Source organism: Corynebacterium sp. 2571A (genome assembly GCF_055700935.1).
The window spans coordinates 56021-169772 of record NZ_JASTTE010000003.1 but is presented as its reverse complement, the minus strand read 5'-3'; the positions used below and the strand labels follow the sequence as shown (position 1 = coordinate 169772).

The following is a 113752-nucleotide window of genomic DNA, read 5'->3' as shown; positions in this document are numbered from 1 at the left end:
GTCGCCCGCCGGGCCGAAGCCGCCGCAGACAAGCGCAACCGCGACACCAGCGCCCGGGCCCGCGAGCGCAGCAGCCGGCTCACCGTGGCCGAGCTCATCGCCCGCAACGAGGAGCAAAAGCGCCGCGCCCAGGCCGGCAATATCCCGCTCGGCCGCACGTCCGGGCAGGGCTCCGAGCAGCCCGCCCAGGGTGCCCGCGTCCGCGAGCGCGACCGCGAACAGCGCCGGCAGGAGCAGGCCAACCAGCAGGCCTACCGCCCGGATCCCAACCGCCGCGCGGGTGGCCCGGGCTCCTCCCTCCCCCGCTACGGCGAGGCCGCCGGCCGGCCGGCTGGGACGTCGCGCCAGTACCCGCCGAAGTCTCCAGCCCAGTCCCAGGCGCGCCGCGTGCGGCAAAATCCCTCCCGCGACGACAACCTCTACGAGGACTAGGCGAAGGGCTAGACGCGGCACGATACGCACCAGCGGCGAGGCGATCACTGCTTTTTCACGTGACCGCCTCGCCGCTTTAATTGTGCCCCGGTACTGGGGCGGTGGGCCTAAGACTGGTTTGCTGTGGTTTCCTCGGCTGCCTTGGTACGAGCCGGACGCAGTTCGCGCGGGAGGGCGAACTGGATGGTCTCGGTGGTGGTGGTTACCTGCTCGACGTCGCTGTAGCCGCGCTCGTCTAGGTACTCGAGCACCTCGCGGACCAGCAGCTCCGGAACGGAGGCGCCGCAGGTCACGCCGACGGTCTGCACGCCGTCCAGCCAGGATTCGTCAATCTCCTTAGCGAAGTCGATCAGGTGCGAGTCTTTCGCGCCCGCGTCTAGGGCCACCTCAACCAGGCGGACCGAGTTCGAGGAGTTGCGGGAGCCGACCACGATCATCAGATCGCACTTCGGGGCGATGGCCTTCACCGACTCCTGGCGGTTCTGCGTGGCGTAGCAAATATCGTCTGACGGCGGGTTCTCCAGGTGCGGGAAGCGCTCGCGCAGCTTGTTGACGATGGTGATGGTCTCATCGACCGACAGGGTGGTCTGGGACAGCCACACGAGCTTTTCGTCGTGGAGGAACTCCGGCAGCTCCTCCACGCCTTCCACGCCGTCGACCAGGTGGGTAATCTCCGGGGCCTCGCCGGCGGTGCCTTCGACCTCCTCGTGGCCCTTATGCCCCACCAGGAGGATGTGGTAGCCGTCGCGCTCGAAACGCTGGACTTCCTTGTGCACCTTGGTCACCAACGGGCAGGTCGCATCCAGTGTCAGCTGGCGGCGCTGCTGGGATTCCTGGCGGACGGCCGGGGAAATGCCGTGCGCAGAGAAGACCAAGTGCGCGCCCTCGGGGGCCTCGGATGCCTCGTCGACGAAGACCACCCCGCGCTCGGCCAGGGATTCCACCACGTAGCGGTTATGCACAATCTGCTTGCGCACGTAAATCGGGGCGCCGTATTTCTCCAGCGCCTTTTCTACCGTCTCCACCGCGCGGTCCACACCGGCGCAGTACCCGCGCGGGGCCGCGAGAAGCACATTCTTTCCAGCATCAGTCATGCCCCCAGAATAACGAAATCCACTGCAAAACAATAGACTGGGTGCAAACGCCTATAATCACGGCAGAACGGGAGGAAGCTCACACATGAACGCACCGGCGAATACCCCGGATACTCCGTGGCCGGTGGGCAAGGTCAATGACCAAGTCAAAGGGTGGATCGAGCGGCTAGGCTTCCTCTGGGTCGAGGGCCAGCTGACCCAGATCAACGTCAAGAACACCTGGAAGCTGTCCTACCTGACCCTGCGCGACGTCGAGCAGGAAAAGTCCGTACAGCTAACCTGCCCCACCAACCTGATCCGCTCCCTGCCGACCCCACTCAAGGACGGCGACCGCGTCATCATCCGCGGCAAGCCGGCCTTCTACGCCGGCCGCGGCAGCTTTTCCCTGTGGACGACGGAGATCCGCCACGTCGGCTTGGGCGAGCTACTCGCCCGCATCGAGATGCTACGCAAGCAGTTGGCCGCCGAGGGCCTTTTTGATCCGGCCCGCAAGAAGCGCCTGCCCTACCTGCCGGGCAAGGTCGGCCTGATTACCGGCCGCGGCTCGGCGGCCGAACGCGACGTCATCTCCGTGGCCCAGGACCGTTGGCCCGCCGTGCAGTTCCGGGTCATCAACACGGCCGTGCAGGGCCGCTCCACGGTCCCGGAGGTCATCGACGCCCTGCAGCAGCTGGACCGGGACCCGGAAGTAGACGTCATCATCATTGCCCGCGGCGGCGGCTCGGTCGAGGACCTGCTGCCGTTTTCCGAGGAGGCCCTACAACGCGCCGTGGCGGCCGCGGCCACCCCGGTGGTCTCCGCCATCGGCCACGAGCCAGACAGCCCGGTGCTCGACAACGTGGCCGACCTGCGGGCGGCCACCCCGACGGACGCGGCCAAGCGCGTCGTGCCCGATGTCATCGAAGAAAAGGCGCTCATCAACGAGACCCGCCAGCGCATGGCCGGCGCGCTACGCGGCTGGGTGGACAACCAGCGCCGCGGCCTGGCCAATATCCGTTCCCGCCCGGTGCTAGCCGATCCCCTCTCCCCCATCACCGCGCGCCGCGAGGAGATCGACCGTGCGAAGGCCACCATGCGCCGCGACGTTAAGTACCTGCTCGACCGCGAAAACAACCGGGTCAGCGCCCTGCGCGCCCAGGTCTCGGCGCTCGGGCCGGCAGCGACCCTGCAGCGCGGGTACTCCGTGGTCCAGGTCCTGCCCCGCGACGGCAGCGGGCCCGAGGTGGTCACCTCCTACCAGCAGTCCCCGCCCGGCTCGCAGCTGCGCATCCGCGTCGCTGACGGTTCCGTCACCGCCGCGGCGATGGCCGCCAAGCCGGCCGACTAGCCAGAGCCTAAATACCGCAACTTACACCCCACAAAGAAAGGCAGACCAGCATGAACGAAGACACCATCGGCACCGGCCAGGCCGGCGACGACGCTTTCCCGCCCGTGGAGAACCTCACCTACGAGCAGGCCCGCGACGAGCTCATCGAGGCCGTCAAGATTTTGGAGCTCGGCCAGATGAGCCTGGACGAGTCGCTGAAGTACTGGGAGCGCGGCGAGGCCCTGGCCAAGGCCTGCGAGTCCCACCTCGACGGCGCCGCCCGCCGCGTGGAGAAGGCGCTGGGCAACGACCCGGACGCCGACGGCGAAGAGCCGTCTGACCCGGCGGACTAGGCCCGCATTAATACTTGAGCCTGTAAAACTAGCTAGTTAGAGAAGATAGAAAGGCACCACGTTGCAGATTTATGGTTACCCGGGCGAACGCGTCGACTTCGTCTCCGCCTCCGGATCGGCCGGGGCGATCTTTTTTGGTGATTCCCGCGCGCTGGTTGAGGAATTCTTCGGCCCGGCCCACCAGGCCGCCGGCGACATCATCAGCTATTTCAACGGCGCGATCGCGCTGACCTTCGAGGACGGCGGAGTCGCAGACGTCATCGTCAAGCCGCAGCTAAGCCGGGAAAAGATCGATGTTTTCCAGGCCAAGGAAAAGCTGACCGGGCTAACCCAGAACGAGCTAGCACAGCTGGCCCAGGGCCCGGGCGTGAGCGTGGAATTTACCGACCGGCTGGAGACCGTTACTTTTGCTCGCCGCTAGGCGCGGACACCTCGGCGACGGGCTCGGCGCCGACGATGGCGGAGATGAGGGTGCGGTAGTCGGCATCGTTAGCCGAGCCGGAGACCATAAGCCGCACGTCTCCTAGGTCGGCGGCCCACAGGTCGCGGACGTCGTTGTCGTCGCTGGTGTAAATCTCCACGGTCTGGCCGTCAATCTCCGTGGTGTCGGTCAACTCGCGGTAGTTGCCGTCGTAGCCGCGGCGGGCTTCCTCGTATCCGACGGTGGTCTGGGTGGCCTGGAGGTAGCCCTTCTCGGCGGAGACGAAGCCGACGATGGGGGCCGGCTCGCCGGCGACCTGGCCGCGGCGGGCGGAGTTGGCGTACCACCCCTCGGGCAGCTGCGGCAGGCGAGCCGGCACGCCGGTGGCCTGGGTCTCCATGCGCAGGAAGTTCTCCGCGTCCACCTCGGTGACCTCGGCCTGCGGCGAGTCCTCCGGGTTGACCGTGCACAGGCCGGTCGCGCCGACGACCGCCAACATCGCGATGACGGTTACGCCCAGCGACAGGATCATGTCCTTGCCGCCCTCGAAAAGTTTGGGTTTATTCTCTGCAGCCACGCCCTCCAGTATGGCAGTTGGCAACGCGATAAGAAAAACCCTCTGCCCGGCCCCCTACATCCGCCGCCTGGCGCGGGTCTTCCCACTTTCGGGGGCGTTTGCCCACAGGTAGGGCGTACCGCGGGTGGAAATGGCTATCGGCGTGGATAATAGAGGATGGATAATTTTCACATCCTCACAGCATTAAAAGGAAGGTAATCTCCTCGATGTCGAATTCTCACGCTGGAACCCCGGAGGCACCCGATCGCAACCTAGCCATGGAGCTGGTGCGGGTGACCGAAGCCGCCGCCCTGGCTTCGGGCCGGTGGGTTGGCCGCGGACAGAAGAACGAAGGCGACGGCGCCGCCGTGGACGCGATGCGCAAGCTCATCAACTCCGTGTCCATGCAAGGCGTCGTTGTCATCGGCGAGGGCGAAAAGGACGAGGCACCGATGCTCTTCAACGGCGAGGAGGTCGGCACCGGCGAGGGCCCGGCGATGGACATCGCGGTGGATCCGGTCGACGGCACCCGCCTGATGGCCGAGGGCCGCCCGAACGCTATTTCCGTCATCGCCGCTGCCGAGCGGGGCACCATGTACGACCCGTCGGCCGTGTTCTACATGAAGAAGATCGCCGTTGGCCCGGAGGCCAAGGGGCACATCGACATCAGCGCTTCCGTCGAAGACAACATCAACGCCGTGGCCAAGGCCAAGAACCTGCGCCCGTCGGATATCACCGTCGTGGTCCTAGACCGCCCGCGCCACGAGGATCTGATCTCTCAGATCCGCGCCGCCGGCGCGAAGGTGCGCCTCATCATGGACGGCGACGTCGCCGGCGCCATCGCCGCTGCCCAGGATGGCAACTCCATCGACATCATGATGGGCATCGGCGGCACCCCGGAGGGCATCATCACCGCCTGCGCCATGAAGTGTATGGGCGGCGAGATCCAGGGCCAGCTGTGGCCGAAGGACGAGCAGGAGGCGGAGAAGGCCAAGGCCGCGGGCCACGACCTGGACCGCGTGCTGACCAACGATGATCTGGTCTCCTCCGAGAACTGCTACTTCGCCGCCACCGGCGTGACCAACGGCGACATGCTGCGCGGCGTGTCCTACCGCGCCCACTCGGCCACCACCCGCTCGCTGGTGATGCGCTCGAAGTCCGGCACCATCCGCTACATCGACTCGATCCACCAAATGTCCAAGCTGCGGGAATACTCCGTGGTCGACTACTCGGATCCGAACGAGTAAACCGGACATACTCATCACAGCCACCCTCCGGCGTGCTTTTTGTCATACTGGAAGGTGGCTGTAACGCAGTTTTCAACAGCTCAATTAATCCAACTTAAGGAAGACGAGGTTCACATGACTGAGTACCGCATCGAACACGACACGATGGGCGAAGTTCAGGTCCCGAAGGACGCCCTCTGGCGCGCCCAGACCCAGCGCGCGGTGGATAACTTCCCGATCTCCGGCCGCGGCCTCGAGTCCGCTCAGATCCGCGCCCTGGGTCTTCTGAAGGCAGCCTGCGCCCAGGTCAACAAGGACTCCGGCGCCCTGGACGCGGACAAGGCCGACGCCATCATCGCCGCCGCCAAGGAGATTGCTGACAACCAGCACGACGACGCCTTCCCGATCGACGTTTTCCAGACCGGCTCCGGCACGTCGTCCAACATGAACACCAACGAGGTCATCGCCTCCCTGGCCGCGAAGGCCGGCGTCGAGGTCCACCCGAACGACCACGTCAACATGGGCCAGTCCTCCAACGACACCTTCCCGACCGCCACCCACGTGGCGGCCACCTACGAGGCCGTCAACGACCTCATCCCGGGCCTGGAGGTCCTGCGCGAGTCCCTGACCAAGAAGGCGCAGGAGTGGAAGGGCGTCGTTAAGTCCGGTCGTACCCACCTGATGGACGCCACCCCGGTCACCCTGGGCCAGGAGTTCGGTGGCTACGCCCGCCAGATCGAGCTCGGTATCGAGCGCATCAAGGCCACCCTGCCGCGCCTGGGCGAGCTGGCCATCGGCGGCACCGCCACCGGCACCGGCCTGAACACCTCCGCCGACTTCGGCGCGAAGGTCACCGAGGAGCTTAAGAAGCTCACCGGCCTGGAAGAACTGCAGGAGGCCCACAACCACTTCGAGGCGCAGGCTGCCCGCGATTCCCTGGTGGAGTTCTCCGGGGCCATGCGCACCGTGGCCGTGAGCCTGTACAAGATCGCCAATGACATCCGCCTGATGGGCTCCGGCCCGCTGACCGGCCTGTCCGAGATCCACCTGAAGGACTTGCAGCCGGGTTCGTCGATTATGCCGGGTAAGGTCAACCCGGTCCTGTGCGAGACCGCCACCCAGGTCTCCGCGCAGGTTATCGGCAACGACGCCGCCGTTGCCTTCGGCGGTTCCCAGGGCCAGTTCGAGCTCAACGTCTTCATCCCGATGATGGCTCGCAACGTGCTGGAATCCGCCCGCCTGCTGGCCAACACCGGCCGCGTCTTCGCCGAGAAGTGCGTCGACGGCATCACCGCCAATGAAGAGCGCATGAAGACCTTCGCTGAGTCTTCTACCTCGATTGTCACCCCGTTGAACTCCGCCATCGGCTACGAGAACGCCGCGAAGGCCGCCAAGCACGCTCTGCACGAGAAGATCACCGTCCGCGAGGCCGTCATTGATCTGGGCTTCGTCGACGGCGAGAACCTCACGGAGGAGGAGCTGGACCGTCGCCTGAACGTGTTGGACATGGCCAACACCGATCGCGACAACTTCTAAGGCTCCGCCGGAGCTTAATCGGCTAGAGCTTAATCGCTCACCCACGCCTCCTGCCGGTCCCCGTCGGGCCGGTGGGAGGCGTTATGCTTTTGTCATGCCTGCCGATACCTTCACGCTCTACCGCGAGTCCCGCCGCACCCGCCGCCGCCTCATCCTCACCGGGGTGGCCGTGATAGTGCTCGCGCTGCTGGCCGCCGTCGCCGCCTACCTGTTCAGGCCGGCCCCCAGCGAGCCGGAGCCGTTTTCCCTCCCCGCTGCCCGCGACGGCGCGGCCGGCGACTTCGACCTCAACACCGAGCCGGGCGCCGCTTCTGCCCGCGGCATGTTTTACGGCGAGCTGAGCGAGGAAGGCTCCCCCGAGGGGGCCTGGACCGCGGTGGCCGCGCTGACCGGGAAGACCGGGATCGTGACCTACCCGGACCAGAACTGCCAGGTCTACCTCTTCGATCCGGTGGCCGACGGCACCCGCGTCTCCTTCGACGCCGACACCCTCGCCGGGCGGTGCGAAGCGGAGGGCACCTGGGCTTTTGAGCCCGCCGGCAACGGCGTGCGCGCGACCTATACCCCGCTTGAGCCGGCTGCCGATGCCGCCCTGGTCCTAGGCACGCTGACCGCCGAATAGGCCGATGCGTAATGCCGGCCACACTCGGCCAAGAATTTTCCAGAAATCATAGTCCTTGCACTTGGTGCAAACTTGCACCACGTGTAAAGTTACACCCCGTGCAAGACGATGACTGTGTAGGACTGCGTGAACAAAAGCGTCGCAAGACCCGGCGCCGGATCGAAGGCTCCGCCACCAAGCTCGTGGACGAACACGGCTTCGGGGCGGTCACGGTAGAAGAGATCTGTGCGGATGCCGGCATTTCCCGGCGCACCTTCTTTAACTACTTCGACTCCAAAGCCTCGGCGGTCATGGGGAGCCCATCCCGGGAATTCGCGCCTGAGCTAATCGAGTGGTTCCTTAACACCCCCACCGGCAACGTGCTGGAGCTTAGCCTCACCCTCATCGCCAAGCACGTCGACGATCACTACGACGACCCGGAGATCCACGCGCGCCGGCAAAGGATTGCCCAGGACAGCGAGGCAGCCGCCGAGTCCTTCGCCCGCAAGAGGGCCAAGGCCGAGGAGCTGCGCGAGCTGATCGAGGAGCGCTTGGAGAACAACCCGGGCGATAAACAAGACCCGAGTATGTCCCCGCGGTGCGAAGCCGCGCTCATCGCCTCCCTGCTGCGGGAGTCGCTGTGGCTGGTAGCCACCGGGGGCTTCTACTCCACTGATAAATCTTTGACGGACAATCTCCGTCACTCCGCACAAATTATTACTTCGTATGCGAAAGGCCTGGCATGGTAGTTGCAAACCCCCACGCGGGTAAAAAGAGCGCCGACAACCTCGGCCTCATCTTCAGCGCGCTCGTGCTGACAATGTTGATGTCTTCGCTCGGCCAGATGATCTTCTCCGCCGCCCTGCCCACCATCGTGGGCGAGCTCGGCGGCGTCGACCACATGAGCTGGGTTATTTCTGCCTTCCTGGTCACCATGACCATCGCTATGCCGATTTCCGGCAAGCTGGGTGACCAGATGGGCCGCAAGTGGATCTATATCGCCGGTACCTTCACCTTCGTCATCGGCTCCACCATCGGCGGCTTCGCCAATTCCATGACGCTGCTTATCATCGGTCGCGCCGTCCAGGGCTTCGGCGCCGGCTTCATGATGATTTCCTCCCAGGCTATCGTGGCCGAGGTGACTTCCGCCCGGGAACGCGGCAAGTTCATGGGCATCATGGGCGGCGTTTTCGGCCTGTCTTCCGTGCTCGGCCCGGTGCTGGGCGGCTGGTTCACCGACGGCCCCGGCTGGCGCTGGGGCATGTGGATGAATATCCCGTTGGGCCTGCTGGCCATGGGCGTGAGCACCGCCGTGCTGCACCTGCGCGTCGGCGAGAAGAACCTGCAGAAGTTCGACGCCCTGGGCGCGACGTTCATCGCCATCACCACCGCCAGCCTGATCCTCATGACCACCTGGGGCGGCACCGAGTACGAGTGGTCCGATCCGATCATCCTGGGGCTCGCCGCCACCACGGTCATCGGCGCCATCCTGGTCGTACTGGTTGAGCTGCGGGCCACTGAGCCGCTCATCCCGATGCACCTGTTTAAGAACCGCAACATGGTGCTGACCACCGCCTCCGGCATGGTCCTGGGCCTGGCGATGTTCGGCGTGCTGGGTTATATGCCCACCTACCTGCAGATGGTCCACACCCTCACCCCGACCGAAGCGGGCCTAATGATGATTCCGATGATGGTCGGCCTTATCGGCACCTCCACCGCGGTGGGCTTTGTCATCTCCCGGACCGGCCGCTACAAAATCTTCCCGATCGTCGGCCTGGCGATCACCGCCGGCGCCCTCTACTGGCTCTCCCAGCTGACCGTGGATACCTCCCTGACCCAGCTGGGCGTGCGCTTCCTGGTCTTCGGCGTTGGCCTCGGCCTGGTCATGCAGGTGCTGGTCCTCATCGTCCAGAACTCCTTCCCGCTGTCCCAGGTCGGCACCGCGACCGCGGCGAATAACTTCTTCCGCCAGATCGGTTCCGCCCTGGGCGCTTCCCTGGTCGGATCCATGTTCATCCACAACATGCAGAACGAGATGGCCACCCGACTGCCCAAGGCCTTCGCCCAGATGGGTGAACAGGGCGCGGCCATGGCCCAGAAGTTCAGCGAGAATGGCGGCGGCGCCAACTCCCTGACCCCGAGCATGGTCGCCAACCTTCCCGGCCCGGTCAAGGACGCCATCCTGCATTCCTACAACGACGGCCTGACGCCCGTCATCCAGCTGATGGTCCCGATGGCTATCATCGCCCTGCTGCTCCTGCTGCCGCTGCGCGAGGAGCACCTCAAGGAGACCATCTCCTAAACCCCCTTACCTACTCCCATGCCAACGATGGCCACCCACCGCCGCACCTTCTTCCAGCCGCGGCGAGGGTGGCCATTGTGTTTTTCGCTTGCCTTCCAGCAAGTACTAAAAACAAAACGCGCCCCTACCCCAAGGTAGGGACGCGTTGCGTGCAGTTGCGGTTGAGAGGAGCTAGTCCTCAGCGGGCGCGGTGCCCGGGGCATCCGGCTTAGGCAGCAGCTTTTCGTAGACGACGGTGTCGCGCCACTGGCCGGCGAGCTCGCCGTAGGTCATCTTCGCCAGGTGGGAGTAGGTGCCCACCTTGTCAAAGCCGCGGGACTCGTGCAGCTTGGCCGAGCCGGTGTTTTCCGGGAAGATCCACGCGTGGATGGCCCACTTGTGTAGCTCCTGGCAGACCTCAATGAGCTTGTCCAGCAACGCCCCGGCCACGCCGCGGCCCTGCGCCGAGGGATCGACGTAGATGGAGTCTTCCACCACCCCATGGAAGACGGAACGGGAGGAAATCGGGGCGGCCGAAACCCAGCCGACCACCTTGTTGTCATCGTCTTCCTCGACGGCGACGAAAACAGTGGACAAGATCTTGGCGTTGGTGAATTGCTCGAGTGACAATGCCGTCGTTTCATACGTGGCGTGGCCCGTGTTCAGGCCTTCCTCGTAAATGTGCATCATCTGCGGGTAATCGTTTGTCCGGAACGGACGAATATTGAACGACTTTTTAGACATGCTGCCCATTATTCCTTGGTGTTGTTTTTTCGCGCCAGTCGGTTTCTAATAAACCCGCTAATAAAGCGCTTACCAGCTTCTTTAATGGTCGCCTTCCAACAAGTCCGTGACCAGTTCCGCGATGGCAGAACGCTCAGAACGCTGCAAGGTCACGTGTGCGAAGAGCTGATGCCCCTTGAGCTTCTCGATAACGGCCTGCACGCCGTCGTGACGCCCGACGCGCAGGTTGTCGCGCTGGGCGACGTCGTGGGTGAGCACGACGCGCGACCCGCGCCCCAGGCGAGAAAGCACGGTCAGCAACACGTTACGCTCCAGCGACTGCGCCTCATCTACGATGACGAAGGAGTCGTGCAGGGAGCGGCCGCGGATATGGGTCAGCGGGAGGACCTCGATGAGCTCGCGGTCAAGGACTTCGTCCATGACGTTTTCGGAGACCAGCCCGTCCAGGGTGTCGTAGACGGCCTGCGCCCACGGGTTCATTTTCTCCGATTCAGAGCCCGGCAGGTAGCCCAGCGACTGGCCGCCGACCGCGTACATCGGGCGGAAGACCACGATCCGGCGGTGCTCGCCGCGCTCCAGCACGGCCTCCAGCCCGGCGCACAGCGCCAGGGCCGACTTACCGGTGCCGGCGCGGCCGCCGACGGAGACGATCCCGACGGAGTTGTCCAGCAGCAGGTCCAGGGCGATGCGCTGCTCCGCCGAGCGGCCCTGCAGGCCGAAGGCGTTGGCGTCCCCTCGCACGACCTGGACGGAACCGTCCGCGGCCACGCGCCCCAGTGCCGCCTGCTGGCCGGCCCACAGCTTCACACCGCAGTGCACTGGCAGCTCGGCCACCGGCGTGCCCTCGCGAGTGCGGACGTCATCAATCACGACTTCCCCATCGCGATAGAGTTCGTCAATCACCTCGCCCGGCACGGCGGCGTCCGCCATCCCGGTGTACCCGGTCAGTACGACGTCCTGCGCGTGGTACTCGTCCGCGGGAAGTCCCACGGCGCCGGCCTTCACGCGCAGCGGCACGTCTTTCGTCACCAGCACGGTCTCCTTGCCCTCGTGCGCCAGGTTGAGCGCGCAGGCCAGAATCCGGTGGTCCCCCTCCGGGCCGCGGAAGGCGGCCGGCAGCAGGGATTGGTCTTGGTGGTTCAGCTCCACCCGCAGGGTGCCGCCCTCGTCGTTAGCCGGGACTGGCTGGTCCAGGTGGTCATAGGTGACGCGCAGCTGCTCCAAATGACGAAGAGCTTGGCGGGCGAACCAGCCAAGCTCTGGGTGATGACGTTTTCCTTCCAGCTCCGAAATGACAACAACCGGCAGGACGATGTCGTGTTCGGCGAATTTCTTCAGCGCCCAAGGGTCAGACAACAGCACGGAAGTATCCAGCACGTAAGTCTTGGTCTTGACGGAGGCGTCAAGGTGGGCGTCGGCAAGCGGAAGGGTGGAGGTCGTGGTCGGATAGGTCATGGCTTTAAGGTGCTCCCTTAAAAATTGGCGGTCAATCACGAACCAGTGGTGCCCGGCCCGTGCGGACACCACCCAATGTAGGCCGGCTAGGTTGAAATTACATGGGTGAAAGATGAACTTTAGTCAAACTAGCCGCGACATCGCGGCCACGCCTGCCTGAGCGATCACGAAACCCGCGGGGCCGCGGCCACAATTGCCGCCGCTTCCCGCGGGTGGTGCATCAGCGCGCCAGATAGAGGCGCTGCTAGCTATTAGTCGTTGACGTCGATGTCAGCCTCGTACTGGCCGTGGTCATCGTCGTAGTCCCACTCGATGGTGCCGTTGGTGAAGCTCTGCTTCCAGCCCTCGAAGCCGTCATCGTCATCATCGTCGCGCTGCTCCGGAGCGGTCGGCAGGCCGACCTTGCTGTCGACGCCGCCCTCGGCGGTCCAGGTCTCAGCGATCTTGCCGATGACCGGCTGGGCGCCGGTCTCCTCGGAGTAAGCCAGCAGCTTGTCATCGTCGAAGGTGGCAACGGAGCCGTTCTCGCCCTCGGTGATGTCCTTCGGCTCGCCCCACTCGGAGGTCTTGTCCTCGATGGCAGAAGCGAAATCAGCCGGAACTTCCTTCTCACCGGCGCCGGTCGTCACGGCCTTCTTGTCGCCGTTGGAACCGGAGTCGTCGCCATTGCCCTCGCCCTTGTCGTCGGCGTCGTCATCGTTGGAACCGGTGGCCTCGTTAGCGGCAGAACCGGCGGCGTCGGTGGCCTCGTTAGCGGCGGAGCCGGCGGTATCCTTGGCGTCGTTCGCAGCGTCCTCTGCGTCGGAGCAGGCAACTACGCCGAAGGACAGGGTAGCAGCTGCCAGGCCGGCAACCACCCGGCGAGAAATCTTGTTCATTGTCAATCCTCACTTTCGTCGGTAAATGCGCTTTAACAGCAACTTCCACCGTAAGAACCCATTCAGAGTTTTTCAACAATTATCCCAAGCTTTAGTCAGACATTATGGGATTAAGTCAAACTATTTGCGCCGTTTATGCCGGTCAGGGGATTTCTTACTTTTTGGTAACGAACGCCCGGACCGCCGGGCCTGCTTGGCCTTGGCCTTCTCCCGGGCGCTGCGCTTCGGCTTTTCCTGGCGGGAGGAGTTCTTCGTCCGTCCCTTCGCCACGCCCACGAAGTCCTGGATATCGTCGGCGTCGCGGTCCTTCTTCCACACCAGGCAGATCTCCGTGCGCGGCACCTCGGCGTCCACGAGCCCCAGCGGCACCACCTGCTTTTTGGCCAGCACCTTCAGCAGCGGGCGCGGAGCGATGACGATGCCCACGTTGGCGCCGACCACCTGCAGCCCGGTGCGCACCGCGTCGACGTCCACGAGCCCGGAGTCGGGGATGCGATAGTTGAGGTATTCGTCCGCCACGTCCTCCGCGCGGACGTCCTCGCCGACCTCGGCGTAGACCGAGTCCTTCGGGACAGCCACGCCGGGGGCTTCGGCGTAGAGGCGTACCACGTGGAAGGAGCTGTCGATGCGCTCGTCCCCGGCCGCCGGCACCCGCGCTAAGGCGAGGTCGGCTTCCCCAGACAATAAGGTAGCGAGCGCGTCGTCAGCATCCAGCGTTTCCAGGCCCCCGTGGGCGGTGTTTTCCCGGAACCGACGAAACCACTTTCCCGGCTCCGTGCCGGTAGCAAATGCTAGGCGCAACATGGTCCTTATCCTAGCGAAAGTGCTACCGTTATCTTTGTGACTGATTACCAAAAAGATTCCCCGCAGCAGCCCTCCGGCACCGCCATGCGCCCGCAGACCGCGGCCAAGAAGCTTGGTATCTACCTGCCGGCCACCCCGGAGTCCTTCCAAACTGGCGCGATAACCCACGCCGAGCTCCGCGAGCTCCAGCACAATCCCCCGGAATGGCTGGCCACCCTGCGCCGCGAGGGCCCGCACCCGCGCCCCGTCGTCGCCCAGAAGCTAGGCATTTCGGTGACCTCGCTGAAAAAGAACGACATGGACGCCCCGCTGACCACCGCTCAGATCAAGGAGCTGCTGGAAAACCAGCCCGAGTGGCTACGCGCCGCGCGCACCCAGCACGCCCAGGAACGCGACGATCACTCAGACGCCGACGAGGCGTCCGAATAGAAGCTGCAGCTAGGCCCTTGCTGGGCCTAGCTGAAGGGCTTAGATCCTTAGAGCAGCTTCCAGTCCTCGAGTCCCTCGTAGAGCGGGAACTGCTTGGTAATCTCCTCCACGCGGGCGCGCAGCGCCTGCTTGTCAGCCTTATCGCCGTCCACCAGGGTGGTGGCGATGATGTCGGCGACCTCGGTGAAGGCCTCGGCGTCCAGGCCGCGGGTGGCCAGCGCCGGCGTGCCGATACGCAGGCCCGAGGTCACCATCGGCGGGCGCGGGTCGTTCGGCACGGCGTTGCGGTTGACGGTAATGCCGACCTCGTGCAGCAGGTCCTCGGCCTGCTGACCATCGACCTCCGAGTTGCGCAGGTCGACCAGCACCAGGTGCACGTCGGTGCCGCCGGTGAGCACGTCGATGCCCGCGCCCTTGGCGTCGTCCTGCATCAGGCGCTCAGCGATGATCTTCGCGCCCTCCAGGGTGCGCTCCTGGCGCTCCTTGAACTCCGGGGTGCCGGCGATCTTCATGGCGATGGCCTTGGCCGCGATGACGTGCATCAGCGGGCCGCCCTGCTGGCCCGGGAAGACGTTGGAGTTCAGCTTCTTGGCGAACTCCTGCTTGGCCAGGATCATGCCGGAGCGCGGCCCGCCCAGGGTCTTGTGGACGGTGGTGGTGACTACGTCCGCGTACGGCACCGGCGACGGGTGCAGGCCGGCGGCGACTAGGCCAGCGAAGTGGGCCATGTCCACCCACAGGTAGGCGCCGACCTCATCGGCGATTTCGCGGAAACGCTGGAAATCCTGGGTGCGCGGGTAGGCGGACCAGCCGGCGATGATGACCTTCGGCTTGACCTCCAGGGCCTGCTCGCGCAGCTTGTCCATGTCGATGCGCATGGTCTCCGGGTCCACCTCGTAGGCGGCAACGTCGTAGAGCTTGCCGGAGAAGTTCAGCTTCATGCCGTGGGTTAGGTGGCCGCCGTGGGCCAGGGACAGGCCGAGGATCTTGTCGCCCGGCTCCGCCAGCGCGGCCAGCACCGCAGCGTTGGCCTGGGCGCCGGAGTGGGGCTGCACGTTGGCGAACTCCGCGCCGAAGATTTCCTTCGCACGATCGCGGGCCAAGTCCTCGACCACGTCGACGTGCTCGCAGCCGCCGTAGTAGCGGCGGCCCGGGTAGCCCTCCGCGTACTTGTTGGTCAGCACCGAGCCCTGGGCCTGCAGGACCGCGCGCGGGACGAAGTTCTCCGAGGCAATCATCTCGAGGGTGTCGCGCTGCCGGGCGAGCTCACCAGTAATCGCCGCATGCGTGTCCGGATCCAGCTCACGCAGCTCCTGGTAGCGAACGTCCGCGTTATTCGAAGCAGTCATAGAAATTCTTCCGTACCTTCCTTATGGGGCTAAACTCACCCGCCACTCCCCGGCCCGCTCGATGACCGAGAGACCCGGGGTTGTATTAGGCGTGCCACTTATCTTAACGAAAGTGAGTACTTTCCCGTTTAGTTCGGCCTTTCCCGCCACCCGTTTACACCCGGTTGGAGGGAGCTTTGGAACAATGGGTGTCATGGCGCGCACGCATGACCCCAGCCCCTACCTAAACTTCGACCGTGATTCCTGGCGCGAGCTGCGCAAATCCATGCCCCAGGTGCTAACCGAAGAAGAGGTAGCCAAGCTCTCCGGCTTGGGCGAGAACATCGACCTCAACGAGGTCGCAGAGGTCTACCTGCCGCTGTCGCGTCTCATCCATATGCAGGTCGAGGCCCGGCAGAAGCTCACCGCCGCCACCGAACAGTTTTTGGGCAATCCCCCAGCCAACGTGCCGTTCGTGATCGGGGTGGCCGGCTCCGTGGCCGTCGGCAAGTCCACCACCGCGCGCCTGCTCCAGGTGCTACTGCAGCGCTGGGCGCACCACCCGAAGGTCAGCCTGGTGACCACCGATGGCTTCCTCTACCCCACCAAGGTGCTCAAAGAGCGCGGCCTGATGCAGCGCAAGGGCTTTCCCGAGTCTTACAACCGGCGGGCGCTGCTGCGCTTTGTCACCGAGGTCAAGTCCGGCGCCGCCCAGGTCAAGGCCCCGGTCTATTCCCACGTGGTCTACGACATCCTGCCGGACGAGCAGCAGGTCATCGAGCAGCCCGACATCCTTATTCTGGAGGGGCTCAACGTGCTGCAGACCGGCCCGACGCTGATGGTCTCCGATCTGATTGATTTCTCGGTCTACGTCGACGCCCGCACCAGCGTCATCGAACAGTGGTACATCAACCGCTTCTTACGACTGCGCCACACCGCTTTCCGCAAGCCGGGCGCGCACTTCGCCCACTACGCTGGGCTCGAAGACCCCGAGGCCGCGGCCCAAGCCCGCGAGATTTGGCAGTCGATTAACCTGCCCAACCTGGTAGAAAACATCCTGCCCACCCGCGTGCGGGCTTCCCTAGTGCTCACCAAGGGCCCAAACCACCTGGTCGAGCAGGTGCGAATGCGCAAGCTATAAAACGCCGCGCGCTAAAAACCCTGACGGGCTATTTACCGAAGCGGCGGGAGCGCTGCGAGTAGTCGCGCAGCGCGCGGAGGAAGTCGAGCTTGCGGAAGGCTGGCCAGTAGGTATCCGTGAACCAGATTTCGGAATACGCCGCCTGCCACAGCAGGAAGCCGGACAGGCGCTGCTCCCCGGAGGTGCGGATGACCAGGTCCGGGTCGGGCAGCCCCTTGGTGTAGAGGTGGTGCGAGATGGACTCGGCGGTAACCCGCTCGGCCATCTCCTCCGCCGTGGTGCCCTGCGCGGCCTCCGCGCGCACTAGGTCCTGGACGGCGTCCACGATCTCTTGGCGCCCGCCGTAACCAACGGCCACGTTGACGATGACCCCGGAGTTATCCTGCGTCTTCTCCGCCGCCTGCCGCATACGCTCGACGACGCGGTCCGGCAGCAGGTCCAGGTGGCCGACTAGGCGGACCTGGCAGCCCAGGTCCCCGGTCGACAAGGTCTCTACGACGTCCGAGATGATGTCGAAGAGGAGTTTGACCTCGGCTTCCTGGCGCTTAAGGTTTTCCGTCGACAGCAGATAAATAGTGACAACTTCCACCTCGGTGTCGGCGCACCAGGAGATCATCTCGCCGATCTTCTTGGCGCCCTGCCGGTGCCCGTGGCTGATGTCGGTAAAACCAGCTTCCCGGGCCCACCGGCGGTTGCCGTCCGCCATGATCGCGACGTGCTTAGGCTGGGGTTTGCCCTTGAGCCCCCGCAGGAGCCGGGCTTCGTAGAGCGGGTAGAGCAAAGCTGGCACGAAATTCACGCCCTTAGTGTAGCTGGCTAATCACTCTCTCGAGCCAAATGCAGTTGAATGTCTAGAATTTCGAGGACTTGCGGTGGTCCAGCACCCCGGCCTCTTCCATGGCGGCGTCCAGCTTTTCCTTGTCGAAGGGATCGATGCCGTGCGCCTCGGCAAAGAGGGTGCGGCGGCGGAAGCGCGAGTAGCGGCGATGGAAAAACCACCCGGCCATGATGACGAAGACGCCCATGACGGCGAGGATCAGCAGGCCGATGGGCGAGGCCTTGCCGAACTCCGGGCCCACCGGGCCGTCGGAGCCACCCTGGGCCAGCAGCATGAGGCTGGGGTCGCTGGCGGCGTAAATCACGTGATCGCTGATACTCATCTAGGCGTCGTCCTCCTGGTTAGAAATGCCCGATAGGTTAAATATTACCGTCCGCGGAAATCCCGGCGAACAAGTCGTTTTCCGGCAGCGACGTGGACACCCGCGTGCGCGCCAGCTCGAATTCCTCGGTCGGCCAGTATTTCTGCTGCACTGCAACCGGGGTGGCAAGAAAAGCGCCGGCCGGGTCAATCTGCGTCGCGTGCGCCCGCAGGGCGGCCTCGCGGTTGGCAAAGTACTCACTACATTCTACCTGCGTGGTAACCCTGGCCATAATATCGCCGAAGCCCTCGTCCCAGCGCGCCATCATGGGCGCGTAAGGGCTGGTCTTGCCTTCCTTCAGCAGCATCTCGTGGAAGATCTTCATGCGCTGGTAGATAAACCCGTGAGAATAGTACAGCTTCAGCGGCTCCCAGGCCTCGCCGCGCTCCGGACGGTAGTCCGGATCCCCGGCCTTTTCCCACGCGATCATCGATGCCCGGTGCACCATCAGGTGGTCCGGGTGCGGGTAGCCGCCGTTCTCGTCGTAGGTGACGATGACGTGCGGGCGGAAGGATCGGATGACGCGGACGAATTCCGCTGCCACGACGGCATCGTCCAGCGCGGCGAAGCAGCCTTCCGGCAGCAGCGCCTGGATGTCCTCGGTCCACGGGTCCCCGGGCAGCCCGGAGTCGACGTGCCCGAGCCAGTGGTGCTTGACCCCCAGCGCCTGGGCGGCGGCGGCCATTTCCTCGCGGCGGACCTGCTTCATCCGCTCCTTGATACCCGGCTTGTCCATAGCCGGGTTGATGATGTCGCCGCGCTCGCCACCCGTACAGGTGAGCACCAGCACCTCGTCGCCTTCGGCGGCGTACTTGGCGGTGGTGGCCGCGCCCTTGGATGATTCGTCATCCGGGTGGGCGTGAATAGCTAACAGACGCAATCCAGTCACGTGCTAAAACATCCTCAATCGTAGTTTTACCGTCGGGCTCGGCGCCAAAGAGTAGTCCCCGCCCGCGCGGGGCGGTGCTGCGGTCCGGCTGAGCCTATGCGGATCCATCCTAAGCGATGGCGGCGAATTCCCGAACGCCGACCAGTCTGACTAGACTGTGCCTCATGAGTTCCGGAGGAGACCAGCGCGCCCCGCGTGGGGCATCGGCAGCACGGCCCACGAGCACGGACCTGTCGGCCCGCTACGGCGGCACCCGCACCCGCACCGCCCCGAAGGATTTCACAGGCAAGGCAATCGCCCTGGTCATTGCGGCTATCGTGCTTGCTATGATCTTCTACGGCGTGCAGTATTTCATGCAGCAGGAAAAGGTCAACGCGGAAATCTCCTACGTCACCCACGAGATTCGGGACGATCACACCCTGCGCGTGTGGGCCGATGTGACCCGCAATTCGCCGGATGAGGCCGCCTACTGCATCGTCCAAGCCTACGACTACTCCAAGGCCGAGGTCGGCCGACGCGAGATCCCCATCCCCGCCAACGGCGAGGAAAGCATGCGCATCGCAGTCGATATCCCGACCAACGACCGCGCCGTCGCCGGCGGCGTCTACGGCTGCTCGAGCCAAATCCCGGCCTACCTCGACGTCGACAATCCCGAATACGCCGAATAACCTCGGCATCCCCGCCGCCGTCCCACCGCCACCCCACCATCGCCGCGGCACGGTTCCGGCATGTACCCAGCTTCGCTCGGCCCGGGGCCGACCTTGGCCCCAGTCTTGGGGGACGCGCGCTTAAGCGCGCTGGCCGCTGTGCTAAAATTCGGGACGCTACGTGGGTCGACCGCGCCTTATTCTTTGTCACCGGCCGGCCCCACCATTATTCCACCGGCCAGGCAATGGCGCGGTGAACAATCTGAGATGAATTTAGGGAAGGTGCACCATGGCTGAACAGCAAAAGCAGTACATCACGCCGGAAACCAAGGCCAAGCTGGAGGCAGAGCTCCAGGAGCTTATCGATCACCGCCCCGTCGTTGCTGCCGAGATCAACGAGCGCCGCGAAGAGGGCGACCTCAAGGAAAACGCCGGCTACGACGCCGCGCGTGAGATGCAGGACCAGGAAGAGGCCCGCATCAAGCAGATCTCCGAGGTCCTGGCCAACTCCACCACGGAGCGCTCCGGCGTCGAGGAGGGCGTGGCCCACATTGGTTCCGTGGTGCACGTGTACTACAACGGCGACGAGGACGACAAGGAAACCTTCCTGATCGGTACCCGCGCTGCCGCCTCTGACAACAAGGACCTGGAGACCTACTCTGAGCAGTCCCCGCTGGGCGCTGCCATCCTGGGAGCCCACGAGGGTGAGACCCGCGAGTACACCGCTCCGAGCGGCAAGACCAATTCGGTCACCATCCTGTCGGCCAAGCCGTATGATTCTGCTAAGGCCGCTACCCCGCGCCAGCAGTCTTAATCCACGCTTCTGCGATTCCCCTAATTCAGAAAAGAGCACTCCCCATGAAGAAGTTTTCCCGCCTCGCCACTGCCGGCCTCGCCGTAGTCTCCGCCCTGGGCTTGGCCGCCTGCCACCCGCCGCACGAGAACCCCTCCGAGGAGAAGATCGACAACGCCTCGACCTTCACCGACCGGGCTGAGCCGTCCAGCTCCGCCGCCGAGTCCGGCGCGGGCTCTGCCGCGAGCACCACCGCTGAGCCGACCTCGGCTCAGCCCTCCTTGGCCGCGGCCGGTGCGCCTCGCCACCTGACTTGCGAGTCCATCGCCGTCGCTGAGCCGAATTCCATCACCCTGGATTGTGAGGATGCCACCGACTCCGTGACCGACATCGAGTGGACCGAGTGGGACAACGACTCCGCCCGCGGCACCGGCACCCGCGCCGGCGGCGCCAACACCGAAGAGGTCGAGGTCGTCCTCTCCAAGCCCGCCGAGTCCCCGCAGGGCCTGACCTTCACTGAGATCACCGTTGACGGTGAAGTAGTCGGCGAGAACTAATCGCCCGAAACAGATATCACCGCCCCGCCGGAGCATCCAAGCACTCCGGCGGGGCGGTTTTTCGTGCCCAAATAGGGCCCCCAATAGGGCCCCCAAATAGGCCCTAGTCCTCGCGGACCCACGCCCCGATGACCCCGGGGACGACCGCCGGCCGCTGCCCCAGCAGTGCCCGCCGGTTCGGGTCCTTTTCGACCTCGGTGATGACCGCGCGCACCGCCCGGGACGAGTCCTTGGTGCCGTTTCCGCCGCGGTGCATGCCCATCATCGGCGCCATCCCGCGGCCGATGCCACCGGAGCGAGCATTCTGCGACGCCCCCGCCGCGGCCTTGTTGGCCTGCTGCGCCGGGCTCTGCCCATAAGAGCTACCGGCGCCCGCACCGGCCCCGGCACCCGCGCCCAAGCCACTACCTGCCGGACCCGGCACTGCCCCTCCCGGGACACCGGGCAGACCGGCCGCTCCCGGCAGCCCACCGCGCAAGGCACCGCGCGCGCCCGCTGCCCCATTGCCGGCCGCGCCCGGCGCCGCCGACGTCATCCCGCCGAAAGCGCTGCCCGGCAGGAACGCCGCCCCGCGGTTGCCTCCCGCCAGGCCTTGGCCCGCGCCGGCACCAGTCCGACCGGCCCCGGGCGCACCGGCCCACGCCCCGGCCGGGGTGACAGTCCCCGGCGCGCCTGACAGGCCACCGGCCGGCATCGCCGCGCCACCTGCTGCCGATGCACCCGGCGTCACCGCACCCGACGCAATCGGCGCGGCCACGTTCGCCGCCTGCGTCATCATCTGATCCCCGCGCAGCGCCGATTCCCCGGCCGGAATGAGCCCCTGGTCGGCCAGCCACTGACCGCCCCGCTGGACGGCGTCGCGCATCTCCTGCCGCGTCGCCGGATCCAAGCCCACGCCGTCGACCGCACTAATCTGCCCGTCGGCGACCTCGAAGGACCCCGGGCCCACGCCTGGGCGGTTCATCAGCTCCTGGATCTGCCGTGGCAGGGTCACTCCCTCCGTGGAATAGCGCTGCCCGTTGCCGTCCACGGCGCCCATGCCCAGCTGCAAATCCCCGCCACCGCTGGCCGGCGCCTGGTCCATTAGGCTGCGCTGGATCGGCATGGACTGCAGCACAATATTCTGCAAAATGCCCTGATGCTTCATCAGCAGCGCCTGTTCCACCGCCTTCCGCGCCGCCGGATCCGGGATGGCCAGAAGCTTGCCCCAATCCGCTGACGCCACCACCTGGTCGGCTTGCAGCCCTCCCAGCATGTTGGAGTTTTTCCCCGCCATCACCGTCGCATTAGCCGCGAACTGGCGACCCGTGGCCGCGACCTCCCGAATCTTGGCCGCCGCCCGGTCCGTGGTCTCCGATTGGTTTCGCGATTGCAACTGCCCGGCCAGCGCTTCCATCTCAGTCGAAATACCATTGACCCGCGACGCGAACTGCTGCCAGCGGTGAATCGTGTTGCTAATGCGCCCCATATTCGTAAACAGGAAGCCTTGCACCAGCCCGAACAACGACGAGCCCGTATTCACCACCGGCGGCACAAAACTAAACGGGCTGTATCCCGGCTCCGGCTGGTTCACAATTGGCATCACCGACTGACTCACCGCCCCGCCGGCATCCGCAATATCCAGCCCATGCGCATTCGCATCTTCCTGCTGCTCGAAGCCCTGAGCCTCATCCCCCAGCACTGAGGCCATCCAGCCCAACTGGCCAGCAAACTTCTCCAACGTACTAAACGCCGACGCCGGGTCCATATGCACCGCCCGGCCGTGAATATCCCCCGTGCGGTCAACACCAGTAATTGGCGAGAAGCCGAAGTCTAAGACGTCGAAACCGAATCCGGCTAGTTTTCGCGCTTCAATTTCCAGGCTGGAGAGGTTTTCAGATGCTGACGTTAAATCTGCAATTTCTAATCTAAGCATCGTCACCAGCCAACTTCTTAATGTCTGAAACTGCACCTTCGCAACTGTTGGAAGGTTCCCCTTCGACCAGAAAGGCTTTCCCTAACATAACTACTCCCCCGGTGGTTTCTAAATAGGCTTTACATGTACTCACGGCTTTATGGTCTTCTGCGTACGTAAGAATTCCTTCAACCTCACCGTTGACCCTGGAAATCTCAACGAGGTCCTCGGCCGTCATCTGGAAAGACGTGATGGTAATCAATGCATCCGGACCGTCCCCCTGTGCAAACTGGCAGATGGTGTGTCCGGAAAGGTCGTAGGGCCGGCCAAGGCCAGCGGCTTCGAATTCTTCTACCGTTATTTCTGAACAAGGCTGAAAAAGCTCAAACCCAAAGTCCATGACATCCGGCTTCCCTAACGGGGGAAGCAAGGACTTCGTGGACTCAGGGTTTGAGCTGTGGGGTTCTGCTTCAGATGCAACATCCGCGGGCTCGGACGCCGCCCCCTCGGCACCAACGGTGTTGTGCTTATCGTCAGCAGTAAGCTCCGAACCAGTTTCAGAGAAACCGATCCCGGAGCAACCCCCGGCGAGAAAGGCCGCGGCTACTGCCACGCTGCTCAGTACCTTTCTAACCACGTGTTCCCCCGATCTATCTGCGTGCCCCACCTCAACGAGTGAGACCGCCACCCCAGCAACAAAAGCTACCCCGAGCTTGGCTTTCATTACCGGGGCGAAGCACTTGGAAGCCCCTTTTCGGTTCTCCCTCGTGCCCCTTAGCGGCGGCCTCGGTACCTAGTGTGCATGAACATCAAAGTTTTGTCTTCCCGAGCCGTCAAACTATTTCTTCCAACCGTCGCTCCCGGATTCGGCCAAATAACCCAATTAACAGAAAGTTGACAGCGTAGGTGCAGGCCATTCGCGGTTTAAAAGCTGCATGAAAGTGACCCACTTCATTTTTGCCCCAACTGAAACTTGAAGGAATGGGTGTACCCGGAATTACATATTTGCGATAAGCCTACCGGCAATTCTGGCCTTCTCTCGCAGCTCACGACGTCGTGCCAACCGGCCCGGCGTTAGCAACCTGTCTACTCTCTGTAGGTTTAGCGAATCCGCTTGACGGAACGCCGCCAACGTGGCCACCACCAGATCCATCTCCCCAGCCCCGCATTCGCCCGATGAACCCTTCGCGCTCACCGGAACAGACGATCTGCACGCTTTCCCTCTCCCGGTGACCGCAAAGGGCGCACACGGCTGCCTAGAAGCCCGACGGTCCCTGCGCGATCACCGGGAGCACTGCGGGATGCAGATTGGCCCCGCCCGTGACCGCAAAGGGCACACGTAGCTGCCCAGCGCCCGATGAACCCTTCGCGCTCACCGGAACAGACGATCTGTGTAATTTCCCTCTCCCCGTGACCGCGAAGGGAGCGGGTGAGCCGCAGACCGGTAAAAACGGTCAAGTCACGGGGTGGCGTGCGCTAGATATGCAAAACCGCCCCTCCCCTGAAGGGGAAAGGCGGTAGGCAGAAAGCTTGGTGCGAGCTAGCGGTTCTGGAAGTAGCTCAGCAGGCGCAGGATCTCGGTGTAGAGCCAGACCAGGGTGACGGCCAGGCCGAGGGCCACGCCCCAGGCGTGGGATGCCGGAGCGTTGGCGCGGATGAGGCGGTCGGCCAGGTCGAAATCATTCATGAAGGACAGGGCAGCCAGCACGATGCAGACGATGGAGAAGATGATCGCCAGGGTGCCGCCGTCGCGCAGCGGGTTGTTGCCGGTGAACAGGGCCAGCAGCAGGTTACCGATGACCAACACGAAGACGCCGATAATGGCGCCGGAGACGATCTTGCGGAAACGCGGGGTCACCTTGACGGCGCCGGTCTTGTAGACGAAGAGCATGCCCAGGAAGACACCGACGGTGCCCAGGATGGCCTGGCCGATCAGGGCGCCGGCATCGGAACCGCCCACGGTGAAGTAGCCGGAGATCAGCAGGGAGAACCCGCCGATGAACAGGCCCTCAAATGCCGCGTAGATAAGGGTGACGACTGCGGAGTCCCACTTCTTACCGAAGGTGGCGACCAGGACGGTCACGAATCCACCGATGCCGCCGACCAGCGTCAGGATCATCGACAGCGAAGCGTCACCGGTAACCACGGCGATCCCGAAGTTGACTACCGCGAGGGCGATGATGACGCCGAGCGTAATACCCGTCTTGGTGACGACGTCATCGACGGTCATCGGGCGCTCAGGAGCCTGGCCGTAAGCCTGCGGATCGTTGTAGCCGTTCGAAGATTGCTGCTCCGAGGTGGCAAGCGTGTTCATGACCGGGTTGCTACTGCGCAAGGGAATCCCGCTTCCTTTCCTTTTTCTTGGGAATATGACTAGGGGTCTAGGGTCTGGTCACTAGTGTCAACGCGTCGCGTTTCCAGAAAGTTCCCACTCTGTTGACTTATACCCAAAATTCTAGTTTGCCGGTGGCTCCGGGGGCGTACCGCCGCCTTCACCCGGACCGCCTTCACCCGCGCCACCTCCGCCGGGTCCACCCTGGCCCGGGCCATTGCCGCCGGCAGGAGCTTGTCCGCCGGTCGCCTTGTCGGTGATGTCGACGGGAACGTCGATCTCCAACTGATAGCCAGCGGTTTGTGATCCGGATACCGCAGGGGTCTGCGCGTCCCAGCCGTCGGAGAAGACGTTGTCGGTCTCCAGGGTGATGTTGTTGAGGTTGTCGGCCGAGCCAGCGTAAACGCTGTCGCTGTAGCAGGCACGGGCGACCTCTTCCGGCACGACAATCTGCGAGGTCAGCACGGAATTGGAGGCATCGGTGATTTCGTCAATGCTGGTGAATACCTCGAAATGGATGTGCGGCCAACGCCCGCTGTAACAGCCGGGGACGATGGAATCGAAAGTCACGCTGCCGTTGTCGTCAGTGACCTGGACACCGCGCAGCCAGGTTTGGTCCGTCACGCCGTCGGAGTACATGGAGTACTCCCCCTCACCGTTGCAATGCCAGACGTAGACTGCGGCACCGGCCAGCGGCTGGTTGTCGTTGGCGATGTCGATGAGGTTCATCGTCAGCGTCATCGGCACGCCGTCCACCGAGCCGTTGCCATCGACGGAAGTGGTCAGGTCACGGCGTTCGACGCCGCTTTCGTCCAGGATGTCGGGGCCATTGGAGCCGTCGCCGGGGTACGGCCCCGCGGTTTCGTTGTTCAACTCGGACAGTTCTTGGCCGGCGTACTTCGCGGCGGCGTTGGCGTTCGTAGTCGTTGAGGCTGACGATGCCGCACTGCTCGAGGCCGTGCTCGTCCCGCCGGGGCTGCAGGCGGCCAGGGCGGCCGCGCCGGCACCGATGCCGAAAAGTCCCAAGACCCGGCGTCGGCTCACCATCGTGCGCATGTCGAATGCGAGTCCCTGATCTTCGATGTCGTCACCCGGGCGATCAAGCCGGCGACCTTCAAAATAGCGATCTTGTGTGCTCATGACTTCAACCCTAAAGCGCAATCTTGTGCGCTCCCCGGACAATAACGGATAGGTTCCCGTGCGGTTGCGGGGAAGTTCCCGGACAGTTACTGGATAATACCTACATACATTTCTGAGTCTGCAGCCTCAGGGTTTGCCTAGCGTTTACCTCGTTGTCGAGCTCCGGCTACCGCGGGCATTTAAAGTATTGTCTGCTCTTTTCTCTCTGTCCCAATAAGAAAGGAACCCTACCCATGTCCGCAGTTTCCCGCCGTCGTTGGCTCCCGGCTACCGTCGCCGCCACGATGACCTTCAGTGCCTTGTCCGTGCCCACCGCCCTGGCGCAGGAGACGCCTCAGTCCCCTGTCGTTATCAATGAGGTGGAGTCCAACGGCGACCCGGTCGGTGACTGGGTTGAGCTGGCTAATACCGACGAAGTGAATTCGGTAGACATCAGCGGCTGGTCCATCCTCGATGATGATGACGACCACACCCCGATCGTCTTCCCGGAGGGCACCGAGATTGAATCCGGTGGTTACTTCAGCTTCTACACCGACCTGGAGGACGACGGCTTCGGCCTGGGCGGCAACGACTCGGTCCGGCTCTACGATGCCGACGGCCAGCTCGTCGAGGAGACCACCTGGGAAGGCCACGCTGCCACCACCTGGGGCCGCGTTCCGGACATGACCGGCGAGTTCTCCGTCACCGGTGAGCCGACCCGCGATGCCGCGAATATCGCCGAGGGCGAGACCGAACCGGTCGCCGACGCGGAGTGGCCCTTCGATCCGCAGACCATCAAGGATGTTGACCTGGGCGAGGAGTTTTCCGTCGAGGACTTCTCCGGCATCGACTTCGACGCCGATGGCCGCGCCTGGGTGGTCAACAACGACGAGGGCGGCCTGCTGGCCCTCGACTACGACGTTGAGAGCGGTAATTACACCGTCGCCGGTCAATGGAAACTGAAGTACCCGGACGGCAGCGGCCTGCCGGACGCCGAAGGTATTACCGTGGCCGAGGATGGCACCCTTTACGTCGCGACCGAGCGCGACAACGCCTCCAAGAATGTCTCCCGCCCGTCCGTGCTGCACTTCGCTGCCCCGACCAGCGAGGGCGGCGACCTGGCCGCCGAGCAAGAATGGAACCTCGCCGAGTTCACCGGCGACATCGGCGCTAATTCCGGCCTAGAGGCTGTCTCCGCTCTGGGCGGCGGCGAGTTTGCCGTCGGCGTTGAGGCTAACGGCGAGGTCCTCTTCGTCGACCTGTCCGGCGAGGCCCCGGTCCTGAAACAGCGCCACCGCTCCCCGTTCGAGGGCGTCATGGCACTGGACTACGACGCGGAATCCGGCGTCCTGCGCGCCCTGTGCGACGAGGTCTGCGAAGGCGCGTCCATCGAACTGACCAAGGCCGATGGCGAGTGGAAGGCCACCTCCGAAATCCAGGCCCGCCCGGCCGAAATGGACAACGTGGCCAACGAGGGTTTCGCCACGCACACCTTTGCCGGCGAGTGCACCGACGGCAAGCAGGAAGAAACCACCGTCTTCCTCTGGGCCGATGACGGCGTGACCGAAGGCATTCCTTTCCGCGCTGCGGAAAACACCCGCACCGCCGACTGCGACACCAACAACGGCCAGGACGACGAGCAGCCGTCCCAGTCCTCCGGTTCCTCGGCCTCCTCCGCGTCTTCAGCCTCTTCCCTTTCCTCCCTGGGTGGCTCTAGCGTCGGCGGAATCCTGGCGGCCGTGGTCGGCATCATCACCGTCGTGGGCGGCACGCTGGCTTTCTCCAAGGCGCTGCCGCAGCAGCTGCTCGAACTGGTGCCCGCCGAGGTTCGCCAGTTCCTGGGCTAAGCCACTCCGGCCCGCCTCGACCGCGCATCCAGCCGGGCGCTGGAGGGCATTAGACAGACAAAAAGACCAGCCATCAGGCTGGTCTTTTTCGTATTCTATGGCTCCCGCAGACCCTGTTTCTAAGGTCTCTCGGTTGCTTTCCTAGGTCTTGCTAGCCGCGGACTTGTGGGCCTTGGGCTTTAAGCCGGTTCGGCGCTCTCCACGGTCTTGACTTCGCCGTGGTCTTCCGGCTTGCGCAGGAACAGCGCGGCGATGACCGCTACCACAAGCAGGCCGCCGCAGACCATGAAGGCGGTGGCGGCGCCGTCGCCCTGGGCTGCACGCGTTCCCCCTCCGGCGCCGGCAACGTGGCCGAAGATGGCAATCATCACGGCGATGCCCGCCGCGCCGGCAAGCTGAAGCAGCGTGTTGAGGATAGCCGAGCCGTGCGAGTAGATCTCGGAGGGCAGCGAAGACAGCGCGGTGGTAATCAGCGGGGTCAGAGACAGCGCCATGGCGACGCCGAAGATGGTGTACTGCACCACCAGGAGCCAGACCGGGGATTCCTCATTGACCGTGCCCATCCAGAGCAGCGCGGCCGCGCCGATCATGGTGCCGGGTACGACCAGCGGGCGGGGGCCGACGCGGTCGTAGAAGGCGCCGGCGATGGGAGAAAGAACCGTCTCCACGAGACCGCCCGGCAGGGAGGCCAGGCCGGCGACCAACGCGGTGGTCAGCAGCGCGCCCTGGAGGTAGATCGGCAGGGTGTTGGCCATACCCAGCATCGCGGCCTGGAAGAGCACGATGACGATGATGGCGACGACGAAGTTCTTGACCGTCAGCGGGGTCAGATCCAGCAGCGCGCGGCCGCTCGGGGCCAGGGCGAGCTGGCGCCAGATGAACAGGGCGAGGCCGACAACGCCGGCGATGGACACGCCGATGACCACGCCGGCACCGTCGCCGCCATCAATGAGCACGCCCACTGAGGACAGGCCGTAGACCAAGCCGCCGAAGGCGACGGCGGACAGCACCACGGAGAGGACATCGAGCGGGGCGCGCTTGAGTTCGCTGACGTTCCGCAGCTTCCAGGCGGCGAAGGCGGCGGCCACGGCGACGAGGGCAGCCATGATCCAGAAGGTGGTGTGCCAGGTCGACACCGACATGACCGCGCCGGCAAACGTCGGGCCCAGGGCCGGGCCGACGGCCATGACGATAGCAATAACGCCCATGACGGTGCCGCGCACCTTCGGCGGCACGACGGTCATGACGACGGTCATCTGCAGCGGCAGGAGGATGGCGGTGCCGACAGCCTGGAGGACACGCCCGCCGAGCAGGATCGCGAACGTCGGGGAAAAGGCCGCCACGGCGGAGCCGATGAGGAAGGAGCCCACCGCGCAGAAGTACACGGAGCGCGTGGTGAAGCGATCCAGGATCCAGCCGGTCATCGGCATCATGATGGCCATGGTCAGCAGCACGCCGGTCAGCAGCCACTGCGCGACCGCGGAGGTGACCTCAAATTCGGTCATGATGGCCGGCAGCGCCACCGACAGCGCCGTCTCATTGAGCAGCATCACAAACGTGGTCAGTGCGAGCACCGAAATGATGAGCGTGGTCTCCCCCGACAGGGAGCGCGAACGCGAATCGGGCGTGGCCATCCGGCAACCTCCTGGAAAAACAAATTAAAAAGGGCCGCACGCCCCTGACAAGGGACGGGCGGCATAAACGTGATAAGTCAACAATGCTGGACATGTGCGGCGCTGTCAACTTGAAAGAGCAGTCAGCGGGTCCAGCGGCTTCCCGACCTGCAAAACTTCGACGCGCAGGGGCACCCACCACGGTTCGAGCCCCGGCTCTGGCGACGGGCTCAGCTAGGCGCTATTGGCTCGCCTGGACGGATGCTAGGGCCGTTGCCCCATCGAGAATCGACACTTTTTTTGGCACATTTTGGACACTAAACGGGCTTTTCGTGGTGTCGGCAAAGTGTTTTCGCTGGTAGTGGTGCCCCCAGTGGGACTCGAACCCACACTGAATTGATTTTAAGTCAACTGCCTCTGCCGATTGGGCTATAGGGGCTTGTGCAACTCTATTGAGTCTAATTCACAACCGGCCCGGGGTGAAAACTGGGTAGTCAGTCTCCCCGGGCCGGTTGCTCTGAACCACAGCCCTAGCTTTCCATGCCGTCGACGAGGCCGGCGATGATGCCGTCCAGGATGTCTTTTTCGGAGACGACGAAGGAGCGGGCATCGTTGTGCTCTTCGATGAGATTCATGATGCCTTCGACCGCCACCGAGCCGCCGCCGATGACGTCGGCGCGTCCCGGGTGGATGACGGGGTTGAGGGCGCGTTCATCGGCCGGGGTGTGCATGAGCTGGTCTAGGAGTACGCGCAGGGCATCGAAACGCAGCTCGGTGCCGTGGATGGCGTCCGCGTCGTACCGCTCCAGCCCCTGGGCCAGCGCCGACAGGGTAGTGAACGTGCCGGCGCAGCCAACGAAGGTCCGGGCCTTGTCCACGTTGACCAGTTGGGAGACTTCCTTCATCTTCTCAGCGACGAAGTCCTTGGCGATTTCGATCTCCGTGTCCGATGGCGGGTCGGAGGGCATGATGCGCTCGGTGATGCGCACGCAGCCCATCTGCGCGGAGTGGGAGCTGTCGATGGTGCCGTCTTCCTCGCCCACGATGAATTCCGTCGAGCCGCCGCCCAGGTCGATGACGCAGAACGGGGCGCGCTCCGGGGCCAGGTCGCTCACCGCGCCGTTGAAGGACAGCCGCGCCTCCTCTTCCCCGGTGATGACCTCCGCGCAGGCCCCGGGTTCGATCTCCCCGAGGAGCTCCGCGGTCAGATCGAAAAACTCCTGCTGGTTCTTCGCGTCCCGCGTTGCCGAGGTGGCGACCATACGGACTTTCTTGACCTGTTCGAATTTCATCTGTTGGACGAATTGCTCGAGCGCATCGCGGGCGCGGCCCAGCGCCTCCTGCGAGATTTCCCCGGTCGCGTCCACGCCCTTGCCCAGGCGGATGATTTCCATGGTCCGGGTGACGTCCTTGACCTTGCCGCCAGGCTGCACGTCGGAGATGAGCAGGCGGATGGAGTTGGTGCCACAGTCGATTGCTGCTACGCGAGTCATGCTGGTGTCTAGTCCTTAGTCGAGTTGCTCGAGCGGAGAAATGAGGAGGTAATAAGCCTGGTTTAGGTATTCGAGAAGTCGAACTGATCCATGTCGATGCCAAGTTCGGCCACGCTCGGCCAGTCGGCGGGAATGGCGCTGCCGCGCAGCTGGCCGTGCTCGGCGGCGAGCGCCACGGCCTCGGCTCCTAGGCGGAAGTGCTGCGGGCCTTCGGCCAGCGCGTAGGCGATCAAAACGTGCAGGCACTTGACGCGGTCGGGCATCCCGCCGCCGGAAAAATTCGTGCCCAGGTCGGCAATCTTGTTGCGCTCGGCCAGGTAGTGCTCGTGGGCGGCGCGGTAGTCGCGGGCCAAGTCAGCATCGTCAGCCAGGCGCGCTTCCATCCACTTCATGACGTGGGCGACCTCGAGACGAGAAGCCTCTGCGGTCAGGCGGGGATCCGTCAGGTAGTACAGCGTGGGAAACGGGGTGCCATCCTCCAGTTTGGGGGCGGTCTTGATGACGGCGGGTTGGCCGTCCGGGGTGTAGTAGGAAACTTCCAGCACACCCCGCGGAGTCCGGCCCAGTTGCTGGCCGACGGTGGCGAGGTCCTTATCTGTCACGGTCATAGACGCTATTGTCTCACGAACACCCCACCGGCGTGAGCGCGGGGCGCTACTGCGGCGCGTAATCCGCGCCCTGGTCCACCGGATCCGGCTGCTCCGGAGAGTTGTGGGACTCCTCAATGGCCTCCTCCACGGCCGAAGAGACCGGGCCCTCGGAAGTCTCGTCCCGGTTCTCCCCCGTGTCCTTCGGCCCGCCGGAGACCACCGAACGCGGCTCGTCGCCTTCGGAGAGCGAGTCCCAGAGAACGGCGTACCACGGCTGGCTCTCCTCGACGGCGTCCTTGCCGGTGGTCACCGAGTGATCCGGGCTCATGTGCGGGTCCAGGATGCGGTAGGCGGTCTCCCCCGGCTCAATAACACCCAGGCGCCGGCGGGCTTCCTGCTTGACGAAGTCCTCGTCCCGGTAGTGGTCAATTTCTTCCTGCAGCTGCGCCTTCTCGGCTTCCTTCGCGGCAATCGACTCGTTGAGCCGCGCGATCTCGGAGCGCCCCTGGTAGAAGTTGCGCAGCGGCACGGCGATGGCAGCTAGGACCACCACCAGCACGGCGACGATGACGGTAAAGCCGGCGACATCCAGGCGGTCCGGCTTCCGCTTAGCCTTCGGGCGCGGGCGCGCAGACCGGCCGGAGCGCCCCGCAGAGCGCGACGCGACCGGTACGGTGGTGCGCCGCTTGCTGGGGGTTTTCTTCTCGCGTGCCATATAGGCCACTATCCTAGCGTGGCCGCCCCGTCACGCAGCGGCGGCGCGGCGGGGCGGATGTTAAAAAAGAGGCGCCACCGCACACACCTGGCGGTGACGCCGCAGCAAGTTTCGGCCCCGGGAAAACCCGGGGCCGAAATTCTAGTTGCAGGTGCGCTTAGCCGTTGAAGCGCGGGAAGGCGGAGCGGCCGGCGTAGACGGCGGCGTCGCCGAGCTCCTGCTCAATGCGCAGCAGCTGGTTGTACTTCGCCACGCGCTCGGAGCGGGCCGGGGCGCCGGTCTTGATCTGGCCGCAGCCCAGGGCGACGGCCAGGTCGGCGATGGTGGTGTCCTCGGTCTCGCCGGAGCGGTGGGACATCATGGTGCGGTAGCCGTTGCGGTGGGCCAGGTCCACGGCGTCGAAGGTCTCGGTCAGGGTACCGATCTGGTTGACCTTGACCAGCAGGGCGTTGGCGGCCTTCTTGTCGATGCCCTCCTGTAGGCGGGCCGGGTTGGTGACGAAGAAGTCGTCGCCCACGATCTGGACCTTGTCGCCGATGGCGGCGGTCAGGGCGGTGTAGCCCTCCCAGTCGTCTTCCTGCAGCGGATCCTCGATGGAGACGATCGGGTATGCGTCGATGAGCTCCTCGTAGACCTTGGACATCTCCTCCGCGGTGTGCTCGCCGCCCTCGAAGTGGTACTTGCCGTCCTGGTAGAACTCAGAGGAGGCAACGTCGAGGGCCAGGGCGATGTCCTTGCCCGGGGTGAAGCCGGCCTTCTCGATGGCCTCCACGATGACGTCGAGGGCCTCCTTGGTGGAGCCGACGGACGGGGCGAAACCGCCCTCGTCGCCCAGGCCGGTGGAAAGGCCCTTGTCCTTCAGGACGGCCTTGAGGGCGTGGTAGACCTCAGCGCCGCCGCGCAGGGCCTCGGCGAAGGAGTCGAAGCCCAGCGGGGCGATCATAAATTCCTGGACGTCCACGCCGGAATCCGCGTGGGCGCCGCCGTTGAGGATGTTCATCATCGGCACCGGCAGGACGTGCGCGTTCGGGCCGCCAACGTAGCGGTACAGCGGCAGCGCAGCGGACTCGGCGGCAGCCTTGGCGGCAGCGATGGACACGCCCAGGATAGCGTTCGCACCCAGGCGGGACTTGTTCTCCGTGCCGTCCAAGTCAATCATGGCCTGGTCGATCAGGCGCTGGTCGTCAGCCACGAAGCCGGCCAGCTCATCAGCGATCTCCTCGTTGACATTCTCGACCGCCTTGGTCACGCCCTTGCCCAGGTAACGGTCGTCGCCGTCGCGCAGCTCGTGGGCCTCGTGGACACCGGTGGAAGCACCGGACGGAACACCGGCAAGCCCGTGGGCACCGTCATCCAGGAAAACTTCCGCCTCCACGGTCGGGTTGCCGCGGGAATCCAGGATTTCGCGTGCGAATACGTGCAGGATATCGGCCATGCTAGAAATTCACTCCTCTAGAGGTTAGATGTGGGCGCGCCCCCAAAACACGGGACGCCTACCTAGCTTCCATTTTTACCGAAAACTTGCCCGCGGCGTGGTTATATTCGCCAAGCCGGGCGCCCGCCCTAGCTGGTGGCCGGCTGGCCGACGGCGTAAGAATTGGCCGCAGCGGCGACTTTCCGCACGTATTCCCCGGATTGGTTGTAGGCGAGCACGCCGTCAACCCACCCCTGTTCGTGCGAAAGGTCACGTCCGTCCAAGCACAACAGTTTCGCCGCCCCGGCCGCGGCGTCGTCGATCTGGTTCGGGTCCGGGTGCCCGTCCCCGTTGGCGTCCACCCCGACGCGTTTCCAGGACTCGGGGATGAACTGCATGGGCCCGACTGCCCGGTCGTACTCGGTATCCCCGTCGAATTCGCCGTTGTCCGTGTCCGGGATCTCCGCCGTGTTGTTGGTCCCGTCCAGGCTGATGCCGACGATGGGTGGCTGCGGGTAGCCGTTGTCATCCAGCGAGGAGGGCTTGAACCAGTTTCCCGAGTAGGTCCCGTGCCGGGTCTCCACGTAGCCGATGCCGGCCAGGGTGTTCCAGCGCAGGTTGCAGCCCGGCCAGGAGTCCCGGGCGATAAGCTCCGCGTTGCCGTAGGCGCGCAGCGCTTGGGCCGGGATCCCGGTCTGCTCGGATAGGTCTTGGGCCCAGTAGGTCAGCTTGTCCGCGGTGCGGCCCGGCGCGTGGACGTTGATCTCGGCAACCTCTGCCGGGGCTTCCGGCGGGACGTTCTCCGGCACCGGGTCGAGTTTCCGCACGGGCGACGGCGCACCCAGGAAGGACAGCGACCAGCCCACCAGCGCGACGACCAGCACGATTGCGAGGACCGCGGCGCAGCCGCATCCCCGTCCTACCATCTTGCCCGTCCGTTGAGTCACGGGGTCATATCCTACCGGCCCGGTATTGCCCGGGGCGAACCGCGACATGAGGAGGTTTCCCGCGGCGGAAACGGTCACAAGTTTGCAACATTTGTCACTCTTTTAACTTCTGTCACACGTTTTCGGCTATGTTCTATCTGGGCTTCTATCAGGCCTCTCTACGAGATTTAACCGGCCAACAACCGGAAGCCGGCCCCGCCCCACCCCGATCTCTCCCTCTTAGACACAAGGACTTAACCATCATGCGTTCTCGCCTGACCGCCGCCGCAGCCGCGGCCGCCACCGCTTTGACCCTAGCCCTGGCCCCTGCCGCCCAGGCCGCCCCGTCGATCCTGGATCTGGGCTCCCAGCTCATCAAGGGCGCCGACTGCAACACCCTGCGCACCACCCTGCGCGCTATCGATGCCACCACCTCCGGCGAGCTGCTGACGCCGGCAACCACCCGCAACCAGCTCTCGCGCAACCTGCGCGAGCTCAACCCCAACGGCCAGACGCTGTCGCCCATCCAGCTGGCTGCCACCAAATTCGCCGGCGAAACCGCGGACCGCGCCCTGGAGTGCGGCATCGTCAAGCAGGACACCCTGCTCACCGGCGGCACCGGCCTGTCCTCCCAGCTGGGCGACTACCTCCCGATGCTGTCTTCCACCCTGCGCCAGGGCGCCTAAGCAGAACCGCCGGAGTAGCTAGGAACGGCGGCTGCGGGCCTTGCCCTCCTGCCAAAGGCGCTCCTGCTCTTCGCTGGGTACGACCGCGCGCGTGCCGTCGAAGAGGTAGGGGCTGCGCTGGCGCATCTTGTTCACAAAGCTGGCCGCCACGTCCGCGAACTCGAAAGCACCCCGGCGGCTGGCGATTTCGGCGTGGAAGAGCACTTGCAGGAAGACGTCGCCTAGCTCGGCGCAGAGCTCGGACTCGCTCGATCCGGAGCGCACCGCCTCGGCGAACTCGGCGGATTCTTCCTCCAGGTACGGCAGGAGGCTGGTGTGCGTCTGCGCGCTCTCCCACTCCCCGATGTGCAAGGCCCGGGTCATCACGCGCTGCGCCTGGCCGACTGGGTCCTGGCGCGACTCGGCCTCGATGAGCGCTTCGCCCGCCGCGAGCCGGCGCTGGACCTCCGGATCATCCTCATCGGTGGTCACGAGCACGCCCTCGGGCGATTCCCCGGCGATCAGATCGGAGAAATTCCACCGCACCTTCACGGGAACTTCGCTGGTGAAAGACACCGGGCCGGAAAGCCGGCCATGCGCCTGCATGGGGATCAGGGTGGGCCAACGTTCATCGAGCAGCAGGACAGTCATAGACCCCGAGTATAGGGGGTCGCCTTCGCTGAATTCCCTTGCGGGCGGTATACACGATAGTTTTAACGGGTGACTAATCAAGATTCCCCGGTGGTGGCAGCGACGGGCCGCTCCCACTCCGTGACGCTATGGACGCTGGTAGCGCTCATTATTGGCTCCACGGTGGGCGCGGGCATCTTCTCCCTGCCGCAAAACATCGCCTCCGTGGCCGGCCCGGGCGCCATGCTCATCGGCTGGCTCATCGCCGGCGTCGGCATGCTGTCCGTCGCCTTCGTCTTCCAGATCCTGGCGCACCGCAAGCCCAACCTCGACTCCGGCGTGTATTCCTACGTGCGCGCCGGCCTGGGTGATTTCATCGGTTTTACCTCCGGCTGGGGCTACTGGCTGGGTTCGGTCATGGCGCAGGTCGGCTACGCCACCCTCTTCTTCAACACCGTCGGCCACTACATCCCGTTCTTCAACGCGGATCACCAGTGGACCTCCGCCCTGGCCGTCTCGGCCATGACGTGGCTCATCTTCGCCGTTCTGGCCCGCGGCATCCAGCAGGCCGCCTTCATGAACCTGGTGACCACCGTGGCCAAGCTGGTCCCCATCCTGGCCTTCATCGTCTTGGTCGCCTTCCTCGGGTTCAGCTGGGACAAGTTCACCTTCGATTTCTGGGGCCGGGCCTCTGAGGCCAGCCTGTTCGAGCAGGTCCAGGGCATCATGCTCTTTACCGTCTGGGTCTTCATCGGCGTGGAGGGCGCGTCCGTCTACTCCAAGCAGGCCCGCACGCGCGGCGACGTCGGCCGTGCGACTGTGGTGGGCTTCTTCTCCGTCCTCGCGCTGCTGGTCTCCGTGTCCACGCTGTCCTTCGGCGTGCTGAGCCAGGAAGAGCTCGCCGCGCTGCCGGATAACTCCATGGCCTCGGTGCTTAGCGCCGTGGTCGGCCCGTGGGGCGGCGCGCTCATCTCCTTAGGCCTGTGCCTGTCGGTGCTGGGCGCCTACGTCTCCTGGCAGATGCTGTGCGCTGAGCCCATCGTGATGATGGCTATCGATGGGCTTATCCCCCGCCGGATCGGCACCGTCAACGTGGCCGGCGCCCCGTGGGTCGCGCAGCTGATTTCCACCTCGGTCATCCAGGTCTTCATCATCATCTTCTACCTGAATGAGACCTCCTACAACGCCATGGTGCAGCTGGCCACCATCATGTACCTCTTGCCCTATATCTTCTCCGCGTTCTACCTGCTCCTGCTCACGGTGCGCGGCAAGGGCTTGAACCACCCGCACGCCGGCGTGCGCTTTGATATTTCCGGGCCTAAGGTCAGCCGCCGGGACAACCGCCGCCACTTCGCCATAGCGTTGGTCGCCTTCATCTACTCGGTCTGGCTCATCTACGCCGCCGATCCCGTCTACGTGCTCCTAGGCGCCTTGGCCGTCATCCCGGGAATGATTCCTTACGTCGGCACCCGCCTGTACAAGCGCGAGCGCGTCTTCAACGCCTTCGAGTGGGGTGTGGTCGCCATCGTGACCCTCGGCGCCGTCATCGCCATCTGGGGACTTTCCACCGGCTCCCTCAGCCTCAGCTAGCAGCGCCACTTTAAAGACCACACGGCCCAGGCACGCGGACAAGCCCGGTTGCTCTCAATGCAGCAACCGGGCTTGCTCTTTAAAAGCTCTCACCTGCCAGCTAGCAGCTACCGATCAGGGGCGGTGGCCAGCGCTGGCGCGGCTAGTAGCGGATGACGCGTCGACCGTCCACGCCGCCGTTGATGAGGCCGTCGAAGACGTCGTTGACGTCGTCCAGCTTGACCTCGGTGACGGTCGGCTGGATCTTGCCGCGGGCGTAGAAGTCCAGCGCCTCTTCCAGATCCTGACGGGTACCGACCAAGGAGCCGCGGATGGTCAGGCCCTTGAAGACGATGTCGAAGATCGGCGCCGGGAAGTCTCCCGGGGGCAGACCGTTGAAGACGATGGTGCCGCCCTTGCGCGCCATGCCGATGGCCTGGCCGAAGGCCTGCGGGTGGACCGCGGTCACCAGCACACCGTGGGCGCCGCCCTTGGTGTATTCCTCCACGGCCTGGGCCGGGTCCTGGTCCTTGGCATTGACGGCGAACTCCGCGCCGTGCTGCTTGGCGAGCTCCAGCTTGTCGTCGGCGATATCCACGGCGATAACGCGCATGCCCATAGCCACGGCGTACTGGACGGCCACGTGGCCCAAGCCGCCGATGCCGGAAATCACCATGAACTGGCCCGGCTTGGTCTCTGCTTCCTTCAAGCCCTTGTAGACCGTCACGCCGGCGCACAGGATGGGGGCCACCTCAATGGGGTCGGCCCCTTCCGGGATACGCGCGCAGTAGCGGGTATCGACCAGCATGTACTGGCCGAAGGAACCGTCGACGGTGTAGCCGCCGTATTCGGCCTCGTTACACAGGGTCTCGCGGCCGGTGCGGCAGTATTCGCAGGTGCCACACGCGGACCAGAGCCAGACGTTGCCCACGATGTCGCCTACCTCGACGTCGTGCTCGCCCGGTCCCAGCTTGATGACCTCGCCGACGCCCTCGTGGCCGGGCACGAAGGGCGGTTCCGGCTTGACGGGCCAGTCCCCGCCCGCGGCGTGGACGTCGGTGTGGCAGATGCCCGAGGCGATGTTCTTGACCAGCGCTTGGTTGCGGCCGGGCTCCGGCAGGTCAATGTCCTCGAGGTTGAGCCGGGGGCCGAATTCTTCGACGACCGCGGCACGGAATTGTTCAGACATGGCGGTTGGTTCCTTTCTACGTTGCTCACTGCCCCAGGCGGACCACTTGAACAAGTCACCCGTGGCTTCTTCGGTGGGGGTAACACGTACTGGCGCAAGTGCCGTAACCAGCAGCGTAGAAGTGGCGAAGGGACCACGCTAGGGCCTTACCCCACGTGCGAAACCTGCAATGAACAGCGTTAACACGACGCGGCGCACACCCGTCCAGGTAGTTGCCGAGGCGAACCAGGGCCAAGGCCAATTTTACCCAATGTTATGCCCGACAACACTGTTAACGCCATAAAGTGATTTATGGCACCCGCAGGTCATGGTGCCAATTTTCATTAAGAGGAAAACTTACCCCCGCCGAACTACATTGTCCGACGGGGGAAGTCGCGGGGTGGAAGCTGTCTGTTTTCAGCTCTCAGCCCTCAGCCCTCAGCTCTCAGCTCTCAGCCAGCAGCGGCTACTGCCCCACCGAAATCACGTTCTTCTTGTCCTTCGGTTCCGGCTTGCCCGGATCGTCGCCGGTGACGTCCACCTTGTCCACGTCGAACATGGCGGAGATGAAATCCGCCACCCACTGCACCAGCGCCGTATCGCGCAGCTGCGGGGAGGTGACGTTGCGGCCCGCCTTCGGGAAGGGCACCTGCAGCGCCTGGGCCGCGGCGCGGTAATTCGACCCCGGGTACAGGCGCTTGAGGCGCACCTGCTTGGAGTCGGGCAGCTCGACCGGGTGGAACTTCAGGCGGGTCCCCTGCACCGTGACGTCGGAGATACCCGCCCGGCGCGCCTGGTGGCGCAACCGAGCCACGGCCAGAAGGCGCAGGACCTCGGTGGGCACGGGCCCGAAGCGGTCCTCCATCTCCTCGCGGACGGCGCGCAGGTCTTTGTCGTCCTGGGAGGCCGCCAGCTTGCGGTAGACCTCCAAGCGCAGGCGCTCGGAGTTGATGTAGCGCTCCGGGATGTGCGCGTCCACAGGCAGGTCGATGCGGATTTCCTTCGGGGCCTCGTCGGTGACCTGCGGGGTCTCGCCCTTGGCCAGGGCCTTGAAGGTCTCCACGGCCTCGCCCACCAGGCGCACGTAGAGGTCGAAGCCGACGCCGGCGATGTGCCCGGACTGCTGGGCGCCCAGCACGTTGCCCGCGCCGCGCATCTCCAGGTCCTTCATCGCCACGGCCATGCCGGCGCCCAGGTCGTTGTTCTGCGCGATGGTGGCCAGGCGGTCGTAGCTGGTCTCGCTGAGTGTTGCGCCCTTCGGGTAGAGGAAGTAGGCATAACCGCGCTCGCGGGAGCGCCCCACGCGGCCGCGCAGCTGGTGCAGCTGGGACAGGCCCATGTGGTGGGCGTTTTCCACGATCAGGGTGTTGGCGTTGGCGATATCCAGGCCGGTCTCCACGATGGTCGTGCACACCAGCACGTCATACTCACGGTCCCAGAAACCCTGAACGGTCTTTTCCAGGACCTCCTCGGGCATCTGCCCGTGGGCGACCACCACGCGCGCCTCCGGCACGAGCTCCCGGATTTCGCGCGCCTTCTTCTCGATGTCCGCGACCTTGTTGTGGATGAAGAAGGTCTGGCCGTCACGCAGCAGCTCGCGCCGGATGGCGGCCGCGACCTGCTTGTCCTCGTAGGCGCCGACGTAGGTCAGCACCGGGTGCCGGTCTTCCGGCGGGGTGAGAATGGTGGACATCTCGCGGATGCCAGCCATGGACATCTCCAGCGTGCGCGGGATGGGCGTGGCGGACATCGTCAGCACGTCAACCGAAGCCTTGAGCGCCTTGATGTGTTCCTTGTGCTCGACGCCGAAGCGCTGCTCCTCGTCCACGATGATGAGCCCCAGCTGCTTCCAGTACACCCCGGTCTGCAGCAGGCGGTGGGTGCCGATGACGATGTCGACCGTGCCATCCGCCAGGCCGGAGACGATCTCCTTGGCCTCCTTCTGGGTGGTAAAGCGGGAGAGCACCCTCACTTCCAGCGGGAAGCCCGCCATGCGCTCGGTGAAGGTGTTGTAGTGCTGTTGGGCCAGCAGCGTGGTCGGCACCAGGACCGCGACCTGCTTGTCGTCCTGGACGGCCTTGAAGGCCGCGCGCACGGCGACCTCGGTCTTGCCGTAGCCGACATCGCCCACCACGACGCGGTCCATCGGCACGGTGGATTCCATGTCGTGCTTGACCGCGTCGATGGCCAGCATCTGGTCCTCGGTCTCCACGAAGGGGAAGTTGTCTTCCATCTCCTGCTGCCAGGGCGAGTCCTCCGCGAAGGCGTGCCCGGGGGCGGCCTGGCGCTTGGCGTAGAGTTCCACCAGCTCGCCGGCGATTTCGCGCACGGCGGCCCGGGCCTTCTTCTTGGTGTTCTTCCAGTCCGAGCCGCCCATCTTGGACAGCTTCGGGGCCTCGCCTCCGGTGTATTTGCTCAGCAGATCCAGCGAGTCCATGGGCACCCACAGCTGGTCCGCCGGCTGGCCGCGCTTGGAGGCGGCGTATTCCAGCACGATGTACTCGCGCCGCGAGGTCTCGTCCCCGGCCTTGATGGTGCGCTCGGCCATCTTGAGGAAACGGCCGATGCCGTGGGTTTCGTGCACGACGAAATCGCCCTGCTTCAGGGCCAGGGGATCGACCTTGTTGCGGCGCTTGGCCGGGCGGCGCTTGGCGCCGGCGATATCGCCCACTCGGTTGCCGGTCAGGTCGGTTTCCGTGATGACGACCAGCGGCAGGGCTTCCGCGTCCTTGAGCTTGCGCACCTTGGGGAAGACCAGGCCGGCGTGGCTGAGCGCCTGGTACAGGGTGACCTTGCCCGGGCTGGGCTCCCAGCCCGGGGTGGCAACCTCGGTGGGTATCCCCTTCTCGGCGAAACGTTCCACCATGCGCTTGATGGCGCCGTGGGTGGGCGCGATGAACGCCGCCCGGCCGCCGGCCTGGGTGTGGGCGAGCAGTTCCGCCATCATCTGGTCGATAGCCTTGAGATCCCCGCGCGGGGTGGGGCCCGGCTCGAATTCGAGCGGCAGGGTCTCGGCCTCGTCGGCGGCGAACATGCCGGGTGGCGCGAAGGTCCACAGCGGGCGCCCGCAGTCGGTGACCAGGTCCGACAGTTCGTCGTAGTCGCGGAAGCTGGCCGCCGACAGGTCGAGGCCCTCCGTGGCCAGCGGGCCGTCTGCGCCCATGGCGGCGGCCTCCCAGCCGGCGGCCATGAACTCCGCGTCCGTGTCGACCAGGTCCGAAATGCGCGTGCGGATCTTCTCCGGCGCCACCAGGACCACGTGGGCGCTCGCGTCCAGGAAGTCTGTCAGGGTGACCATCGGGCTATCGCTGAGCGCCGGCAGCAGCGCCTCCATGCCGTCGGCGGGGATCTTCTCGCTCAGCTTGGTCAGCAGTTCCACCAGGGCGGGGTTGCCCGGGTGCTTCTGGGCCAGTTCCCCGGCCCGCTTCGCGACCGCGTCAGTAACGGGCAATTCGCGGGCGGGATAGACGTCGACGGCGCCGACCTCGATCTCGGGGATGGTGCGCTGATCGGCCACGGAGAACTGCCGGATATCGGTAATCTCGTCGCCCCAGAACTCCACGCGCACCGGGTAGTCCATCGTCGTCGGGTAGACGTCCAGGATCCCGCCGCGGATGGCGTATTCGCCCTTCCGGGCCACCATATCCACGTGGCGGTAGGACTTAAAATCCAGGGCCTTAACGAGCTCGGTGAGGTCGTGTTCTTCCTCCTCCGCGAGGTGGATCGGCGCCCGGCCGTCCACCTCCTGGAGGATCGGCTGGCTAAAGCCGCGCGCCGCGGTGACCACCACGCGCACGTCGCCGCGCGATAGCCGGTCCAGGACCTGCGCGCGCCGGCCGATGATATCCACGCCCGGGCTCAGCCGCTCGTGCGGTAGCGTCTCCCAGGCAGGGAAATAAGCCACGGCATCGCCCAGCAAGGCTGCCAGTTCGGCGCTGAGATCCTCCGCCTCACGGCCGGTCGCGGTGACCACCAGCACCGGCGCCTGGTTGGCCAGCGTGCCAATCGCCCAGGGACGAGCCTGGTCAATGCCAGTGATGTGCAGGGCGCGCTCCCCCACCTGGGCGGCCAGGCCTTTAAGCTTCGGATCGGAGGCCGCGACCTTGAGCAGGCCGGCCAGCATTGCCGTCATTAATTCTCCTCTTCCTGTGTCTGCCCCGCGCCACCGGCCGGCGGCGCGACGAGCTTCGGCTGGGCTTGCATGCCGGAGAGCCCATTCCAACACAAATTAACAATATGCGCGGCCACGACCTCTTTGTCCGGCTGGCGTACATCCAGCCACCATAGTGCCGTGGTGGAAACCATCCCAACCAGCGCCTGCCCGTAGAGCGTAGCCAATTCCTCGTCCAGGCCCCGGCGGGCAAAAGCCTGGCCCAGTATATAGCTGACCTGGCCGACCGCCGTATTCAACAACGTGCCGTAGGAGCGCTCCGTGCCCGGCTTGGAGTCGCGCACCAGGATGACGAAACCGTCGGTTTCCTCCTCCACGTAGGTCAACAACGCCAGCGCGGCCTGCTCAATGCGCTCCCGCCAGCTGCCGTGCTCGATCGCCTCCGTAATGACGGCCTCCAGCGCCACCATCTCCCGGTCAACAACCACCGCGTAGAGCCCTTCCTTGCCCCCGAAGTGCTCGTAGACCACCGGTTTTGAGACCCCAGCCCGCGCCGCAATCTCCTCGACACTAGCCCCATCGAAACCTAGCTCCGCAAAGGCCGCCCGGCCCACAGCCAGCAGCTGTTCGCGCCGCTGGCGGCCCGTCATGCGTCGTTTCACCATGCCTTAAAGCCTAGCCGCCGATGCCCCCTGCAGGCACCACCGGGCCTGCCACCCCGCCCAGCGCCCGGGCCCCACCGACCACCCACGACGCCGTCGCCGCCCCTGCCTACGACGCCACAACCCGATTATTCCGATCCCCGGCCCGTAAGGTAGTCTGTTAGGGCACAACGCCTCACCAATGAAGCGTCGTGATTCCCCATGGTGTAATCGGCAACACTACGGTTTTTGGTACCGTCATTCTAGGTTCGAGTCCTGGTGGGGAAGCTTTCCCTTTACCCGCCCTGAGCAGTTTTCACTGGTAGGGCGGGTTTTGCGTATCCGCCGTCCAACCAACCCAGACTTTCCAGGGGCTAATTTTTGTTTTTCGTCGTGGAATTGTCGTGGAATTCCTCGCTCCCCACTTAGCGCGCCTAGCACTAGACAAGCATCTGATTGCCGCATAAGCTCGGCCCCAGACGGCAAGGGAAAAGGTCCCGGCCATCTATTACGGAAGAGAGTCCGAAATGCACAAGTCAAGTGTCTTCACCGAACCCGGCACCACCACACCCGTCACCGCCACAGGTGCGGATTCCCGCGCCGCCTGAGCGAGACAACGGGCGCTCCACACAGTTCTGGTAACCCACTCCCCTCATCTTTGACCAAGGAGTTAAGACATGACCTACATCATCAGCGCAGCCCAGTTCGAGTACGACGTGGAGGTCTGGGGCGAAACGCTCCCGGAAGTGCGCAAGAAGCTCATCGACGAGGCCCTAGGCCAGGGCATAAATATGGACTGCTGGCTGGACCAGGTCCACGCGGTCTCCCCTTACGATGAGTCCGAATTGGACGAGGACGAGGTCGCAGAGATCAACGACCCGCGTCCCCTGAACTCGGATACCTTGTGCGATTTAGCCATCCACGTCTGGGGTGTGCCGGACGTCAAATACGAGGTGACTGAGACTCCCGTCTCCATCACCCGCGGCGAGCTCAAGGCCTCCCAGCACCTGCTGGGTTTGGACAACGCCGGCATGGCCCACGCCCTAAGCGTCGCCCCGCGCACCTACGCCCGCTGGATCGCCGGGGCCATGCGCATCCCGATAGGGCTCAACGAAGACGTGCGCGCCCTGTTTGCCCGCATGGACGAGGACGCGGCCAAGCTCAGCGACCTGCACGAGCAAGAGACGATCGTCGTCTACCCGAGCACCGAGTCGGAACAGCAGCTCGACGGTCGCAGCCTGGGCTGGGAGCAGCGCGCCTGCGAGCTCGCGATGCGCACGCACGGCGTGCCCGTCTACCTGGGCGGCGAGGTTTAGAATCCGCCGACCCACTGATCACTAAAAGCGCCCCCGCAAGCAACCATCAGGTCACCTGCGGGGGCGCTTCCATATCGCAGCTCCGAGCTGCTTAGCTGCGGACCTTCACGAGGTCGCGGTACACAGTGGGCTCGGAGACTTCCAGACGCTCCGCTGCTGCGGCGATTCCACCTTTGAGCAGGAAGAAGCCTGCTTCTTCAAGGTCCGCAACAACTTCCAGACGTTCGTCTCGACGCATCTGGTTTGGCGCAGCGCCTTGCTTTTCTAGTGCGGTATCCAGCATGGACTCTAGGAGGGACTCCAGGTTGGTCCGCAAGCTTTCTAGGGAGTGGTGGTTTTCTTCCTCCGCCTCGTCCGAACCGGTGTTGGTCGTGTTGGAGACGGCAGCCGCGCTCGTGGCTTGGGCGAGCTCCACCGCCCGGCGCTTGGCCTCGGCTGTGGTCGGCATGGGAGCTCCCTCAGCAGCGCTGTCGCGGGATTCGCCGATGAGGCTGCCGGCTAGGCGCTGCACGTTGACGAGTTCGGTGATGTCGACGTTCACGCAGACCATCCCGATGAGTTCGTTGGACTCATCCCGGATGAAGTAGCTGGACGAACGGCAGATGCGGCCGACGGCGTTGACTGAGCGGTAGCCCGCCACGAACGGGATGGAGTCGTGGGAGCCTTGCTTCATGAACCACAGGGCGAAGTCCGTTACCGGGCCGCCGACCTCACGGCCACTGATGTGGCTGTTGACGATGGCGATGATGGACTCATCCGGCACGGTCAGGTCGTGCAGGACAACCTCACAGTTGGGGCCCATCGCCTGGCCCATGAACTCCACCAGCGGAACGTAGCGGGCATGCAGGTCGGCCGTGTCTTTCACCGGTGCGGAGGTGATGAGGTCTTTCAATGCCGTGTGCATGTCCGCGTTCCTTATCTCTGGTAGGGGCTCAATATTTTGCTGTGAGTATTCTTACGTATTCAGTAAGTTTAGCTGCAAGGCAGCAGTCGGGGGAAGAGAACGGTGGCCAGACCGCCCTCGGAGGTCTCCCGGTACTTGGAGTTCATGTCCTTACCGGTCTGGTACATGGTCTCGATGACGTTGTCCAGGGACACGGTCGGGTCGGACTCGCGCTCCAGGGCCATGCGGGCCGCGTTGACGGCCTTGACGGCGCCGACCGCGTTGCGCTCGATGCAGGGCACCTGCACCTGGCCGCAGACCGGGTCGCAGGTCAGGCCCAGGTTGTGCTCCATGCCGATTTCGGCAGCGGCGCACACCTGCTCAGGGGTGCCACCCATGAGCTGGGCCAGGCCGGCCGCTGCCATGGAGCAGGCCACGCCCACCTCACCCTGGCAGCCAACCTCAGCGCCGGAGATGGAGGCGTTCATCTTGAACAGCGCGCCCACCTGGGTGCAGGTCAGGAAGTAGTCGCGGTAGGTGTCCTCGTCGACCGGGGAGATGAACTTGTCGTAGTAAGCCAGCACGGCCGGGACGATGCCGCAGGCACCGTTGGTCGGGGCGGTAACCACGCGCCCGCCGGAGGCGTTGACCTCGTTGACGGCCAGGCCGAAGACGTTCAGCCAGCTCATTGCGCTCAGCGGGTCGTTGCCGCCGTTCGGCTTTTCGGTCAGGCGCTTGTACAGCACGGCTGCGCGGCGGGGGACGTGCAGCTTGCCCGGCAGCGTGCCCTCAGTGGTGATGCCGCGCTGGATGCCTTCCTTCATGACGTCCCAGACCTTGGCCATGTGCTCGCGCACTGCCTTCTCGCCGTGAGCCTCGATTTCGTTGGCCATGGCCAGCTCCGGGATGGACAGGTCGTGACGATTGCACAGGTCGAGCAGGGCCGCGGCGGTCGGGTAAGCGTACGGTACCGGCTGGTGCGGGGCGCAGGCGCCGCCGACTTCATCGGCCTCCACGATGAAGCCGCCACCGATGGAACAGTAGAACTTCTCCATGACGACCTCGTCGCCGTTGTAGGCGGTCAGGGACATGGTGTTCTCGTGAGCCGGGTGGAAGTCGGAGCGGAAGACGATGTCGTCGAAGTCGACCATGCGCTCGGCGGAGCCGATTTCTAGCTTGTTGGTGGCGCGCACCTTGGCCAGGAAGACCGGCATCTCGTCGATGTCGACGGTCTCGGGCTCGTTACCAGCCACGCCCATGATGATGGCGTCGTCGGTGGCGTGGCCCTTACCCGTCAGGGACAGGGAGCCGTAGACCTCTGCGTGGATGCGGTCGACCCGGTCGATGATTTCGGCGCGCTCGAGTTCATCGACGAACTGGCGGCCGGCCTTCATTGGCCCCAGGGTGTGGGAGCTAGAGGGCCCGATACCAATCTTGAACATTTCAAAGATACTGACGAACATGGCTGGAATACCTTTCCGAAGTTTTCCTATTTCCCGAAGTGGGAGTACCGAAGTGGGGGCGGAGGAAGCGGTCTTAGAAGACCTGGATGATGTTGTAGACGATGGTGGCAACGGCCACGATGCCGATGACGGTGATGAAGTAGTTGCCGAAGTTTCCGCGGAACTTCTTCAGGGCGTCAATCTTGTGGATGGCGTACTGCGGCATCAGGAAGAGCAGGATGGCAATCGTCGGGCCGCACAGGGTCTCAATCATGCCCAGGATGGACGGGTTAGCCCAAGCAACCAGCCATGCGGAGACCAGCATGAAGATGAGGGTGCCGGTTTCCAGAGCCTTGTTGCGCTCCAGGCGGCCGCCGGAGGACTTGACGACGATGCCTTCGAAGCCTTCGGCTGCACCGAGGTAGTGGCCCAGGAAGGACTTGGCAACGGCGATGATGGCGACAATCGGGGCGACCCAAGCGATAATCGGGTCATCGAAGTGGTTGGCCAGGTAGGACAGGATGGTGATGTTTTGTTCCTTGGCCTCTGCCACGTTCTCCGGGGACAGGGACAGCGCGCAGCTGAAGACGAAGAACATAACCACGCCGACCATGAGGGCCTCAGCGGCGGCCAGGACCTGACCGGTCTTCTTATCGGCAGCTGCACCGTACTCCTGGCGCTTTGCCTTGGCGAAGGAGGAGATAATCGGCGAGTGGTTGAAGGAGAAGACCATAACCGGGACCAGCAGCAGCAGGGTAACACCCAGGCCGTGACCGGACACACGGGAGATTTCGCTCATGTCGAAGGTGCTGAACAGAGCGCCCGACCAGTTCGGGATGAGGTACAGGGACAGCAGGACCAGGATGGCGATGAACGGGAAGACCAGGACGGACATGGCCTTGACCACGAAGTCGTTACCCATGCGGACAATCAGGATGAGGCCACCGACCAGGATGGCGGACAGGAGCCAGCGTGACGGCGGCTCGATGCCCAGCTGGTGCTGCATGAAGCTGGAGACCGTGTTGACGATGGTGACCGAGTAGACCAGCAGAATCGGGTACACCGACAGGAAGTACAGGATGGTCATGGCCATGCCGGCCTTCGGGCCGAAGTGCTCCTCGACCACCTGGGTCAGGTCAGCGTCCGGGTTGGAGCTGGAGAGCATGAAGCGGGTCAGTGCGCGGTGAGCCATGAAGGTCATCGGGAACGCGACCAGCGTCATGATGATGAGCGGGATGATGCCGCCCTGGCCGGCGTTGATCGGGAGGAAGAGGACGCCGGCACCAATTGCGGTACCGAACAGGCTCAGCATCCAGACCGTGTCGGTCTTGTGCCAACCGCGAGGATCCACGGTGGGCTTTTCGTCGGCAAGAAGGGTGGCCGTGTTCTGTGCGTTGACGGCCTGAGAATCGCCAGAGCCGGATTCTGACCCGGCGGCGTTCTGCGGGTTGATGATTGTGGACATTGTTGTCTCTCCCAGTAGTGCGATATGTGAGCCACTTTCAGGACTCGGGTGGGACTGCCATCTGGAACCCTTGTGACGGCTGCCACTCGATTTCCCTTTCGTGTTAGTTGTAACTTTATCCCTCCCCCGTGGCTTGTGCAAATAAATTTGCTGCAAATCCCAAGAAAATGACTGCAATGTGACCAAACACTCAGAAATGCACCGTACGCAGCGCATTTATTGGCCCATAGCGATACGCCCGTACCGTTTAAAGGCGCGCAAAACCACCCTTTTTGCACGACTGACAAAGTTTTCTCAAGGGTTTTCGCGGCCCGTGCAGACTAATTTTTATCAGTTTCAGAACGTTTATCACCGGCCTGCCATCGCCGGCCCGCGCGCGGAAACTACTTCTGCCGGCCACCCCACCAGCGGTTTCCCGCCCGCCGCACGAATTGCGCCATGTGTTCCGCGGTGTAGTTCACCGGGGCACGCCCAGGCCGAGCCAGCACCCAGCCGCGCCAGTAGGCCAGCACCGCCAGCCCGGTGCCCACCAGCGGCGCGACCAACATACCCAGCGCCTGGTAGCCGGAGATGGAAAAGCCCACCATGACCACGCCGGTGACAATCGCCGGGACGGCATAGAGCGGGCTGCCGCCGAAGATGCCCGGGATCTGCCCGGAGGCGATATCGCGGATCATTCCCCCGCCCACCGCCGTCAGCACGCCCATAAACACGCAGGCGATCAGCGGCATGCCGTGCGACAGCGCCTTCACGCACCCGGTGGTGGACCACACGCCTAGGATGATGGCGTCGGCGTGGACCTTGAAGATCTCCCAGACCTTGCCCTTCAGGTCCGTCAGGAACGCCACGAGCGCGCCCACGCACGCGAGCCCCAGGTAGGCCGGATCCGAGACGGCGGCGGCCGCGCCCGCCCCGATGAGCATGTCGCGCATCATGCCGCCGGCCAGGGCCGAAAACAGCGCGAGGAAGATGAAGCCGACGATGTCGAATTCCCGCTTGCGGGCGATTGTCCCGCCGATGATGCCGTTGAGGACCACTCCGATCAGATCAAAGACTTGATAGAGGGTGGAGATGAGCGGATCGACGTCGTGCATGCTTACAACAATAGGCATCCGGGCGGAGCTTCTCCCCGCCCGGATGCCTTTAGACAGCTGTGCCGGCTACTTGGCGTCCAGATTGGACTGGTGCCCGCCCGGGTTGCCGCGCGCGGCCGGTTCGTCCGCACCACCCGCGGGTTGCGCCCCGCTGGTGGGCGCATACGGGCTGCGGGAGGCGTCGATGGAGCCGTGCTGGGCGTGGCTAGACGAGTGCCCGGCATGCTCGTCGAAGGTCATCGCCGCCGGGTTGACGCGCACGTCGGGCTCGTCGCCAGGCTTTACCACGACGAACTGACCCATCATGCCCTCGTCCTCGTGCAGGAGCATGTGGCAGTGGAACATATAGGGGATCGTCGGATCCGGGTAATAGCCGAATTCCACCAACAGGGTCGCCGTCGCCTTGGGCGGCAGGTCGATGGTGTCCTTCCAGCCCTGGGTGGGAACCTCAATCCCCTGCCCGTCGAATTCTAGGATCTTGAACCGGGAATTGTGGATGTGGAAGTTGTGAGGCCAGTCCGCGTTCTCGTTTTCCACGTGCCAGATTTCCGGCTTGTCATGATCAATCACCTCGTCCACGCGGGCCATGTCCATGGACTCGCCGTTAATAAGGAAGGTATTGAGCACGAACGTGCGCTCCTTCAGCCCTTCCCTAGTGGGGGTCTCCTCAGCGGCCGGGTCGAGCTTTGCCGGCAGCGCCGGAGCCTCCGGCGCGGAGTCCTGCGGGCCGCGCAGGGTCAGCAGGTCGAAGGAATCCTGGAAGCCGAAATCCACGGTGTATTCGCCGTTTTCGGGGATGCCAAAGCGGTCCTCGCGCGGCCGGGAGACCAGCTTGATCTCCTCGCCCGGGGCCAGGTCCACCAAGGCTTCGACGCGCTCGCCGGGGCCGATCAGGATATCGTCGGCCTCCACCGGGGCGCCCAGCAGCCCGGAGTCGGTGGCGATGACCTGGAAGGGGGCGTCGTTGTCCAGGCTGAGCGTGTAGAAGCGCATGGTCGCGCCGTTTAAGAAGCGCAGCCGCACCCGGCGCGTGGTGGCCTGGAAGAAGCAGTTGGTCTGACCGTTGACCACCGGCGTGGTGCCCATCAGGCCCAGGGTGTCATCGATCCGGTTATCCAGCTGGTCAGCATCGGTGAACTTGAGATCGCAGAGCACGACCGGGATATCGTCCACGCCGTAGTCGTGCGGGATCTCCAAGGACTCAGAGACCTCGTCGTCCAGGATGAACATGCCCGCCAGCCCGCGGTAGGCCTGCACGGCGGTCTGCCCGTGCGGGTGCGGGTGGTACCACACCGTGGCGGCCGGCTGCGCCACCGTCCAGGACGGCTCCCAGCTCTGACCCGGCTCGATGGGCGAATGCGGGCCGCCGTCGGCATAGGCCGGCAGCTTCATCCCGTGCCAGTGGACGGTGGTCATCTCCGGCAGGTTGTTTTCTACGCGGACCTTGACCTCTTCACCCTTCTTGGCGCGCAGCGTCGGGCCCAGGTAGTCGCCGTTGAAGCCCCAGGTGCGCGTGCGCGGCTGGCCGGGCAGGATCTCGGCGTGCCCGGCCTGGGCCTGCAGGGTGAACGTACGAGTTGTGCCCTCCAGCGTGCCCTCATAGAGAGGAGGAATGGCCAGCTCGCGCGGCTCACCGTCGTAGCCGCGCGGTTCGGGCTGCTGGCTCGACTGGCTATCGGAACACGCCGCCAGCGCCGGGGCGGCGGCCGCCCCTAGGGCGGCGACGAGCGTGCCGCGGAAGAACATACGCCGGTTGAACGGACGGTACACATGGGCACGTGCGAGCATAAACAATCACCTTTGCCTTCACAAAACCGTGAAAATTGATACTCCCTCCAGCCTAGGCCACCGGCCGCGCCAGCCGCCCCGCGTTTGAGCCGCCGCGCACAATCTCACATCGGTTGGGATCTCGCCGAATTTATTCACACCCTTAATCCCCACCGCCGGGCCGAAGTCCTGCTCAGTCGGGTTGCGGCGAGGCCGGCCTTACTACCTAAAAAGCACCTCGCCCAATAAGCTCGACGCCATGGAAAACAAAAATTGGGAATCCCACAACGCGCGGCGTTTCGTCTGGGCCAACGGTCTACAAAACCTGGGTGACCAGGTAGTCTCCGCCAAGACGGTGCTTCCGTGGGCTTTCCAGGCAGCCGGCGTTCCTCACTTCTTCACCGCCCTGCTGGTGCCCTTCCGCGAGTCGGGCTCCATGCTGCCGCAGGCCGCGCTCACTCCCTGGGTGACCACGCACAACAGCCGCAAGAAGCTGTGGATGCTGGGCTCTATCGGCCAGGCCGTTTCCGCTTTCCTCATCGGCCTTGTCATCATCGTCGCCAGCGGCTGGCTGCTCGGCGCCGGCGTCCTGCTGGCGCTCGCGGCGCTGTCCGTATCCCGGGCGCTGTGCTCCATCGCGGGCAAGGACGTCCAGGGCCGCACGATTTCCAAGGGCACCCGCGGCCAGGTCACCGGCCGGGCCACCGCGGTCGGGGGCGCGGCCACCCTGCTGGTCGGTATCTTCATCGTGCTCACCGGGCACTTGCCACAGTGGGCCCTCGGCATGCTGGTTGTTGCTGGTTCGCTGACCTGGGCGGTGGCCACGCTGGTCTTCCGCGGCATCGCCGAGCCGGTCACCAAGGAAGAACAAGCACCGCCCGCGGCCAACTGGTGGCAAGACACGTGGCAGTTATACACCGGTGACCGCCGCTTTAGACAGTTCGTCAACGTCCGATCCCTGCTGTTAGTCTCCGCACTATCGACGACGTTCATCGTTACCCTGGCCCAGCGCAACGGTGATACCCTACTCGGCGGCCTGGGCTCGTTCCTCCTGGCCTCCGGGGTGGCCTCGCTCGTCGGCGGGCGGGTCTCCGGTGTCTTTTCCGACAGGTCTTCCCGCAACGTCATGGCCGGCGGCGCCGCGGTGGCCTCCGTGGTCTTGGTCCTTATCGTGGCTGCCGATGCCGTCCTGCCGGCCGCGGTCAACCAGTGGCTGCTTCCCGCCGGCTTCTTCGTGGTCACCCTGGCGCACACCTCCATCCGCGTGGCCCGCAAGACCTACGTGGTGGACATGGCCGAGGGCGACCAGCGCACCCGGTACGTCGGCGCCGCCAACACCATGATGGGCGTCATGCTGCTGGTGGTCGGCGGTATCTCCGCCCTCATCGCTTTGGCCGGCCCCTCGGCTGCGCTGCTCTTTTTGGCCCTGGTCGGCGCGGTGGGCGTCTGGCGGGCCCGGCAGCTCGAGGACGTCTCCAGCTAAGTAGCGCCCCGGGGCGGCGCAACGTGTCTGCTCAAAAGAACGCGGCTGGGCGCGGTCCGCTATATGATGTTTAGCGAAAAACTTATTGCACTTTCGCCGATTAAGATTTTGGAGAGTTCCCCACGTGGCAAGCCCGCAACCCGTAGCCGTCATCGTTCTCGCCGCCGGCGCTGGCACCCGCATGAAGTCTGCAACGCAGAAGACTTTGCACAGCATCGGCGGCCGCAGCCTGTTAGGACACAGCCTCTATGCCGCCGCCGGGCTGGAGCCCGAACACCTCGTGGCCGTCGTCGGCCACCAGCGTGACCAGGTCTCCCCCGCCGTCGACCAGCTCGCCGAGGAGCTCGACCGGGAGATCCTGCAGGCGGTCCAGGAAGAACAAAACGGCACCGGGCACGCCGTCCAGTGCGGCCTGGAACCGCTGCCCGACTTCGACGGCACCGTCATCGTCACCAACGCCGACGTCCCGCTGCTGCGCGCCGAGACCATCGACGGCCTGCGCGCTGCGCACCAGGAGGCCGGCAACGCGGTCACCGTGCTGTCGATGGAGCTGGATAACCCCACCGGCTACGGTCGCATCGAGCGCGCCGAGGATGGCAGCGTGCAGGCCATCGTCGAGCACAAAGACGCCAGCGACGCCCAGCGCGCTATCCGCGAGGTCAACTCCGGCGTCTTCGCTTTCGACGCCGCCACGCTGCGCTCCGCGCTGACCCGCCTGGACACCAACAACGCCCAGGGCGAGCTCTACATCACCGACGTGCTGGAGATCGCCCGCGAGGACGGCCAGGCAGTCGGCGCCTTCCGCGCCCCGGACCCGGCGGAGCTGGCCGGCGTCAACGACCGCATCCAGCTGGCCGCCGCCGGTCGCGAGCTCAACCGCCGCCTGGTCGAAGAGGCCATGCGCGGCGGGGCCACCGTCGTCGATCCGGAAACCACCTGGATTGGTGTGGGCGTGACCATCGGCCAGGACGTGACCATCCACCCCGGCACCCAGTTGTGGGGCACGACCTCCATCGGCGATAACGCCGTGGTGGGCCCGGACACCACCCTGACCGACATGCAGGTGGGCGCCGGCGCCAGCGTCATCCGCACCCACGGCGAAGGCTCGGTCATCGGCACCGAGGCCATCGTCGGGCCGTTTACCTACATCCGCCCGGGCGTCGTCCTGGGTGAGAAGGGCAAGCTGGGCGGCTTCGTCGAGGCCAAGAAGGCCCACATCGGCCCGGGCTCCAAGGTCCCGCACCTGACCTATATCGGGGACGCGACTGTCGGCCGCGAGTCCAACATCGGTGCGTCCTCCGTGTTCGTCAACTACGACGGCGTGAACAAGCACCACACCACCGTGGGCGACTACGTCCGCACCGGCTCGGACACCATGTTTATTGCTCCGGTGACGGTCGGTGACGGCGTGTATTCCGGAGCGGGTACAGTAATCAAGGACGATGTTCCGGCAGGAGCACTCGTTGTCTCTGGTGGCAAGCAGCGCAATATCGAGGGCTGGGTGCAGAAGAAGCGGCCGGGCACCCCGGCGGCGGAAGCGGCGGCCCGCGCGCAAGGCGAACCACATAACGGCGACCACAATTAAGAAGGGTTTTTAACTCGCTATGACTGGCAAAATCACTGGCAGCAGCAAAAACATGAAGCTGTTTTCCGGGCGCGCACACCCGGATCTGGCTGAGGCCGTAGCCAAGGAGCTCAAGACGGACCTAGTCCCCACCACCGCCCGCGACTTCGCGAACGGCGAAATCTTCATTCGCTTCGAGGAATCCGTGCGTGGTGCCGACTGCTTCGTCATGCAGTCCCACACCCAGCCGCTGAACAAGTGGCTGATGGAGCAGCTCATCATGATCGATGCGCTCAAGCGCGGTTCCGCCAAGCGCATCACCGCCATCCTGCCGTTCTACCCTTACGCGCGACAGGATAAGAAGCACCGCGGCCGCGAGCCCATCTCCGCCCGCCTGGTCGCCGACCTGCTGCAGGCCGCCGGCGCAGACCGTATTGTCTCCGTCGACCTGCACACCGACCAGATCCAGGGCTTCTTCGATGGCCCGGTCGATCACATGCACGCCATGCCGATCCTGACCGACTACATCAAGAAGACCTACGCCACGGACAACATCACCGTGGTCTCCCCGGACGCTGGCCGCGTCAAGGTCGCCGAGAAGTGGGCCCACGAGCTGGGCGACGCCCCGCTGGCATTCGTCCACAAGACCCGCTCCACCGAGGTGGCCAACCAGACCGTGTCCAACCGCGTCGTCGGCGACGTCGAGGGCCACGACTGCATCCTGCTGGACGACATGATTGACACCGGCGGCACCATCGCCGGCGCGGTCCGCGTCCTCAAGGAGGCCGGTGCCCGCAAGGTCATCATCGCCTGCACCCACGGTGTTTTCTCCGATCCGGCGCGCGAGCGCCTGTCGGAGTGCGGCGCAGAAGAGGTCATCACGACCGACACCCTGCCGCAGTCCACCGAGGGCTGGTCCAACCTGACGGTGCTGTCCATCGCGCCGCTGCTGGCCCGTACGATCCACGAGATCTTCGAAAACGGTTCGGTTACTACCCTGTTTGAGCCGCAAGACTAAGAAAAAATCACTACCCTGGGTGCCCTAGGCAACTCCCCCGGCGTGACCGTGAGCCGGAACGCTTGAACGTTCCGGCGGGTCGCACCGGTGAGGGAGCCACGACCACAAGGAAGGACACTCATGGGTAGGTTTTCTAATTTCGACGGCCGGGTAGCCTTGGTCATCGGGGCCGGCTACGGGATCGGTGCCGCGGTGGCCGAAGAACTCAGCGAGTGGGGTGCTCGCCTGGTTGTCGCGGACGAGGACCCGCAGCTGCTGGGACAGTTGGTGAAAAAGCTCCGCGCCGCCGGCGCGGAGGTGACCGGCCACGTCATGGACACCACCGTGGAGGCCGCGCACCGCGACGCCGTCGACTTGGCTGTCCAGACCTACGGCGGGCTGCACCTGGCGGTTAACTGCCCCGGCTACGGCGGCAGCGACGACCACACCGGCGAATTCGCCGTGAGCGAGTGGGACCAGCTCATCGACCGCAACCTCAATGCCGTGGCCTACGGCATGCGCTACCAGCTCGAGCAGTTCATGGACCAGGAGCGGACCTCGTCGTGCTCGATTGTCAACGTCGCGTCCGTGCACGGCGCTTTCGCCTCGGCGGGCAATTCCGCCTACACCGCCGCCAACCACGGCGTGGTGGGACTGACCAAGAGCGCCGCCCTGGAGTACGGCTCCAAGGCCATCCGCATCAACTGCGTGTGCCCGGCTTATGTGCGCGGCTCCCGCCTGGCCAAGGACATGGATGATGAGGCCTTGCACCGCGTCATCAATTCCCACCCGTTGGGCCGCCTAGGCCAGCCGGAAGAGGTGGCTCACCTGGTGCGTTTCCTGCTGTCCCCGGACGCGTCTTACATCACCGGCAGCGCCCACATGGTCGACGGTGGATACACAGCCGGCTAGCATCTTCCCAGCACAGCCGCTATAGTCCTACGTTGTTGTTGAAAATTTCAACGTGGAAGGACTGTTAGTGAAAAAAGCTCTCATGCTGGGAATGGCGTACTTCAGTTGTACTGTCGGCGCCGGTTTCGCCTCCGGCCAAGAAATGCTGCAGTATTACGCCGCCTTCGGTTGGTGGGGCGTCATCGGCGCCGTCATCGCGCTGGTACTGATGCCCCTCGCGGCCATGATCGCCATGCAGTACGGGAGCTATTTCCAGGCCACCTCCCACGACCGCGTCTTTTCCAGCGTGGCCGGCAAGTTCCTGGCTCGCTTCGTGGACTATTCCATCACCTTCACGCAGTTTTGCATTTCCTTCGTGATGCTGGCCGGCGCCGGCGCCAACCTCAACCAGCAGTTCGGTCTGCCGCTCTGGGTGGGCTCGACGCTGATGGCCGTCGCCGTCATCATCTGCGGCATGATGAACGTTGAGAAGGTCACCAACACCCTGGGCTCTATCACCCCGTTCGTGGTCGCCCTGTTGGTCATCGCCGCGGTCTACTCCTTCATGAACGCCCCGTCTGATCTCGCCGCCGTGGGCCAGTTCGGCATCGATAACGTGGAGACCACCCTGCCGAACTGGTGGGTGTCCACCTTCAACTACGTCGGGATTGCCATGATGGGTGGTGTGTCAATGGGTATCATCATGGGCGGCGACACCATCGACGTGCGCACCGCCGGCCGCGGCGGGGTCATCGGCGGCCTGCTCTTCGGCGTCCTGCTGGTCATGATGGTCATCGCCATGATCTTCAACGTCACGGACGTCTACGAGGACGCCCTGCCGACTTTGAGCATCATCACCAACGTCAATGACACCCTGGGCCTGTTTGCCTCCATCGTCATCTACGTCATGATCTTCTCCACCGCGCTGGGCAACTTCTACAGCCTGTCCCGCCGCGTGTCCACGCACGCCCCGCAGCGCTTCCGCCTGACCCTGGTGGTCATCGTCATCGTCGGCTACGTGCTGTCCTTCCTGGACTTCGCCACCCTGGTCGGCGCGGTCTTCCCGATTATGGGCTACGTCGCGCTGGTCATGATCGCCGTGCTGATATTCACCTGGCTGGCCCGCGGCCGCGGCATCATCACCGCCGAGTCCCGCCGACGCGACAAGATCCGCTCCCTAGTGCTGCGCATGATCGACCCGAAGCAGAAGTTCAGCAACGCCCAGCGCGCCGAGCTCTCCCAGGAGATCTTCCACTCCAACCTGGCCTCCCAGCCGCTGCGCGAATCCGTGTCCCAGGAGGTCATCGCGGAGCTTGACGCGGACTCCAGTAACCCGTTTAGCGCCGCGGACTACGAGGTGGACGAAGACTGGCTAGAGGGCCGCTACGAGCCCATCCACCGCGGCCAGGTACGCTACGTCAGCGAGGTCGAGCCGACCGGCTACGACGCGAACGGCAACCCCATCGAAGCAACCGAAAAGACGGCTACCGATGACGCGGGCGACTCCCCTGTCAAGGCGCGCCCGCAGAAGGCCACCGAGCAAGACTCCTAGTGGTAACGCGAGCAACCGGAACCGCGCCCCGGGGCCCGCAAATTGCGTCGCCGGGGCAGCGCATGCTAGATTGCTATCTGTCTCGGCGAGGGCTGACTAACCACGCGCGTGGTGTTGGCCGTTATCGACGCGATTGATAAAACTACATTCCAAGCTTCACTTATCCAAGCCTGCGATGTGACTCGACCAAGACGTCCATCGGCAGGCTTTAGTCGTATTTATACGCCTAGTCCTTGCCGTGTGTACTTTTCGACCTACATTCGACCTTCAAGGAGAAACAATGGCTAACGAACGCCCCGTCATCAAGGCTGAAGCCCGTACCGAGTTCGGTAAGGGTGCCGCTCGCCGCCTGCGCCGCGAGTGGAAGATCCCCGGCGTGATCTACGGCTCCAACACCGAGCCGATCCACTTCGCCGCCGGCCTGCTGAAAATCCAGACCCTGCTGCGTTACCACGGCGTCAACGCCGTTCTCGAGTTGGAGATCGACGGCCAGCAGCATCTGACCATGGTCAAGCACGTCGACCAGAACGTGCTGACCCTAGACGTTGACCACATCGACCTGCTGTCCATTAAGCGCGGCGAGAAGGTCGAGGTCGAGGTCCCGGTCACCATCGAGGGCGAGCCGGCTCCGGGCATGATGTACCTGCAGGACGCCGACGCCGTCATGATCGAGGCGGACGTGCTCAACATCCCGGAAGAGATCCTCGTCTCCATCGAGGGCGCCGAAGACGGCACCGTCATCACCGCTGCCGACCTGACCATGCCGGAAGGCTCCACCCTGGTCGCCGACGAGGAGACCGTCATCGTCTCCATCTCCGAGCCGGAGGTTGACACCGAGCTCGAGGAGGCCGCTGAGGCCGCTGAGGAAGGCGGCGCCGACGCTGGTGCCGAGTCCGTCGACGAGGGCGAGTCCTCCTCCGACAACGAGGAGTAATCCCTGCCCCCTCGCTAGGGACTTACTGCGGGCCCTCCACGCCGAGTGCGTGGGGCGGCCCGCCTTTCTTTTTGCCTGTGCCACAATGGTGAGCATGAGTGAGACTCCCCTGCTAATCGTCGGCCTGGGCAACCCGGGGCCGGAATATTCCGGCACCCGGCACAACGTCGGCCACGAGGTCATCGCGGAGCTCGCCAGCCGGGCCACGCCGCAGGCCGCCAGTCTGAGCCTGAACCGGAAAACCAACGCGGAGATTGCGGAGCTGGCCCCGGGGCGCCTGGGTGCCCGCCGCGTCATCCTGGCCCAGCCCCGCACGTTCATGAACACCTCCGGCGGCGCGGTCAAGGCACTGGCGAATTATTTCTCCGTCCAGCCGGCGGACATCATTATCATTCACGACGAGCTGGAGCAGGACTTCGGCGCCGTGCGGCTGCGCCTGGGCGGCGGCGACCACGGGCACAACGGTCTGCGCTCGGTCACGAAATCCCTGGGTACCAAGGACTACCAGCGCCTGTCGGTGGGCATCGGCCGCCCGCCCGGGCGCCTGGATCCGGCCAGTTTCGTGCTGGCCAAGTTTTCCAAGAAGGAGGCCGCGGAGGTGCCGATTATCGCAGCCGATGCCGCGGACGAGGTGCTGCAGGCGTTAACATAGCCTTCTATGAGGCTCGCTACCCTGAAGACCCAGTACGGCACGACCACCGTCCGCGTGGACAGCGACTACACCGGCGTGGAACTCGACCACGAGGACGTGGGCGCCCTGCTGCGCAGCGGCGACTGGCGCAAAGCTGCCCAGCTCTCCGGCGAGCCCATCGTCTTCGACCACGAGGACCTCGCCCCGGTCATCCCCCAGCCGGAGAAAATCATCTGCGTCGGCCTCAACTACGCCCGCCACATCCGGGAGATGGGGCGGCAGGCCCCGGACCAGCCCACGCTGTTCGTGAAATTCGCCGACGCGCTCACCGGGCCATTTAGCGAGGTGGCTATCCCCGGCTACGCCCAGGGCAAGCTCGACTACGAGGGCGAGCTCGCCGCGGTCATCGGCACCCGCGCGCACCGCATCGATCGCAGCCGGGCGCTATCCCACGTGGCCGGCTACGCCATCATGAACGACTACACCCTGCGAGATTTCCAGCGGCAGACCACCCAGTTCCACGCGGGCAAGTCCTTCTACCGCAGCTCCGGCTTCGGGCCGTGGCTGACCACCGCGGACGAGTGGTCCCCGGGGACCGGCGCCCGGCTGACCACCACGGTCAATGGCGAGATTCGCCAGGAAGACAACACCGACGACCTGATCTTCCCCGTCGCCGAGCTGGTCTCTTTCTGCTCGCACCTCTACCCGCTCAACCCCGGCGACGTCATCGTCACCGGCACCCCGGAGGGCGTCGGCTTCGCCCGGGACCCGCAGCAGTTCCTGGGGCATGGCGACACCGTGCGCGTGGCGATTGAGGGCCTCGGCCACATCGAAAACACCACGGTCTTTACCGATTAATATTCACTGTTGATGGGTTTTCCCCACGGCCTTCCGGCGGCTACGATTGAACTATGAGCAAGAAAGACGCCAAGACCACCAAGCCGCCCAAACTGAACAAGAAGGCGTACGAGGACGAGCTCAAGCGCCTGCAGGCCGAGCTGGTCGATATGCAGCAGTGGGTCGTCGAGACCGGCGCGCGCGTGGTCATCATCATGGAAGGCCGCGACGCCGCCGGCAAGGGCTCGGCGATCAAGCGGATCACGCAGTACCTTAACCCGCGCTCCTGCCGCGTGGAGGCCCTCCCCGCCCCCACCTCCCGCGAGCGCGGCCAGTGGTACTTCCAGCGCTACATCGAAAAGCTGCCGACCGCCGGCGAGATCGTCATCTTCGACCGCTCCTGGTACAACCGCGCCGGCGTCGAGCGCGTCATGGGCTTTTGCACCGATCAGGAATACGTCCGCTTCCTGCACCAAGCCCCGACCTTCGAGCAGATGCTGGTCGAGGACGGCATCATGCTGCGCAAGTACTGGTTCTCCGTCTCCGACGAAGAGCAGATCGCCCGCTTCGAGTCCCGCCGCAACGACCCGCTGCGCCGCTGGAAGCTCTCCCCCATGGACCTGCAGTCCATCACCCGCTGGGAGGACTACTCCCGCGCCAAGGACGCGATGTTCATCCACACCGACACCCCCACCGCGCCGTGGTACACCGTCGAGTCGGAGGACAAAAAGCGCTCCCGCATCAACGTCATCTCCCACCTGCTCGGCTCCATCCCCTACCGGAAGATCGACCGCGAGCTGCCGGATATCCCGCAGCGCCCGGCCTCCGATGGGCAGGAATACGAGCGCCCGGCCCGCGAGGAGTTCAAGTACGTCCCCGACGTCGCTGCCGACCTCGAGCGCGGCAAGCAGGATAAGAAGAAGAAAAAGAAGGACAAGAAGAAATAAGTCCCAGGCCGCCCACCACAGGACCTAAAAATTTCCCCGCTCGGTAGAACAGTCCACCGAGCGGGGAAATTTATTTATCTGGGAGCCCTTAGCGGGTTCCCACGCGCCTTAGAGCTGCGAGGCGTGGATGCGGCCGGGCAGGACCTTCGGGCGGGCGTTGGCCAGGCGCTCAACGATGCGGATGACCTGGTTGGAGTAGCCGAACTCGTTGTCGTACCAGACGTAGAGCACCAGGTGCTTGCCGCTGGCGATGGTGGCCAGGCCGTCGACGATGCCGGCGTGGGTGGAGCCGACGAAGTCGGAGGAGACGACCTCCGGGGAGGCGATGTAGCTGATCTGCTGGCGCAGGTGGGAGCGCAGCGAGACGTCACGCAGGAAGTTGTTGACCTCCTCGCGCTCGACCTCGCAGGCCAGCTCCAGGTTCAGCACGGCCATGGACACGTCCGGGGTGGGAACGCGGATGGCGTTGCCGGTCAGCTTGCCTTCGAAGTCCGGGACGGCCTTGGCCACGGCCTTGGCGGCGCCGGTCTCGGTCAGGACCATGTTCAGGCCGGCGGCGCGGCCGCGGCGGTCGCCCTTGTGGTAGTTGTCAATGAGGTTCTGGTCGTTGGTGAACGAGTGGGCGGTCTCCACGTGGCCGTGGACCACGCCGTAGCGCTCGTTGATGACCTGGAGGACCGGGGTGATGCCGTTGGTGGTACAGGAGGCGGCGGACAGGATCTTGTCGTCCTCGGCGATGTCGCCGTCGTTGATGCCGTAGACGATGTTCTTGATGTCGCCCTTGCCCGGGGCGGTCAGCAGCACGCGGCCGATGCCCGGGGCCTCCAGGTGCTGGGACAGGCCCTCGCGGTTGCGCCACGCGCCGGTGTTATCCACCAGGATGGCGTCCTTGATGCCGTACTGGGTGTAGTCGATGGTGGCCGGGTCGGAGGCGTAGATGACCTTGATCTTGGTGCCGTTGGCCCAGATGACCTCGTTTTCCTCATCCACGGAGATGGAGCCGTTGAAGGCGCCGTGGACGGAGTCGCGGCGCAGCAGGGAGGCGCGCTTGAGGATGTCGCCGTCGCCCTTCTTGCGCACGACGATGGCGCGCAGGCGCACGCCGCCGTAGGCGGCCTCGCGGGCAATCAGGATGCGGGCCAGCAGGCGGCCGATGCGGCCGAAGCCGTAGAGCACGACGTCGGTGCATTCCTTGTTGACGCCGGCACCGACGACCTCCACCAGCTCCTGCTCGAGGTAATCGCGCAGGCTGTTGTAGTTGTCCTTTTCCTCTTCGTAGCCGATGACCAGGCGCCCCACGTCGACGGAGGCAGAGCCCAGGTTCATCTCGGTCAGCTCCTGGATGATCGGCAGGGTCTCGAAGGTGGACAGCTCGCGCTCCGCGATGCGGCGGGCGTAGCGGTGGCTCTTGATGATGTCGATGTCGGTGACGCCCACCAGCGGGCGGCCGAAGATCGTGGTGACGACGTTGTTTTTGCGGTGAAGCTGGTGGATCAGCGGCAGCATCTCCTGCGCCTTTTCCAGGCGCTCATTCCAGTTTTCTTGCCACACGTGCGAGTTCGTGGTCACGAAATCAATCCTTTTCACGGTCCGATGGGTGTATAACCAATTCTCAACCAAAAAGTTTATCGCGTTCTAGTTCGCCTTTTGGTTAAGACGGCAGAGGATGTCTTCCACACTACCCCCGCGCAGCCCAGTGGCCGGTTCGCCCACTAGGCAATATGCCACCGCCTTATCCCCCGCAGCGCGCTTGGCACGCAGAATCTGGTTGAGGTGGGGGTAGATGGCAGGGGCAAGCCATCTCGCCAAGGACCGTGGTAGCTGTCATCACCTAGGAGACTTTATGCCAGACTAAGAGCGTGTCTTTTTTAGATAAACTTTTCAGCCCCTTCCGGAAGCCGTCCGGGCCCCAGCCTTCTAGTCATCGGCCTACCGCGCCGGCGCCGGAGGACCTGCGCGCCGAGTGGCTCATCGTTGGCCTGGGCAACCCGGGGCCGAAATACGCGGCGACGCGGCACAACGTCGGTTTTATGGCCGTCGATGACCTGCTGGCGGCCACCGGCGGGCTGGTCCAGCCGGTGCGCGGCCTGGCGGCCGACGCCGCCTCCTTGGACATCGGGGGCACCCCGGTGCTGGCCGTGCGCCCGCAGAGCTTCATGAACCTAAGCGGCGAGCCGGTCGGCGAGCTGGCCCGGCGCTTAAACGTCCCGCCGGAGCGCATTATTGTCATTCACGACGAGCTCGACCTGCCGGCCCACAAGGTGCGCCTCAAGCAGGGAGGTAACGAAAACGGGCACAACGGGCTGAAATCCCTGACCGAGCACCTGGGCACCCGGGACTACCTGCGGGTCCGCATCGGCATCGGCCGCCCGCCGAAGGGTTCGTCCATCCCCGACTACGTCTTGGGCCCGGTGGACGCCAGCCGCGGGCTGGACACGGCGATCGGCACCGCCGCCGAGGGCGCCCGGCTCATCGTGGAGAAGGGCCTGGCCGCCGCGCAGAACACCATCCATTCCCGCTAAGGGCGAAGCGCCGGATCCCGGGCCGGCGGCCGCGCTAGGCTTAAGATATGAAAACCTTCGTCATCACCGGCGCCTCCGATGGCGTCGGAGCCGCCGCTGCCCGCCTCATCCACCGCACCCGCCCCGACGATCGCATCATCGTCGTCGGCCGCAACCCGGAGAAAACCGCGCGCGTCGCCGAGGACATCGACGCCCCGCACCTAGTCGCCGATTTCGAATCCCTCCGCGAGGTCCGCCAGCTGGCGGAGAAGCTGGCCGAGTTCGGCCCGCTGGCGGGCCTGGCCAACAACGCCGGCGGCATCTTCGACGGCCCCCTGACCACCGCGGACGGCTTCGAGCGCACCTGGCAGGTCAACGTGGTGGCCCCGTTCCTGCTGACTACCTTGCTGCGCGAGCAGCTCGATAGCGCGCCGGTGGTGCAGACCGCCTCAATTGCCAACGTCCTGCTCTCCAAGTTCGACCCCGAGGACCCGAACACCTTCCACGGGTTCAGCTCGGAGCGCGCCTACGGCAACGCGAAGCTGGGCACCATCCTGCTCACCCGCTACCTGCACGAACAGGGGCTGAACTCCGTGGCCTTCCACCCCGGCGTGCTGGCCACGAACTTCTCGCGCACCTCCAACGCCCGCCTGTCCAAGGCCTACACCGGGCGTCTGGGCCGCCACTTCGGCTCGGCCGAGGACGGCGCCCGCAACCTGGCGTTCTACCTGACCGGCACGCCAGGTATCCACTTCACCCCGGGCGAGTACTACAACAACCACCAGCGGCCCGGCCGCCAGAAGAAGGTCTCCGACGCCGAAATCAGCGCTTTGTTCAACGCCCTGGGCCAGAGGCTGCACCTCGACTAGGCACCGTGCAATTAAACGTCCCTGCTACCGGGAAGTAAACTATGCGCCATGAGTATTGCCGCTGAAGCCAACCGCCGCCGCACCTTCGCCGTTATCGCCCACCCGGATGCCGGTAAGTCCACGCTGACCGAGGCTTTGGCGCTGCACGCCCACATCATCAACGAGGCGGGCGCCGTGCACGGCAAGGCCGGCCGCAAGTCCACCGTCTCCGACTGGATGGACATGGAAAAGGACCGCGGCATCTCCGTGGCCTCCTCCGCCCTGCAGTTCGAGTACGCGCCGGAGGGCCACGAGGGCGAGCCGTACATGATCAACCTGGTCGACACCCCGGGCCACGCGGACTTCTCCGAGGACACCTACCGTGTGCTGACCGCGGTGGACGCGGCCGTCATGCTCATCGACGCCGCCAAGGGCCTCGAGCCGCAAACCCTCAAGCTCTTCCGCGTCTGTAAGGCCCGCGGCCTGCCGATCATCACCGTGATCAACAAGTGGGACCGCGTGGGTCGGGAGCCGCTGGAGCTGGTCGATGAGATCGTCAACGAGATCCAGCTGCAGCCGACGCCGCTGTACTGGCCGGTCGGCATCGCCGGTGATTTCCGCGGTCTCGCCCACGTCAACGACGACGGCGAAGCTGACGAGTACATCCACTTCATCCGCACCGCCGGCGGTTCCACCATCGCCCCGGAGGAGCACTACTGCCCCGCCGACGCCGCCGCAAAGGAGGCGGACGTCTGGGACACCGCCGCGGAGGAAGCCGAGCTGCTCGCCGCCGACGGCGCGGTCCATGACCAGGAAATGTTCGAGCAGTGCGTGACCAGCCCGCTGATCTTCGCCTCGGCGATGCTGAACTTCGGCGTGCACCAGATCCTGGACACGCTGTGCGCCATCGCGCCCGCCCCGCGCGAGCGCGAATCCGATCCGAAGGCCCTGGAGGCCGCCGACTCGGGCGCGTCCAGCGCGATGGACGCCGTGCGCGAGGTTACCGATGACTTCTCCGGCGTTATCTTCAAGGTCCAGGCCGGCATGGACCAGAAGCACCGCGATAACTTGGCATTCATGCGCGTGGTCTCCGGCTGCTTCGAGCGCGGCATGCAGGTCCACCACGCCCAGTCCGGGCGGTCGTTCTCCACGAAGTACGCGCTGACGGTCTTCGGCCGCACCCGCGACACGGTGGATGCCGCCTACCCGGGCGATATCGTGGGCTTGGTCAACGCCGGCTCGCTCGCCCCCGGCGACACCATCTACACCGGCCGCAAGGTGCAGTTCCGCCCGATGCCCCAGTTCGCCCCGGAGGCCTTCCGGATCCTGCGCGCGAAGTCGCTGGGCAAGTACAAGGCCTTCCGCAAGGGCCTGGATCAGCTCGCCGCCGAGGGCGTGGTCCAGATCCTGCGCAACGACGCCCGCGGCGACGCCTCCCCGGTCATGGCCGCGGTCGGCCCCATGCAGTTCGAGGTCATGCAGGCCCGCATGGAGCTGGAGTACAACGTCGAGACCGTCACCGAGCCCATCCCCTACTCCGTGGCGCGCCGCACCGACGCCGAGTCCGCCCCCGAGCTGGGCCGCCAGCGCGGCGTGGAGATCTTCACCCGCACCGACGGCGAGCTGATCGCCCTCTTCGGCGACAAGTGGAAGCTGGCCTTCATCGAAAAGGAACACCCCGAGCTGACCATGGAAACCCTGGTCGCTGACTAGGACACCAGCCGTCCCCCGACAACCGGGCCCATAGACGAAGGGTGCCTGGCCGGTAATTTACCGGCCAGGCACCCTTTATTTTATTTATTGTCTGATTGCTTGAAAGAGCAGGCTATAGCTGCAGGCTTTAAGCCGAAGCCAGCTAGAACATCAGCATGAACGGAATGACCACGATCTTGACCACCTGGGCCACCACGATGGTGGAGGCGTAGCCGGTCATGATGCGCGAGTCGGTGCTCACCCCGGTGGCGTAGTTGACCACGGCGGGCTGGCCGAAGATACCGGACACGCCGCCGACGGTGCGGGTCTCCGACTGGCCCAGCATGCGGCTAAACAGCGCGAAGAGGACGATGACCACGATGGTCACCAGCGCCGCCAGCAGCATGGCCTTGAGCCCCACGATGGAAAACGCGGTGGATACGAAGGCCTCGCCCGAGGCCAGGCCGACCGAGGCGAGGAAGATCATCAGGCCCCACTGCTGGAAGGAGGTGTTGATGGAGGCCGGAACCTGCCACGGCACCCGGCGGGTGCGGTGGACCGCGCCGAGTACCAGGCCGGTAATCAGCGGGCCCAGGGCGAAGCCGAGCTCGAAGGAGGCCCCGCCCGGCAGCGGGATCACGATGAGCGAGATCAGGTAGCCGATGAACAGGCCGCCGGCCACGGCCACCCAGTTCAGCTCCGCGTAGGACTTGACCGAGTTACCGAAGTAGTCGCGGGTATCACCCAGGCGGTCGAACTTGACGATGAGCTCCACGACGTCGCCGGAGGCAAGGTGCGTGTCATCGTTGGCCAAAAACAACTCGTCGCCGCGGCGCACGCGCAGGATGCGGCCGCCGTAGCGCTCGAAGAGGTTGAGCTCACCGACGGTGCGGCCGGCGACGTCCTCATTGGAAATCGCCACGTCCTCGATGACTAGGCGCTTGTCCACGAACGGGGTCTGCGGCTGGCGCTTGCCCAGCGCCTTGACCAGCTCGCGGGAATAGGACTTGGTCACCATCACGCGCATGATGTCGCCGGTGTGGATCTCCGGCGAGTCACCGGCCACCATCACCTTGTTGCCGCGGCGGATGGTCGCGATGATGAAGTGCTCACCGAATTCCTCTTCCAGGTCCGCCATGTTGACGTCGTTTTTCGTCACGCGCACCGTGATGGCGCGGAAGACCTGGTCGGCGGAGTTATCCTGGTCCTTCTTCGCCGGCCAGCTCTGCTTCAGGATGAAGGAGACCATGAGGATAGCCACGGCCACGCCCACCGGGTAGCCCAGGGAGTAGCCCACGGCCGGCAGGTCCTCGCCGGTCTGCTGCTGGGCCACGGCCAGCGAGGCCGTCGACGTCGTCGCGCCGGAGAAGACGCCTACCGCGCCCAGCGGGGAAATCCCCAGAATGCCGCCGAAGCCCAGCGCGGCCCCGGCTGCCAAGATCACTGCGGCCGCGGCCACCATCATCTGCTTAAACTGCTCGGATAATCCCTTGAAAAAACGTTCCCCGGCGGACAGGCCCTGCATGTAGATGAACAGGCCCAAGCCCATTTCCTGTAACTTGCTCAGGATGGTCTCGTCCAAATCCACGAAGGAACCGAAGGCGAGCCCCACGAACAACGTGCCGGCCGCGCCGAAGCGCAGCGGCCCGAAGGGGATCATCCCGAACAAGGTGCCGAGCACGATCATCAAGAAGATGGTCAGTAGCTCATTACCATTAAAGATTTCTAACACGTTGCTTAATTCTAAGCGGTCGGGTGCACTTCGCCAGCCGAGACCCTGCCCTGACTAGGCCCGTCGCTGGGCAGCACCCTTTTCAGGGGCAAACTTTCGACGTCGCCGGCGCCCAGCAACTAGAACCGCCCCAGCAGATGCCACTACACTGTCTGGCCGGCTGGAACACGAGACATGTATCGCGCCTAGGGCCCACCTGGAGCACCAACCCGGAGTGCCCCTGGAGCCCGCACGCTAGCGCCCACCTTTGATTACCCGCGCTGGGGTGCGGCGGTGCGAGTAAATCTGCTAACGCCACGACGCCTTGTCACACAGGTCTTCCTGGTGATAGTCCGATTTTCTTCTCACCCGCTACAACCCCAGAGGTGTTTCCTTGGCTGCTTCACATTCTGCTGCCCCTGCCCAGTCGGCTAAGCCGGCCGGGCTTTCCATCATCATCGCCGCCGCGTTTTCGGCGTTCCTCGCCACCTTCAACGAGACGTTTTTGAACGTGGCCTTTACCCCCATCATGGCCGACTTCGGCGTGGAGGTGACCACCGTGCAGTGGCTGGCCACCGCCTACATGCTGGGCGCGGCCGTAATGACCCCGACCGCGGGGTTCTTCTTCCGCCGCTTTAATACCAAGCCGCTGTACCTGGTCACGACCTCCACGCTGATCATCGGTTCCGTCGTCGCCGCGCTGGCCCCGAACTTCACCGTGCTGCTGCTCGGCCGCATCATCCAGTCGCTGGGCACGGGCCTGCTCGTCCCCATCGGCATGAATATCGCCCTGACCGTCGCCCCGCGCGAGAAGCTCGGCACCTTCATGGGGCTGATGGGTGCGATGACCACGCTGGGCCCGTCGGTAGCCATCGTGGTCTCCGGCGGCCTGCTGGAGCTGGCCTCCTGGCGCCTGCTGCTGTGGTCCTTCGGCGGGCTGGCTTTGATTAGCTTCATCGTCGGCTGGATCGTGGTCTACAACATCTCCGAAAACGCCAAGACCACCCTGGACGCGCTCTCCGTGGCGCTGGTCGCCGTAGCTCTCATCGGGCTGCTCTACGGTATTTCCACCGTCTTCGGCCCGCAGCGCCTCGTCGCCGTAGCCGCGATCGTCATCGGCGCCCTCGCCCTGGCCGCCTTCGTGCGTCGCCAGCGCACCAGCGCCGTTCCGCTCATCGATCTCCGCCCCTTGGGGGTCTTCGCCTTCCGCGCAGGCGTGACCATCAACGTCGTCGCGCTCATCATCGTCTTCTCCATGAACATCCTCGTGCCGATCCACCTGCAGTCGGTGCACGGAACCACGGGGCTGACCGCCTCGCTGGTGCTCTTCCCCGCCATCCTGATGGCCGTGATCCTGGGCCCGGTGGCTGGCAAGATCTACGACTCCCGCGGCCCGCAGCTCATACTGCCGCTGGGCATGGCGCTCATGGCCGTGTTCTCCCTGGCCACCTCCTGGGCCATGAGCGGCGAGGTCCTCTGGGCCATCACGCTGTGGTACATCCCGGCCATCGTCGGCTCCGCCCTGGCCATCGGCCCAGTGCAGTCCTTCGCTCTATCCTCGCTGCCGCGCCACCTGAACGCGCACGGCGTGACCATCTTCTCGACGTCCTTCCAGGTCGCCGGCTGTATCGGTTCGGCCGTCTCCACCGGCATCTACGGCGCCTTCGTCGCCTCCGGGCAGGGCTCGGATGAGTCCGCTAACCGCGGCTTCCTGGCCGTCGGCGTCCTGCTCTTTGTCCTCGCCGCCGGTGCGGCAATCCTGGCCGTGGCCGGCACCCGCTCGCGCACTGCTCACGATGCCGTCGCTGCCCCGGTAGCAGGCGAGGCGGCCCCGGAGGTCGCGGACTCGCTGGTTAGCCAGCTGATGAAGACCGACGTCTACCACCTGCCGCCTGCCGCCACGATCCGCCAGGCGCTGCAGGTCTTCGTGGACAAGAAGATCTCCGCCGTGCCCCTGTTGGCCCAGGACGGTACCCTGCGCGGCATCGTCTCCGACGGCGACGTGCTGGGCGCGCTGGGCACACAGGTCCCGCGGTTTACCACGCCCTATGCCTTCCTCATCCACCACGGCGAGGACGAGTTTAGCGTCGAGGTCGCCGCGGTGCTCGACAAGCCGGTGGCCGACATCGCCACCACCGACGTGGTCACGGTCAATGCCGAGGACGACCTGGGGACCATCTCCGCGGTCTTGGCCGACCGGCACCTGAAGAAGGCGCCCGTGGTCGACTCCGCCGGCCGCGTGGTCGGCGTCATCAACCGCTCGGATATCAACCGCTACCTGGTGGCGACCTACGTTTCCCCCGCCCCGCAGGCCCCGGCCGCTGGCCACGGCGAGGCTTAACCAGTACGCGCCCTAGCCGCGCAGGAACTCCTGCCAGGCGGGCCATTCGCGCTCGACCTGGCGGGCGCCGGCGGCAAAGTTGGCCCGCAGTTTGGCCACCGAGCGCTCCGTGGAAGAGACCTGCATGTCCTCCGGGCTAAACAGGTAGGCCTGGCCGGCCCGCTCCAGCTCCGCCAGCCGCGCGCGGGAGGCGTTGTAGCGGTCCGGCCGCTGGATGAGCGCCTCCGCGATAGCCGGGTAGCGCCGGAAGAGCCCGCGCACCATGCTGGGCCGGCGCGTTTTGGGGCGGATATAGTCCCGCGGCTTGGAGCCGACGAAAAAGAATTTCTGGTAACCCGCCAGCTCGGCCTGGTCGATGGTGATCCCGCCGTGCTCGCCGAGGGCGCCGTCGACGTAGGGCGCGCCGTCGATAAAGCGCAGCGGCATCAGCAGCGGCAGGGTGGAAGAGGCGCGCACCCGCACGAAAAGGTCCTCCGGGACGTTAACGTCCGCGCGCGTCCAGTAGACGGATTCCCCGGTGTCCGCGCGCGTGGCGGCCAGGTTCATCTCCGCCGGGTTCGCCTGGTAGCCCTCCCAATCGAAGGGCAGGTCCTGGTCCGCGGACTTTTCGTAGATGAACTCCGCGTTGAAATAGCCCTTGCCCCGCAGCAGGGAGCCCACGCCGCCGAAGCTGGGGTTCTTGGCGAAGTCGGTGAAGGAATCCTCCGCGCGGATGGGGTCCCTTGACAGGTAGTTGACCGTGTGCGAGGAGCCCGCGGAGACCCCACCGACCCAGCCGAACTGGACCTCCTGCTGGATGAAGCGCACTATGCACGCGGCGGTATAGGAGTTGCGCATCCCGCCGCCTTCGATGACGAGCGCGGTATCCGAGGCATCAATCATAATGGCCGCCATTCTAACCGCGGATACAATTGAGGCCATGGATGTGCGCAGTATCTGGTCCACACTGACCGGCCGGAAAGGCCCCTCCCTGGCCCGGGCCCGCGTTGACGTTCCGGAGCTCGCGGCCGCGCGCTTGCAGGTCTCCACGGCGGAAACCCTCGTTATTGTGGATATTGACGTCATCACCGCCGACGCGGTGCGGGAGGCAGCCGAAAACGCCCGCCCGCTACTGCTAACGGCGGGCAGGCACGATGCCACCGCCGCCAACACAGACACGGCGGTCTACCTCCTGCCGGTAAGCAAAGCCACCCTGCCGGTCCACGATCCGAAGAAGGGCTGGCTTATCCCCCTGTCCGACCAGGAGCGCAGCGCGGTAGCGGAGAAGCTGACCGGCCCGGGCGAGTGTGAGATCTCTGAGCGCCTGGCCTTCGTGGTGGATTAAGGGCTGTGGTGGGTTTGTGGTGGGTTTGTGGTGGGTTAAGACCTAGAGCATCGCGAAGCCGATGATGACCAGGATGGCGGCCACCACGTAGCTGCCGACCTTGCTGACGGTCTCCTTGTTCTCGCGGGCCTGGGCGAAAAGCCGCCCGGCCGCCGAGTTGGGCTTGCGCCGCACCAGCCCGACGAAGACCGCCACCGCGATAGGCAGCGAGAGAGCGAACGTGGCGTAGAGGAAGAGCCCGCCGTAGCGGATGCCCACGCTGTAGTCCCCAGCGGCCAGGTAGATGAGCCCGGCGAAGAAGGCGCCGGAGGTGATGGACTGGGCCACGCCCAGGATGAAACCGGTGAGAAACGTCAGCGGGCTTGGGTTTTGCAGGGGCCGCAGGAGCTTACTCACCGTCTCGTTGGACTCTCCCCCGCGGTGGCGCCAGGTCATCACGGCCGCGGCCAGGCCCAGCACGATGAGCAGCACGCCCAGGATAGGGGTGTCCAGGAAGCCCTCGACGTAGGCCTTGAGCTGGTCCAGCACGAACATAGTCACCACTGACAGGGCGAAGACGCCGAACCAGTCGCCGAAGATCAAAAGCGGCACGATACGGCGGTACTTGCCGCGCTCGAGCATCACGCCCAGCGCCGTGACCACGCCAATCAGCAGGGCGTTGACGGAGTCTAGGAAGGCGAAACTAGCGGCGTGCAGCATGGGCGCAATCTTACCGCTTTAGCCCCTGAACGCCCGAAGCGCGCCCAAGTTGCACACCCTCTGCAAGTTTGCGTACACTATGCAATGTTTCCGAGGTCGTGCACGTTCAGACACACGTGCCCCGGAATCCTTCTTTCACTTCCTCCGCTCCCCGCCTATACGACGTTTCGCGCGGCAGGGGGCGGACCGACGTTTAACCATTTGTCGTTTGACCATTCTTCTGAGCGAGAAAGAAAGCACGCTTTATGTCTAAATTCCTCTACCGGCTGGGCAGCTGGTCGTACCGGAAGGTCTGGCCTTTCCTGGCCTTCTGGCTCGTGCTGCTGGTCGCCATGGCCGGCCTGACCGCCGGCTTCGCCAAAGAGCCAAACCCGAACTTTTCCATGCCGGACATGGATTCCACCGTCACCCAAGACAAGATGAACGAGCGTTTCGGTAACGACTCGGATGCTATGAACGAGCCCACCGCCAACGTGGTCATCCAGGCCCCGGAGGGCAAGACCCTGGACGACCCGGCCGTGATGGGCGAGGTCGATAGGCTCATCGACGATCTCAAGGGCACCGACGCCCTCGCCGACACGGACCAGCTGGTCAACCCGGTGATGGCCGCCGGCGGCATGCAGAAGCAGATGGGCGAGCAGATGGCCGCCCAGGGCATGCCGCAGGAGCAGATCCAGTCCAATCTCGAGGCCCTGTCCCCGCTGAGCGAGGACAAGACCACCGGCACGCTGTCCATCACCTTTGATGCGTCGGAGGTCATGGAGATCGATGAGGCCGACCGCACCAAAGTCACCGATGTCATCGATGACTACGACTCCGGCGACCTGACCGTCAAATACAACGGCAACGCCTTCTCCTCTGCCGGCCAAGAGATGAACATGACCTCGGAGCTCATCGGCATGGCCGTGGCCGCTATCGTGCTGCTGATTACCTTCGGCTCCTTCGTCGCCGCCGGCATGCCGCTGATCTCCGCGGTCATCGGCGTCGGCGTGGGCCTGTTGGGGGTCCAGCTGGGCACCATCTTCACCGACACCATCTCGGATATGACCCCGATGCTAGCCTCCATGATCGGCCTGGCCGTCGGCATCGATTACGCCCTGTTCATTGTCAACCGCTACCGCAACGAGCTCATCACCTCCTCCGGGCTGAACAACCTGAGCCCGAAGGAACTGGCGCTAGAGCTGAAGAAGATGGACAAGAAGACCCGCGCCCACGCCATGGGCATGGCGTTGGGCACCGCGGGCTCCTCCGTGGTCTTCGCCGGCACCACCGTGGTGATCGCGCTGGCGGCACTAACCATGGTCGGCATCCCCTTCCTGGGCACCATGGCTATCGCCGCCGCGGTTACCGTGGCCGTCGCCGTGGCTGTCGCCCTGACCTTCATCCCGGCCCTGCTGGGCCTGCTGGGCACCAAGATCTTCGCCGGCCGCGTGCCGGGGCCGAAGGTCCCGGACCCGGAGGACGAGAAGCCCACCATGGGCCTGAAGTGGGTCCGCCAGATCCGCGCGCGTCCGGTTACCAACCTGGTCGCCGGTATTGTACTGCTGGGCATCTTGGCCATCCCGGCCGCCAACCTCTCCCTGGCCATGCCGACCGACGGCTCCGCCAACCTGGGCAGCCCGCAGCGGGATGCTTACGAAATCACCGCCGACGCCTTTGGCGAAGGCCGCAACGCCCCGATGGTCGCCTACGTCGACGTCGCAGACGTGAACGAGCAGGAGCGCATGCCTGCCTTCCAGCAGCTGCTGGCCGAATTCAATGACACCGAGGGCGTCGAAAACGCCCAGATCATCGCGACGACCGACAATATGGACGCCGCCCAGGTGCTCATCACCCCGACCACGGGCGCTACCGATGAGGCCACCACGGACACCCTGAACGCACTGCGTTCCTACCAGTCCGACTTCACCGAAGACACCGGCGGCGAATACGGCATCACCGGCATCACCCCGATCTTCGACGACATCTCGGAGCGGCTCACGGATATCCTCATCCCGTACATCGCCGTGGTCCTGGCTCTGGCGTTCATCGTCCTGCTGCTGGTATTCCGTTCCATCTGGGTCCCGCTTATCGCCGCGCTCGGCTTCGCGGGCTCGATGGCCGCCGCCTTCGGCATCACCGTGGCTATCTTCCAGGAGGGCCGTTTCGGCATCATCGACGATCCGCAGCCGCTGCTGTCCTTCCTGCCGATCATGCTCATCGGCCTGACCTTCGGGCTGGCCATGGACTACCAGGTCTTCCTGGTCACCCGCATGCGCGAGGGCTACGTCCACGGCAAGACCGCGGGGAACGCGACCTCCAACGGCTTCAAGCACGGCGCCCGCGTGGTCACCGCGGCCGCGCTCATCATGATTTCGGTCTTCGCCGCCTTCATGCTCATGGACGAGCAATTCATCAAGACCATGGGCTTCGCCCTGGCCATCGGCGTGGCTATCGATGCCTTCGTGGTCCGCATGACCATCATCCCGGCCACCATGTTCCTGCTGGGCGACAAGGCCTGGTGGCTGCCCAAGTGGCTGGACAAGGCCCTGCCGAATATGGACATCGAGGGCGAGGCGCTTACCGCCAACCGCGAGGCCCTGATGGCCGGCGGCGACCCCGACCAGGTCCGCACCCCGGCAGCCGGCACGGCAGCCGCCGGCACGGCGACCGCGGGCGGCGCCGCTACCGCTACCGCTACTGCCGGTCCGACCGAGCCTGCAACCGAGCCCGCAAGCGGCACTGCTGGCGCTGGCAAAACCGACTCGGCCGCGCACCAGCACCGCGACACCTACGCGGACTTCCACCCAGAACACGGCGGCTACGCCGCTCACGTTGAGGCGGCCCGACGCGCCGGTGTATACACCGAATCCGGCCCGGCCACCCCGGCGCGCGGGGGCAATGCTAAGGACGCCGACACTAGCGCTCAGGTCGGGCGCGGCGATAACCTTTCCAGCAAGGGTTCCTGGTGGACCAAGGTCAAGAAGGCACTAACAGGCAATGAGTAATCTCCGAGAAACGAAAAAGCGCGCCACCCGGCAGGCGATAGCGGATGCGGCTGGCCGCATCTATCTAGCCGAAGGCGCGGAAGCGCTCACGGTTTCTCACGTGGCTGAGCAGGCAGGCGTATCCGCCCGCACCTTCCACAATTATTACTCCAGTCTGAACGAGTGCCTGGCCCAGTTCGCACTTGATGCAGTCAGCTTGATTGCCGAGAAGGTAGACGAATACCCAGCGCAAGCAACCACGACGGAGATCTTCGAAGACATCGTCTGTAAGGGATTCCGTACCGCCGAACCGGAGCTGCACTCCGTGGCTTCGTTGTCGATGGTGATGGACTACCTGGATAAGTCATGCTTCTCCGGCGTCAATCGCGACGAAGCCAAGCGCGTGGCAGAGCAAGTCTCGGAAGCGTTTTCCCGGCACAGCCCCGAGCGGGACGCGTTCGACACCGAGGTGGTTCTCCACGCCTGCGCCGCGGTGAGTGCGTCGGCGAGCAAGGCTTTCTTCGCACTGCCTGAGCCGCGCGACCCAGAGGTGGGTGAGCAGATGGTCCGGCGGGCCTTTGCCACGCTTCGCTCGATAGTCTAGGCGGACTACTTCCCGAAGAATCCAGGTATTTCCCCCTTGGTGTCCGGCCCGCTGGGCAGCAAATGTTCACTGAAGGTTTACCCTGATTCAGCGCCTTAAGCGTTGGATCAGGGTAAAATTTTATTTCTAGACCTTTTTAAGGTTCTCCCTATTCTCGATCTTTTTATTGGAGCATCACACAGTGAAGGTAGCCATTCTGGGCGGGGACGGATTCTGCGGTTGGCCCGCAGCCCTCTACCTGTCCGACCAGGGCCACGACGTGCACATCGTTGACAACCTCTCCCGGCGCGCCATTGACGCCGAGCTCGAAGCCGAATCGCTCACCCCGATCCGCAGCATCGACGAGCGGTTGGAGGCCTGGAAGGAAGTCTCCGGCAAGACCATCGGCTTCCACCGCATCGACGTGGCCCACGACTACGAGGGGCTGCTGGAGTTCATCAACACCGAGCGCCCGGACGCCGTCGTCCACTTCGCCGAACAGCGCGCCGCGCCGTATTCGATGAAGTCCTCGCGGACCAAGCGCTACACGGTGGACAACAACATCAACGCCACGCACAACCTGCTGGCTGCGGTGGTCGAGTCCGGCCAGGACATCCACGTCGCCCACCTGGGCACCATGGGGGTCTACGGCTACGGCACCGCCGGCATGGAGATCCCGGAAGGCTACCTGGACGTCAAGGTAGAGGTCCCGGGCTCCGAGCCGGTCGAGCAGTCCATCCTCTACCCGTCCAACCCGGGCTCGGTCTACCACATGACCAAGGTGCTGGACCAGCACCTTTTCGCCTACTACGCGAAAAACGACGAGCTGCGCATTACCGATTTACACCAGGGCATCATCTGGGGCACGCACACCGAGCAGACCCGCCAAGACGAGCGGCTGATTAACCGCTTCGACTACGACGGCGACTACGGCACCGTGCTCAACCGCTTCTTGGTCCAGGCCGGCGTCGGCTACCCGCTGACGGTCCACGGCACCGGCGGGCAGACCCGCGCGTTCATCCACATCCGCGACATGGTCCGCTGCATCGAGCTGGCCCTGAACAACCCGCCGCAGCGCGGCGAGCGGGTCAAGATCATCAACCAGATGACCGAGACCCACCGCGTGCGCGACCTGGCGGAGCTGGTAGCGAAGTACTCCGGCGCGCAGGTCGCCTACGTGCCGAACCCGCGCAAGGAGTCCGCCGAGAACGAGCTGCACGTATCCAACGACACCTTCCTGCGCCTGGGCCTTGAGCCCACCACCCTGTCCGAGGGGCTGCTGCAGGAGGTCGAGGACGTCGCGCGCAAGTACTGCGACCGGGTGGATCGCTCCAAGATCCCGGCGCGCTCCCTCTGGACGGCCAATCAGTCCGCCGGCGTTCCCGAGAACGAATAGGGCAGGCAGCTACCGTGCGCATTGCCATCTTCACGGAAGTCTTCCTACCCAAAATCGACGGGGTCGTCACGCGGCTTACCCACACCCTGTGGCAGCTGCACGCCGCCGGGCACGAGGTCTTGGTCTTCGCCCCCGGTAACCCGCCGGCCACCTACGCCGGCTTCGAGGTCGTCTCCATCCCCTCGCTGTCCCTGTGGCCGGTCTACCCCGAGCTGAAATGGGGACTGCCGGATCCGCGGGTGCTGCACCGGCTGCGGCGCTTCGACGCCGACGTCGTGCACGTGGTCAACCCGATTTGGACCGCGGCCCTGGGCGTGTGGGCCGCCCGCCGCGAGGCCCTGCCCCTGGTGGGCAGCTTCCACACGAACCTGCCGGAATACGTCGACGCCTTAGGCATCGGTTGGGTCCGGCCGGCCACGGAGGCGGCGCTGCGCTACCTGCACAATCAGGCGGTAGAAAACCTGTGTACCTCAGACCCCATGGTCGAGCGCGCCCGGGAACTGGGCATCAACAACGTCTCGCTGTGGCCCAAGGCGGTGGACACGGACAACTACTACCCGCGCCGCTACAGCGAGGACATGCGCTCCCGGCTGACTGACGGGCACCCCGAAGCCCCGCTGGTTACCTACGTGGGGCGCGTGTCCAAGGAAAAGGACTTGGACCGCCTGCCCGGCATCATGGCGCGTGTCCGCGAGCGCGTGCCCGGCGCGCGCCTGGCGGTGGTCGGCGCCGGCCCATACTCCGAGCAGCTGGCGAAGCAGTTCGGCCCCGACGAGGCGGTCTTTACCGGTTACCTCTCCGGCGACGAGCTGGCCGCGGCCTTCGCCTGCGGCGACGTCTTCTGCTTCCCCTCCCGGACCGAGACCCTGGGCCTGGTGGCCCTGGAATCCTTCGCCTCCGGCGTGCCGGTGGTCGGCACCCGCGCGGGCGGCATCCCGTTTGTCATCGACGACGAGAAGACCGGCCTGCTGGTCGACGAGGACGCCTCCGACAGCGCGTGGGCCGCGGCTCTGGCGGGATTGCTAGGCGATGCCGACCGTCGCGCCGCCATGGGTGAGGCCGCGCGCGCCGAGGCCGAGCGGTGGTCCTGGGAGGCGGCGACCCGCTCCCTGGTTGAGACCTACCAGCGGGCCATCGACGGCCCGCTCTACCGCCCCGCCTAGGCTTAACGCCGCGTGTCTACACGCGGCCCAGCGCCGCGCGGATTCCTTCCACGTCGACCTGGCTGGCAGCAGCCGGCGTGAAGGTCGCGTCCTGGGTCTTATCCACTAGCACCGCGCGCACGCCCTCGCGGAAGTCGGGCAGCCCGCGCAGGTATTTCCCGAGCGCATTTTCCATGGCCAGCGCGTCGTCGACGCTGGCGGCGCGCTCCTCGGCCGCCAGCAGCTCAGCCGCGGCCACTAGCGAGGTCGGGCTGGCGGCCTGGGTAAGCTCCGCGACCTTGCGCGCCAGCTCCTCATTACCGGCCTGCTCCAGGCGCTGAGAGATTTCCTCCCACGTCGGCGCGCCGAAAATGGCCTCAATATCGTCGATGAATTCTGCCATCGGGGCCGCCTCTTCCGGCTGGGTGGAGTGCTCGCCCAGCGCGGCATCGATCCCGCGCTCGACGATGTCTTCCACCACGGCCTCGGCGTCCTTGACGTAGTGGGTAGCCAGGCCGGAGTAGAGCAGATCCGCGGCGTACATCCGGTAGCCGGTCAGCGCCCAGAACTTCGCCAGCGCCGGCGATGACTTCCCGCGGGTGCCCACCGCCCGCTGGGCGGCATATCCCGCGCCGACGTCGGTGACGTAGCCGATGTTCATCTCCGGCATGGAGGCGAAAGTCTTGTCCGTGACAATGCGGTGGCTGCCGTGCACGGAGATGCCTACTCCCCCGCCCATGACGATCCCGTCGAGAACCGCGATGACCGGCTTCGGGTAGTGCGCCAGCTGGGCGTTCATGGCGTACTCGTCTTGGAAGAACTGGTCGACCTCCCCAACGTTGCCATCAATGAGGCCCTCCCGTGCCGCGCGCACGTCGCCACCGGCGCAGTAGGCCTTCGGGCTGCGGGAGACAAAAAGCACCTGCTCGATGGCGTTGTCGTCCCGCCACTGGTTCAGGCCCTCAACAATCCTGTCGACCATCTCCGGGTTGAGCGAATTCAAGGCCTTGGGCCGGTTGAGCTCCACCACTCCGGTACTGTTGCGGACGTCAAGAATTACTGGGGCATCGTTGTGTTCAGTCATGGTATCCAGTATTCCACGTCACACAGCGGCGCCGCAGCCCCACACTTCACGGAGGATCATTATGCCTGCACCTACTCCCCGGCTCATCGCCCTCGACATGGACGGAACCCTCCTCGACGGCGAAGGCCGCATCCCCGCCGGCTTCCCCGAGCTCGCCGCCCGGCTCCACGATCTAGGCGTGGTCCTAGTGCCGGCGTCCGGCCGGCAGCTGGCCACCCTCCGCGACATGTTCGCCGACATTAGCGGCATCGACTCCTTCATCGCAGAAAACGGGACCGTGGTCAGCCACCGCGGCACGGTCGTGGACACCACGCAGCTGCCCGCCGACGTGGTCACCGCCTGCCTGGGCGCCTGCGCGGGCATTGACAGTGCCGACAGTGCCCATACTTACGCGGTGGTCCTCTGTGCCCCGGAGACCGCCTACATCGCCGCCGGCACCCCGGCTGCCATCCGGGCTGAAATCGACAAGTACTACCACTCCGTGACCGTGGTGGACGACCTGGCGCGGGTGGCGGCCGATAAGCCGCTGGTCAAGCTGGCGGTCTACTGCACGGCCGACTCCGAAGAGCACGTCGCCCCGCACCTGCGGGCCGCGGCCGCCGGCAACAACCTGGCGATTTCTGGCAAGAACTGGCTGGACATCATGTCCGCCGACGCGGATAAGGGCCACGCGTTGGAACAGCTGGCCGCGAAGCTGGGCATCCCGATGGAGCAGACCGCCGCCTTCGGCGACTACCTCAACGATTTTCAGCTGCTCCAGGCGGCCGGCACCGCCGTGGCGATGGAGAATGCTCACCGCCGCCTGAAAGAAATCGCGGATTTCCAAGCTCCCTCCAATCTCAACAACGGCGTGTTAGAAGTACTCCGCGACTGGTTTGGAGAATAATCCCCACCATCGCCCTGGCACTGAGTCTGACTCGCGGATCAGGGCGCGATTATTTTCCCCAGCTAGGTAGGAGCGAGTGGTGAGTTCTAAGGCCGGCAAACTGGGCAAACGCGTAGCCCAAAAGCTTGACTCGCGCCGCAGTCGCAGCCAGAGTACCCGCGCTAGCGGCGTGCCGGCTGCCCCGAGCACACCACCCTCCTCCCCCGCCTCCTTGGCCCCGCCGGCCCAGCCGGCGCTCGGGCCCCACCCAGAGCGCAAGGCACTGCCCGCCGGCCGTTCGGCGCAGCCGGCAAACCCCCGCCGCCCGGTGGTCAAGGCCGCTCCCCAGGTGGTGGGCTACGCACCTAAGGCTGCCGCTGCCCCTAAGTCCCGCGTGGCCAAGGCCGCGCCGGCGGCGCTGCCGGCGGGCGGCAAGGTGGGTTCCTCCCCTGCGTCGCCGCGCCCGCGGGAGATAGGCGGCGGCCGCGACGCCGCGTCGAAAAAGCCGGCCCCGAAGAAGAATACGGCTCGGCTGCGCTACGTGCCTGCCCTCGACGGGCTGCGCGGCCTCGCGGTCGCCGCGGTCATCGTCTACCACTTCTTTGGTAATGTGCTGCCGGGCGGCTACCTGGGCGTGGACATGTTCTTCGTCCTGTCCGGGTTTTTGATTACCTCGCTGCTGGTGCGGGAATTCGACGTCACCGGCGGGATCAGCCTGCGCGATTTTTGGGTCCGGCGCTTCCGCCGCATCCTGCCGGCGGCCGTGGCCGTGCTGGCGATCTGCACCGCACTCGTCGGCGCGATCGGCGGCGATATCGCCGTCAACCTGCGCGAGCAGTTCTTCGGCACCCTGTTCTTCGCCAACAACTGGGTCCAGATAGCTACCTCCCAGTCCTACTTCGCCGACAACGAGGTCCAGGTCTTTGCCCACTACTGGTCCCTGGCCGTGGAAGAGCAGTTCTACCTGCTCTGGCCGCTGATTATCCTGGGGCTGTTCTCCCTGGGCAGGCGCCAGCCGCGGCGCCTAGCGCTAGGGGTCAGCGTGGCGCTGGGGGTGGCCTCCGCGCTGGCGATGGCCTGGATCTTTACCCCGGGCGAGGATCCGACCCGCGTCTACTACGGCACCGACACCCACGCCTTCGGCCTGCTGGCCGGCGCGGGCCTATCGCTCATCATCACCACCCGCAACCCCAACCCGGAAGCGCCCGCGTGGCCGCACTACTCCGCGTCCGGGCGGCGCGTGGCCGAGGCCGTAGGCCTGGTGGCGTTGGTCGCCTACGCCGCGCAGCTTATGTTCATGGCCGACGACCTGGCGCTGACCTACCGCGGCGGGCTGCTGGCCTCCAGCGTGCTGGGGGTGGCGATCATCTGCGGCATCCTGGCCGAGCGCCCGCTACTCAACGCCCTGTTCGCTAACCGCTTCATGCGCTGGGCCGGCAAGCGCTCGTTCTCCCTGTACCTGTGGCACTGGCCCATCGTCATCATCGTGCGCGAGCTCACCGGGGACGCACACGTGTGGGCCGTGGGTACCGTCGCCCTGCTGCTCTCCGCCGGGCTGGCGGAGCTGAGCTACCGGTGCATTGAGAACCCGCTGCGCCGCCGCGGCTACCGCACCACCGCCCGCGATTTCTGGTCCGCCCGCCCCGACTGGCCCACGCTGCGCTCGGCGTGGAAGGTGGCGGCGTGGCCGCTGGTCCCCGTGCTGGTCTTCAGCTCCCTCGGCGGCATCGCCTGGGGCCTTAGCCACTCCGGCGACAAGACCTCCTTCGAGCAGGAACTGGATGATCTGGCGGCCCAGAACCAGTCCAACAACGCCCAGGCGCCCAGCGAGAAAAGCGCGGGCCAGGGCGGCGGGGACGCCGCTGGTGCCCCGAATGACAAGGCCTCGGAGGACAAGAAGAGCCCGGACATGGTGCACCCCATGCCCAGCGGCGACGAGATTACGGCCGTGGGGGATTCCGTGATGCTGGCCTCCAGCCAGTCGCTGCAGGACCGCTTCCCCGGCATCTATATCGACGCGGCGGTCTCCCGGCACTACGACCAAGGCCTGCCGGCCATCCAGCAGCTCGCGGATTCGGGCCAGCTGCGGGACACGGTCTTTTTGGGATTCGGCACCAACGGCCCGCAGCTGGATGATGAAATAGATCAGATGATGAAGATCATCGGGCCAAAGCGCACGGTGCTCATCGCCACCCCCTATGGCGACCGCGACTGGATGACCACGGCGCGGCAGGAGACCATCGCCGCGGTGAAAAAATACGACAACGTCTACCTGGCGGACTGGTGCTCACACGCCCAGCACGACCCGAACTACCTGCGCGAAGACGGGATCCATCCGGTGGCGGGCGTGGGCACCGACCAATATGCCCTGGCCTTCTACTACGGGCTGCTGCGCTATGCCCACGGGGAGAAGGCCACGACAACTAAGTGCGAGGTCTAGTCCTCGACCTTAAACTCTGCCATCTTGTCCCAGGACTCCTTACCCTCGATGTGGAAGTTGATGATGTCCGGGGTCTCGACCAGGTACTGCGGGAACTCGCGGCAGGAGCGCTCGAAGTGCTCGGACTGGACGTGGTCGACGTCCTTGCCGTCGGCGTAGGTCTCCAGCAGCAGGAACTTCTGGCGGTCTTCCGGATCCCGGAACCACTTGAAGTCCAGGCAGCCCTCCTCAGCGTTGCAGGCCTGGGTGTACCAGTCGATCTCATCGAGGAAGGTCTCGGCGTACTCGGGCTTGACGTGGAATTGAACGTTGATGAAAATCATGGCCCCATCCTACCCGTCTGGGTGGATGGGGCCTTAGCTCGCCGAGGAGGCGCTGATCACACGGATCCCGGGGGTTTCCCTGCGCCTTGTGGTGCGTTTTAGTTCCTGCTAGCGCAGGAAGAACTCGGCCACGTAGACGAACTTTCCGTCGGTGGCGGTGGCCACGCCGAAGCCGCGGCCGTCGTCGATCCGGGTGACCGGGACGTCGCGGTTGAGCCAGGCGGTGCGCTCGCGGGCTTCCTGCTCGGTCAGGCGGTGAACGGAGCCCTCGCCGGCATCGGCAGCCGCGGTACCGTGGCCGACCTTGCCGTCGAAGCTTACCTTGCCGGCCGCGGCCTCGTCGGCCCACTGCTGGGCGATGCCGGCGGCGTTCGGGTTCGGGTGGTGGCCCTGCTTGACCAGGTGGGCGTGGGTGGCGGCGCCGAGGTCGGAGCGGACCTGGGCGAAGGCGGCGCCCTGGGGCGGGACGATGAAGGCCGGCAGCTGGATGCCAAAGCGGTCGGCGGCCTCGTAGGCCTGGGCGGGCAGCTCCACCTGCGGGATCTGCGAGGACAGCTGCTCGACCTGGGCGCCTGCCTGGGAGGACAGGTCGGCCGGCTGCGGCAGCACCTGGGCCTGGGCGGCCTGCGTCCCGCCGAAGGTCACGGCGACGGCGGCCAGGACGGTACAAAACTTACGGTTTCGGTGGTTGCGCATAACCCCGACCTTGCCAGCCCCGCCCGGCTTTCGCCACGCGAGCCGGCCCGTGGCGGCGGATCGATACCGCTTTGTAATCCTTTGCGCCTTAGTGGCCGCTAGTACTTGTCGACATCAAGCTCCGCGAACTGCCGGTGCAGTTCGCCGAGATCGCGCTGGGCGGCAAGTCCCGGGCCGGCGATAGAAACGAAGCCGTCGATGACGGACTCGCCGTAGTTGTGGCCGGCGCCGTCTGGGACGTTCTTCGCGCCCGGCAGGTCCGCGGCGACCTGCAGGGAGGTAATCACCGGGAACCAGGACATCGCGGAGTCGCGGCTGGCCTGGGTGTCCTCACTCATCCAGTCGGGCTCGCGCCAGGTCAGGCCCGGCGACCACCAGCTGACCGGGTCCGAGGTGTGCTGGATATACAACATGCGGGTCGGCCCCCACTCCTGCTCCGGCAGGCTGGCCCACTCGCGGGCCTGGGCGCTGGCGGTGGCGAAACGCACCACCAGACCGCCGGCGTAGACCGGGTTGATCTCCGTGGTGCCGGGGTCGCGGCGCTCCACGAACTGGGTGCGCAGCCGGTTGAAGTGCGGCGGGCCGGTCAGCAGGATGCCGTCGACGGAGTTGGCAATGTCGCGGAGCCCGGAAAAGGACGCCTCGATGCCGGTGGTGCCCAGCGACTCGCCGTAGAGGTAGAGCCGCGGGCGGTCCTGGCGCGGCAGGGTGTTCCACCAGTCAACAATCGGGGTGATGAATTCCTGCCCGGCGCGCTCGACCTGCTCGCCGCCGGCCAGGAAGTGGAAGGCCGAGGGCATAGCCGAGTACTGCGCGGCGACCACCGCGGTGTCCCCGCCGTAGAGCAGCTCGAAGCCCTGGGCGGAGTAGGACGAAACCCAGCCCGTGCCCGTGGTCATCACCAGCAGGATGGCCTCGCGCTCGGTGGCGTTAGTCCGCTCCAGTTCTTCGATGAGCAGGCGGGCGCGCTCCGTATTCGTCGCGCCGTTGCCCAGGCCGGCATAAGCGCGGATGGGTTCTTTCGCCGGGCGCCCGGTCACGCGTTCAAGTTCCGCGCGCGAGGCCCCGGCGTTCAAGAAGCGCGAGCCCTGCAGCCCCACCCCGTCGAAGTCGATGACGGAGTCAGGCGAGCCGGAGCGCTCCGGGTTGGCGGGCGCGCGCGTGGCCGGGTCTGGGTCGGCGTTCTGGGCGGTAAAGATCTTCTCCCCGGCACGCACGATAACGCCCGGGACCACGCTGTCGAGCAGGTAGACGCCGAGCGCGGCGACCACCACGGCGGCGATGAGCTGGCGGCGGCGCCGCGGCCAGTTGCCAGGGATCGCCCGCCCCAGCGCGCGGACCAGGTTCCGCAGCCCGCGGGCCACGATGACCAGCGCGGTGAACACGGCCAGGGCCACCGGCAGGACCAGCAGGTACTTGGGCAGGCTGAGCGCCGGCACCGAGAAGTTATCGGCGACGTCGCGCTGCCACCGCACCGAGTAGAAGGTCACCGCCAGCACCCAGACGCCCAGCACGGCGTAGAAGGCGTAGGCGGTGAAGGTCCGTTGCCGAGGCGACCACGTCTCCGCGTCGAGCCAGCGGTAGCGCGGCGCGAGGTAGCGCCTCACGATCCGGGTCCACAGCCACTCGAGGCCGAGCCCCACCAGGTAGCCCAGGCCTGCCGCCAGGCCGCAGATAAGGCCCTGGTAGTACCAGGTGCGCGGCAGGATGGACGGGGTCAGCCCGATAACGAAGAAGATCGCGGCGGCCAGCGCGCCCCAGGCGTTAAGCCGGGAGAAGACGTCGCGCGCGTGGTCTAACGCTACGCTTCCAGCTTTTCGCCCCATTCCAACCATTCCATTTCCAATTCCTCGCGCTGCTGCCGGTGCCCCTTCAGTGTCGCATCCAGCGCCGTCAGCCGCTCAGTATCGACCTGTTCGGCGGCCTCGGCCATCTCCTGGTTGACCTGGTCTATCTGCTGGTCCAGCTTGGTGATCTTGCGCTCGAGCGCGTTCATCTTCTTGGTGATGGTGCGCTCCTCGGCCTGCGACAAGCCCTTCTTCTCCGGCGCCGGGGACTCGCCGTCGCCCAGGTTGATGACCCCGCGCTCGGCGGCGGCTTCCTGCTCGGCGCGGCGACGCAGGTACTCGTCGATGCCGCCGGGCAGGTGCGTGAGCTTCCCGTCGCCGAACAGCGCGTAGGCGTTGTCGGCGATGCGCTCGATGAGGTAGCGGTCGTGGGAGATGACCACGAGGGTGCCCGGCCAGGAGTCCAGCAGGGACTCCAGCTCCTGGAGGGTGTCGATGTCTAAGTCGTTGGTCGGCTCGTCCAGCAGCAAGATGTTCGGCTCCGCCATGAGCACGCGGGTTAGCTGCAGGCGGCGGCGCTCGCCGCCGGAGAGATCCCCGACCGGGGTGCGCTGGCGCTTCGGGCTAAAGCCCAGGCGCTCGGCCAGCTGGGAGGCGGACAGTTCCTTCTTGCCTAGCTGGACGTAGGTGGCCACGTCCTCGACGGCGTCGATGAGCCGGCGCTGCGGGTCCAGGTCGTCGAGCTCCTGGCGCAGCCAGCCCAGCCGCACGGTCTGGCCTTCGATGCGCTTGCCGGCAGCCAGCTCGTAGTCGCCAGCCAACGCGCGCAGCAGGGTGGTCTTGCCGGAGCCGTTCACGCCCACCAGGCCGATGCGCTCGCCCGGGGCCAGGCGCCACGTGAAGTGATCGAGCAGCACGCGCCCGTCCGGGGCGGCGATGGTCGCGTCCTCCAGCTCGATGACCACCCTGCCCTGGCGCTGCTTGGAAAAGCTCATCAGCTCGACCTTGTCGCGCGGGGCGGGCACGTCGGCGATCAGCGCCTCGGCCGCCTCGACGCGGTAGCGCGGCTTCGAGGTGCGCGCCGGCGCGCCGCGGCGCAGCCAGGCCAGCTCCTTGCGCGCCAGGTTGCGGCGGCGCTGCTCCATGGCGTCGGCCTGCCGGGCCCGCTCCGCCCGCGCGAAGGTCCAGTCGTTGTAGCCGCCCTCGTAGACATCGACGGTGGCGTCGTGGACCTCCCAGGTCAGCGTGGCCACCGTGTCCAGGAACCAGCGGTCGTGGGTGACCACGATGAGCGCCAGCTTGCGCGCCAGAAGGTGCTGGGCCAGCCATTGCACGCCCTCGACGTCGAGGTGGTTGGTCGGCTCGTCCAAAACCACCAGGTCCAGGTCCTTGACCAGGGCCGCGGCCAGGCTCACGCGGCGCTTCTCCCCGCCGGAGAGCTGCCCGACCGGGGTCTCCAGGCCCAGCTCCGCGATGCCCAGCCCCGACAGCGCGTCGCGCACCTTCGCGTTCGAGGCCCACTCGTAGGTCTCCAGGCCGAGTGGCGCCACGACGCAGTCAGCAATGGTCAGCTGCTCGTCCAGCTCGAAGCGCTGGGTTACCACCGCCATGCGCAGATCGTTGGCGTGGCTGACCCGCCCCGCGTCCGGCTCCGCGATGCCGCTCAAGACCTCCAGCAGGGTCGTCTTACCCCCGCCGTTGACCCCGACGATGCCGATGCGGTCTCCCGTCTGCACGCCCAGCGACACCCCGTCGAGCAGGGTTTTTAGGCCATAGGACTTGCTGACTTGTTCCAAGTTTAAAAGGTTCGCCATAACAGCCCACCATCTTACTTCGCCGCCCACCACACCCCTTATTGCAGTTGAATACTATTTGCAATAGTCTTTCGGTATGCAGAAATCGACTATTCGCACCCTTGCCGCTTTAACCGCCGCCGGACTGTTGGTCACCGGCTGCTCCCGCCCCGACGACAGCGCCGAGTCGCAGCCCTCCGAGGCCGGACACTCTGCCGCCGGTCACTCCGAGCACGAGCACCACCACGACGGGGTCGAGGCCGCCGCCGGCCAGGAAGAGGTCGCCCAGCTGCCCGGCCGCATCCTGCTCAGCACCGACGACGAGCTCATCAGCCTGGACGCCAAGACCGGCGAGGAAATCGGCCGCGACGAGGCCTCCGGCTTCAAGCGTCTGAACCCCGCCGGCGACGGACGCCACGCCCTGGTCACCCGCGGCGACAAGTTCCAGGCCTTCGACATGGGGCTCATCCGCCAGGCCCACGGCGACCACTTCCACTACTTCGTCCAGGACCCCGCGCTTAGCGATGCCACCTTCGACGGCCTCCCCCACGCCGGCCACGTGGTCAGCCACGACGGCTACACGGCGCTCTTCTCCGACGGCGACGGTAAGGCCAAGATCTACAAGACCGACGACATGGTCACCGACGGCACCGCCGCCGACCCCGTCAACACCGTCGATACCGGCGCCCCGCACCACGGAGTGGCCGTGCCGTTAAAGGACGGCTCCGTGGTGGTCACCAAGGGCACCGAGGACGAGCGCCACACCATCGTGCACCTAGACGCGGGCGGCAAGAAGCTCGCCGAGACCACCGAGTGCCCCGGCGTGCACGGCGAGGCCGCCGCCCAGAACGGCAATATTGTCTTCGGCTGCGAGGACGGCCCCGTCGTCTTCGACGGCTCCGACTTCCACAAGGTCGACGTCTCCGCGTTCGCCGGCAAGGACGGCTACCAGCGCTCCGGCAACGCCGCCGGCTCGGAAGAATCCAACATCATCCTGGCCGACAACAAGACCGACGCTAACGCCGAGCACGAGCGCCCCACCTCCGTGGCCCTCATCAACGCCGAGGATCGCACCGCCCGCACCGTCGACCTGGAGGGCAGCTACTGGTTCCGCTCCCTGGCCCGCGGCCCGCTCGGCGAGGGGCTGGTGCTGACCACCGACGGCAAACTCAACGTCATCGACCCTGATTCGGCCGAGGTCACCGACAGCATCGAGGCGATTTCCCCGTGGACCGAAAACGAGGAATGGCAGGCCCCCGGCCCCATCCTGAAGGCGGCGAACGGCTACGCGTATGTCACCGACGCCAACCAGAAGGAACTGGTCATCATCGACCTGTTCAAGAAGGAAGTCGTCAAGCGCGTCGAGCTGGAGACCCCGGTCACGGAGATGGAAGTCCTCTAGTCCTCCGAGCCTGCCGCCTCCACTAGGTGCGCCCCGCGGGCGGGCCCGCGGGCTACGAGTCCCCGCGTGCCGGGGATTTCCGTGGTGACTTCCCCCACCACGTCGGCCGCGGCCTCCGGGTCCGCGCACAAGAAGGCGCAGGTGGGGCCCGAGCCCGAGACGATGCCCGCCAGCGCACCCGCGGCCTCCCCCACCCGCAGCGTCTGGCGCAGGTCCGGGCGCAGGCTCAGCGACGCCGGCTGCAGGTCATTCGCCAGCACCTCGGCGAGCGCCTCCGGCGTCCCGCGCAGCAGCGCCTGCGCGACCGGCTGCGCATCCAGGCGCGGGGTGCCCCCCTGTCCGGCCGCGCGGAGCCGGTCCAGCTCCCCGAAGACCGCCGGGGTCGACAAACCTTCCGCGGAGGTAATAAGCGCCCAGCAGTAAGAGCTGCGCGTGAGCATCTCCGCGAGCCTCTCTCCCCGGCCCGTACCCAACGCCGTGCCGCCCATCAGGGTAAACGGCACGTCCGACCCCAGCTCTTCGGCCGCCCGGTACAGCTCCGGCTCGCCCAGCCCGGCCCGCCCGCTGCCCCGGGCAAAGACCTCATTGGCCGCCCGCAGCGCCGCGGCCGCGTCCGCCGAGCCGCCGGCCATCCCGCCGGCCGCCGGAATCCCCTTGCTCAGCACGATATAAACGCCGGGCAGCTCGCCTACCCCACGATCCCGAAAGGCACGCGCGACCATCTCCACGGCCCGCCACGCCAGGTTCTGCTCATCGGCCGGTACCCCGTGGGCGTAAGCGCCGGCAACCTCCATGCCCACCACGGTCGGCTCTCCCGCCCGCACGGTACCGCGGGTTTTCAGCTCCACGACGTCGTGGATATCCAGGGCCTGAAACACACTGACTAGCTCGTGGTAGCCATCCTCGCGCGCATCACCGACGCCCAGGTGCAGGTTCACCTTGGCGTGCGCGAGCGCCCGCACCGCATAGTCACCCATTAGTTCGCCTCCCCTGCCTGCCCGGCGATGCCCGCCAGCCGGGCGAAGTCTTCCACCGCGAGTTTCTCGCCGCGCTGGCGCGGGTCGATGCCCGCCGCCCGCAGCGCCTCTTCCGCCGCGTTGGCGGAGCCAAAGTGCCCGGCCAGGCTGGCGCGGAGGGTTTTGCGGCGCTGGGCGAAGGCGGCATCGACAACCGGCCAGAGCTTCGCGCGGGCCTCTTCCGCGACCGGCCAGGGCGCCTGGCCCGGGCGGTAGCAATCGATGCGCACCAGGCCAGACTCAATATTCGGCGCGGGCCAAAAGACGTTGCGCCCGATGGTGCCCGCCTGCCGCACCTTGCCGTAAAAGGCGGCCTTGACGCTGGGCACGCCGTAAATCTTGCTGCCCGGCTGCGCCGCCAGCCGCTGGGCGACTTCCAGCTGGACCATGACCAGCACTCGCTCGATGGACGGGTAGGCCGCGAGCAGGTGCAGCAGAACCGGCACCGCGACGTTGTACGGCAGGTTGGCCACCAGCGCGGTCGGCTCCCCCAGCTCGCCCGCGGTGATTTTCAGCGCGTCTTTTTCCACCACGGCGAGCTTCGCCGCGTTGGCGGGATCGCGCTCGGCGACGGTCTTCGGCAGCTGCCCGGCCAGGCGCGGATCGATCTCCACGGCGGTGACCTGGGCGGCCTGGCTCACCAGCCCGAGCGTCAGCGAGCCCAGCCCCGGGCCGACCTCAATGACCCGATCTTCTGGGCCGACCTCTGCGGCGGCGACGATCCGGCGGATGGTGTTCGGATCCAGCAGGAAATTCTGCCCCCACTTCTTGGTGGGGGTTACCTCCAGCTGCTGCGCCAGCTGGCGGATTTCTTGCGGGCCCAGGAGGGTGTCACTCATGGGCACCCATCTTAGTCCATGCCCGCGGCGGTATTTAGCGCAGACCCATCTTGGCGGTGCAGGCCGGCCAGGCGCCCCAGCCCTGCGATGCCTGCACGCCCTCGGCGACCGCAATCTGCTGCTCGCGGGTGGCCTGCCAGGCCTCCGGGGCGTATTCGGTGCCACCGTGGCCCGCCCAGGTGGACGGGGTGAACTGCAGGCCGCCGGAGAAGCCGTTGCCGGTGTTGATGTTCCAGTCGCCGCCGGCCTCGCACTGCACGAGGGAGTCCCAGACCGAGCCGCCGGCCACGGCCGGGGCGGAGGCGGCCTTCTTGGTGCCGCGGGCAACCACGGCGGCGGTCGGCTCCTTGTGGACCTCTTCCCTGATGACGTCCTTGGACTCTTCCTTGCCGTTCTTGGTCACCACGCGGAAGGTCTTGGTGCGCTCGCCCGGGGCGCCTTCCTCGCGGACCTCCTCGGTGCCCTCCTCGAGCTCCGGGTCGTCGACGTAGTTCGGCTCGGCGTCGAATTCCTCGGTGACGTCGAATTCGTCCGTGGAGATCTTGTCGACGTTAATTTCCATGCCCTCGGTCAGCGCTTCGTCGACGCCCGGGGTGACCTGGTCGTCCTTGCCGACCTCTATGCCGCGGTCCTTCAACACGTCGCCGACGGTCTTGGCCGCGATCTTGGTGTAGGTGACCTTGCCGCCGTCGTTGATGCGGACAATCTTCGGGCTGACGACCTCCAGCGACATGTTCTCGGTGACCTTGTCGGAGGCGTTCGCCTCGGAGCCGCCGGCCAGGATGGCCGCGCCTGGGGCGATGTTTTCCAGCTGGCCGACCAGGTCCTCAACGGTCAGGGCGGTCGAGGACAGCTTCTGCTGCGCACCATCGACGGTCACGGCGACCGGCTTCGCGGTGCGCACGGTGATGGTGTCCCCGCCGCGCAGGCCCTCGGACGGCGCCGGGTAGACCACGTCCTCGTCGCCGACCTGAATGCCGGCGCTGTCCAGCGCGCCATCGACGTCCTTGGCGAAGGTAGCCAGCGCGACCTCTTCCCCGTTGACGTCGACGGTGACGTCCTTCTGGGCGCCGACGGCCACGACGCCGCCGACGGCCAGGGTGCCCAGCACGCCGCCGGTGGCGATGCGCAGGGGCAGGGAACGGGTGTTGTTGATGCGCTTAATCTGGTGGGAAGTAGTCATCGAACTCTAAACTCTCTGAGCTTTCTTCTGCTGGGGACACGGCTGGTTTTACCCATGGTGTTATCCACGTGGGTGCGCCCTAGCCGCACGCGGTTCACGCAATTCGCGTGCTGGCGGCCTCGGCGTCAACTTTTAATAACAGTACGATAACAGCCCAGCTCAGTCGAGAACTAAACGGACACGACCTCCCCAGCGCCACCAACTACCACTGCATTCACAGCCACCACCGGCTACCTGCGGAAACGGCCCGTGTGAAGATCGCCACACCTGAGGCTTTAGGCCAGCCCGTAGACCGCGTCGAAGGTGGCCGAGACCTCTTCTGCCAGCTCCTCGACGCGCATGCCGCGCGCCTGCGCCACGCACGCCGCGGTGTGGCCGATAAAGGCCGGCTCGTTGCGGGACCCGCGGTAGGGCTCCGGCGTCATATACGGCGCGTCCGTCTCAATCAGCAGCTGGCCGGCCGGGGCGAGCGCGGCGGCCTGGCGCATCTCCTCGTTGCGCTTGAAGGTCACGTTGCCCGCGAACGAGAGGATATAGCCGCGCTCGATGGCCTCCTTGGCCACGTCCAGCGGCGAGGAAAAACAGTGCAGCATGGTGCGCGGCGGGGCGGGGGCATCGGCAAGCACGCGGAGCAAGTCTGCGTCCGCCTCGCGGTTGTGGATCATCAGCGTCTTGCCGGTCTCCACCGCCAGGTCGATGTGCCAGCGCAGCGCCTCCTCCTGGACCTCCAGGGAGGCGGTGTTTTCCGGGCTGTGCTTAATCCAGTAGGTGTCCAGGCCGGTCTCCCCGATGGCCACGCAGCGCGGATCCGCAGCCATCTCGCGCAGCTTCTCGCGGGCGGGCGCGTCCAGCTCCTGGGCGCGGGTGGGGTGGATGGCGCAGGCGGCGTAGACGTCCGGGAACTCCTGCGCCGTGCGCAGCGCGGCGGCGGCCTCGTCCAGGCCATCGCCTACCGTGCACAGCTTCTCCACACCGGCGGCGCGGGCGCGCTCAACAAGCTCAGCGGCCTCGCCAGTCGACGCCAAGTGGGTGTGGGCATCCACCAGGTGCGGGATAAATTCAGCAGGTTGCGGGGTCGGGCGCTTCTTTTTCGACATGGCGCCATTATAGGCGGGGTACTGTTTCTTAACGGAACAACCGTAGTAGAGACTAAGGAGCCGAAAACCTTGGCAGATTTCCAGATTCGCCGCGCCACGGCCGACGATGCCGACGCCATCGCCGACATCTTCAACGCCGGCACCAACGCCAACCCGGCCAACAACCTCGTCACCTGGCAGGAATCCGGCGCCGACCGCGCCAAGTGGATAGCCGACCTGGACGCCGACGGCTACCCCGTCTTCGTCGCCACCGACGACAGTGGGGTCATCGGTTTCGCCGCCTACTTCCAGTTCGTCATCCCGGGCCTCTACTACGGCACCGTCGAGGACACCATCTACCTCTCCCCCGCCGCCACCGGGCGCGGGGTCGGCACCGCGTTGCTCAGCGCCGTCGTCGAGCACGCCGGGGCCAACCCCTACGTGCACACGATGATCACCTACATCGTTGACACGAACGAGGCCTCCCTGGCGCTGCACCGCAAGCTCGGCTTCGAGGAGACCGGCCGCATGCCAAATATCCACACCAAGAACGACCAGCGCCTGGGCCTGGTGCACCTGCAGCGCCACTTCAAGTAGTAAAGACCCCCGCTGGCATCTAGCGGGAGTCTTCGGGGTGCGCGCCTATTTTCTAGTCGCGCGATTTTCTGGCCCGGTTATTTCTGGACCGGCGCCCACTCCGGGCCGGTCTCGCCGAGCTCCGGATCCAGCTTGGCGATGAGCGGCTTCGGCTTAGCCAGCGCGGTGCCCGGTTCGACGTCCACGCGGGCCCAGGTGGCCTGCTGCTGGTCATAGTCACCCGTGATGATGGGGTACGTGTGCCCCTGCGGGGGCAGGCCCACGCCGACCAGCTCGACCGGCAGGTCGTCAGCAACCTCCTCGATGCGCGGTTCCGCCGCCCAGACGCCGCTGCGCCCCAGGGTCTCGTGGACCTGCTGGGCGATGTGCGGCAGGAACGGGGTGAGCATGACGTTGCAGTCGGAGACGACCTGCAGGGCCGTCCACAGGACCGTCGCCAGGCGCTCGCGCTGGCTGTCGTCCTTGGCCAGCTTCCACGGCTCTTGGTCGGCGATGTAGGCGTTTGCCTCGCCGACGACGTGCATGGCCGCCGTGATGGCCACCTTGAACTTGGAGTGCTCCAGGGCCTCCGCGACGGTGGCGAAAGACTCCTCCGCCAGCTCCAGAATCTTCTTGTCGGCCTCGGTGAGGCTAGCCGGGGCCGGCACCTCGCCGAAGTTCTTGTGCGCCATCGAGACCGTCCGGTTGACCAGGTTGCCCCAGCCGTTGGCCAGCTCGTTGTTAATGCGGCGGACGAACTCGTCCCAGGTGAAGTCCGTGTCCGTGTTCTCCGGGCCGGCGACGGCGATGAAATAGCGCAGCGGGTCCGGGCCGAATTCCTTCAGGAAGTCCTTGACGTAGATGACCACGCCCTTCGACGAAGAGAACTTCGAGCCGGACATCGTGAGGAACTCCGAGGAGACGATCTCCGTCGGCAGGTTCAGCTCGCCCAGCGCGTGCTGCTCGCCGCCCTTGGCCCCGCGGCCGGCATAGCCCAGCAGCTCGGCCGGCCAGATCTGGGAGTGGAAGGTGATGTTGTCCTTGCCCTGGAAGTAGTAGTGGCGCGCCTCCGGGTTCTGCCAGTAGTCCTTCCACGCGTCCGGGTTGCCGGTGCGGTGGGCCCACTCGATGGAGGCAGACAGGTAGCCGATAACCGCGTCGAACCACACGTAGAGCTTCTTGGCGGAGTTTTCCTCCCAGCCCTCGACCGGGATCGGGATGCCCCAGTCGATGTCGCGGGTCATCGCGCGCGGGCGGATGTCTTTCAGCAGGTTCAGGGAGAACTTCAGCACGTTGGGGCGCCAGTCCTCGCGGGTGGACAGCCACTCACGCAGCGCGTCGGCCAGCGACGGCAGGTCCAGCAGGAAGTGCTCCGTGTCGATAAATTCGGGGGTCTCGCCGTTAATCTTGGACACCGGGTTAATCAGGTCGGCCGGGTCCAGCTGGTTGCCACAGTTGTCGCACTGGTCGCCGCGGGCATCGTCAGCACCGCAGATGGGGCAGGTGCCCTCGATGTAGCGGTCCGGCAGCGTGCGGCCCGTCGACGGGGAGATCGCACCCTTGGTGGTCTCCTTGATCATGTAGCCGTTGGCGTAGAGGCCCTTGAACAGCTCCTGGACCACCGCGTAGTGGTTGCGGGTGGTGGTGCGGGTGAACAGGTCGTAGGACAGGCCCAAGCCCGCCAAGTCTTCGGCGATCTGCCGGTTGTAGCGGTCGGCCAGCTCGCGGACCGAGATGCCTTCCTTGTCGGCCTGCACCAGCAGCGGGGTGCCGTGCTCGTCCGTGCCGGAGACCATCAGCACGTTGCGGCCGCGCATTCGCTGGTAGCGCGCGAACACATCCGAAGGGACGCCGAACCCCGCCACGTGTCCGATATGGCGGGGGCCGTTGGCATACGGCCAGGCAACGTTTACAACTACCGACTCAGTCATGCCTACTAGCCTATCGAATTCCGCCCGGGCCTCCTACTTCAGTCCCGCGCTTAACGATGCCTACTTGGGCACATTGCTCCATTTTTCGGCCTTTGGGCAGGTGGCGCCGCAAAAACGGCCGTTTTCGGCCTGTGGATAGTTTGCGCAGGGCGGTTATATTGCCCCGAGTTATCCACAGATCGGGTCTTCGGCCCTTGTAGGGGTTGTCAGGGGCTTCTAGCGTGTGAGTCATGACAACGACAGCCATGGACACACTCAAAGCAGCGCACGCCATCTTCGCGGACGGGATCAGCTACCTGGACCTGTGCCGCCAGCTCAGCCTGCCCGCTTTGAAGGCTGTCATGTCCGACGTCGCCGCCGCCGCGCACCACCGTGCGTGCCAGACCTTCTTCGGGAAAACGTCCTATACGCGCAAACAGGCCGCCGCCCGCCGAGCCGCCGCCGAATCCGGCCACCACCTCGACACCCTCTTGGTACTGGACAACGCCTTCCGCCGGGTGCGCCACCAGGGCGACGCCTGGGCCATGCTCATCGAACTGTGCAACACCCCCGGCACCACCAAACAACTCCGCCGGCTTGCCAACCAAAAGGTTCTGGAGCTCAACCGCCCGGCCCCACCCGCCGAAGGCGTGCGCGTGACCCGCCGCAAAGACGGACCCAGCACCTTCTCTATTACCGGGGACCCGCAGCTGGTAGAAAACCTCTGGGCCAGCATTAAGACCATCCCCGACGTGGAAGCCTTGTTCAGCGGCGGCCTAGAAAAACAACCCAAGACCACCCACGTGGTCATCTCCCTTCCCGACTGGGTGCGCATCCTCGCCGGCGACGGGGATGACATCACCTTGCAGCTAAGCAACGGCACCACCATGACCGGTGCCGACTACGTCCGCCAATGCCTCCTAGACGCCGGCCTTGCCACCCTGGTGGACCCGAGGCGCGGGCCGGTCAACCAATACCGTTACCAACGGCATGCCTCGCCCAAGCAGAAGGACATGGCCAAAGCCGAGACCACCACCTGTGCCTGGCCGAACTGTAGGAAGCCTGCGGATGAGTGCCAGGTCCACCACATCCACCCCTGGGCAGGCGGCGGAGAAACCAACCAAGAAAACCTGACCTTGTTGTGCGAGTTCCACAACTCCTGGAACGACGACGACCCCGCCTACCCCAGACACGGAAGAGTCAACCGAAGACACGGCAAAGTCACCTGGGACCCACCCTGGAGCGGCGGCTGACACGGGAGTCAGCCGAGGGAAAAGGAACAACAAAGTCAACCAAACCCCGCGACTGCCGGGCAACAAGCAAAGGCACAAGAAAAGGCGCCACGGAAACCACTCCGTAGCGCATACTCGGCGTGCCTCAACCAGAAAAAGCGCACCGCCCGCAAAGGGGTCGGTGCGCTTTCGTCGCGTGCGCGAGAGATTTAGTGCTTGCGCTTGAGCTTGAGGCGCTCGGCGCGGCGGCGCTTGTTCTCCTGTGCGCGCTGGTACTCGCGGTGCAGGCGGCGCTCGCGGGCGAGCTTGCGTTGGAAGGCCTGGGATTCGCGGTACTCAAGGTAGATGACGTCGTTGCGCAGATCCTTGACGATGGCGAACATCAGCAGCACGACAATCACCAGGAACGGCGCGGCGGCCACGATGGTGACGTTCTGCAGGTTATTCAGCGAGTCCTCGTTGACCAGCAGCAGGGTCAGGCCGACGGCGGCGGTCAGCACGCCCCAGGTGGCGGACAGCCACGGCTGGGCATCGGACTTGCCGTTCTGCGACATCGAGCCCATCACCGTCGACGCGGAGTCCGCGGAGGTGATGAAGAACGTCGCCAGCAAAATCATGGCGATGATGGAAGCAATCGCCCCGAGCGGCATGCTGTTGAGCAGGTTGAACAGCTCTTCCTCGGCGCTCTCGCCGGAAATCGAGTTGCCGGTCTGCTCAGCGTGGATGGCCGAGCCGCCGAAGATAGCGAACCACAGGGTGGACACGCCAGCCGGCACCAGCAGGACGCCGACGCAGAACTCGCGGACGGAACGGCCGCGGGAAATACGTGCCAGGAACATACCGACGAACGGCGACCAAGACACCCACCATGCCCAGTAGAAAATGGTGTAGCCGCTGAGCCACTCGCCGGCCTCGCCGTTGGCGGACTCGGCGGTACGGCCGATCATCTCGGTGAAGTTATCCAGGTAGGCGCCGATGGAGCCCGGCACCAGGTTCAGGATGTTGACGGTCGGGCCAACGATGAACACGAAGATCGCCAGCAGCGCGGCCATGACCATGTTGGCGTTGGACAGGTACTGGATGCCGCGGCCCACGCCCGACAGAGCGGACAGAATAAAGGCCAGGGTCAGAACCAGAACGATGCCGATGACCACGCCGTTGCCCGGATCCTCGATGATGCCGGAGGCGGACAGGCCAGCCTGAATCTGCAGGGCGCCCAGGCCCAGGGAGCAGGCGGTGCCGAAGACGGTGGCGAAAATCGACAGGATATCAATCAGCTTGCCGACCGGGCCGGCCGCGCCCTTCTCACCGATGAGCGGCACGAAGGCCGAGGACAGCAGCTGCTTACGACCAATACGGAAGGTGGAGTACGCAATAGCCAGGCCCACGATGGCATAGATGCCCCAGGGGTGGAGCGTCCAGTGGAACATGGCGGTTGCCATAGCGGTGTCGACCTCGTGCGGGTTGTGATCCGGAACCCCGTCACGGTAGAAGGCCAGCGGCTCGGACGCGCCGTAGAACATCAGGCCGATGCCCATGCCGGCCGCGAACATCATCGCGATCCACGACGGCGTGGAGAACTCCGGCTCCTCGTCTATATGGCCCAGGCGAATGGCACCGAACTTGGAGACCGCGATAGCGACGACGAAGACCACGAAGATGGTGGTAAACAGCACGTAGGCCCAGCCGAAGTTATCGACGACCAGGTTCAGGGCCTTGCCGGAGAACTCAGCGAAGCTGTCGGCGCCGGCCAGGCCCCAGATGACGATAGCCAGAACCAACGCCCCGGCAATGCCGGTCACGGTCCAGTCGATCTTGGCGTCGCCATCGGCGGCCATCTCAACAGGCTCTTCCTCGTGCTTTTCGGAGGAAAGGCTCTTGTTGTCCAGCATGGAAGCCAGCTGGCTGGTTGCCGACTGGCCGTCCAGCGCCTCATCAACGGTTTCGTATTTTTGATCTACCGGTTTGGAATCCAGCACGTCCGGATCGTGCGGATCCGCCCCTTCAGGCACGTTGTTTTCCGAATTTGTCATGCAATCCAGGTTGTTCTAAACCGGAAAGTCTTTCAAATTGCGGAGCGCGTTTTTTCCTTAATCTCCGGGCTTTATCCCCGATTTTCGCCGCGCCGTGACCATCACGCTGTCCGGCATATCCGCTAGTCTTTTAGTTTTCCGACGGTGACACAACACGTTTCTATAACAATTAGATTAAGAATTGCTGTGAACGGTTATTTTCCCTGCAAGTAGACCAAAAACACAGTATTTTTTCGCCGCCGGTCTCAGGCAACTGCCAGCCACGGCAACGGGCCCCGAAAGGCCCGTTCCGGGCGGCTAGTCGCGGGCGGCTAAGACGGCATCGTAGAGCTCGCGGCTCGACACCCCCGCCTCGCCGGCGACCTGCTTGCACGCCGCCTTGAGCCGCAGCCCCGCCGCGGCGAGCTCCTGGGCCTTGGGCACCAGCTCGTCCACGCTCACGGCAGCGGCGCTACCGCCCTCGATGACCACGGTGATCTCGCCGCGCGCGTTCTCGCCCGCCCACTCGGCCAGCTGCCCCAGCGTGCCGCGCTTGACCTCCTCGTAGGTCTTGGTCAGCTCGCGGCAGACCGCCGCGGGCCTGCCCTCCCCCAGCACCTCGGCGGCCGCCTCGAGCGTCTCAGCCAGCCGGTGCGGGGACTCGAAGAAGACCACGGCGCGCTCCTGGCCGCGCAGCGACTCGAGCCACTTGCGCCGCGGCCCGCCCTTGCGCGGGGCGAAACCGTCGAAGATGAAGTGCCCCACCCCCAGCCCGGACAGCGCCAGTGCGGTGGTCACCGCGGACGGGCCCGGCAGGCAGGTCACCCGCACGCCCGCCTCGGCGGCAGCGACCACCAGGGAGTGCCCCGGGTCGGAGACAATCGGCATGCCGGCATCGGTGACGACGAGGACGGTGCCGGAGCGGGCGGCATCGATAAGCCCGGCGGCGCGGGCGTCTTCGTTGTGGTCGAAGTTGGAGACCACCTTGCCCCGAATCTCCACGCCCAGGGCTTGGGCCAGCGCCCGCACGCGGCGGGTGTCTTCCGCCGCGACGACGTCGGCCTGCCCCAGCGCCTGCAGAAGGCGCGCGCTGGCGTCCCCCGGGTTGCCCAACGGGGTGGCGGCCAGCACGACGCCGCGCGGCAGCGGCTCCAGCGAAAACTCAAAGCTCATACCTAATAGCATGGCACAGGGCCGTACCCTAAACTATCTGGGGTGAGTATCCGTACTTCCTCCGCCCAGCCCGCCGCCGTCCCGCGCGGCGCCCACAACCGGCCGACCGCCGTGCCGCGGCCCGTCACGTGGACCCGGGCGGACACGGTCACCACGCTTGTCATCGCCGCGCTGGCGCTCATCACGCGCTTTGTCGCCCTCCAGTACCCCACCGCCAGCGGCACCCCCATTTTCGACGAGAAGCACTACGTCCCGCAGGCCTGGGACATGGTGCGCAGCTGGGATAACCTCTTCGTCGGCGGCATCGAGTCGAACCCAGGCTACGGGCTGGTGGTGCACCCGCCGCTGGCCAAGCAGCTGATCGCGGTCTCCGAGCAGATTTTTGGCTACACCCCGCTGGGTTGGCGCACGATGGCCGCACTCTTCGGCGTCGGCACCGTCCTGCTGATCATGGCGCTGGCCCGCCAGCTGTCGAACTCGACGGTGGTGGCTACCATCGCCGGCCTCATCGCGGTCTGCGACGGCGTGCTGCTGGTCTCCTCCCGCTTCGGCATGCTGGACATCTTCCAGGTCTTTTTCATCGTCGCCGCGGCCTGGGCCCTAGCCCACGACCACAAGCAGGTCCACCAGCGCCTCGACGATGCCTGGCGCGCGGGCCTGCTTAACGATGCCGCCTTCGGCCCCCGCTTCGGCTTCCGCTGGTGGCGCTTCAGCGCCGGCGTCTTTTTGGGCTTGGCGCTGGCGGTGAAGTGGTCCGGGCTGTATTACCTCATGTTCTTCGGCCTGGCCAGCGTTTTCGCGGATCTGTGGCTGCGCCGCCGCTACGGGGTGCGCCGTTATGTGCTGGGCACCCTGGTGCGCGATACCCCGGCCGCGCTGGCCTCGCTGGTGGCGGTGCCGGCGGCGCTGTACGTGTGGTCCTGGCGGGCCTGGTTTACCAGCGAGACCGCGGTCTACCGCCACGCCGCCACCGACGGCACGATCGAGGCCGGCTCCTGGCTGCACCTGCTTCCCGATGCCCTCGCCAGCTGGCTCTACTACCACCTCTCGGTGTTGGAGTTCCATGCCTCCCTGACCACCTCCGGTGGGCACTCGCACCCGTGGGATTCCAAGCCGTGGGCGTGGCTGGTCGGTGCCCGCCCGATCCTCTACCATTCGCATACGGAGCTGACGTGCACGGGCGGCATCGAGTGCCGTCAGATGCTCTTCCTGTTCGGCACTCCCATCATCTGGTGGCTCATCGTTCCGGTGCTGGTGTGGTCGGCGTGGTGCTGGTTCGTGCGCCGCGACCGCCGCTTCGCCCCGGTGCTTATCGGATTCGCCGCCGGCTTCCTGCCGTGGCTGGCCGCCTACGACCGGCAGATGTATTTCTTCTACGCCGCCGCGCTTATCCCCTTCGTTATCGTCGGCTTGGCGCTAATAGCCGGGCAGCTGGCCGGGCGCGGGCCGGTGGCCGGCTGGGCCCGCCCGCTGCGGTGGGGCACGGTGGCCGTGGTCGTCTACGTGGCCGCCGTCGTGGCGATGTTTTGTTATTTCGCGCCCATTCTCTACGGGTTCAATGTCCCGGAGAGTTGGTACCAGTCCATGATGTGGCTGCCCAGCTGGACCTAGCCGAACCTAGCCGGGGCTGTCCGGGGCCAGGCGTGCTGCCGGGCTAGTTCGGGTCCGCGCCCAAAACGCGCCAGGCCCCGCGCAGGCTGACCCCGCGGTCGGCGGCCCAGGCCCAGCCCAGTGCCGCCGTGGACAGGCCGGTGGCCAGCAGGGCGTAAACCTGGTCCATGACGAGGTTGCCCAGGGCGATATCGCGCATCGCGAAGCCGCACAGGAAGGCAAACAGCGTGCACGTCAGCGGCATCAGGCCCGGGGCCAGACGGGGGCGCCAGGCGGCGAAGATAAGCCCGGAGGCCAGCCCCAGGCGCAGGGCCGCGCCCTCGATGAGCGCCGACGCGCCGTCCGGGTCCGCCGTCGGGTCGAGGACCTCGCCGGTGCCCGGCACCATGCCGGAGGACTGCGCGACCATCGCGACGGCCCACGCGGCGCAGATGATGCCGATGACCACTAGGAGGATGCGCGCCATCGCTAGCCCCGCGTGCCGGCGCCCGGCGGTGCGCTGCCATTCGGATTCCACGCCGCCCAAGATGAGATCGGACAAGTCCTGCGGCGGGGCCATGCCCGCATCGGCCGGCTCCACGAAGCTCAGCGAGCGGCTCAGCCGGGCCGCCTTGTCCTGGAAGGCACGGCACTCGGCGCACTCGGCGATGTGGGCGTCGACGACGTTATCGTCCAGCCCGTGGCCCTCCCCGTCCAGGCGCGCCGAGATGGCGGCCTGGACCTGCTCATGCGTCAACACGGTTGAGCACCTCATCCAGGCTGGCCCGCCCCGCGCCGAAGACGACGACCATCAGCAGGGAAACGAACAGGACGCTGACGTATTCGATGCCGCCGTCGGTGGCGAAGAAGCCGTTGCCCCAGTGGGCGAAGTAGAAGGCCCCGCCGACTAGGACCATCAGCACCACGGCGGCGGCCGTGGTCAGCAGGCCGATGACCATCAGCGTGCCGCCGGCTAGCTCCCCGACCGCGGTCAGCCAGGCCAGAATCTGCGGCTGGGGAACGCCCAGGGCGGAGAACTGCCCGACTGTCTCGTCCATGCCGTCGATAAACAGCTTGGTCACCCCGTGGCAGACGAAGACGAGGCCGAGGATCAGCCGCAGCAGGAGCAGCGCGGCATCTCTAACGGCGGGTTTATTCATGAGCATTAGACTACCTTGGTACCACAACTTTGCTAAAGAAAGGCGCCGCGATGACTCACGTGTACCTGCTCGATAGCCCGCTGGGCCGCCTCGCGCTCGCCGGCTCCGACGCCGCCCTGACCCAGCTGGCGCTGCCTGGCGACGAACTGCCGGCCAATGCTACCCCGGGGACCACCGCCGTCTTAGAGGAGGCCGCCGCGCAGCTGCGGGCCTATTTCGCGGGCTCGCGCGAGCCCTTCAACGTGCCGCTGGATCATTCCGGACAGACGCCTTTTACCGCGGCGGTGCTGCGCGAGCTGGCGCGCGTGCGCTACGGCGAGACGCTCAGCTACGGCCAGCTGGCCGCCCGGGCCGGCCAGCCCGCGGCCGTGCGCGCGGTGGGCAACGCGTGCGCGCGCAACCCCCTGCCGCTGTTCGTGCCCTGCCACCGCGTGGTGCGCTCCGACGGCACCCTGGGCAACTACCGCGGCGGCCTGGCCGCCAAGCGATGGCTGCTGGAGCTAGAAGCCGTCTCGGGAACCCAACCGGGCCCGGCGGGAGTCTAAAGGGGTAGCAACCACGCACATTTACCTTCTAGGAGACACTACCGATGGATACCACTGGCACCGGACCGATTACCGGCCCCGACGGGCTCGCGCGCACCCCGTGGGCGGCTGCGGACGCGCTTCTGCGCGACTACTACGACACCGAATGGGGCCTGCCCGTCTACTCGGAGGCGGAGCTTTACGAAAGGCTCGTGCTGGAAGGCTTCCAGAAGGGCCTGTCCTGGCGGCTTATCCTTAGCCGCCGGCCGGCCTTCCGCGCGGCCTTCGCCGGCTTCGATCCGGACGCGGTAGCGGCCTTCGGGGCCGACGACGTCGAGCGCCTGGCGAGCGATGCCACCATCATCCGCAACCGCCGCAAAATCCAGGCGGCCATCGACAACGCCCGCGCCACCGTCGCGCTGCGCGCCGAGGGCGGCCTGAGCGATCTCATCTGGTCCTTCCGGCCCGCAGATACTCCACGGCCCGAGGTGGTAGAAGAAATCCCCACCACTTCAGAGGAATCGACGCAGATGTCGAAGGCGCTGAAGAAGCGGAGATTTAAGTTCGTCGGGCCCACCACCTGCTTCGCGCTGATGGAGGCCATCGGGATGGTCGATACCCACCTGATGGGCTCGCACCGGCGCGGGTGCTCGGGGCTCTGGGACTAGGCCTCGGGGCCAAGCTCTCGGGCTAGGCCTCGGGAGCTAGGCCTTGGGACTAGCTGACGCGGCGGGCGGCCAAGTCGTCGCGGCGGACCGGGGCGCGGTCGCCGGTGGTGTCGTCGTCGTGGTAGTAGACCGGCAGGTGGTCGAAGTCGGGGCTGTCGTCGTCGACCTCGAGGACCACCGCGCCCGGGCGGCGCAGGCTGCGCGGGATGGACAGCTCCTCGTCGGCGGCGTTGCGCACGCCCAGCCGGGCGCGCCGCAGCTGGCGGACGCGGCGGTGGCGCAGGGCCTGCTCCTGGCGCACCTGGGTGCGCAGGGCCACCAGGTAGACCACGGAAAGCACGCCCACCACGGCGGCGGGCAGCCAGCCCCAGCCGCCGACGATGATGCCCAGCGCGACCGTGGCCACGACGGCGACGGCCAGGCCCAGCAGGGTGCGCTGGCGGCGCTGGTAGCGGTCGGTGGACGCGGCCTCGTCGGCCTCCGGGTCCCAGCCGCCGCGGCCCAACCGGCGCTTGGCGAATTCCAGCTCCTCGGCGGACAGCTCGTCGTCGCCGTTGATGTCCGCGTCCTCCGCGTTATGTGCGGCCTCCGCGGTCTCCTCGGCGGCGGAGGCGGTGGCGGCGGCGTCGGCATCGACGGCGCCGGGGTACATCAGATCCACCGGGGAGGTGTAGGAGGCGTCAAGCGGGTAGGCGTCGGCGGCGACCTCGTCGACCTGTGGCGGGTCGAAGTACTCCGCGGCCTCCTCGGCGTCCGCCTCCGCCGCTGCCGCGTCGCGGGCCTCAGCGGCCCGCTCGCCCGAGTCGGCCTCGGCGTTGGCGGTGGTCTCGTCGGTAGCATCGTCGAGCAGGGGCGAATCCACGACCTCGCCGTCGATGGTCTCTTCCTGCGCGGAGACCGGCACCGCCAGGCTGGCCGGCTCGGCGTCGACGATCTCGTAGTCGTCGTCAGCGTTGGTGCGGTGCACGTCCTGCGCGGTCACCCGCGGCTTGCGTCGGCCGGCGACCTTGCCCTGGTCGCCTTCGAAGAGCACCCGGGTGTCCTCGAAGCCGTCCCCGGTATGGCTGACCGGGCGCTGGCCCCGCAGCAGCCACGGCGCCAGGACGAAGAGCCAGACCACCAGGATCAGAATGAGAATGAGGCCAGGAGACACTACGCGCTACCTCTTTCATAGTTTGACGATTGTCACAACCACAGTACTTCGCCGCGGCCGCCTGGCCGGCCTGCGCCACGCCCAATCCGGCGAGCTAATCCAGCACGCCGCCCGCCCGCAGCCGGGAAACGCAGCTATCCGGGAAGTCGTCGCGCACCAGGGCGACGAAGTGGTGGTCGCGCCACTCGCCGTCGATGTGCAGGCTGCGGCGCGCGATGCCCTCCTCGCGGAAGCCGTTGTTAAACAGCACCCGCCCGGAGGCGGCGTTGTTGGGCAAGAACGTGGCCGTCACCCGGTGTATGCCCACCCGCCGGAAGGCGTGGTCGGTGCCCAAGGCGCAGGCCACCGTCGCCAGGTTCCCGCCGGTCATCTCGGAAAAGACCCAGTAGCCGATCCAGCATTCGCTCACGCTGCCGTGCTGGATATTGCCCAGCGTGATCTGCCCGGCAAACCGCCCGTTGCACTCGATGGCAAAGGGCACCACCACCCCCTGGCGCGCCGCCGCGTTCAGGTACCACAGGTGGTTCCACCAGGCCTGGGAGCTGTGGGCGGCGGCCCAGCTGGTGGGCATAGTCGGCTCGACGTGGCGCAGGTAGGCCTCGTCGTGGAGGCGCTGCGCGCGCCAGTCCGCCCCGTCCGCGCGGTGCAGCGGCCGCAGGCGCACCTCGGCCCCGCGCGGGAAGGCGGCGTTCGGGCGGATGTGAACGGTCTCGGTGACCTCCGGCCACCCGGGGTGTTCGATGGCGCGCGACTCCCGCGCCCCGGTGTGGCGCTGCCAGCTGTGCCGCGCCCAGCCGAAGGGGTCGATCATGAGCGCTGGGTGATGAACATGACGTCGACGACGTCGCCGGGGCGGATATCCGTCACGGATTCCGGGACGCGGATGAGCGCGTTGGCCTCGGCCAGCCCGGCCAGCAGGTGGGCCGGCGCCCCGCCCGCGCCGGACAGGCCCTCGACCAGGTAGTCGGCGGTGTCGGCGTCGCGCATCAGGCGGGCGCGGATATAGCCGCGGCGGCCCAGGCGGGAGTCGATATGGTTGACGGCGCGGGCGCGCACCACGCGGCGCGCGGCGTTGCGCTTGCCCAGCGCCAGCCGGATGAGCGGGCGGACGAAGACCTCGAAGACCACCAGGGCCGAAACCGGGTTGGACGAGAGCAAAAACGTCGGGATGCGCTCGTCGCCCAGCAGGCCGAAGCCCTGCACGGAGCCCGGGTGCATGGCCACCCGCGTGGTGTCGATGTCGCCGAGCTGGTCGAGCACCTCGCGGATGGCCGCGGAGCCGGCGCCGCCGACGGCCCCGGAGATCACGATGACCTCGCTGCGCGCGATGTGGGTCTCCAGGTTTTCCCGGATGCGCCGCGGCTCGCCCTCGGCAATGCCCACGCGGGTGACCTCGGCGCCGGCCTCGCGGGCGGCGGCCGCCAGCGCGTAAGAGTTGACGTCGAAGACCTGGCCCAGGCCCGGCTCGCGGTCGATATCCACCAGCTCGCGGCCGAAGGAAATCACGGTCACGCGCGGGCGCGGGTACGCCAGCACCTTCGAGCGCCCCACCGCGGCCAGAAGCCCAATCTGGGCCGGGCCCAGGATGGTGCCGGCGGACACCGCGACGTCGCCGGGTTGGATGTCGTCGCCGACGCGGCGCACGAAGTCGCCGGATCGCACCGGGCGGTGGGCGACCATGCGCTTGCGCCCGCGGTCGGTCCACTCGAGGGGAAGGACGGCATCGGCAAGCGTGGGCAGGGGCGCGCCCGTGTAGACGCGCACGGCCTGCTTCGGCTGGAGGCGCAGCGGCTGCCGGGAACCGGCCGGGACCTCCCCCACCACGGGCAGGGAACGTTCGGTCTCCGGCCGCGGGGTCTCCTCCGCGTCCGGGTCGCGCCGGCCGAGGCCGCGCTCGCCGCCGATATCAACCGCCCGGACGGCGTAGCCATCGATGGCCGCCTGCGGGAAGCCCGGCAGCGGCTGGTGCGCCTGGACCTCCTCGGCGCACTTCAGCCCCAAAGCGTTGGCGATGGCGATCCGCACCGGCTCGGGCGTGACCGCCGCATCGGTGACAAACTCCAGCTGCTCTTCCACAGAACGCATAGCAACGCGCCGCCTTTCCCCGGTTAGTTCTCTGCCAACCCGGTCTCTTGCTCGTACTCCGCAATAATATGCTTGATCGCCTTATACAACGCCGGGCCGTACTTCTCGTCCCGCAGGCCGAAGTCGACGTTGGCGGGGATGTAGCCGCCGGGGTTGCCCAGGTCGTGGCGCTTGCCGCGGTGGACCACCACGTGCACGGGCTCGCCTTCCTGGATGAGCAGCTCGATGGCGTCGGTCAGCTGCAGCTCGCCGCCCTTGCCCGGGCCGATCCGGCGCAGGGCGTCGAAGATCTTGCGGTCCAGCAGGTAGCGGCCGGTGGCCACGAGGTTGGAGGGGGCGTCGGCGGGATCGGGCTTTTCGACCATGCCGACGACCTTCTTCACGCCCGGCGCGTTGGTGTCTTCCACGTCGAAGACGCCGTAGTTGTAGGTCTCCTCGCGGTCGACCTCGAAGGCGCACAGGACTGACCCACCCAGGGCCGCGCGCACGCGCGCCATGTCCTCCATGACAGTGGCGGGCAGGACGATGTCGTCCGGCAACATGACGGCGAAGAAGTCTTCGTCCTCGTCCAGCACGGACTCGGCCAGGCCGACGGCATGCCCCAGGCCCAGCGGCTCGGCCTGCTCGACGGCAATCGGGTGGATAAGATCCGCGGCGCGCTGCACCTTGGCGACCTGCTCGTCCTTGCCGCGGCCGGCCAGGGTCTCGGTCAGGTCGGGGAAGCGCTCGAAGTGGCGCATGACCTCTTGCTTGTTCGGGGCGGTGATAACGGCCAGGCGCTGCGCGCCGACGGAGGCGGCTTCCTCGGCAATGAGCTCGATGCCAGGTGTATCCACTACTGGCAGCAGCTCCTTGGGCACGGTCTTGGTGGCCGGGAGGAAACGCGTCCCCATGCCGGCGGCCGGAACCACTACGGTTTTCACCCCGTGCGGGGTATTCTCGCGCTCGTTAGACATGGATCTGACCTTACCTTCTCGCCTTAGCCGTTTCGGGCACCGATACGCCCTATTAGTATTTAAGTTATGAATTTGCCCTCCCCCGACGCCGACAAGCAAAGCCTGCGCGAGCATTTCCGCGCCGCCCGCCGCGCCCCGGCTGACGATGCCTCCCTCATCGCCCACACCGACAGCTTCCTGCGCGCGCTCGGGCGCCCGCGCGTGGCGGCCTACGCCCCCCTGGCCAGCGAGCCGGGCGGGAAGGCGTGGCTGACAGCGGTCGCGGCGGCCAGCCAGCAGGTGTGGCTGCCGCTGTCGAAGCCCGACGGCACGCTGCTGTGGGCGAGCTACCACGGCGATGAGGCCACGCGGGCGGGGGCGCTGGGCATCGCGGAGCCGGTGGGGCCACAGTTCAATTCCACGGTGCTATCCGGGCTGGACGTGGTGCTGGTGCCGGCGATGGCGGTGGACCGGCGCGGCTTCCGGCTGGGCAAGGGCGCGGGCTACTACGACCGCGCGCTGGCTAGCCTGCCGGCGGGCGGGCCGCTGAAGCTGGCCGTGGTGCGCTCCAGCGAGGTCGTGGACCGGCTGCCGGCCGATGCCCACGACGTGCCCTGCGATGGCACGCTCACCGACGCCGGCGTGGAGCTGTTCTAGTCGCAGAGTTTCCGCGCCGCTTAATTCGGTCGCCCGGGAACCGAGGGCGGGCCGGACGCAGTCTATAAAGGCATGCGGAGTTTAGCTGCTTTTTCTTCCCTGAGACACACCTTGGCCACCCCGGGCCACCCGCGCGCGACGCTTTTAAAGAAGCTGGTGGCCGGCGCGTTGGTGGTCGCCGCCGGACTGGTGGGGCTGAGCGGCTGGAAGGAAAACCCGCGGGTGCCGGTCTTTGCCCGGGAGGTCGCGGCCGGCCAGGAGCTGGCGGCCGAGGACATCGAGTGGCGCTCCCTGCCGCGCGATGCGATCCCGGCCGGCGTAGCCGACCAAGCGGACCCGGCGGAGCTGGCCGGGCGGGTGGTCGTGGCGGCCGGATCAGCCGGCGAGGTGGTCACGGAGTCCCGCCTGCTGGGCGAGGAGCTTACCCACGCGTTGGGGGAATCGGCGGGCCAGGACTACCACTTGGTGCCGATTAAGCTCGCGGAGCCGGATATCGCCGCGCTGCTGACGCACGGGGATACGGTCAGCGTGGTCAGCAACGGTGGGACAGGTGACGGCGGCGAGCTCGCCGGGCCCGGCGCGGCGGAGACCGTCGTGGCGCAGGAAGGAAAAATCGTCTCCACGACCGCCGCGGGAGAGACCGCAGGCTCCCAGGCGGCTACTATTCTAATTGCACTGCCGGCCCCCGCCGCGAAGAAAGTGGCAGCCGCTTCGCTGAGTTATCCGCTCACCGTGGTGGTCACCGGAGACCGAGCAGGCTAACCATCGAAAGGACTTCCGCATGTTGAAGGGCTTTAAAGACTTTATCCTCCGCGGCAACGTGATTGAACTGGCCATCGCCGTCATCATCGGCTCCGCTTTTACCGCCATCGTTACGGCTGTCACCGACTCCCTGATCCAGCCGCTGATCAACTCCTTCGGCTCCGCCGAGGTCGGCGGGCTGGCGTTCCAGATCAAGGCAGACGACCCGACCACCCGCATTGACCTGGGTGCCGTCATCACCGCGGCTATCAACTTCCTGATCATCGCCGCCGTGGTCTACTTCCTCATCGTCATGCCGATGAACAAGCTGGCCGAGGCCGCCAAGCGCCGCAAGGGCATCGACCCCGAGGAGGCCACCCCCACCACCGACGACCTGCTCATCGAAATCCGCGACCTGCTCGCCGCACAGAACAACGTCAGCGACAAGGTCACCGGCCAGACCAGCGAACTGGCCGAGGATTCGGCCGATACCCCGGGCACGCCCGGCGCTTCCGGCGCTTCCGGCGCGTCCGGCACCGCCGGTGACAATGCCTCCGGCAAGCACCGCGCCTAACGCGCACGTTTAATAGTGCGGCGGGATTTGCTCGCGGTAGAAAGCCTCCCCGCGCAGCCCGTCGTCCGCAGGGCCGTCGTTTACTTCGACGGCCCTTTCTGCGTCTGCGGAGCCGGCCGAGTCCGCCGAGTCGAAGGCGGAGACGAACGGTGCCCGGTCCGCCGTCCGGTCGTAGTCGGGGCAGTCGCAGGGACGCACCGCACGCCGCCGCTTCCTGCGCCGGGAATGTGAATCAGTCATCGCACTACGCCGCTTAGTCCACCGAGTACTTCTGCAGCTGGTCGACCAGGTGGTGCACCAGCGGGGTCAGAGTCGCCATGCCGTCGCGGATGGCCGCGCGGGAGGCGGCGACGTTGACCACCACCGTGGACCCGGACACGCCGGCGATGCCGCGGGAGGTGCAGGCATCGACAGCGCCGCAGGCCTGGCCGGAGGACCGCAGGGCCTGGGCGATTCCCGGCACGAGCTGGTCCAGCACAGTGCGGGTGGCCTCCGGGGTCTTGTCGCGCGGGCCCACGCCGGTCCCGCCGACGGTCAGCACCAGGTCCACGCCGCCGACCACGGCCGTCTCGATCGCCTGGCGAATCTTCGACTTCTTGGAGCGCACCACCACTGCCCCATCGACGCGGAAGTTAGCCTCGGCCAACAGCTCCGAGCACAGGCGCCGGTTGTCTTCGGCGTGCTGCTCGGGGTGATCCGTCACGATGACGATGAGCGCGCGGCGCTGGGCGTTCATGGACTCCTCGCGCTCTTGGGCCAATAGGTAGGCGTCGTCCGGACCGGCGATGTCGCGAAGGTTGTCGCGGCTATCGGCGAGCGTGGCTGTGCGGTCGGATTCGCTGGCGTCTACAGGCATTGTTCTCCTTAACGGTGGTGCGGCTTTGCGCTTTAATCTACTCGCTCGACAGCGTTACCTCTACCTGTCGAGTCTCCTCAGTGTCCGGATTCATTACTTCCAGGGTCACTGTCGCCCCGAAGTCCTGGGAGCGGGTCGCGGCGATGAGGGTATCCGAGTCCTCGATGGGGCGATCGCCCAGGCGGGTGATGACGTCACCGGCCTCGATGCCGGCCTCCGCTGCCGGGCTGCCCTCCTCCACCTTGACCACCGGCGCGCCTTGGGTGAGGTTGCGGCCGTCGACCTGCACGCCCAGCATCGGGTGCTTGACCTCGCCGTTGTTGATGAGCTGGTCCGCCATGCGTTTGGCGAAGTTGGACGGGATGGCAAAGCCGAGGCCGATGGAGCCGGCCTCCTGCCCGGACGAGGAGGACAGGGAGGCGATGACGGAGTTCATGCCGACGATGTTGCCGTTCATGTCCACCAGCGGGCCGCCCGAGTTGCCGGGGTTGACGGCGGCGTCGGTCTGGACGGCATCGATAAGCGAGGGCTCGCCGCCGGCCTGGGAGGCGCGCACGGGCCGGTTGACGGCCGAGACGATGCCGGAGGTCACCGTGGCGTTGAGCCCCAGCGGGGAGCCCACGGCCACGACCTGCTGGCCAACGTTGAGCTGGTCGGAGTTCGCGAACTCCAGGTACGGCAGGTTCTCGGCGTCCTTGATCTTGATGACGGCGACGTCAGTGTTGGCGTCGGAGGCCACGACCTCCGCGTCCTTGCGGGAGCCGTCGTTCATGGTGACCTGGATGGCGCCGGCCGACGAGCCCTCCGCGCCCTCGACGACGTGGTGGTTGGTCAACACGTAGCCGTCCGGGGAGATGACAGAGCCCGAGCCTTCGGCCGCGCCGGCCCGGGTGACCACCTGGATGGCCACGACGGCGGGCAGGACCTTCTGGGAAACCTCTTCGATGGAGCCCTCGGCCGGCGCCGGGGCGGATTCGTTGTTCGCAGGCCGGTTGAGGACCTCGTTGACGGTGGACGTCGAATCCTTGCTGCCGGAGCTGCCCACGACCGCGCCGGTAAGCCCGCCCGCACCTACGGCTGCGACCAGCATCATGGCCAGCGCGGTGCCCAGGCCCACGGAGCGCTTCTTCTTGGGCTGCTCGGCGACGGCGCCAGGCGCCCCGGGCTGGCCTTGCGGCTGGGCCTGGGTTTGCGCCTGTGGGTATGGCTGAGTTTGCGGCTGAGTTTGCGGCTCTGGCTGAGCCTGGGCCTGCGGCTGCGGCTGGCCCCACTGCGCGTCGGCCGACTGCCACGACTGGGTGGTCTCAGTGGGCTGCGCGTCCGAGGTGCGCGGCTGGTTCCAGCCCTGCGACTGCGACTGGTGCTGCCCCTGCTGACCGTAGGGGCTCGACGCGCCGGTGGGCTCGGCGTTATGGGGATTGTTGTTGTTCATGGCCGTAGTATCCCTCCCTGACCTTTGGTGCCTCTGACACTCGACTGCTAACAGCTTAAGAGTGTCTGGCAGGTTGCTGTATGAGCCTCGATCTTAGTGACAAGTCCACAATTCAGCCACCGCCCAGGGCACGGGATTGTGCCCGCTGCCTGCGGCTAGTGCGGCACGTTAAGGCGGGCAAGGCTAGCGGGGCGGGCGCTGCTAGCGCTGGTTGAACCAGCGCTTGGCGAACTCGCGCCCGCGCCGCTCCGAGGCCGAGGAGCCGTCCAACCCGGCGGTGGCCGGGTCGGGGTGGGACATGGCATCGTCAGCCTGCCCGCCCGTAGCCGGAGGGCTGCCCGGGAAGAGGATGTCCATGCGCGTGCCGTGGTCATCGGAGTCGCTGATGGTGATGGTGCCCTTGTGGCGCTCGACGACCTGGCGCACGATGGCCAGGCCCAGGCCGGAGCCCGGCATCTTGCGGGCCTCGGCAGAGCGATAGAAGCGCTCAAAGACCTTCTCGCGTTCGGCCTCCGGGATGCCCACGCCGGAGTCGTCGATGCGCAAGCGCGCGGTCTTTTCGTCGACGCGCTGCAGGCGCACGCGGACCGTGCCCGCGGCCGGCGACCACTTGGCGGCGTTGTCCAAAAGGTTGAGCACCGCGCGGCCCAGCGCGAAGGGATCCCCGATGAGCATCCAGGGCTCCAGCTGGACCTGGAACTCGACGTCGGGGCGGCGCCGGCGGGCCCGCTTCAACGAGGAGGCCACGACCTTGTCCAGCGCGACCGGCTCCATCTCTTTGTCCATGGCGTCCTCGCGGGCTAGGTCGACCAGGTCCCCAATGAGCTCGGATAGCTCCGACATCTGTGCCAGCACGTCGGCCTCCAGCTCGGCACGGTCCTGCTCACTGAGGCTGTCCGCGGTGTTGGACTTGTTGAGCATCATCAGCAGCTCGATGTTGGTGCGCATAGAGGTCAGTGGGGTCTTGAGCTCGTGCCCGGCGTCCGCGACGAACTGCGACTGCTTGATGCGCGATTCCTGGAGCGCATCCAGCATGCGGTTAAACGCCACGGCCAGCTGCGCCACGTCGTCAGTGCCCACGACGGAAATCGGGCGCAGGTCTCCGGTGCTGGCCACGTGGTCGATGGCGCGTTTAAGCCGCTGGATGGGGTGCAGGCCGGTCTGGGAGACCCAGACGCCGCCAGCAATGGCGAGCAGGATGCCGATGGCGAAGACCGCGACCAACACCGTGGCCACGATGTCGATGATGTCCTCGGTATCGGCGCGGGAATCGGTAAGCACGACCCAGGAGCCGTCGTTGGCGCGCAGGGAGACCATGTGCATGTCCCCCTCCCGCTCCGTGGTGACGGCGTCCGTGGGCAGGGCTTGGTCGTCGCCGTAGGACGGGCCGTCACCAGCCGGGGAGACCGTGAGCTTAGCCTGCGGGTGCACGGCCTTGAAATTCTCTATCTCGTGTCGCAGGTACTCAGGGTCGCTGTTGGACTGGGTGCGCACGAGCATGGCCTGGGCGTAGGATTCCAAGGCCTCGTCGTCGGCGGCGCGAAGGCAGGCCGCCACCGCCCCGTAG

The 113752-nt window shown here is 65.8% G+C and carries 102 protein-coding genes and 1 tRNA gene (2 of these 103 cut by a window edge); 47 read left to right on the top strand and 56 right to left on the bottom strand.

Annotated elements, in window-relative coordinates; all coding sequences use genetic code 11:
• A protein-coding gene (locus QQS53_RS07235; protein WP_472775202.1) for a DUF6542 domain-containing protein crosses the window boundary here: on the top strand, positions 1 to 432 show its end. Its footprint begins 456 nt before the window's first position; 432 of the gene's 888 nt are visible here — the last part of the coding sequence; its start codon lies beyond the left edge, outside the window; the stop codon is at positions 430 to 432.
• Positions 433 to 539: 107 nt separating this feature from the next.
• On the opposite strand, the gene QQS53_RS07230 is transcribed toward QQS53_RS07235, so the two are convergent.
• Positions 540 to 1526 carry a 4-hydroxy-3-methylbut-2-enyl diphosphate reductase gene (locus QQS53_RS07230; protein ID WP_472775201.1) on the bottom strand — a complete coding sequence of 329 codons (987 nt, stop codon included), beginning with the start codon at positions 1524 to 1526 and terminating at the stop codon, positions 540 to 542.
• An 85-nt stretch (positions 1527 to 1611) separates the two neighbouring features.
• Between QQS53_RS07230 and xseA the strand changes: the two genes are divergently transcribed.
• From xseA to QQS53_RS07215, 3 genes are all read left to right on the top strand, one after another.
• Positions 1612 to 2853: an exodeoxyribonuclease VII large subunit gene (xseA, locus tag QQS53_RS07225; RefSeq protein ID WP_472775200.1), complete on the top strand. Its 1242-nt coding sequence runs from the start codon at positions 1612 to 1614 to the stop codon at positions 2851 to 2853.
• A gap of 50 nt (positions 2854 to 2903) precedes the next feature.
• Positions 2904 to 3185, top strand: coding sequence for an exodeoxyribonuclease VII small subunit (locus tag QQS53_RS07220; protein ID WP_472775199.1), 282 nt, complete (start codon positions 2904 to 2906; stop codon positions 3183 to 3185).
• A gap of 61 nt (positions 3186 to 3246) precedes the next feature.
• A complete protein-coding gene (locus tag QQS53_RS07215; protein WP_472775198.1) occupies positions 3247 to 3606 on the top strand; it encodes a hypothetical protein in 360 nt (119 codons plus the stop codon).
• Here QQS53_RS07215 and QQS53_RS07210 read toward each other — a convergent pair.
• The gene (locus tag QQS53_RS07210) at positions 3587 to 4183 is read right to left on the bottom strand and encodes a DUF4245 domain-containing protein (RefSeq protein ID WP_472775197.1); all 597 of its coding nucleotides are present in this window, start codon (positions 4181 to 4183) and stop codon (positions 3587 to 3589) included. The two genes, QQS53_RS07215 and QQS53_RS07210, sit on opposite strands and share 20 nt — an antisense overlap.
• Before the next feature lie 206 nt (positions 4184 to 4389).
• On the opposite strand from QQS53_RS07210, the gene glpX reads away from it, so the two are divergent.
• The 5 genes from glpX to QQS53_RS07185 all read left to right on the top strand — a co-directional run bounded on the left by glpX (position 4390) and on the right by QQS53_RS07185 (position 9827).
• Positions 4390 to 5409, top strand: coding sequence for a class II fructose-bisphosphatase (glpX, locus tag QQS53_RS07205; RefSeq protein ID WP_472775196.1), 1020 nt, complete (start codon positions 4390 to 4392; stop codon positions 5407 to 5409).
• Positions 5410 to 5523: 114 nt separating this feature from the next.
• The gene (locus QQS53_RS07200) at positions 5524 to 6924 is read left to right on the top strand and encodes a class II fumarate hydratase (RefSeq protein ID WP_472775195.1); all 1401 of its coding nucleotides are present in this window, start codon (positions 5524 to 5526) and stop codon (positions 6922 to 6924) included.
• A 94-nt stretch (positions 6925 to 7018) separates the two neighbouring features.
• A complete protein-coding gene (locus QQS53_RS07195) occupies positions 7019 to 7546 on the top strand; it encodes a hypothetical protein (protein ID WP_472775194.1) in 528 nt (175 codons plus the stop codon).
• A gap of 98 nt (positions 7547 to 7644) precedes the next feature.
• The gene (locus QQS53_RS07190) at positions 7645 to 8274 is read left to right on the top strand and encodes a TetR/AcrR family transcriptional regulator (protein ID WP_472775193.1); all 630 of its coding nucleotides are present in this window, start codon (positions 7645 to 7647) and stop codon (positions 8272 to 8274) included.
• Positions 8268 to 9827 (top strand): MDR family MFS transporter, encoded by a 1560-nt coding sequence (locus QQS53_RS07185; protein WP_472775192.1) that lies wholly within the window; start codon positions 8268 to 8270, stop codon positions 9825 to 9827. The genes QQS53_RS07190 and QQS53_RS07185 overlap by 7 nt, the downstream gene beginning before the upstream one ends.
• 171 nt (positions 9828 to 9998) lie before the next feature.
• On the opposite strand, the gene QQS53_RS07180 is transcribed toward QQS53_RS07185, so the two are convergent.
• The 4 genes from QQS53_RS07180 to QQS53_RS07165 form a co-directional block, all read right to left on the bottom strand.
• Positions 9999 to 10550, bottom strand: a complete 552-nt coding sequence (locus tag QQS53_RS07180; RefSeq protein WP_472775191.1) for a GNAT family N-acetyltransferase — start codon at positions 10548 to 10550, stop codon at positions 9999 to 10001.
• A gap of 81 nt (positions 10551 to 10631) precedes the next feature.
• Positions 10632 to 12005, bottom strand: coding sequence for a PhoH family protein (locus tag QQS53_RS07175; protein ID WP_472775190.1), 1374 nt, complete (start codon positions 12003 to 12005; stop codon positions 10632 to 10634).
• Positions 12006 to 12256: 251 nt separating this feature from the next.
• Complete coding sequence (locus QQS53_RS07170; RefSeq protein ID WP_472775189.1) at positions 12257 to 12883, bottom strand: LGFP repeat-containing protein; 627 nt, start codon at positions 12881 to 12883, stop codon at positions 12257 to 12259.
• A gap of 120 nt (positions 12884 to 13003) precedes the next feature.
• Positions 13004 to 13687, bottom strand: a complete 684-nt coding sequence (locus QQS53_RS07165) for a LysR family transcriptional regulator substrate-binding protein (protein ID WP_472775188.1) — start codon at positions 13685 to 13687, stop codon at positions 13004 to 13006.
• Positions 13688 to 13771: 84 nt separating this feature from the next.
• Here QQS53_RS07165 and QQS53_RS07160 point away from each other — a divergent pair, with 84 nt between their 5' ends.
• Positions 13772 to 14116, top strand: coding sequence for a DUF5997 family protein (locus QQS53_RS07160; RefSeq protein ID WP_472775457.1), 345 nt, complete (start codon positions 13772 to 13774; stop codon positions 14114 to 14116).
• Between the two features lie 47 nt (positions 14117 to 14163).
• Here the strand turns inward: QQS53_RS07160 and glyA are convergent, their stop codons facing one another.
• On the bottom strand, positions 14164 to 15465 hold the full coding sequence (glyA, locus tag QQS53_RS07155; RefSeq protein WP_472775187.1) for a serine hydroxymethyltransferase: 1302 nt from the start codon (positions 15463 to 15465) through the stop codon (positions 14164 to 14166).
• Positions 15466 to 15658: 193 nt separating this feature from the next.
• On the opposite strand from glyA, the gene coaA reads away from it, so the two are divergent.
• Complete coding sequence (coaA, locus tag QQS53_RS07150; protein WP_472775186.1) at positions 15659 to 16585, top strand: type I pantothenate kinase; 927 nt, start codon at positions 15659 to 15661, stop codon at positions 16583 to 16585.
• A gap of 28 nt (positions 16586 to 16613) precedes the next feature.
• Here coaA and QQS53_RS07145 read toward each other — a convergent pair whose 3' ends face one another.
• Genes QQS53_RS07145 through mca form a run of 3 tightly spaced genes read right to left on the bottom strand, consistent with a single transcriptional unit; the run spans position 16614 to position 18673 of the window.
• Positions 16614 to 17384: an isoprenyl transferase gene (locus QQS53_RS07145; protein WP_290225609.1), complete on the bottom strand. Its 771-nt coding sequence runs from the start codon at positions 17382 to 17384 to the stop codon at positions 16614 to 16616.
• A gap of 52 nt (positions 17385 to 17436) precedes the next feature.
• Positions 17437 to 17745 (bottom strand): hypothetical protein, encoded by a 309-nt coding sequence (locus QQS53_RS07140; protein WP_472775185.1) that lies wholly within the window; start codon positions 17743 to 17745, stop codon positions 17437 to 17439.
• A gap of 37 nt (positions 17746 to 17782) precedes the next feature.
• Positions 17783 to 18673 carry a mycothiol conjugate amidase Mca gene (gene mca / locus QQS53_RS07135; protein ID WP_472775184.1) on the bottom strand — a complete coding sequence of 297 codons (891 nt, stop codon included), beginning with the start codon at positions 18671 to 18673 and terminating at the stop codon, positions 17783 to 17785.
• Positions 18674 to 18837: 164 nt separating this feature from the next.
• On the opposite strand from mca, the gene QQS53_RS07130 reads away from it, so the two are divergent.
• From QQS53_RS07130 to QQS53_RS07120, 3 genes are all read left to right on the top strand, one after another.
• Positions 18838 to 19341 carry a DUF4307 domain-containing protein gene (locus QQS53_RS07130; RefSeq protein WP_472775183.1) on the top strand — a complete coding sequence of 168 codons (504 nt, stop codon included), beginning with the start codon at positions 18838 to 18840 and terminating at the stop codon, positions 19339 to 19341.
• 268 nt (positions 19342 to 19609) lie between these two features.
• Positions 19610 to 20134, top strand: coding sequence for a transcription elongation factor GreA (greA, locus tag QQS53_RS07125; RefSeq protein ID WP_368519551.1), 525 nt, complete (start codon positions 19610 to 19612; stop codon positions 20132 to 20134).
• Between the two features lie 44 nt (positions 20135 to 20178).
• The gene (locus tag QQS53_RS07120; protein ID WP_472775182.1) at positions 20179 to 20670 is read left to right on the top strand and encodes a hypothetical protein; all 492 of its coding nucleotides are present in this window, start codon (positions 20179 to 20181) and stop codon (positions 20668 to 20670) included.
• 103 nt (positions 20671 to 20773) lie between these two features.
• Here QQS53_RS07120 and QQS53_RS07115 read toward each other — a convergent pair whose 3' ends face one another.
• The 4 genes from QQS53_RS07115 to QQS53_RS07100 all read right to left on the bottom strand — a co-directional run bounded on the left by QQS53_RS07115 (position 20774) and on the right by QQS53_RS07100 (position 26036).
• Entirely contained in the window at positions 20774 to 22585 is a 1812-nt protein-coding gene (locus tag QQS53_RS07115; RefSeq protein WP_472775181.1) for a hypothetical protein, read from the bottom strand.
• Complete coding sequence (locus QQS53_RS07110; protein ID WP_472775180.1) at positions 22578 to 23177, bottom strand: hypothetical protein; 600 nt, start codon at positions 23175 to 23177, stop codon at positions 22578 to 22580. The genes QQS53_RS07115 and QQS53_RS07110 overlap by 8 nt, the downstream gene beginning before the upstream one ends.
• A gap of 927 nt (positions 23178 to 24104) precedes the next feature.
• Positions 24105 to 24899, bottom strand: a complete 795-nt coding sequence (locus QQS53_RS07105; protein ID WP_472775179.1) for a Bax inhibitor-1/YccA family protein — start codon at positions 24897 to 24899, stop codon at positions 24105 to 24107.
• Positions 24900 to 25019: 120 nt separating this feature from the next.
• On the bottom strand, positions 25020 to 26036 hold the full coding sequence (locus tag QQS53_RS07100) for a dioxygenase family protein (RefSeq protein ID WP_472775178.1): 1017 nt from the start codon (positions 26034 to 26036) through the stop codon (positions 25020 to 25022).
• Between the two features lie 233 nt (positions 26037 to 26269).
• Here QQS53_RS07100 and QQS53_RS07095 point away from each other — a divergent pair, with 233 nt between their 5' ends.
• On the top strand, positions 26270 to 27862 hold the full coding sequence (locus QQS53_RS07095) for an esterase-like activity of phytase family protein (RefSeq protein ID WP_472775177.1): 1593 nt from the start codon (positions 26270 to 26272) through the stop codon (positions 27860 to 27862).
• A 179-nt stretch (positions 27863 to 28041) separates the two neighbouring features.
• On the opposite strand, the gene QQS53_RS07090 is transcribed toward QQS53_RS07095, so the two are convergent.
• The 7 genes from QQS53_RS07090 to QQS53_RS07060 all read right to left on the bottom strand — a co-directional run bounded on the left by QQS53_RS07090 (position 28042) and on the right by QQS53_RS07060 (position 34613).
• The gene (locus QQS53_RS07090; RefSeq protein WP_472775176.1) at positions 28042 to 29496 is read right to left on the bottom strand and encodes a DHA2 family efflux MFS transporter permease subunit; all 1455 of its coding nucleotides are present in this window, start codon (positions 29494 to 29496) and stop codon (positions 28042 to 28044) included.
• Positions 29497 to 29837: 341 nt separating this feature from the next.
• Positions 29838 to 29914, bottom strand: a tRNA-Leu gene (locus tag QQS53_RS07085).
• Between the two features lie 91 nt (positions 29915 to 30005).
• Positions 30006 to 30968 carry a Ppx/GppA phosphatase family protein gene (locus QQS53_RS07080; RefSeq protein WP_472775175.1) on the bottom strand — a complete coding sequence of 321 codons (963 nt, stop codon included), beginning with the start codon at positions 30966 to 30968 and terminating at the stop codon, positions 30006 to 30008.
• Between the two features lie 62 nt (positions 30969 to 31030).
• The gene (locus QQS53_RS07075; protein WP_472775174.1) at positions 31031 to 31576 is read right to left on the bottom strand and encodes a DUF501 domain-containing protein; all 546 of its coding nucleotides are present in this window, start codon (positions 31574 to 31576) and stop codon (positions 31031 to 31033) included.
• Between the two features lie 46 nt (positions 31577 to 31622).
• Positions 31623 to 32273, bottom strand: a complete 651-nt coding sequence (locus QQS53_RS07070; RefSeq protein ID WP_472775173.1) for a septum formation initiator family protein — start codon at positions 32271 to 32273, stop codon at positions 31623 to 31625.
• 157 nt (positions 32274 to 32430) lie between these two features.
• Positions 32431 to 33708, bottom strand: a complete 1278-nt coding sequence (gene eno, locus QQS53_RS07065; protein WP_472775172.1) for a phosphopyruvate hydratase — start codon at positions 33706 to 33708, stop codon at positions 32431 to 32433.
• A gap of 128 nt (positions 33709 to 33836) precedes the next feature.
• Positions 33837 to 34613 carry a lytic transglycosylase domain-containing protein gene (locus QQS53_RS07060; protein ID WP_472775456.1) on the bottom strand — a complete coding sequence of 259 codons (777 nt, stop codon included), beginning with the start codon at positions 34611 to 34613 and terminating at the stop codon, positions 33837 to 33839.
• 263 nt (positions 34614 to 34876) lie between these two features.
• Between QQS53_RS07060 and QQS53_RS07055 the strand changes: the two genes are divergently transcribed.
• Positions 34877 to 35299 carry a hypothetical protein gene (locus QQS53_RS07055; protein WP_472775171.1) on the top strand — a complete coding sequence of 141 codons (423 nt, stop codon included), beginning with the start codon at positions 34877 to 34879 and terminating at the stop codon, positions 35297 to 35299.
• Positions 35300 to 35317: 18 nt separating this feature from the next.
• Here QQS53_RS07055 and QQS53_RS07050 read toward each other — a convergent pair whose 3' ends face one another.
• Positions 35318 to 35929 carry a MazG nucleotide pyrophosphohydrolase domain-containing protein gene (locus QQS53_RS07050; protein WP_472775170.1) on the bottom strand — a complete coding sequence of 204 codons (612 nt, stop codon included), beginning with the start codon at positions 35927 to 35929 and terminating at the stop codon, positions 35318 to 35320.
• A 69-nt stretch (positions 35930 to 35998) separates the two neighbouring features.
• On the opposite strand from QQS53_RS07050, the gene QQS53_RS07045 reads away from it, so the two are divergent.
• The gene (locus tag QQS53_RS07045; RefSeq protein ID WP_472775169.1) at positions 35999 to 37498 is read left to right on the top strand and encodes an amino acid permease; all 1500 of its coding nucleotides are present in this window, start codon (positions 35999 to 36001) and stop codon (positions 37496 to 37498) included.
• Positions 37499 to 37640: 142 nt separating this feature from the next.
• On the opposite strand, the gene adhP is transcribed toward QQS53_RS07045, so the two are convergent.
• The 3 genes from adhP to QQS53_RS07030 all read right to left on the bottom strand — a co-directional run bounded on the left by adhP (position 37641) and on the right by QQS53_RS07030 (position 43421).
• The gene (gene adhP, locus QQS53_RS07040) at positions 37641 to 38666 is read right to left on the bottom strand and encodes an alcohol dehydrogenase AdhP (protein ID WP_472775168.1); all 1026 of its coding nucleotides are present in this window, start codon (positions 38664 to 38666) and stop codon (positions 37641 to 37643) included.
• Between the two features lie 445 nt (positions 38667 to 39111).
• Positions 39112 to 42768 (bottom strand): transcription-repair coupling factor, encoded by a 3657-nt coding sequence (mfd, locus tag QQS53_RS07035; protein ID WP_472775455.1) that lies wholly within the window; start codon positions 42766 to 42768, stop codon positions 39112 to 39114.
• A gap of 8 nt (positions 42769 to 42776) precedes the next feature.
• Positions 42777 to 43421, bottom strand: coding sequence for a TetR/AcrR family transcriptional regulator (locus QQS53_RS07030; RefSeq protein ID WP_472775167.1), 645 nt, complete (start codon positions 43419 to 43421; stop codon positions 42777 to 42779).
• A gap of 653 nt (positions 43422 to 44074) precedes the next feature.
• Here QQS53_RS07030 and QQS53_RS07025 point away from each other — a divergent pair.
• Positions 44075 to 44713, top strand: coding sequence for a hypothetical protein (locus tag QQS53_RS07025; RefSeq protein WP_472775166.1), 639 nt, complete (start codon positions 44075 to 44077; stop codon positions 44711 to 44713).
• 91 nt (positions 44714 to 44804) lie between these two features.
• Here the strand turns inward: QQS53_RS07025 and QQS53_RS07020 are convergent, their stop codons facing one another.
• From QQS53_RS07020 to QQS53_RS07000, 5 genes are all read right to left on the bottom strand, one after another.
• Positions 44805 to 45617: a helix-turn-helix transcriptional regulator gene (locus tag QQS53_RS07020; protein ID WP_472775165.1), complete on the bottom strand. Its 813-nt coding sequence runs from the start codon at positions 45615 to 45617 to the stop codon at positions 44805 to 44807.
• Positions 45618 to 45685: 68 nt separating this feature from the next.
• A complete protein-coding gene (locus tag QQS53_RS07015) occupies positions 45686 to 47059 on the bottom strand; it encodes an L-serine ammonia-lyase (protein WP_472775164.1) in 1374 nt (457 codons plus the stop codon).
• A gap of 73 nt (positions 47060 to 47132) precedes the next feature.
• Complete coding sequence (locus QQS53_RS07010; RefSeq protein ID WP_472775163.1) at positions 47133 to 48503, bottom strand: SLC5/6 family protein; 1371 nt, start codon at positions 48501 to 48503, stop codon at positions 47133 to 47135.
• 383 nt (positions 48504 to 48886) lie between these two features.
• A complete protein-coding gene (locus QQS53_RS07005) occupies positions 48887 to 49597 on the bottom strand; it encodes a trimeric intracellular cation channel family protein (RefSeq protein WP_472775162.1) in 711 nt (236 codons plus the stop codon).
• A gap of 66 nt (positions 49598 to 49663) precedes the next feature.
• The gene (locus QQS53_RS07000; protein WP_472775161.1) at positions 49664 to 51385 is read right to left on the bottom strand and encodes a multicopper oxidase family protein; all 1722 of its coding nucleotides are present in this window, start codon (positions 51383 to 51385) and stop codon (positions 49664 to 49666) included.
• A 238-nt stretch (positions 51386 to 51623) separates the two neighbouring features.
• On the opposite strand from QQS53_RS07000, the gene QQS53_RS06995 reads away from it, so the two are divergent.
• From QQS53_RS06995 to ppk2, 9 genes are all read left to right on the top strand, one after another.
• Positions 51624 to 52847, top strand: coding sequence for an MFS transporter (locus QQS53_RS06995; protein ID WP_472775160.1), 1224 nt, complete (start codon positions 51624 to 51626; stop codon positions 52845 to 52847).
• A gap of 124 nt (positions 52848 to 52971) precedes the next feature.
• Positions 52972 to 54432, top strand: coding sequence for a bifunctional UDP-N-acetylglucosamine diphosphorylase/glucosamine-1-phosphate N-acetyltransferase GlmU (glmU, locus tag QQS53_RS06990; protein WP_472775159.1), 1461 nt, complete (start codon positions 52972 to 52974; stop codon positions 54430 to 54432).
• Between the two features lie 19 nt (positions 54433 to 54451).
• Positions 54452 to 55429 (top strand): ribose-phosphate diphosphokinase, encoded by a 978-nt coding sequence (locus QQS53_RS06985; RefSeq protein ID WP_472772233.1) that lies wholly within the window; start codon positions 54452 to 54454, stop codon positions 55427 to 55429.
• 120 nt (positions 55430 to 55549) lie between these two features.
• Positions 55550 to 56320: an SDR family NAD(P)-dependent oxidoreductase gene (locus QQS53_RS06980; protein WP_472775158.1), complete on the top strand. Its 771-nt coding sequence runs from the start codon at positions 55550 to 55552 to the stop codon at positions 56318 to 56320.
• 67 nt (positions 56321 to 56387) lie between these two features.
• Positions 56388 to 57851 (top strand): YkvI family membrane protein, encoded by a 1464-nt coding sequence (locus QQS53_RS06975; protein ID WP_472775157.1) that lies wholly within the window; start codon positions 56388 to 56390, stop codon positions 57849 to 57851.
• Between the two features lie 280 nt (positions 57852 to 58131).
• Positions 58132 to 58785: a 50S ribosomal protein L25/general stress protein Ctc gene (locus QQS53_RS06970; RefSeq protein ID WP_472775156.1), complete on the top strand. Its 654-nt coding sequence runs from the start codon at positions 58132 to 58134 to the stop codon at positions 58783 to 58785.
• 94 nt (positions 58786 to 58879) lie between these two features.
• The gene (gene pth / locus QQS53_RS06965) at positions 58880 to 59437 is read left to right on the top strand and encodes an aminoacyl-tRNA hydrolase (protein WP_472775155.1); all 558 of its coding nucleotides are present in this window, start codon (positions 58880 to 58882) and stop codon (positions 59435 to 59437) included.
• A gap of 6 nt (positions 59438 to 59443) precedes the next feature.
• Positions 59444 to 60274: a fumarylacetoacetate hydrolase family protein gene (locus tag QQS53_RS06960; RefSeq protein ID WP_472775154.1), complete on the top strand. Its 831-nt coding sequence runs from the start codon at positions 59444 to 59446 to the stop codon at positions 60272 to 60274.
• A 53-nt stretch (positions 60275 to 60327) separates the two neighbouring features.
• Positions 60328 to 61200 (top strand): polyphosphate kinase 2, encoded by an 873-nt coding sequence (gene ppk2, locus QQS53_RS06955; protein WP_472775153.1) that lies wholly within the window; start codon positions 60328 to 60330, stop codon positions 61198 to 61200.
• Positions 61201 to 61308: 108 nt separating this feature from the next.
• On the opposite strand, the gene QQS53_RS06950 is transcribed toward ppk2, so the two are convergent.
• On the bottom strand, positions 61309 to 62769 hold the full coding sequence (locus QQS53_RS06950) for a glyceraldehyde-3-phosphate dehydrogenase (RefSeq protein WP_472775152.1): 1461 nt from the start codon (positions 62767 to 62769) through the stop codon (positions 61309 to 61311).
• A 290-nt stretch (positions 62770 to 63059) separates the two neighbouring features.
• Between QQS53_RS06950 and pth (QQS53_RS06945) the strand changes: the two genes are divergently transcribed.
• Genes pth (QQS53_RS06945) through QQS53_RS06935 form a run of 3 tightly spaced genes read left to right on the top strand, consistent with a single transcriptional unit; the run spans position 63060 to position 66262 of the window.
• Positions 63060 to 63722 carry an aminoacyl-tRNA hydrolase gene (pth, locus tag QQS53_RS06945; protein ID WP_472775151.1) on the top strand — a complete coding sequence of 221 codons (663 nt, stop codon included), beginning with the start codon at positions 63060 to 63062 and terminating at the stop codon, positions 63720 to 63722.
• 47 nt (positions 63723 to 63769) lie between these two features.
• Entirely contained in the window at positions 63770 to 64570 is an 801-nt protein-coding gene (locus QQS53_RS06940; RefSeq protein ID WP_472775150.1) for an SDR family NAD(P)-dependent oxidoreductase, read from the top strand.
• 48 nt (positions 64571 to 64618) lie between these two features.
• Entirely contained in the window at positions 64619 to 66262 is a 1644-nt protein-coding gene (locus tag QQS53_RS06935) for a peptide chain release factor 3 (RefSeq protein WP_472775149.1), read from the top strand.
• A 142-nt stretch (positions 66263 to 66404) separates the two neighbouring features.
• Here QQS53_RS06935 and QQS53_RS06930 read toward each other — a convergent pair whose 3' ends face one another.
• A complete protein-coding gene (locus tag QQS53_RS06930) occupies positions 66405 to 67973 on the bottom strand; it encodes an aspartate-alanine antiporter-like transporter (protein WP_472775148.1) in 1569 nt (522 codons plus the stop codon).
• 373 nt (positions 67974 to 68346) lie between these two features.
• Between QQS53_RS06930 and QQS53_RS06925 the strand changes: the two genes are divergently transcribed.
• Entirely contained in the window at positions 68347 to 70293 is a 1947-nt protein-coding gene (locus tag QQS53_RS06925; RefSeq protein ID WP_472775147.1) for an MFS transporter, read from the top strand.
• 12 nt (positions 70294 to 70305) lie between these two features.
• Here QQS53_RS06925 and QQS53_RS06920 read toward each other — a convergent pair whose 3' ends face one another.
• Positions 70306 to 71175 (bottom strand): patatin-like phospholipase family protein, encoded by an 870-nt coding sequence (locus tag QQS53_RS06920; protein ID WP_472775146.1) that lies wholly within the window; start codon positions 71173 to 71175, stop codon positions 70306 to 70308.
• A 37-nt stretch (positions 71176 to 71212) separates the two neighbouring features.
• Between QQS53_RS06920 and QQS53_RS06915 the strand changes: the two genes are divergently transcribed.
• Positions 71213 to 71617, top strand: coding sequence for a hypothetical protein (locus QQS53_RS06915; RefSeq protein ID WP_472775145.1), 405 nt, complete (start codon positions 71213 to 71215; stop codon positions 71615 to 71617).
• Positions 71618 to 71659: 42 nt separating this feature from the next.
• On the opposite strand, the gene QQS53_RS06910 is transcribed toward QQS53_RS06915, so the two are convergent.
• Positions 71660 to 72316 (bottom strand): hypothetical protein, encoded by a 657-nt coding sequence (locus QQS53_RS06910; RefSeq protein ID WP_472775144.1) that lies wholly within the window; start codon positions 72314 to 72316, stop codon positions 71660 to 71662.
• A gap of 245 nt (positions 72317 to 72561) precedes the next feature.
• Between QQS53_RS06910 and QQS53_RS06905 the strand changes: the two genes are divergently transcribed.
• From QQS53_RS06905 to QQS53_RS06890, 4 genes are all read left to right on the top strand, one after another.
• Positions 72562 to 75303 carry an MMPL family transporter gene (locus QQS53_RS06905; protein WP_472775143.1) on the top strand — a complete coding sequence of 914 codons (2742 nt, stop codon included), beginning with the start codon at positions 72562 to 72564 and terminating at the stop codon, positions 75301 to 75303.
• A complete protein-coding gene (locus tag QQS53_RS06900) occupies positions 75296 to 75886 on the top strand; it encodes a TetR family transcriptional regulator (RefSeq protein ID WP_472775142.1) in 591 nt (196 codons plus the stop codon). Before QQS53_RS06905 ends, QQS53_RS06900 begins: the two co-directional genes overlap by 8 nt.
• Before the next feature lie 181 nt (positions 75887 to 76067).
• Positions 76068 to 77261, top strand: coding sequence for an NAD-dependent epimerase/dehydratase family protein (locus QQS53_RS06895; protein WP_472775141.1), 1194 nt, complete (start codon positions 76068 to 76070; stop codon positions 77259 to 77261).
• A gap of 14 nt (positions 77262 to 77275) precedes the next feature.
• Positions 77276 to 78424: a glycosyltransferase family 4 protein gene (locus QQS53_RS06890; RefSeq protein WP_472775140.1), complete on the top strand. Its 1149-nt coding sequence runs from the start codon at positions 77276 to 77278 to the stop codon at positions 78422 to 78424.
• A 16-nt stretch (positions 78425 to 78440) separates the two neighbouring features.
• Here the strand turns inward: QQS53_RS06890 and QQS53_RS06885 are convergent, their stop codons facing one another.
• Positions 78441 to 79487: a 3-hydroxyisobutyryl-CoA hydrolase gene (locus QQS53_RS06885; protein WP_472775139.1), complete on the bottom strand. Its 1047-nt coding sequence runs from the start codon at positions 79485 to 79487 to the stop codon at positions 78441 to 78443.
• A gap of 61 nt (positions 79488 to 79548) precedes the next feature.
• Here QQS53_RS06885 and QQS53_RS06880 point away from each other — a divergent pair, with 61 nt between their 5' ends.
• Positions 79549 to 80373 carry an HAD family hydrolase gene (locus QQS53_RS06880; protein WP_472775138.1) on the top strand — a complete coding sequence of 275 codons (825 nt, stop codon included), beginning with the start codon at positions 79549 to 79551 and terminating at the stop codon, positions 80371 to 80373.
• A 79-nt stretch (positions 80374 to 80452) separates the two neighbouring features.
• On the top strand, positions 80453 to 82792 hold the full coding sequence (locus QQS53_RS06875) for an acyltransferase family protein (protein ID WP_472775137.1): 2340 nt from the start codon (positions 80453 to 80455) through the stop codon (positions 82790 to 82792).
• Here QQS53_RS06875 and QQS53_RS06870 read toward each other — a convergent pair.
• The 4 genes from QQS53_RS06870 to QQS53_RS06855 all read right to left on the bottom strand — a co-directional run bounded on the left by QQS53_RS06870 (position 82789) and on the right by QQS53_RS06855 (position 87412).
• The gene (locus QQS53_RS06870; protein ID WP_296204898.1) at positions 82789 to 83115 is read right to left on the bottom strand and encodes a putative quinol monooxygenase; all 327 of its coding nucleotides are present in this window, start codon (positions 83113 to 83115) and stop codon (positions 82789 to 82791) included. The two genes, QQS53_RS06875 and QQS53_RS06870, sit on opposite strands and share 4 nt — an antisense overlap.
• A gap of 108 nt (positions 83116 to 83223) precedes the next feature.
• Complete coding sequence (locus tag QQS53_RS06865; RefSeq protein ID WP_472775136.1) at positions 83224 to 83811, bottom strand: hypothetical protein; 588 nt, start codon at positions 83809 to 83811, stop codon at positions 83224 to 83226.
• 98 nt (positions 83812 to 83909) lie between these two features.
• Positions 83910 to 85637: an alpha/beta-hydrolase family protein gene (locus tag QQS53_RS06860; RefSeq protein WP_472775135.1), complete on the bottom strand. Its 1728-nt coding sequence runs from the start codon at positions 85635 to 85637 to the stop codon at positions 83910 to 83912.
• Complete coding sequence (locus QQS53_RS06855) at positions 85613 to 87412, bottom strand: ABC-F family ATP-binding cassette domain-containing protein (RefSeq protein ID WP_472775134.1); 1800 nt, start codon at positions 87410 to 87412, stop codon at positions 85613 to 85615. Before QQS53_RS06855 ends, QQS53_RS06860 begins: the two co-directional genes overlap by 25 nt.
• Positions 87413 to 87488: 76 nt before the next feature.
• On the opposite strand from QQS53_RS06855, the gene QQS53_RS06850 reads away from it, so the two are divergent.
• Complete coding sequence (locus QQS53_RS06850; protein ID WP_472775133.1) at positions 87489 to 88793, top strand: hypothetical protein; 1305 nt, start codon at positions 87489 to 87491, stop codon at positions 88791 to 88793.
• Here QQS53_RS06850 and QQS53_RS06845 read toward each other — a convergent pair.
• The 4 genes from QQS53_RS06845 to QQS53_RS06830 form a co-directional block, all read right to left on the bottom strand.
• On the bottom strand, positions 88790 to 89770 hold the full coding sequence (locus QQS53_RS06845) for a 4-(cytidine 5'-diphospho)-2-C-methyl-D-erythritol kinase (protein WP_472775132.1): 981 nt from the start codon (positions 89768 to 89770) through the stop codon (positions 88790 to 88792). The two genes, QQS53_RS06850 and QQS53_RS06845, sit on opposite strands and share 4 nt — an antisense overlap.
• Positions 89770 to 90648 (bottom strand): 16S rRNA (adenine(1518)-N(6)/adenine(1519)-N(6))-dimethyltransferase RsmA, encoded by an 879-nt coding sequence (gene rsmA / locus QQS53_RS06840; protein WP_472775131.1) that lies wholly within the window; start codon positions 90646 to 90648, stop codon positions 89770 to 89772. The genes QQS53_RS06845 and rsmA overlap by 1 nt, the downstream gene beginning before the upstream one ends.
• Before the next feature lie 34 nt (positions 90649 to 90682).
• The gene (locus tag QQS53_RS06835) at positions 90683 to 91831 is read right to left on the bottom strand and encodes a transglycosylase family protein (protein ID WP_472775130.1); all 1149 of its coding nucleotides are present in this window, start codon (positions 91829 to 91831) and stop codon (positions 90683 to 90685) included.
• A gap of 275 nt (positions 91832 to 92106) precedes the next feature.
• Complete coding sequence (locus tag QQS53_RS06830) at positions 92107 to 92928, bottom strand: TatD family hydrolase (RefSeq protein WP_472775129.1); 822 nt, start codon at positions 92926 to 92928, stop codon at positions 92107 to 92109.
• Between the two features lie 69 nt (positions 92929 to 92997).
• Between QQS53_RS06830 and QQS53_RS06825 the strand changes: the two genes are divergently transcribed.
• On the top strand, positions 92998 to 93504 hold the full coding sequence (locus QQS53_RS06825) for a GNAT family N-acetyltransferase (RefSeq protein WP_472775128.1): 507 nt from the start codon (positions 92998 to 93000) through the stop codon (positions 93502 to 93504).
• Positions 93505 to 93581: 77 nt separating this feature from the next.
• Here the strand turns inward: QQS53_RS06825 and metG are convergent, their stop codons facing one another.
• Positions 93582 to 95414, bottom strand: a complete 1833-nt coding sequence (gene metG, locus QQS53_RS06820) for a methionine--tRNA ligase (protein ID WP_472775127.1) — start codon at positions 95412 to 95414, stop codon at positions 93582 to 93584.
• 230 nt (positions 95415 to 95644) lie between these two features.
• Between metG and QQS53_RS06815 the strand changes: the two genes are divergently transcribed.
• On the top strand, positions 95645 to 96646 hold the full coding sequence (locus QQS53_RS06815; RefSeq protein WP_472775126.1) for an HNH endonuclease signature motif containing protein: 1002 nt from the start codon (positions 95645 to 95647) through the stop codon (positions 96644 to 96646).
• Between the two features lie 188 nt (positions 96647 to 96834).
• Here QQS53_RS06815 and QQS53_RS06810 read toward each other — a convergent pair whose 3' ends face one another.
• Together QQS53_RS06810 and rsmI are read right to left on the bottom strand one after the other, a co-directional pair.
• Complete coding sequence (locus QQS53_RS06810) at positions 96835 to 98658, bottom strand: BCCT family transporter (RefSeq protein ID WP_472775125.1); 1824 nt, start codon at positions 98656 to 98658, stop codon at positions 96835 to 96837.
• A 297-nt stretch (positions 98659 to 98955) separates the two neighbouring features.
• Entirely contained in the window at positions 98956 to 99810 is an 855-nt protein-coding gene (rsmI, locus tag QQS53_RS06805; RefSeq protein WP_472775124.1) for a 16S rRNA (cytidine(1402)-2'-O)-methyltransferase, read from the bottom strand.
• Positions 99811 to 99852: 42 nt separating this feature from the next.
• Between rsmI and QQS53_RS06800 the strand changes: the two genes are divergently transcribed.
• The gene (locus tag QQS53_RS06800) at positions 99853 to 101421 is read left to right on the top strand and encodes a dolichyl-phosphate-mannose--protein mannosyltransferase (protein ID WP_472775123.1); all 1569 of its coding nucleotides are present in this window, start codon (positions 99853 to 99855) and stop codon (positions 101419 to 101421) included.
• Between the two features lie 43 nt (positions 101422 to 101464).
• Here the strand turns inward: QQS53_RS06800 and QQS53_RS06795 are convergent, their stop codons facing one another.
• A complete protein-coding gene (locus tag QQS53_RS06795; protein ID WP_472775122.1) occupies positions 101465 to 102160 on the bottom strand; it encodes a zf-HC2 domain-containing protein in 696 nt (231 codons plus the stop codon).
• Positions 102147 to 102560 (bottom strand): DoxX family protein, encoded by a 414-nt coding sequence (locus QQS53_RS06790; protein WP_448872874.1) that lies wholly within the window; start codon positions 102558 to 102560, stop codon positions 102147 to 102149. The genes QQS53_RS06795 and QQS53_RS06790 overlap by 14 nt, the downstream gene beginning before the upstream one ends.
• Positions 102561 to 102610: 50 nt before the next feature.
• Here QQS53_RS06790 and QQS53_RS06785 point away from each other — a divergent pair, with 50 nt between their 5' ends.
• A complete protein-coding gene (locus QQS53_RS06785) occupies positions 102611 to 103105 on the top strand; it encodes a methylated-DNA--[protein]-cysteine S-methyltransferase (RefSeq protein WP_472775121.1) in 495 nt (164 codons plus the stop codon).
• 44 nt (positions 103106 to 103149) lie between these two features.
• On the top strand, positions 103150 to 103752 hold the full coding sequence (locus QQS53_RS06780; protein ID WP_472775120.1) for a DNA-3-methyladenine glycosylase I: 603 nt from the start codon (positions 103150 to 103152) through the stop codon (positions 103750 to 103752).
• Positions 103753 to 103801: 49 nt separating this feature from the next.
• On the opposite strand, the gene sepX is transcribed toward QQS53_RS06780, so the two are convergent.
• From sepX to QQS53_RS06760, 4 genes are all read right to left on the bottom strand, one after another.
• A complete protein-coding gene (gene sepX / locus QQS53_RS06775) occupies positions 103802 to 104905 on the bottom strand; it encodes a divisome protein SepX/GlpR (protein ID WP_472775119.1) in 1104 nt (367 codons plus the stop codon).
• A 94-nt stretch (positions 104906 to 104999) separates the two neighbouring features.
• Positions 105000 to 105716 (bottom strand): GNAT family N-acetyltransferase, encoded by a 717-nt coding sequence (locus QQS53_RS06770; protein WP_472775118.1) that lies wholly within the window; start codon positions 105714 to 105716, stop codon positions 105000 to 105002.
• Positions 105713 to 106990: a molybdotransferase-like divisome protein Glp gene (glp, locus tag QQS53_RS06765; RefSeq protein ID WP_472775117.1), complete on the bottom strand. Its 1278-nt coding sequence runs from the start codon at positions 106988 to 106990 to the stop codon at positions 105713 to 105715. The genes QQS53_RS06770 and glp overlap by 4 nt, the downstream gene beginning before the upstream one ends.
• 23 nt (positions 106991 to 107013) lie before the next feature.
• Positions 107014 to 107946, bottom strand: a complete 933-nt coding sequence (locus tag QQS53_RS06760; protein WP_448872529.1) for a UTP--glucose-1-phosphate uridylyltransferase — start codon at positions 107944 to 107946, stop codon at positions 107014 to 107016.
• Between the two features lie 66 nt (positions 107947 to 108012).
• Between QQS53_RS06760 and QQS53_RS06755 the strand changes: the two genes are divergently transcribed.
• From QQS53_RS06755 to mscL, 3 genes are all read left to right on the top strand, one after another.
• On the top strand, positions 108013 to 108582 hold the full coding sequence (locus QQS53_RS06755; protein ID WP_472775116.1) for a 5-formyltetrahydrofolate cyclo-ligase: 570 nt from the start codon (positions 108013 to 108015) through the stop codon (positions 108580 to 108582).
• A 72-nt stretch (positions 108583 to 108654) separates the two neighbouring features.
• Positions 108655 to 109344: an SAF domain-containing protein gene (locus QQS53_RS06750; RefSeq protein WP_472775115.1), complete on the top strand. Its 690-nt coding sequence runs from the start codon at positions 108655 to 108657 to the stop codon at positions 109342 to 109344.
• A 19-nt stretch (positions 109345 to 109363) separates the two neighbouring features.
• Positions 109364 to 109897, top strand: a complete 534-nt coding sequence (gene mscL, locus QQS53_RS06745; RefSeq protein WP_472775114.1) for a large-conductance mechanosensitive channel protein MscL — start codon at positions 109364 to 109366, stop codon at positions 109895 to 109897.
• A 9-nt stretch (positions 109898 to 109906) separates the two neighbouring features.
• Here the strand turns inward: mscL and QQS53_RS06740 are convergent, their stop codons facing one another.
• From QQS53_RS06740 to QQS53_RS06725, 4 genes are all read right to left on the bottom strand, one after another.
• Positions 109907 to 110137 (bottom strand): hypothetical protein, encoded by a 231-nt coding sequence (locus QQS53_RS06740; protein WP_472775113.1) that lies wholly within the window; start codon positions 110135 to 110137, stop codon positions 109907 to 109909.
• 13 nt (positions 110138 to 110150) lie between these two features.
• The gene (locus QQS53_RS06735; protein WP_448872539.1) at positions 110151 to 110753 is read right to left on the bottom strand and encodes a MogA/MoaB family molybdenum cofactor biosynthesis protein; all 603 of its coding nucleotides are present in this window, start codon (positions 110751 to 110753) and stop codon (positions 110151 to 110153) included.
• Positions 110754 to 110790: 37 nt separating this feature from the next.
• Complete coding sequence (locus tag QQS53_RS06730) at positions 110791 to 112185, bottom strand: S1C family serine protease (protein WP_472775112.1); 1395 nt, start codon at positions 112183 to 112185, stop codon at positions 110791 to 110793.
• 201 nt (positions 112186 to 112386) lie between these two features.
• Positions 112387 to 113752 carry the 3' portion of a HAMP domain-containing sensor histidine kinase gene (locus tag QQS53_RS06725; RefSeq protein ID WP_472775111.1) on the bottom strand. 185 nt of this gene lie beyond the right edge of the window, so only the last 1366 of its 1551 coding nucleotides appear in the window; the start codon falls outside the window, past its right edge; its stop codon occupies positions 112387 to 112389.

What these genes read in the sequence shown, in the direction of transcription:
- QQS53_RS07230 (WP_472775201.1), bottom strand. Translation starts at nt 1,526, where the DNA reads ATGACTGATGCTGGAAAGAATGTGCTTCTCGCGGCCCCGCGCGGGTAC.
- xseA (WP_472775200.1), top strand. Translation starts at nt 1,612, where the DNA reads ATGAACGCACCGGCGAATACCCCGGATACTCCGTGGCCGGTGGGCAAG.
- QQS53_RS07220 (WP_472775199.1), top strand. Translation starts at nt 2,904, where the DNA reads ATGAACGAAGACACCATCGGCACCGGCCAGGCCGGCGACGACGCTTTC.
- glpX (WP_472775196.1), top strand. Translation starts at nt 4,390, where the DNA reads ATGTCGAATTCTCACGCTGGAACCCCGGAGGCACCCGATCGCAACCTA.
- QQS53_RS07200 (WP_472775195.1), top strand. Translation starts at nt 5,524, where the DNA reads ATGACTGAGTACCGCATCGAACACGACACGATGGGCGAAGTTCAGGTC.
- QQS53_RS07195 (WP_472775194.1), top strand. Translation starts at nt 7,019, where the DNA reads ATGCCTGCCGATACCTTCACGCTCTACCGCGAGTCCCGCCGCACCCGC.
- QQS53_RS07185 (WP_472775192.1), top strand. Translation starts at nt 8,268, where the DNA reads ATGGTAGTTGCAAACCCCCACGCGGGTAAAAAGAGCGCCGACAACCTC.
- QQS53_RS07180 (WP_472775191.1), bottom strand. Translation starts at nt 10,550, where the DNA reads ATGTCTAAAAAGTCGTTCAATATTCGTCCGTTCCGGACAAACGATTAC.
- QQS53_RS07175 (WP_472775190.1), bottom strand. Translation starts at nt 12,005, where the DNA reads ATGACCTATCCGACCACGACCTCCACCCTTCCGCTTGCCGACGCCCAC.
- QQS53_RS07170 (WP_472775189.1), bottom strand. Translation starts at nt 12,883, where the DNA reads ATGAACAAGATTTCTCGCCGGGTGGTTGCCGGCCTGGCAGCTGCTACC.
- QQS53_RS07165 (WP_472775188.1), bottom strand. Translation starts at nt 13,687, where the DNA reads ATGTTGCGCCTAGCATTTGCTACCGGCACGGAGCCGGGAAAGTGGTTT.
- QQS53_RS07160 (WP_472775457.1), top strand. Translation starts at nt 13,772, where the DNA reads ATGCGCCCGCAGACCGCGGCCAAGAAGCTTGGTATCTACCTGCCGGCC.
- glyA (WP_472775187.1), bottom strand. Translation starts at nt 15,465, where the DNA reads ATGACTGCTTCGAATAACGCGGACGTTCGCTACCAGGAGCTGCGTGAG.
- coaA (WP_472775186.1), top strand. Translation starts at nt 15,659, where the DNA reads ATGGCGCGCACGCATGACCCCAGCCCCTACCTAAACTTCGACCGTGAT.
- QQS53_RS07140 (WP_472775185.1), bottom strand. Translation starts at nt 17,745, where the DNA reads ATGAGTATCAGCGATCACGTGATTTACGCCGCCAGCGACCCCAGCCTC.
- QQS53_RS07130 (WP_472775183.1), top strand. Translation starts at nt 18,838, where the DNA reads ATGAGTTCCGGAGGAGACCAGCGCGCCCCGCGTGGGGCATCGGCAGCA.
- greA (WP_368519551.1), top strand. Translation starts at nt 19,610, where the DNA reads ATGGCTGAACAGCAAAAGCAGTACATCACGCCGGAAACCAAGGCCAAG.
- QQS53_RS07120 (WP_472775182.1), top strand. Translation starts at nt 20,179, where the DNA reads ATGAAGAAGTTTTCCCGCCTCGCCACTGCCGGCCTCGCCGTAGTCTCC.
- QQS53_RS07115 (WP_472775181.1), bottom strand. Translation starts at nt 22,585, where the DNA reads ATGCTTAGATTAGAAATTGCAGATTTAACGTCAGCATCTGAAAACCTC.
- QQS53_RS07100 (WP_472775178.1), bottom strand. Translation starts at nt 26,036, where the DNA reads ATGAGCACACAAGATCGCTATTTTGAAGGTCGCCGGCTTGATCGCCCG.
- QQS53_RS07095 (WP_472775177.1), top strand. Translation starts at nt 26,270, where the DNA reads ATGTCCGCAGTTTCCCGCCGTCGTTGGCTCCCGGCTACCGTCGCCGCC.
- QQS53_RS07090 (WP_472775176.1), bottom strand. Translation starts at nt 29,496, where the DNA reads ATGGCCACGCCCGATTCGCGTTCGCGCTCCCTGTCGGGGGAGACCACG.
- QQS53_RS07080 (WP_472775175.1), bottom strand. Translation starts at nt 30,968, where the DNA reads ATGACTCGCGTAGCAGCAATCGACTGTGGCACCAACTCCATCCGCCTG.
- QQS53_RS07075 (WP_472775174.1), bottom strand. Translation starts at nt 31,576, where the DNA reads ATGACCGTGACAGATAAGGACCTCGCCACCGTCGGCCAGCAACTGGGC.
- QQS53_RS07070 (WP_472775173.1), bottom strand. Translation starts at nt 32,273, where the DNA reads ATGGCACGCGAGAAGAAAACCCCCAGCAAGCGGCGCACCACCGTACCG.
- eno (WP_472775172.1), bottom strand. Translation starts at nt 33,708, where the DNA reads ATGGCCGATATCCTGCACGTATTCGCACGCGAAATCCTGGATTCCCGC.
- QQS53_RS07060 (WP_472775456.1), bottom strand. Translation starts at nt 34,613, where the DNA reads ATGGTAGGACGGGGATGCGGCTGCGCCGCGGTCCTCGCAATCGTGCTG.
- QQS53_RS07055 (WP_472775171.1), top strand. Translation starts at nt 34,877, where the DNA reads ATGCGTTCTCGCCTGACCGCCGCCGCAGCCGCGGCCGCCACCGCTTTG.
- QQS53_RS07050 (WP_472775170.1), bottom strand. Translation starts at nt 35,929, where the DNA reads ATGACTGTCCTGCTGCTCGATGAACGTTGGCCCACCCTGATCCCCATG.
- adhP (WP_472775168.1), bottom strand. Translation starts at nt 38,666, where the DNA reads ATGTCTGAACAATTCCGTGCCGCGGTCGTCGAAGAATTCGGCCCCCGG.
- mfd (WP_472775455.1), bottom strand. Translation starts at nt 42,768, where the DNA reads ATGCTGGCCGGCCTGCTCAAGGTCGCGGCCTCCGATCCGAAGCTTAAA.
- QQS53_RS07030 (WP_472775167.1), bottom strand. Translation starts at nt 43,421, where the DNA reads ATGGTGAAACGACGCATGACGGGCCGCCAGCGGCGCGAACAGCTGCTG.
- QQS53_RS07025 (WP_472775166.1), top strand. Translation starts at nt 44,075, where the DNA reads ATGACCTACATCATCAGCGCAGCCCAGTTCGAGTACGACGTGGAGGTC.
- QQS53_RS07020 (WP_472775165.1), bottom strand. Translation starts at nt 45,617, where the DNA reads ATGCACACGGCATTGAAAGACCTCATCACCTCCGCACCGGTGAAAGAC.
- QQS53_RS07015 (WP_472775164.1), bottom strand. Translation starts at nt 47,059, where the DNA reads ATGTTCGTCAGTATCTTTGAAATGTTCAAGATTGGTATCGGGCCCTCT.
- QQS53_RS07010 (WP_472775163.1), bottom strand. Translation starts at nt 48,503, where the DNA reads ATGTCCACAATCATCAACCCGCAGAACGCCGCCGGGTCAGAATCCGGC.
- QQS53_RS07005 (WP_472775162.1), bottom strand. Translation starts at nt 49,597, where the DNA reads ATGCACGACGTCGATCCGCTCATCTCCACCCTCTATCAAGTCTTTGAT.
- QQS53_RS07000 (WP_472775161.1), bottom strand. Translation starts at nt 51,385, where the DNA reads ATGCTCGCACGTGCCCATGTGTACCGTCCGTTCAACCGGCGTATGTTC.
- QQS53_RS06995 (WP_472775160.1), top strand. Translation starts at nt 51,624, where the DNA reads ATGGAAAACAAAAATTGGGAATCCCACAACGCGCGGCGTTTCGTCTGG.
- QQS53_RS06985 (WP_472772233.1), top strand. Translation starts at nt 54,452, where the DNA reads ATGACTGGCAAAATCACTGGCAGCAGCAAAAACATGAAGCTGTTTTCC.
- QQS53_RS06980 (WP_472775158.1), top strand. Translation starts at nt 55,550, where the DNA reads ATGGGTAGGTTTTCTAATTTCGACGGCCGGGTAGCCTTGGTCATCGGG.
- QQS53_RS06970 (WP_472775156.1), top strand. Translation starts at nt 58,132, where the DNA reads ATGGCTAACGAACGCCCCGTCATCAAGGCTGAAGCCCGTACCGAGTTC.
- pth (WP_472775155.1), top strand. Translation starts at nt 58,880, where the DNA reads ATGAGTGAGACTCCCCTGCTAATCGTCGGCCTGGGCAACCCGGGGCCG.
- QQS53_RS06960 (WP_472775154.1), top strand. Translation starts at nt 59,444, where the DNA reads ATGAGGCTCGCTACCCTGAAGACCCAGTACGGCACGACCACCGTCCGC.
- ppk2 (WP_472775153.1), top strand. Translation starts at nt 60,328, where the DNA reads ATGAGCAAGAAAGACGCCAAGACCACCAAGCCGCCCAAACTGAACAAG.
- QQS53_RS06940 (WP_472775150.1), top strand. Translation starts at nt 63,770, where the DNA reads ATGAAAACCTTCGTCATCACCGGCGCCTCCGATGGCGTCGGAGCCGCC.
- QQS53_RS06935 (WP_472775149.1), top strand. Translation starts at nt 64,619, where the DNA reads ATGAGTATTGCCGCTGAAGCCAACCGCCGCCGCACCTTCGCCGTTATC.
- QQS53_RS06920 (WP_472775146.1), bottom strand. Translation starts at nt 71,175, where the DNA reads ATGATTGATGCCTCGGATACCGCGCTCGTCATCGAAGGCGGCGGGATG.
- QQS53_RS06915 (WP_472775145.1), top strand. Translation starts at nt 71,213, where the DNA reads ATGGATGTGCGCAGTATCTGGTCCACACTGACCGGCCGGAAAGGCCCC.
- QQS53_RS06910 (WP_472775144.1), bottom strand. Translation starts at nt 72,316, where the DNA reads ATGCTGCACGCCGCTAGTTTCGCCTTCCTAGACTCCGTCAACGCCCTG.
- QQS53_RS06905 (WP_472775143.1), top strand. Translation starts at nt 72,562, where the DNA reads ATGTCTAAATTCCTCTACCGGCTGGGCAGCTGGTCGTACCGGAAGGTC.
- QQS53_RS06900 (WP_472775142.1), top strand. Translation starts at nt 75,296, where the DNA reads ATGAGTAATCTCCGAGAAACGAAAAAGCGCGCCACCCGGCAGGCGATA.
- QQS53_RS06885 (WP_472775139.1), bottom strand. Translation starts at nt 79,487, where the DNA reads ATGACTGAACACAACGATGCCCCAGTAATTCTTGACGTCCGCAACAGT.
- QQS53_RS06880 (WP_472775138.1), top strand. Translation starts at nt 79,549, where the DNA reads ATGCCTGCACCTACTCCCCGGCTCATCGCCCTCGACATGGACGGAACC.
- QQS53_RS06870 (WP_296204898.1), bottom strand. Translation starts at nt 83,115, where the DNA reads ATGATTTTCATCAACGTTCAATTCCACGTCAAGCCCGAGTACGCCGAG.
- QQS53_RS06865 (WP_472775136.1), bottom strand. Translation starts at nt 83,811, where the DNA reads ATGCGCAACCACCGAAACCGTAAGTTTTGTACCGTCCTGGCCGCCGTC.
- QQS53_RS06860 (WP_472775135.1), bottom strand. Translation starts at nt 85,637, where the DNA reads ATGGGGCGAAAAGCTGGAAGCGTAGCGTTAGACCACGCGCGCGACGTC.
- QQS53_RS06855 (WP_472775134.1), bottom strand. Translation starts at nt 87,412, where the DNA reads ATGGCGAACCTTTTAAACTTGGAACAAGTCAGCAAGTCCTATGGCCTA.
- QQS53_RS06850 (WP_472775133.1), top strand. Translation starts at nt 87,489, where the DNA reads ATGCAGAAATCGACTATTCGCACCCTTGCCGCTTTAACCGCCGCCGGA.
- QQS53_RS06845 (WP_472775132.1), bottom strand. Translation starts at nt 89,770, where the DNA reads ATGGGTGACTATGCGGTGCGGGCGCTCGCGCACGCCAAGGTGAACCTG.
- rsmA (WP_472775131.1), bottom strand. Translation starts at nt 90,648, where the DNA reads ATGAGTGACACCCTCCTGGGCCCGCAAGAAATCCGCCAGCTGGCGCAG.
- QQS53_RS06835 (WP_472775130.1), bottom strand. Translation starts at nt 91,831, where the DNA reads ATGACTACTTCCCACCAGATTAAGCGCATCAACAACACCCGTTCCCTG.
- QQS53_RS06830 (WP_472775129.1), bottom strand. Translation starts at nt 92,928, where the DNA reads ATGTCGAAAAAGAAGCGCCCGACCCCGCAACCTGCTGAATTTATCCCG.
- metG (WP_472775127.1), bottom strand. Translation starts at nt 95,414, where the DNA reads ATGACTGAGTCGGTAGTTGTAAACGTTGCCTGGCCGTATGCCAACGGC.
- QQS53_RS06815 (WP_472775126.1), top strand. Translation starts at nt 95,645, where the DNA reads ATGACAACGACAGCCATGGACACACTCAAAGCAGCGCACGCCATCTTC.
- QQS53_RS06810 (WP_472775125.1), bottom strand. Translation starts at nt 98,658, where the DNA reads ATGACAAATTCGGAAAACAACGTGCCTGAAGGGGCGGATCCGCACGAT.
- rsmI (WP_472775124.1), bottom strand. Translation starts at nt 99,810, where the DNA reads ATGAGCTTTGAGTTTTCGCTGGAGCCGCTGCCGCGCGGCGTCGTGCTG.
- QQS53_RS06790 (WP_448872874.1), bottom strand. Translation starts at nt 102,560, where the DNA reads ATGAATAAACCCGCCGTTAGAGATGCCGCGCTGCTCCTGCTGCGGCTG.
- QQS53_RS06785 (WP_472775121.1), top strand. Translation starts at nt 102,611, where the DNA reads ATGACTCACGTGTACCTGCTCGATAGCCCGCTGGGCCGCCTCGCGCTC.
- QQS53_RS06780 (WP_472775120.1), top strand. Translation starts at nt 103,150, where the DNA reads ATGGATACCACTGGCACCGGACCGATTACCGGCCCCGACGGGCTCGCG.
- QQS53_RS06770 (WP_472775118.1), bottom strand. Translation starts at nt 105,716, where the DNA reads ATGATCGACCCCTTCGGCTGGGCGCGGCACAGCTGGCAGCGCCACACC.
- glp (WP_472775117.1), bottom strand. Translation starts at nt 106,990, where the DNA reads ATGCGTTCTGTGGAAGAGCAGCTGGAGTTTGTCACCGATGCGGCGGTC.
- QQS53_RS06760 (WP_448872529.1), bottom strand. Translation starts at nt 107,946, where the DNA reads ATGTCTAACGAGCGCGAGAATACCCCGCACGGGGTGAAAACCGTAGTG.
- QQS53_RS06755 (WP_472775116.1), top strand. Translation starts at nt 108,013, where the DNA reads ATGAATTTGCCCTCCCCCGACGCCGACAAGCAAAGCCTGCGCGAGCAT.
- QQS53_RS06750 (WP_472775115.1), top strand. Translation starts at nt 108,655, where the DNA reads ATGCGGAGTTTAGCTGCTTTTTCTTCCCTGAGACACACCTTGGCCACC.
- mscL (WP_472775114.1), top strand. Translation starts at nt 109,364, where the DNA reads ATGTTGAAGGGCTTTAAAGACTTTATCCTCCGCGGCAACGTGATTGAA.
- QQS53_RS06740 (WP_472775113.1), bottom strand. Translation starts at nt 110,137, where the DNA reads ATGACTGATTCACATTCCCGGCGCAGGAAGCGGCGGCGTGCGGTGCGT.
- QQS53_RS06735 (WP_448872539.1), bottom strand. Translation starts at nt 110,753, where the DNA reads ATGCCTGTAGACGCCAGCGAATCCGACCGCACAGCCACGCTCGCCGAT.
- QQS53_RS06730 (WP_472775112.1), bottom strand. Translation starts at nt 112,185, where the DNA reads ATGAACAACAACAATCCCCATAACGCCGAGCCCACCGGCGCGTCGAGC.